General features: G+C 49.3%; 104 protein-coding genes, 6 pseudogenes and 2 riboswitches (2 of these 112 cut by a window edge). Of the genes and pseudogenes, 25 read left to right on the top strand and 85 right to left on the bottom strand.

Annotated features, from left to right (window positions below):
* The 3 genes from L0M14_RS02875 to L0M14_RS02865 form a co-directional block, all read right to left on the bottom strand.
* Positions 1 to 580, bottom strand: partial view of an Ig-like domain-containing protein gene (locus L0M14_RS02875; RefSeq protein ID WP_235120631.1) — the 5' portion only. Its footprint begins 5,495 nt before the window's first position; 580 of the gene's 6,075 nt are visible here — the first part of the coding sequence; the start codon lies at positions 578 to 580; its stop codon lies off the left edge, out of view.
* Positions 581 to 901: 321 nt separating this feature from the next.
* Positions 902 to 1,504: a class I SAM-dependent methyltransferase gene (locus L0M14_RS02870; RefSeq protein ID WP_235120623.1), complete on the bottom strand. Its 603-nt coding sequence runs from the start codon at positions 1,502 to 1,504 to the stop codon at positions 902 to 904.
* A 40-nt stretch (positions 1,505 to 1,544) separates the two neighbouring features.
* Positions 1,545 to 1,982: a GNAT family N-acetyltransferase gene (locus tag L0M14_RS02865; RefSeq protein ID WP_235120621.1), complete on the bottom strand. Its 438-nt coding sequence runs from the start codon at positions 1,980 to 1,982 to the stop codon at positions 1,545 to 1,547.
* A 268-nt stretch (positions 1,983 to 2,250) separates the two neighbouring features.
* On the opposite strand from L0M14_RS02865, the gene L0M14_RS02860 reads away from it, so the two are divergent.
* The gene (locus L0M14_RS02860; protein WP_235120620.1) at positions 2,251 to 3,078 is read left to right on the top strand and encodes a DUF2935 domain-containing protein; all 828 of its coding nucleotides are present in this window, start codon (positions 2,251 to 2,253) and stop codon (positions 3,076 to 3,078) included.
* A gap of 472 nt (positions 3,079 to 3,550) precedes the next feature.
* Here the strand turns inward: L0M14_RS02860 and L0M14_RS02855 are convergent, their stop codons facing one another.
* Together L0M14_RS02855 and L0M14_RS02850 are read right to left on the bottom strand one after the other, a co-directional pair.
* Positions 3,551 to 4,198: an HD domain-containing protein gene (locus L0M14_RS02855; RefSeq protein WP_235120619.1), complete on the bottom strand. Its 648-nt coding sequence runs from the start codon at positions 4,196 to 4,198 to the stop codon at positions 3,551 to 3,553.
* A 222-nt stretch (positions 4,199 to 4,420) separates the two neighbouring features.
* On the bottom strand, positions 4,421 to 5,059 hold the full coding sequence (locus tag L0M14_RS02850) for a TetR/AcrR family transcriptional regulator (protein ID WP_235120617.1): 639 nt from the start codon (positions 5,057 to 5,059) through the stop codon (positions 4,421 to 4,423).
* 199 nt (positions 5,060 to 5,258) lie between these two features.
* Between L0M14_RS02850 and L0M14_RS02845 the strand changes: the two genes are divergently transcribed.
* Positions 5,259 to 6,935: a DHA2 family efflux MFS transporter permease subunit gene (locus L0M14_RS02845; RefSeq protein ID WP_235120616.1), complete on the top strand. Its 1,677-nt coding sequence runs from the start codon at positions 5,259 to 5,261 to the stop codon at positions 6,933 to 6,935.
* Between the two features lie 120 nt (positions 6,936 to 7,055).
* Here the strand turns inward: L0M14_RS02845 and L0M14_RS02840 are convergent, their stop codons facing one another.
* Together L0M14_RS02840 and L0M14_RS02835 are read right to left on the bottom strand one after the other, a co-directional pair.
* Positions 7,056 to 7,919 (bottom strand): TrmB family transcriptional regulator, encoded by an 864-nt coding sequence (locus L0M14_RS02840; RefSeq protein ID WP_235120615.1) that lies wholly within the window; start codon positions 7,917 to 7,919, stop codon positions 7,056 to 7,058.
* Between the two features lie 23 nt (positions 7,920 to 7,942).
* Entirely contained in the window at positions 7,943 to 8,287 is a 345-nt protein-coding gene (locus L0M14_RS02835) for a darcynin family protein (RefSeq protein ID WP_235120613.1), read from the bottom strand.
* Between the two features lie 316 nt (positions 8,288 to 8,603).
* On the opposite strand from L0M14_RS02835, the gene L0M14_RS02830 reads away from it, so the two are divergent.
* Positions 8,604 to 9,047 carry a flavodoxin gene (locus L0M14_RS02830; RefSeq protein ID WP_235120611.1) on the top strand — a complete coding sequence of 148 codons (444 nt, stop codon included), beginning with the start codon at positions 8,604 to 8,606 and terminating at the stop codon, positions 9,045 to 9,047.
* A 323-nt stretch (positions 9,048 to 9,370) separates the two neighbouring features.
* Here L0M14_RS02830 and L0M14_RS02825 read toward each other — a convergent pair whose 3' ends face one another.
* The 7 genes from L0M14_RS02825 to L0M14_RS02795 all read right to left on the bottom strand — a co-directional run bounded on the left by L0M14_RS02825 (position 9,371) and on the right by L0M14_RS02795 (position 15,490).
* Entirely contained in the window at positions 9,371 to 10,057 is a 687-nt protein-coding gene (locus L0M14_RS02825; RefSeq protein WP_235120609.1) for an MgtC/SapB family protein, read from the bottom strand.
* Between the two features lie 112 nt (positions 10,058 to 10,169).
* Complete coding sequence (locus tag L0M14_RS02820; protein WP_235120606.1) at positions 10,170 to 10,859, bottom strand: response regulator transcription factor; 690 nt, start codon at positions 10,857 to 10,859, stop codon at positions 10,170 to 10,172.
* A complete protein-coding gene (locus L0M14_RS02815; protein WP_235120604.1) occupies positions 10,856 to 12,334 on the bottom strand; it encodes a sensor histidine kinase in 1,479 nt (492 codons plus the stop codon). The genes L0M14_RS02820 and L0M14_RS02815 overlap by 4 nt, the downstream gene beginning before the upstream one ends.
* Positions 12,335 to 12,339: 5 nt before the next feature.
* Positions 12,340 to 13,089 (bottom strand): ABC transporter permease, encoded by a 750-nt coding sequence (locus L0M14_RS02810; RefSeq protein WP_235120602.1) that lies wholly within the window; start codon positions 13,087 to 13,089, stop codon positions 12,340 to 12,342.
* On the bottom strand, positions 13,082 to 13,819 hold the full coding sequence (locus L0M14_RS02805) for an ABC transporter ATP-binding protein (RefSeq protein WP_235120600.1): 738 nt from the start codon (positions 13,817 to 13,819) through the stop codon (positions 13,082 to 13,084). The genes L0M14_RS02810 and L0M14_RS02805 overlap by 8 nt, the downstream gene beginning before the upstream one ends.
* 73 nt (positions 13,820 to 13,892) lie before the next feature.
* Positions 13,893 to 14,834, bottom strand: a complete 942-nt coding sequence (locus L0M14_RS02800; RefSeq protein WP_235120599.1) for a hypothetical protein — start codon at positions 14,832 to 14,834, stop codon at positions 13,893 to 13,895.
* Between the two features lie 197 nt (positions 14,835 to 15,031).
* Positions 15,032 to 15,490, bottom strand: a complete 459-nt coding sequence (locus tag L0M14_RS02795) for a DUF2663 family protein (protein WP_235120597.1) — start codon at positions 15,488 to 15,490, stop codon at positions 15,032 to 15,034.
* 166 nt (positions 15,491 to 15,656) lie between these two features.
* On the opposite strand from L0M14_RS02795, the gene map reads away from it, so the two are divergent.
* A complete protein-coding gene (gene map, locus L0M14_RS02790) occupies positions 15,657 to 16,403 on the top strand; it encodes a type I methionyl aminopeptidase (RefSeq protein ID WP_235120590.1) in 747 nt (248 codons plus the stop codon).
* Positions 16,404 to 16,474: 71 nt separating this feature from the next.
* Here the strand turns inward: map and L0M14_RS02785 are convergent, their stop codons facing one another.
* Positions 16,475 to 16,780, bottom strand: coding sequence for a DUF1330 domain-containing protein (locus tag L0M14_RS02785; RefSeq protein ID WP_235120589.1), 306 nt, complete (start codon positions 16,778 to 16,780; stop codon positions 16,475 to 16,477).
* Positions 16,781 to 16,852: 72 nt separating this feature from the next.
* The gene (locus tag L0M14_RS02780) at positions 16,853 to 17,602 is read right to left on the bottom strand and encodes an SDR family oxidoreductase (RefSeq protein ID WP_235120587.1); all 750 of its coding nucleotides are present in this window, start codon (positions 17,600 to 17,602) and stop codon (positions 16,853 to 16,855) included.
* Between the two features lie 191 nt (positions 17,603 to 17,793).
* On the opposite strand from L0M14_RS02780, the gene L0M14_RS02775 reads away from it, so the two are divergent.
* The gene (locus L0M14_RS02775) at positions 17,794 to 18,642 is read left to right on the top strand and encodes a helix-turn-helix transcriptional regulator (RefSeq protein WP_235120586.1); all 849 of its coding nucleotides are present in this window, start codon (positions 17,794 to 17,796) and stop codon (positions 18,640 to 18,642) included.
* A 157-nt stretch (positions 18,643 to 18,799) separates the two neighbouring features.
* Here the strand turns inward: L0M14_RS02775 and L0M14_RS02770 are convergent.
* From L0M14_RS02770 to L0M14_RS31790, 5 genes and pseudogenes are all read right to left on the bottom strand, one after another.
* Positions 18,800 to 19,775, bottom strand: a pseudogene (locus tag L0M14_RS02770) (ABC transporter ATP-binding protein).
* A gap of 30 nt (positions 19,776 to 19,805) precedes the next feature.
* On the bottom strand, positions 19,806 to 20,597 hold the full coding sequence (locus L0M14_RS02765) for an ABC transporter permease (protein WP_235120585.1): 792 nt from the start codon (positions 20,595 to 20,597) through the stop codon (positions 19,806 to 19,808).
* Positions 20,594 to 21,370 carry an ABC transporter permease gene (locus L0M14_RS02760; RefSeq protein WP_235120583.1) on the bottom strand — a complete coding sequence of 259 codons (777 nt, stop codon included), beginning with the start codon at positions 21,368 to 21,370 and terminating at the stop codon, positions 20,594 to 20,596. Before L0M14_RS02760 ends, L0M14_RS02765 begins: the two co-directional genes overlap by 4 nt.
* Before the next feature lie 323 nt (positions 21,371 to 21,693).
* Positions 21,694 to 21,816, bottom strand: a complete 123-nt coding sequence (locus tag L0M14_RS02755; protein ID WP_235120581.1) for a c-type cytochrome — start codon at positions 21,814 to 21,816, stop codon at positions 21,694 to 21,696.
* Positions 21,817 to 21,832: 16 nt separating this feature from the next.
* Positions 21,833 to 21,883, bottom strand: a pseudogene (locus L0M14_RS31790) (hypothetical protein); the annotation flags it as partial.
* A 263-nt stretch (positions 21,884 to 22,146) separates the two neighbouring features.
* On the opposite strand from L0M14_RS31790, the gene L0M14_RS02750 reads away from it, so the two are divergent.
* Both L0M14_RS02750 and L0M14_RS02745 read left to right on the top strand, forming a co-directional pair.
* The gene (locus L0M14_RS02750; RefSeq protein ID WP_235120579.1) at positions 22,147 to 22,410 is read left to right on the top strand and encodes a hypothetical protein; all 264 of its coding nucleotides are present in this window, start codon (positions 22,147 to 22,149) and stop codon (positions 22,408 to 22,410) included.
* Positions 22,377 to 23,264 (top strand): GGDEF domain-containing protein, encoded by an 888-nt coding sequence (locus L0M14_RS02745; RefSeq protein ID WP_235120578.1) that lies wholly within the window; start codon positions 22,377 to 22,379, stop codon positions 23,262 to 23,264. Before L0M14_RS02750 ends, L0M14_RS02745 begins: the two co-directional genes overlap by 34 nt.
* Positions 23,265 to 23,301: 37 nt before the next feature.
* On the opposite strand, the gene arfA is transcribed toward L0M14_RS02745, so the two are convergent.
* Both arfA and L0M14_RS02735 read right to left on the bottom strand, forming a co-directional pair.
* Positions 23,302 to 24,813, bottom strand: coding sequence for an arabinosylfuranosidase ArfA (arfA, locus tag L0M14_RS02740; RefSeq protein ID WP_235120577.1), 1,512 nt, complete (start codon positions 24,811 to 24,813; stop codon positions 23,302 to 23,304).
* A 231-nt stretch (positions 24,814 to 25,044) separates the two neighbouring features.
* Positions 25,045 to 26,430, bottom strand: a complete 1,386-nt coding sequence (locus L0M14_RS02735; RefSeq protein ID WP_235120576.1) for an MATE family efflux transporter — start codon at positions 26,428 to 26,430, stop codon at positions 25,045 to 25,047.
* 289 nt (positions 26,431 to 26,719) lie between these two features.
* Between L0M14_RS02735 and L0M14_RS02730 the strand changes: the two genes are divergently transcribed.
* Complete coding sequence (locus L0M14_RS02730) at positions 26,720 to 26,974, top strand: hypothetical protein (RefSeq protein ID WP_405030816.1); 255 nt, start codon at positions 26,720 to 26,722, stop codon at positions 26,972 to 26,974.
* Between the two features lie 192 nt (positions 26,975 to 27,166).
* Here the strand turns inward: L0M14_RS02730 and L0M14_RS02725 are convergent, their stop codons facing one another.
* The 4 genes from L0M14_RS02725 to L0M14_RS02710 all read right to left on the bottom strand — a co-directional run bounded on the left by L0M14_RS02725 (position 27,167) and on the right by L0M14_RS02710 (position 31,388).
* Positions 27,167 to 28,198, bottom strand: coding sequence for an alpha/beta hydrolase family protein (locus L0M14_RS02725; protein WP_235120574.1), 1,032 nt, complete (start codon positions 28,196 to 28,198; stop codon positions 27,167 to 27,169).
* Between the two features lie 249 nt (positions 28,199 to 28,447).
* Complete coding sequence (locus L0M14_RS02720) at positions 28,448 to 28,879, bottom strand: disulfide oxidoreductase (RefSeq protein ID WP_311198821.1); 432 nt, start codon at positions 28,877 to 28,879, stop codon at positions 28,448 to 28,450.
* Positions 28,876 to 29,622 (bottom strand): DsbA family protein, encoded by a 747-nt coding sequence (locus L0M14_RS02715; protein WP_235120573.1) that lies wholly within the window; start codon positions 29,620 to 29,622, stop codon positions 28,876 to 28,878. The genes L0M14_RS02720 and L0M14_RS02715 overlap by 4 nt, the downstream gene beginning before the upstream one ends.
* Positions 29,623 to 29,882: 260 nt before the next feature.
* Positions 29,883 to 31,388 (bottom strand): transposase, encoded by a 1,506-nt coding sequence (locus L0M14_RS02710; protein ID WP_235118066.1) that lies wholly within the window; start codon positions 31,386 to 31,388, stop codon positions 29,883 to 29,885.
* 507 nt (positions 31,389 to 31,895) lie between these two features.
* Between L0M14_RS02710 and L0M14_RS02705 the strand changes: the two genes are divergently transcribed.
* Positions 31,896 to 32,573: a WD40/YVTN/BNR-like repeat-containing protein gene (locus L0M14_RS02705; RefSeq protein ID WP_235120571.1), complete on the top strand. Its 678-nt coding sequence runs from the start codon at positions 31,896 to 31,898 to the stop codon at positions 32,571 to 32,573.
* 227 nt (positions 32,574 to 32,800) lie between these two features.
* Here L0M14_RS02705 and L0M14_RS02700 read toward each other — a convergent pair whose 3' ends face one another.
* From L0M14_RS02700 to coxB, 14 genes and pseudogenes are all read right to left on the bottom strand, one after another.
* Entirely contained in the window at positions 32,801 to 32,980 is a 180-nt protein-coding gene (locus tag L0M14_RS02700; RefSeq protein WP_235120569.1) for a hypothetical protein, read from the bottom strand.
* A 77-nt stretch (positions 32,981 to 33,057) separates the two neighbouring features.
* Positions 33,058 to 34,344 carry an ABC transporter permease gene (locus tag L0M14_RS02695; RefSeq protein ID WP_235120568.1) on the bottom strand — a complete coding sequence of 429 codons (1,287 nt, stop codon included), beginning with the start codon at positions 34,342 to 34,344 and terminating at the stop codon, positions 33,058 to 33,060.
* On the bottom strand, positions 34,337 to 35,242 hold the full coding sequence (locus L0M14_RS02690) for an ABC transporter ATP-binding protein (protein ID WP_235120566.1): 906 nt from the start codon (positions 35,240 to 35,242) through the stop codon (positions 34,337 to 34,339). Before L0M14_RS02690 ends, L0M14_RS02695 begins: the two co-directional genes overlap by 8 nt.
* On the bottom strand, positions 35,239 to 36,162 hold the full coding sequence (locus tag L0M14_RS02685) for an ABC transporter ATP-binding protein (RefSeq protein ID WP_235120564.1): 924 nt from the start codon (positions 36,160 to 36,162) through the stop codon (positions 35,239 to 35,241). The genes L0M14_RS02690 and L0M14_RS02685 overlap by 4 nt, the downstream gene beginning before the upstream one ends.
* On the bottom strand, positions 36,162 to 36,581 hold the full coding sequence (locus L0M14_RS02680) for a GntR family transcriptional regulator (protein ID WP_235120562.1): 420 nt from the start codon (positions 36,579 to 36,581) through the stop codon (positions 36,162 to 36,164). The genes L0M14_RS02685 and L0M14_RS02680 overlap by 1 nt, the downstream gene beginning before the upstream one ends.
* Before the next feature lie 34 nt (positions 36,582 to 36,615).
* Complete coding sequence (locus tag L0M14_RS02675) at positions 36,616 to 37,347, bottom strand: ABC-2 transporter permease (RefSeq protein ID WP_235120547.1); 732 nt, start codon at positions 37,345 to 37,347, stop codon at positions 36,616 to 36,618.
* Between the two features lie 166 nt (positions 37,348 to 37,513).
* On the bottom strand, positions 37,514 to 37,876 hold the full coding sequence (locus L0M14_RS02670; RefSeq protein ID WP_235120545.1) for a group I truncated hemoglobin: 363 nt from the start codon (positions 37,874 to 37,876) through the stop codon (positions 37,514 to 37,516).
* Between the two features lie 121 nt (positions 37,877 to 37,997).
* Positions 37,998 to 38,453: a DUF420 domain-containing protein gene (locus L0M14_RS02665; RefSeq protein ID WP_235120544.1), complete on the bottom strand. Its 456-nt coding sequence runs from the start codon at positions 38,451 to 38,453 to the stop codon at positions 37,998 to 38,000.
* A gap of 21 nt (positions 38,454 to 38,474) precedes the next feature.
* Positions 38,475 to 38,735 carry a cytochrome c oxidase assembly protein gene (locus tag L0M14_RS30870; RefSeq protein ID WP_260115434.1) on the bottom strand — a complete coding sequence of 87 codons (261 nt, stop codon included), beginning with the start codon at positions 38,733 to 38,735 and terminating at the stop codon, positions 38,475 to 38,477.
* On the bottom strand, positions 38,677 to 39,309 hold the full coding sequence (locus L0M14_RS02660) for a cytochrome c oxidase assembly protein (RefSeq protein ID WP_260115433.1): 633 nt from the start codon (positions 39,307 to 39,309) through the stop codon (positions 38,677 to 38,679). Before L0M14_RS02660 ends, L0M14_RS30870 begins: the two co-directional genes overlap by 59 nt.
* 81 nt (positions 39,310 to 39,390) lie before the next feature.
* Positions 39,391 to 39,708, bottom strand: coding sequence for a cytochrome C oxidase subunit IV family protein (locus tag L0M14_RS02655; protein ID WP_235120543.1), 318 nt, complete (start codon positions 39,706 to 39,708; stop codon positions 39,391 to 39,393).
* A 1-nt stretch (position 39,709) separates the two neighbouring features.
* Positions 39,710 to 40,324, bottom strand: a complete 615-nt coding sequence (locus L0M14_RS02650) for a cytochrome (ubi)quinol oxidase subunit III (RefSeq protein ID WP_235120542.1) — start codon at positions 40,322 to 40,324, stop codon at positions 39,710 to 39,712.
* On the bottom strand, positions 40,321 to 42,189 hold the full coding sequence (gene ctaD / locus L0M14_RS02645) for a cytochrome c oxidase subunit I (RefSeq protein ID WP_235120541.1): 1,869 nt from the start codon (positions 42,187 to 42,189) through the stop codon (positions 40,321 to 40,323). The genes L0M14_RS02650 and ctaD overlap by 4 nt, the downstream gene beginning before the upstream one ends.
* 24 nt (positions 42,190 to 42,213) lie before the next feature.
* Positions 42,214 to 43,231: pseudogene (gene coxB, locus L0M14_RS02640) on the bottom strand (cytochrome c oxidase subunit II).
* Positions 43,232 to 43,518: 287 nt separating this feature from the next.
* Between coxB and L0M14_RS02635 the strand changes: the two are divergent.
* From L0M14_RS02635 to L0M14_RS02615, 5 genes and pseudogenes are all read left to right on the top strand, one after another.
* A complete protein-coding gene (locus L0M14_RS02635) occupies positions 43,519 to 44,205 on the top strand; it encodes a YhcN/YlaJ family sporulation lipoprotein (protein ID WP_235120540.1) in 687 nt (228 codons plus the stop codon).
* A 141-nt stretch (positions 44,206 to 44,346) separates the two neighbouring features.
* Entirely contained in the window at positions 44,347 to 46,050 is a 1,704-nt protein-coding gene (locus L0M14_RS02630) for a DEAD/DEAH box helicase (RefSeq protein ID WP_235120539.1), read from the top strand.
* A 143-nt stretch (positions 46,051 to 46,193) separates the two neighbouring features.
* A complete protein-coding gene (locus tag L0M14_RS02625; protein ID WP_235120538.1) occupies positions 46,194 to 46,412 on the top strand; it encodes a hypothetical protein in 219 nt (72 codons plus the stop codon).
* Positions 46,413 to 46,630: 218 nt separating this feature from the next.
* Positions 46,631 to 47,218: a guanylate kinase gene (locus L0M14_RS02620; RefSeq protein ID WP_235120537.1), complete on the top strand. Its 588-nt coding sequence runs from the start codon at positions 46,631 to 46,633 to the stop codon at positions 47,216 to 47,218.
* Between the two features lie 132 nt (positions 47,219 to 47,350).
* A pseudogene (locus L0M14_RS02615) lies at positions 47,351 to 48,507 on the top strand (conserved virulence factor C family protein).
* A gap of 57 nt (positions 48,508 to 48,564) precedes the next feature.
* On the opposite strand, the gene L0M14_RS02610 reads toward L0M14_RS02615, so the two are convergent.
* Entirely contained in the window at positions 48,565 to 49,812 is a 1,248-nt protein-coding gene (locus L0M14_RS02610; protein WP_235120536.1) for a M48 family metallopeptidase, read from the bottom strand.
* Between the two features lie 192 nt (positions 49,813 to 50,004).
* On the opposite strand from L0M14_RS02610, the gene L0M14_RS02605 reads away from it, so the two are divergent.
* Positions 50,005 to 50,607, top strand: a complete 603-nt coding sequence (locus L0M14_RS02605) for a DUF421 domain-containing protein (RefSeq protein WP_235120535.1) — start codon at positions 50,005 to 50,007, stop codon at positions 50,605 to 50,607.
* A gap of 183 nt (positions 50,608 to 50,790) precedes the next feature.
* Here L0M14_RS02605 and L0M14_RS02600 read toward each other — a convergent pair whose 3' ends face one another.
* Genes L0M14_RS02600 through L0M14_RS02590 form a run of 3 tightly spaced genes read right to left on the bottom strand, consistent with a single transcriptional unit; the run spans position 50,791 to position 53,760 of the window.
* The gene (locus L0M14_RS02600; RefSeq protein WP_235120534.1) at positions 50,791 to 51,723 is read right to left on the bottom strand and encodes a glycine betaine ABC transporter substrate-binding protein; all 933 of its coding nucleotides are present in this window, start codon (positions 51,721 to 51,723) and stop codon (positions 50,791 to 50,793) included.
* A gap of 5 nt (positions 51,724 to 51,728) precedes the next feature.
* Positions 51,729 to 52,562: an ABC transporter permease gene (locus tag L0M14_RS02595; RefSeq protein WP_311198820.1), complete on the bottom strand. Its 834-nt coding sequence runs from the start codon at positions 52,560 to 52,562 to the stop codon at positions 51,729 to 51,731.
* Entirely contained in the window at positions 52,537 to 53,760 is a 1,224-nt protein-coding gene (locus tag L0M14_RS02590) for a quaternary amine ABC transporter ATP-binding protein (RefSeq protein ID WP_235120532.1), read from the bottom strand. Before L0M14_RS02590 ends, L0M14_RS02595 begins: the two co-directional genes overlap by 26 nt.
* Positions 53,761 to 53,990: 230 nt before the next feature.
* On the opposite strand from L0M14_RS02590, the gene L0M14_RS02585 reads away from it, so the two are divergent.
* Positions 53,991 to 54,557: a GbsR/MarR family transcriptional regulator gene (locus L0M14_RS02585; protein WP_235120531.1), complete on the top strand. Its 567-nt coding sequence runs from the start codon at positions 53,991 to 53,993 to the stop codon at positions 54,555 to 54,557.
* A gap of 4 nt (positions 54,558 to 54,561) precedes the next feature.
* Here the strand turns inward: L0M14_RS02585 and L0M14_RS02580 are convergent, their stop codons facing one another.
* The 7 genes from L0M14_RS02580 to infC all read right to left on the bottom strand — a co-directional run bounded on the left by L0M14_RS02580 (position 54,562) and on the right by infC (position 64,915).
* Entirely contained in the window at positions 54,562 to 56,094 is a 1,533-nt protein-coding gene (locus L0M14_RS02580) for a glycine betaine uptake BCCT transporter (RefSeq protein WP_235122787.1), read from the bottom strand.
* Positions 56,095 to 56,174: 80 nt separating this feature from the next.
* On the bottom strand, positions 56,175 to 58,736 hold the full coding sequence (locus L0M14_RS02575; RefSeq protein ID WP_235120530.1) for a TPM domain-containing protein: 2,562 nt from the start codon (positions 58,734 to 58,736) through the stop codon (positions 56,175 to 56,177).
* A gap of 95 nt (positions 58,737 to 58,831) precedes the next feature.
* Positions 58,832 to 59,326, bottom strand: coding sequence for a hypothetical protein (locus tag L0M14_RS02570; protein WP_235120529.1), 495 nt, complete (start codon positions 59,324 to 59,326; stop codon positions 58,832 to 58,834).
* A gap of 164 nt (positions 59,327 to 59,490) precedes the next feature.
* Positions 59,491 to 61,866 (bottom strand): putative bifunctional diguanylate cyclase/phosphodiesterase, encoded by a 2,376-nt coding sequence (locus tag L0M14_RS02565; RefSeq protein ID WP_235120528.1) that lies wholly within the window; start codon positions 61,864 to 61,866, stop codon positions 59,491 to 59,493.
* A gap of 80 nt (positions 61,867 to 61,946) precedes the next feature.
* A riboswitch (cyclic di-GMP riboswitch) is annotated at positions 61,947 to 62,035 on the bottom strand.
* Positions 62,036 to 62,128: 93 nt separating this feature from the next.
* Positions 62,129 to 63,664: an MFS transporter gene (locus tag L0M14_RS02560; RefSeq protein WP_235120527.1), complete on the bottom strand. Its 1,536-nt coding sequence runs from the start codon at positions 63,662 to 63,664 to the stop codon at positions 62,129 to 62,131.
* A gap of 22 nt (positions 63,665 to 63,686) precedes the next feature.
* Positions 63,687 to 64,220, bottom strand: a complete 534-nt coding sequence (locus L0M14_RS02555) for a PadR family transcriptional regulator (protein ID WP_235120526.1) — start codon at positions 64,218 to 64,220, stop codon at positions 63,687 to 63,689.
* Between the two features lie 209 nt (positions 64,221 to 64,429).
* A complete protein-coding gene (infC, locus tag L0M14_RS02550) occupies positions 64,430 to 64,915 on the bottom strand; it encodes a translation initiation factor IF-3 (RefSeq protein WP_235120525.1) in 486 nt (161 codons plus the stop codon).
* Between the two features lie 83 nt (positions 64,916 to 64,998).
* On the opposite strand from infC, the gene L0M14_RS02545 reads away from it, so the two are divergent.
* Positions 64,999 to 65,310 carry a hypothetical protein gene (locus L0M14_RS02545; protein WP_235120524.1) on the top strand — a complete coding sequence of 104 codons (312 nt, stop codon included), beginning with the start codon at positions 64,999 to 65,001 and terminating at the stop codon, positions 65,308 to 65,310.
* A gap of 368 nt (positions 65,311 to 65,678) precedes the next feature.
* On the opposite strand, the gene L0M14_RS02540 is transcribed toward L0M14_RS02545, so the two are convergent.
* The 6 genes and pseudogenes from L0M14_RS02540 to L0M14_RS02515 all read right to left on the bottom strand — a co-directional run bounded on the left by L0M14_RS02540 (position 65,679) and on the right by L0M14_RS02515 (position 72,681).
* Entirely contained in the window at positions 65,679 to 66,689 is a 1,011-nt protein-coding gene (locus L0M14_RS02540; RefSeq protein ID WP_235120523.1) for an LLM class flavin-dependent oxidoreductase, read from the bottom strand.
* A 185-nt stretch (positions 66,690 to 66,874) separates the two neighbouring features.
* The gene (locus L0M14_RS02535) at positions 66,875 to 68,614 is read right to left on the bottom strand and encodes a hypothetical protein (protein ID WP_235120522.1); all 1,740 of its coding nucleotides are present in this window, start codon (positions 68,612 to 68,614) and stop codon (positions 66,875 to 66,877) included.
* 30 nt (positions 68,615 to 68,644) lie between these two features.
* A complete protein-coding gene (locus L0M14_RS02530) occupies positions 68,645 to 70,165 on the bottom strand; it encodes a DHA2 family efflux MFS transporter permease subunit (RefSeq protein ID WP_235120521.1) in 1,521 nt (506 codons plus the stop codon).
* 101 nt (positions 70,166 to 70,266) lie between these two features.
* Positions 70,267 to 71,580: an efflux RND transporter periplasmic adaptor subunit gene (locus L0M14_RS02525; protein WP_235120520.1), complete on the bottom strand. Its 1,314-nt coding sequence runs from the start codon at positions 71,578 to 71,580 to the stop codon at positions 70,267 to 70,269.
* 11 nt (positions 71,581 to 71,591) lie between these two features.
* Positions 71,592 to 72,250: pseudogene (locus L0M14_RS02520) on the bottom strand (HlyD family secretion protein).
* Entirely contained in the window at positions 72,247 to 72,681 is a 435-nt protein-coding gene (locus L0M14_RS02515; protein WP_235122786.1) for a MarR family winged helix-turn-helix transcriptional regulator, read from the bottom strand. Before L0M14_RS02515 ends, L0M14_RS02520 begins: the two are co-directional and overlap by 4 nt.
* Positions 72,682 to 73,091: 410 nt before the next feature.
* Between L0M14_RS02515 and L0M14_RS02510 the strand changes: the two genes are divergently transcribed.
* Positions 73,092 to 74,030: a copper amine oxidase N-terminal domain-containing protein gene (locus tag L0M14_RS02510; protein WP_235120519.1), complete on the top strand. Its 939-nt coding sequence runs from the start codon at positions 73,092 to 73,094 to the stop codon at positions 74,028 to 74,030.
* A 114-nt stretch (positions 74,031 to 74,144) separates the two neighbouring features.
* On the opposite strand, the gene L0M14_RS02505 is transcribed toward L0M14_RS02510, so the two are convergent.
* From L0M14_RS02505 to L0M14_RS02490, 4 genes are all read right to left on the bottom strand, one after another.
* On the bottom strand, positions 74,145 to 75,527 hold the full coding sequence (locus L0M14_RS02505; RefSeq protein ID WP_235120518.1) for an MFS transporter: 1,383 nt from the start codon (positions 75,525 to 75,527) through the stop codon (positions 74,145 to 74,147).
* 97 nt (positions 75,528 to 75,624) lie between these two features.
* A complete protein-coding gene (locus L0M14_RS02500; protein ID WP_235120517.1) occupies positions 75,625 to 76,296 on the bottom strand; it encodes a phosphatase PAP2 family protein in 672 nt (223 codons plus the stop codon).
* A 25-nt stretch (positions 76,297 to 76,321) separates the two neighbouring features.
* Positions 76,322 to 76,981, bottom strand: coding sequence for a TVP38/TMEM64 family protein (locus L0M14_RS02495; RefSeq protein ID WP_235120516.1), 660 nt, complete (start codon positions 76,979 to 76,981; stop codon positions 76,322 to 76,324).
* 142 nt (positions 76,982 to 77,123) lie between these two features.
* Positions 77,124 to 77,975: a sugar phosphate isomerase/epimerase family protein gene (locus tag L0M14_RS02490; protein WP_235122785.1), complete on the bottom strand. Its 852-nt coding sequence runs from the start codon at positions 77,973 to 77,975 to the stop codon at positions 77,124 to 77,126.
* Positions 77,976 to 78,099: 124 nt separating this feature from the next.
* Between L0M14_RS02490 and L0M14_RS02485 the strand changes: the two genes are divergently transcribed.
* Together L0M14_RS02485 and L0M14_RS02480 are read left to right on the top strand one after the other, a co-directional pair.
* A complete protein-coding gene (locus tag L0M14_RS02485) occupies positions 78,100 to 78,951 on the top strand; it encodes a helix-turn-helix domain-containing protein (protein ID WP_235120515.1) in 852 nt (283 codons plus the stop codon).
* A 206-nt stretch (positions 78,952 to 79,157) separates the two neighbouring features.
* Positions 79,158 to 80,069, top strand: a complete 912-nt coding sequence (locus L0M14_RS02480; RefSeq protein ID WP_235120514.1) for an NAD(P)-dependent alcohol dehydrogenase — start codon at positions 79,158 to 79,160, stop codon at positions 80,067 to 80,069.
* Positions 80,070 to 80,117: 48 nt separating this feature from the next.
* Here the strand turns inward: L0M14_RS02480 and L0M14_RS02475 are convergent, their stop codons facing one another.
* From L0M14_RS02475 to L0M14_RS02430, 10 genes and pseudogenes are all read right to left on the bottom strand, one after another.
* Complete coding sequence (locus tag L0M14_RS02475) at positions 80,118 to 81,236, bottom strand: aminopeptidase (RefSeq protein WP_235120513.1); 1,119 nt, start codon at positions 81,234 to 81,236, stop codon at positions 80,118 to 80,120.
* A complete protein-coding gene (locus L0M14_RS02470; RefSeq protein ID WP_235120512.1) occupies positions 81,223 to 81,843 on the bottom strand; it encodes an ArsR/SmtB family transcription factor in 621 nt (206 codons plus the stop codon). Before L0M14_RS02470 ends, L0M14_RS02475 begins: the two co-directional genes overlap by 14 nt.
* A 238-nt stretch (positions 81,844 to 82,081) precedes the next feature.
* Positions 82,082 to 83,872, bottom strand: a complete 1,791-nt coding sequence (gene thiC / locus L0M14_RS02465; RefSeq protein WP_235120511.1) for a phosphomethylpyrimidine synthase ThiC — start codon at positions 83,870 to 83,872, stop codon at positions 82,082 to 82,084.
* Between the two features lie 389 nt (positions 83,873 to 84,261).
* Positions 84,262 to 84,921: a thiamine phosphate synthase gene (gene thiE / locus L0M14_RS02460; RefSeq protein ID WP_235120510.1), complete on the bottom strand. Its 660-nt coding sequence runs from the start codon at positions 84,919 to 84,921 to the stop codon at positions 84,262 to 84,264.
* Positions 84,922 to 84,999: 78 nt separating this feature from the next.
* Positions 85,000 to 85,853: pseudogene (gene thiD / locus L0M14_RS02455) on the bottom strand (bifunctional hydroxymethylpyrimidine kinase/phosphomethylpyrimidine kinase).
* 211 nt (positions 85,854 to 86,064) lie between these two features.
* Positions 86,065 to 86,832, bottom strand: a complete 768-nt coding sequence (locus tag L0M14_RS02450; protein WP_235120509.1) for a thiazole synthase — start codon at positions 86,830 to 86,832, stop codon at positions 86,065 to 86,067.
* Between the two features lie 65 nt (positions 86,833 to 86,897).
* Positions 86,898 to 87,041 (bottom strand): sulfur carrier protein ThiS, encoded by a 144-nt coding sequence (gene thiS / locus L0M14_RS02445; RefSeq protein WP_405030815.1) that lies wholly within the window; start codon positions 87,039 to 87,041, stop codon positions 86,898 to 86,900.
* A complete protein-coding gene (gene thiO, locus L0M14_RS02440; protein ID WP_235120508.1) occupies positions 87,025 to 88,455 on the bottom strand; it encodes a glycine oxidase ThiO in 1,431 nt (476 codons plus the stop codon). Before thiO ends, thiS begins: the two co-directional genes overlap by 17 nt.
* Positions 88,456 to 88,569: 114 nt before the next feature.
* Complete coding sequence (locus L0M14_RS02435) at positions 88,570 to 89,193, bottom strand: thiamine phosphate synthase (protein WP_235120507.1); 624 nt, start codon at positions 89,191 to 89,193, stop codon at positions 88,570 to 88,572.
* A 214-nt stretch (positions 89,194 to 89,407) separates the two neighbouring features.
* Positions 89,408 to 89,506: riboswitch (TPP riboswitch) on the bottom strand.
* 58 nt (positions 89,507 to 89,564) lie between these two features.
* Entirely contained in the window at positions 89,565 to 93,173 is a 3,609-nt protein-coding gene (locus L0M14_RS02430) for a CheR family methyltransferase (RefSeq protein ID WP_235120506.1), read from the bottom strand.
* A gap of 68 nt (positions 93,174 to 93,241) precedes the next feature.
* On the opposite strand from L0M14_RS02430, the gene L0M14_RS02425 reads away from it, so the two are divergent.
* Positions 93,242 to 93,904, top strand: a complete 663-nt coding sequence (locus L0M14_RS02425; protein WP_235120505.1) for a cobalamin B12-binding domain-containing protein — start codon at positions 93,242 to 93,244, stop codon at positions 93,902 to 93,904.
* Between the two features lie 7 nt (positions 93,905 to 93,911).
* On the top strand, positions 93,912 to 94,493 hold the full coding sequence (locus L0M14_RS02420; RefSeq protein WP_235120504.1) for a hypothetical protein: 582 nt from the start codon (positions 93,912 to 93,914) through the stop codon (positions 94,491 to 94,493).
* 5 nt (positions 94,494 to 94,498) lie between these two features.
* On the opposite strand, the gene L0M14_RS02415 is transcribed toward L0M14_RS02420, so the two are convergent.
* Complete coding sequence (locus L0M14_RS02415; protein WP_235120503.1) at positions 94,499 to 94,750, bottom strand: hypothetical protein; 252 nt, start codon at positions 94,748 to 94,750, stop codon at positions 94,499 to 94,501.
* Positions 94,751 to 94,974: 224 nt separating this feature from the next.
* Here L0M14_RS02415 and L0M14_RS02410 point away from each other — a divergent pair, with 224 nt between their 5' ends.
* Positions 94,975 to 95,934 carry a bile acid:sodium symporter family protein gene (locus L0M14_RS02410; RefSeq protein WP_235120502.1) on the top strand — a complete coding sequence of 320 codons (960 nt, stop codon included), beginning with the start codon at positions 94,975 to 94,977 and terminating at the stop codon, positions 95,932 to 95,934.
* A gap of 144 nt (positions 95,935 to 96,078) precedes the next feature.
* On the opposite strand, the gene L0M14_RS02405 is transcribed toward L0M14_RS02410, so the two are convergent.
* The 10 genes from L0M14_RS02405 to L0M14_RS02360 all read right to left on the bottom strand — a co-directional run bounded on the left by L0M14_RS02405 (position 96,079) and on the right by L0M14_RS02360 (position 112,183).
* Complete coding sequence (locus L0M14_RS02405; protein WP_235120501.1) at positions 96,079 to 96,597, bottom strand: YbjN domain-containing protein; 519 nt, start codon at positions 96,595 to 96,597, stop codon at positions 96,079 to 96,081.
* A complete protein-coding gene (locus tag L0M14_RS02400) occupies positions 96,587 to 98,254 on the bottom strand; it encodes a hypothetical protein (RefSeq protein ID WP_235120500.1) in 1,668 nt (555 codons plus the stop codon). The genes L0M14_RS02405 and L0M14_RS02400 overlap by 11 nt, the downstream gene beginning before the upstream one ends.
* Before the next feature lie 211 nt (positions 98,255 to 98,465).
* Positions 98,466 to 99,554 (bottom strand): eCIS core domain-containing protein, encoded by a 1,089-nt coding sequence (locus L0M14_RS02395; protein ID WP_235120499.1) that lies wholly within the window; start codon positions 99,552 to 99,554, stop codon positions 98,466 to 98,468.
* 204 nt (positions 99,555 to 99,758) lie between these two features.
* Complete coding sequence (locus L0M14_RS02390) at positions 99,759 to 101,312, bottom strand: PP2C family protein-serine/threonine phosphatase (protein WP_235120498.1); 1,554 nt, start codon at positions 101,310 to 101,312, stop codon at positions 99,759 to 99,761.
* A 36-nt stretch (positions 101,313 to 101,348) separates the two neighbouring features.
* A complete protein-coding gene (locus L0M14_RS02385) occupies positions 101,349 to 101,684 on the bottom strand; it encodes an STAS domain-containing protein (protein ID WP_235120497.1) in 336 nt (111 codons plus the stop codon).
* A gap of 12 nt (positions 101,685 to 101,696) precedes the next feature.
* On the bottom strand, positions 101,697 to 102,125 hold the full coding sequence (locus L0M14_RS02380; RefSeq protein ID WP_235120496.1) for an ATP-binding protein: 429 nt from the start codon (positions 102,123 to 102,125) through the stop codon (positions 101,697 to 101,699).
* Positions 102,126 to 102,146: 21 nt separating this feature from the next.
* Complete coding sequence (locus L0M14_RS02375) at positions 102,147 to 105,194, bottom strand: MFS transporter (protein WP_235120495.1); 3,048 nt, start codon at positions 105,192 to 105,194, stop codon at positions 102,147 to 102,149.
* Positions 105,195 to 105,209: 15 nt separating this feature from the next.
* Positions 105,210 to 105,713 carry a GNAT family N-acetyltransferase gene (locus tag L0M14_RS02370; RefSeq protein WP_235120494.1) on the bottom strand — a complete coding sequence of 168 codons (504 nt, stop codon included), beginning with the start codon at positions 105,711 to 105,713 and terminating at the stop codon, positions 105,210 to 105,212.
* A 24-nt stretch (positions 105,714 to 105,737) separates the two neighbouring features.
* Positions 105,738 to 108,500: an adenylate/guanylate cyclase domain-containing protein gene (locus tag L0M14_RS02365; protein WP_235120493.1), complete on the bottom strand. Its 2,763-nt coding sequence runs from the start codon at positions 108,498 to 108,500 to the stop codon at positions 105,738 to 105,740.
* Positions 108,501 to 108,577: 77 nt separating this feature from the next.
* Positions 108,578 to 112,183 (bottom strand): stalk domain-containing protein, encoded by a 3,606-nt coding sequence (locus L0M14_RS02360; RefSeq protein WP_235120492.1) that lies wholly within the window; start codon positions 112,181 to 112,183, stop codon positions 108,578 to 108,580.
* 330 nt (positions 112,184 to 112,513) lie between these two features.
* On the opposite strand from L0M14_RS02360, the gene L0M14_RS02355 reads away from it, so the two are divergent.
* Positions 112,514 to 112,900 carry a DUF4280 domain-containing protein gene (locus L0M14_RS02355; RefSeq protein WP_235120491.1) on the top strand — a complete coding sequence of 129 codons (387 nt, stop codon included), beginning with the start codon at positions 112,514 to 112,516 and terminating at the stop codon, positions 112,898 to 112,900.
* Positions 112,901 to 112,920: 20 nt separating this feature from the next.
* Complete coding sequence (locus L0M14_RS02350) at positions 112,921 to 114,693, top strand: MORN repeat-containing protein (protein ID WP_235120490.1); 1,773 nt, start codon at positions 112,921 to 112,923, stop codon at positions 114,691 to 114,693.
* Between the two features lie 168 nt (positions 114,694 to 114,861).
* Here L0M14_RS02350 and L0M14_RS02345 read toward each other — a convergent pair whose 3' ends face one another.
* Together L0M14_RS02345 and L0M14_RS02340 are read right to left on the bottom strand one after the other, a co-directional pair.
* Positions 114,862 to 115,290, bottom strand: a complete 429-nt coding sequence (locus L0M14_RS02345) for a hypothetical protein (protein WP_235120489.1) — start codon at positions 115,288 to 115,290, stop codon at positions 114,862 to 114,864.
* 19 nt (positions 115,291 to 115,309) lie between these two features.
* Positions 115,310 to 115,343, bottom strand: the 3' portion of a protein-coding gene (locus L0M14_RS02340) for an ATP-binding cassette domain-containing protein (protein ID WP_311198819.1). Its footprint extends 665 nt past the window's final position; the window shows 34 of its 699 coding nt (coding positions 666-699); its start codon lies beyond the right edge, outside the window; its stop codon occupies positions 115,310 to 115,312.

The raw sequence follows: 115,343 nt of genomic DNA, 5'->3' as shown, positions 1-115,343 counted from the left end.
TAGAAATATATTCGTTATACACCCGGCCGTCTTTAATCTCAGATCCGTTTTTAACGGTAATATCCCATGCAGCGACAGCATGTCCCTGTTCTACCGATGCGTCTAATACAGTTGCAGAAGAAGCTTTCGGATTGGTAGCTCCACTGGCATTACTATGAAACTCGACTTCCCAAATACCGCTTTGGTCATCGGCAACTGTAATCTTATAAGGCGTATACCCGCCTGCTGCCGGAGCTGGGCCTGCTTTTTCCTTATCGATTGTGTTGATAAAACCTTCCCCTGATGTTTTCACATCGAACGAATACTCCTGGCCGTTAGGATCTCTTACCACAATGTCGTTATTATCTTTAGCCCCTGTTACACTGGAGCCCAAATTAATCGTTTCACCCGCCTTGGCGTATACCTTCCAAATATTTTTGCGGGGAATTCCTGCAATGGTATTGTTCGGATCCCACTCCACATAGGGGCGATCTCCGCCATTGGCTATTAAATTTCTGCTTCCTTCCGCATGTGCAGTAACCGCAGGCAGAGCAAAAACCATCGCTCCGATGATCCCGGCCGATAGGGCAACACGTTCCATAGATTTGTTTCTCGAACCAATCATGGTCAATGTGCGCCGCATGCGCTTATTAGTAGCAGCATTCCTACTTGTTCGAATGGTAATCCGCTCCTTTATATGAATATCTCATCGAGTTAACGAGTGCTAGATATATAAATAGTAACATATCGCGCTAAATTACGACAAATTTCTTAGGTATTTATTACCACGATTACATAGGATTATATACCTATAAAATAAAAATACCCGCAGCAAGCTGCGGGTAAGGCTGTTAATAAAGGTACATGGAAAGCTCAGAGCTCCCTAGAGGTTTTGATTCCAATTGAAAGGAGCATGGGGATATTACTTCTTCGAGTCAAGAACAAACATGGATGCATCTTGTCCCATGAAGATGTTGCGTCCCGTGTAAAAGGTTTTGGACACAATATCCCTATACCCGATCTTGGTCATCATGTCAGCCAGCTTCTCTTGATCAAAACCGTTATGAACCAGGTCTGAGGTGATATTTTCATTTTTATCAAAGTCTACAATCAGTAGATGTCCTCCTTCATTCAACACATGAAACAACCTTGATAAAATGTGTTCCACATCTTGAATGTGTAGGAGAACCTGAGCCATAAAAATGTAGTCAGCATGTAAATCAGATAAACTTTCCTTTTCTAAATCAAAGCATAACGTATGTGCATTCTGAATATGGAGGTCCGCAATTTTTTGGTTGATTTGATCAATCATGTTCGGTGAGGTATCCAGAAACAGCACAGACAGAAAATCATGGATCAAATCCAATCCGACAAGACCCGTTCCACACCCGAAATCAATGGCATTCTTATTGCCAGAATCCAATAAATAACCACGAATGGCCTCGGAGGATACCTTTGCGATCTGAATTCTTTCCGGAGTGTCATACACGTTAGCTATCATTTCAAACTTATCCGTATTTCCCAATCGTATCTCTCCTGTCTGACTGCATTAGAGGGCTCTTGTATTAAATATTTATTGACATATAGTTTTTTCCTTCAACAAAGCCAAATTTCTCGTACATCGGTTTAGCCATATCAGACGAATGTAAAAGGATTTTTCTAACTCCTAGTGTTGCCAGTTCTTCCTTCGCTTCACTAACAAGTTTGGATACGATACCTTGACGGCGGTAGTTGGGGATTGTATACACATTAGTCATGTATGCTACCAATCCAGTAGGATTGTCAAATCGAGGTGCAAATCGACATATGCAAAAACATACTGTTGATACAACTACTCCGTCATCGTCAGCAACCCATACAACGAGTGATTTGTCCGATAATGAGGTTTCAAAGTAGTTGCTAAATGTTTCATCCATACTACTGTTGTCCTCACTAGACAGCAATATCTTACGAAATGTTATTAACTGTGGTATATCGGTTACAATAGCTTTTCGAAATAGCACGATGAACCTCCTTCCTGTTCTTTCATGTGTGTTCCCTCAGTCTAGGGTATCAAGTCCCCATAATACTATCTGAAGTGATATTCCAACATGTTCAACAATCATCTCGATTTCCCTCTAAGTTACCGCTACTCCCCTCTCAGCAGATCGATCCGAAAGCCCTACAGGCCGCAAGAATCCCCTAAAAAACGTAATGACTGGAGCCTGCTGGGGCATAGACTTCAGTATAAGAGCGAGACGAAGTCGACACAGTCGGCAAGGAGGGGATTACATGCAGTCAAACGGTGCATTGTCACCTTGGGAAGAGCATTTATTCTGGGTGGAGATTTTGCAGGATCATGCCATTTTCGTTGACGAAGCGCTGGCACCGGAAGAAGAACGGTGGATTGGTGCGGCTAGGCGTTACGCAGAGGCGTTCACCGAGCTGCGGAACCGGATACTACAGACGAATCCTGCGCTTCCTGTCTCGGATGAAACGATGATTCAACTATCCAAAGATATCTATCCGGTGGCCTACGGCTATTATCAGTTTGAAGCACATTTGCAGCATCTTCGCATTCAGAATCAAGTCGTCATGAGCCTGACACCTGCCTATTTTAATGGGACCCTGCTGGAAAACGGGGAATATTTGCGGATTCTTGCCTTCTGGATGAACGGTCATCCTTATGAGCCGCTGCCGCTTGTAGATTTGATGGATATGTGGCTGGAGGATCAGCTCGGTCATGCTGTCCTGCTTGGCGATCATCTGGATCCGTCGGAAATTGAGCTATTCACTGCGACTAGACGATTTACGGAACAATTCGGAACCCATATCGTGAAAAATACATCCATCCGAGGATTTCTGCGGTCAACTCCACCTAACTTCCCCGTCCAGCAAAAATTTGCCCGTCAAGTCGCTGAGTCTGTCATCGCCTTTTATCATTTCGTGGAGACGGTCATCCAGCAATATAAAAACACCGAGCTGCTCAGCCGCCTGACGCTCAGATTTCTCGAGCATCACCTGCCCGAGACCTGTTATTTTCTCAGCAAGTTGGCAGGATATAACGTGGAGATCGCAGCTTTGCCGAATTGCCCGCTGACGAAGCCGTCCTTTCCGTAATTAGCCTGCAAACAGGGGAGGATCAAGACTGAAAGTCTTAGATCATCAATTGCATCATCGATTCTCCCTCAATGTTGAGATTAATATGAAAAAACCACCCTAAAAGTGGTTTTGTTGCATTAATGATGTTGGTTGTCCTTATTATATTTTAGATCTTTAAGTAATGCTTCAATGTTTTGAAGACTTCGAGTGCTCTTTCGGGAGTTAACCACAAGATAAATAATTGAAACGACTAGTAACAACAATACTACAACATATAATACCGGCATAACTAGAGCCCATATTGGAATTTGCATACCTTTTATTTCACCACCCTTCTTTTTATAAAAATATTTCACTTTCCAATTATATACATTTCCGTTTGAATATTCGATTATAAAAAACCATTTCGCCTACATATCCATCTCCTGACCTTCTCATTTCCCTTGATCAACGTACAGGGGAGGACCTATTCGGTCCTCCCCTGTTTATGCTACCTCTTGCCTTCCCATTCATCGTAGAACTGCTCCAGGAACTGCTCCATGAAGCGGTGCCGCTCCTCCGCCAGCTTGCGCGCGTAGGGCGTGTTCATCCGCTCCTTCAGCTTGAGCAGCTTCTCATAGAAGTGATTAATCGCCGTGTCGTTGCCGCTGCGATACTCCTCTTCCGTCATCTGCTCCCGCACGATGACGGAGGGATCGTGAATCGGGCGGCCCTTCCAGCCCGAATAAGCGAATACGCGCGAGATACCCGTCGCGCCAATCGCATCCAGCCGGTCGGCATCCTGCACGACCCGGCCTTCCAGCGTGCGCATCGGCGGACGCGCGCCGCCCTTGAACGACATCGTGCTGATAATCTCCAGCACGTGCTCAGTAGCGGACGCAGGCGCTCCGCTAGCGTCCAGCCACTGGCGCAGCTCCCGCTCCGCGGCGGCGGGATCTGCGCTCAGCTTGTCGTCGGCGACATCGTGCAGCAGCGCCGCCAGCTCACAAACAAAGCCGTCGGCTCCCTCCTCGGCGGCAATCCGCCGCGTCGTCTGCACGACGCGGTAGATATGCCACCAGTCATGTCCACTGCTGTCTTTTTCCAGCTTGGCTTTTACATAAGCTTCAGCTGCTTGGAGTACTTCATGATTTTCCATACGGCCCCTCCTTCTTCTAAATTACCGTTTAATTCTCGTAACCATGACTTATTTAATTCTCACTTCGCAATCGCTCGGTTCCTTCATGCTGCTATCCTACATTTCTGAAGCAATCTATTCCAACGTTCTTCGGCTGGCTCCCATAATGCTTTAGCACCTCAGCAGCTCTACCCGTCCAGCCTCCTTCCAAGTTCCTATCACTCGGAAACACCAGCTTTACCTTTACGAAGGCTTCCTCGGCAAAATCCCATGATACAGCGTATTCACACACAGATGAATCATTTTTTCAGCCTCATTCGGCCCCTTGATGGATCTTTGCAGCATGTTCTCGATCAGCAGGGTAGACACGCCGTGCATCATCGACCATATGACCAGCGCCAGAGGAAGCGTTTCGGTTTGTACAACCTCTTCGGTTTCTTGTCCCTGCTCGATCATATCCACGAGAGGCCCAAAAAGCTCAAGAATGGATTCATACAGGGTGGGGTATTCGCGAATTTCAATGGTGAGTCCACTGAACATTTCACGCATTAGCTGCGGATGGTTCATGGCAAAATCCACATATTCAGTAGCAAAAGCGTGCAGCTTGTCCATAAAATGATCCGGCATCGGCTCCAATCTCTCCCGAATCCGCCTGCTCATGCCCCGGTACCCCTCTTCGGCAATCGCGGCTAGCAGTGCTTTCTTATCGGCAAAATGTCGGTAGGGCGCCGTATGGCTAACCCCGGCCTTCCTCGCCACCTTCCGCAAATCGAGAGACGATGCCCCTCCTTCGACGATGAGCTCGTAACCTGCGCGGATTAAGGTACGTCGTAAATCTCCGTGATGATACTGCTTTTTTTGCTCGGTGTCCTCGCTTGACATCCTGCAATTCCTCCTTTCTCAGAGCATAGAAAATAATCCTATGTTGACACAGTAAACATGGCAGTCATATAATATGTTTACCTTGTCAACATATCCTCTGTTGCTTGTACATTCAGGTTAGCATAAAAGCATCATTAGCGTAAAACTATCCGGATAGCGTCGCAGCAGGGGCACAGGCATCTTTTGATACTTATGGAGGGTGATTGTCACGTCAGAATCAAGTTCAGCTTCCCTCAAGCCTCCTGCAGCTGATGAATCCATCAACTGGGTCGCCTTGACGGCCATTATTCTCGGCACATTCGTTTCCGTGCTTAACAACAGTTTGCTCAATGTCGCGCTTCCTAAACTGGTTAACGTATTCGGCTCCACTACGCAAGATATTCAGTGGGTGCTCACAGGCTACATGCTTGCTTCTGCCGTAGTCGTTCCTATGAGCGGTTATATGGCGGACCGGTTCGGCGCCAAGCGTATTTTCGTCCTTGCCCTAACTGGATTTACACTCGGGTCGCTGCTGTGCGGATTTGCGTGGAGCGCATCATCGCTTATTGCATTCCGTATCATTCAGGGAATCTTCGGCGGGTTTATCGGTCCGATCTGTATGACGATTGTATACTCCATCGTTCCCCGCAGCAAAATCGGGATGGCGCTCGGTCTATGGGGAGTAGCGGCAATGGCTGCACCTGCAATCGGTCCAACACTTAGCGGATACCTGATTCAGTACTTCACCTGGCGTCTACTGTTCTTCATTAGCGTACCGGTCGGAATTTTTGCCATCGTGGTATCTTTCTTGGTGCTTAAAGAGATGCCGATCAAAAGCAACTTAAAATTCGATTTGCCGGGCTGTATTCTCTCTGTCTTGTGCTTCGGTTCCTTGCTCTTGGCTCTGAGTAAAGGACAATCCGAAGGCTGGACTTCACTGTATATTATCAGCTTGCTGTACATCGCTTTCTTCAGCATGTGCCTGCTGATCTGGGTAGAGCTGGGAAAAGAACAGCCTTTGCTGGATTTTAGCTTTTTCAAAAATCCCACCTTCACACTTAGCTTGATCGCCGGCTCCTTGGTTATGGTGGGCCTGTATGGAGGGACGTTCCTGACTCCTCTATATTTGCAAAATGTTCAGGGGCAATCCCCGCTCCAAACCGGCATCATCATGCTGCCGCAGTCGCTGGCTATGGCACTTATGATGCCGATCAGCGGTCGGCTTTTTGATAAAATCGGCGTTGTTCCTCTGGCATTGACAGGCCTTGCTCTAATGAGCGTGACTACGTTCGAGCTTCATCTGCTCTCACAGTACACATCCAATCATTGGCTCGATGCTATCATGACGGTTCGCGGATTGGGTATCGGCATGTGTATGATGCCGCTCACTACGGTGGGAATGAATGCTGTCGCGAGGGAGCGCGTTGGTCGGGCCTCATCTCTCTCCAACGTAATCCGCCAGGTCGCAGGCTCTCTCTCCATCGCCGTATTGACGGCAATTATGACGAACCAGCAGACCTTGATCAATGCGGATATCTCCAGTAAGGTAACCGTTACTTCGGATGCGGTAAGCAGGTTCATGAGCACGATGACCGGTTATTTCATGGCGTCTGGTATGGATTCTACGTATTCGCAAGCCTCCGCTGTCACCGTGCTGGCAGGCATGATTGCCAAGGAGTCCCTGGTGCGTGCGATCGGCGAAACGTTCATGATTTCATCCATGCCGCTGTTCCTGTGTATTCCGATTGTGTTCTTCTTTATCAAAAGGAAGAAAAAGAGCGAGGCACCTGCTCCGGCGCCAGAAGCCCCGGCAGCTTCATCTGCCCCTGAACAGAATGTGGCACCAGAAAAAGCCAAGGTTCAAGTTCAAACCCAACCTAGCTTGCAGAACGCATAGAAAGTAGAAGAAGGCTGTCCTCTCCCTTGTTCATTGGGAAGGACAGCTTTCTTTGCGTTTGCCTTGAATCGGGCTTTGGCTTGCTTTGGCTTGCTTTGGCTTGCTGTGGCTTGCTTTGGCTTAACTTCGCTTCTCTTTACCCCGCCCGTCACTTCTTCTTGCGTTTCTTCCCTTCTGCGGGCTTCGTTTCCCGCCCCCAGGGTCTGTGTATTTCTGGACAATTTTCTTGAAATTCTTGCCGTATTTGTCTTCCAGCTTGGGGCCCATGTCTGCCATCAGCTCGTGGATGACGACATCGTGAAAGAAGTTGTTCAGCAGCAGCTCAACCATAGGCGGGTGCTCGGTCAGCATGGCCTTCGTCGGTTCGCTTCCGCCCCACGTGCCGATGATTGCCAGCTTGCGATCGATCAGCAGCGTGAATTTGCGACCGCTGCGCTCCTGCCATTCCTCATCTCTACCGTGTGGGAACTGCGTAACACCTTCGGCCAGCTCAACCTCGCCGATTGTGGAAACCAAGACACGTACGCCACGTGCTTGCGCCTCGCTGATTTCTTCCTTCAGCAGCTCCGCTTCCTCCGACCACAGGTCGAGCAGTGCCTCCTCCTTCGCTTGCTTCAGCTCCGTGCGGATGCGGCTTGCGACCTTCGCGTCGCCATCCAAGCTGAAGTACTCGGAGCGCTGCGCATCCTGCTTCGGCATATGCGCCTGCACATAGCGGATCGACGCCTGCAGCTCCGCATGAATCTTGTCGCCGATCTCCTCGATCGGCAGGCTTTGGTAATGCGTAGGCTCACCGTGGCTAGTGAGCACCACGCCCTTCTCCGCGAGCTTTTGCAGCGCGGAGTACACATTAGAGCGCGAAACGCCAAGCCGTTTGGCGATTTCGTAGCCGGTCTGCGTGCCGCCTTCGGCAAGCACGTACAGGCATTTGGCTTCAAGCTCCGTGAAGCCGATATTCTTCAGATGCTGCAGTGTTTCTTCCATCCCAGTTTCCCCCTTCAGCTTGGTTAGATTTCCGGCGCCATGCCCAGAACGCCCGTTTCATAAGCCTGATAGGCGTTTTGAATACCATAAATGACATCTTTAATCCGATAGTAGCCTTCACTGTAAGCTTTAGAGTCCTTCAATTCCTCCCACATGCAGTGATACGCCATTGGATCGGACGTTTCGCACACAACAAAATCCGTACATTTGCCGCTGAACGCATCCGCATCAAAGTAGCGAACATGCACAGTAGAGTCATACTTACCGATAATCGCATACAGCTCAGCCGCATAGTCTCGCCTGCTCTCCCTCGGCATGGCCAGCCAACTATGATGTACCTCTAATAAAACAACGAAGCAATGGTTCATTACATCCACCCCCGCGTGTAGTAGTTCTTATAAAGACTACTTTAATGCATACTTCCAAATTTTTCAACCAAAAATTAGTGAGAACAATTTTCAATCATATATTGACATTGATAATCATTATCAATTATGATGAGTTTGAAATGAACGCAAGGTGTGAAACCTAGACATTTGCATGTGAATTAAATTACGCACGCTTATTGATTCTCTCATCTTGTTTCTGCAGCATGTTGCTGCGCCACAGCCACATAAACCATATAAGTATCATCTGCCTCTTCTTTCAAGCTGTCCTTTAAATTAGCCAAACGGAGGGAATCTTATGTCGAGTATCCTTATTGTATTTGCAAGCATGACAGGAAATACCGAAGAAATCGCTGACGCCATTGCCGAAGGAATCCAAGAGGCCGGGATACAACCGGTGATTAAGAATGTGATGGACGCCAGCGGCAGCGATTTAACGCAGTATGACGGCATCCTGCTTGGAGCTTATACGTGGGGTGACGGTGATCTACCAGATGAATTTCTAGATTTCTATGACGAGTTGGATGAACTGGACTTAAGCGGCCGCAAATGCGCAGTATTCGGGTCAGCCGATTCCTCCTACACTCACTTCGGTAAAGCTGTCGATACGTTGGAGGATAAGCTTGTCGAGCTAGGCGCCCAAAAGGTACTGAGCGGGATGAAGATTGAACTAAACCCATCCACCGATGACATAGCTATGTGCAAGGAATTCGGTAAAAAATTCGTTGCTGCGCTTGGCTAGTAGAATGATGCAAATGGTAACGAATGCTAAACGTAGGTTGCCGGGCGGGCTTTTGAACATGCTACTGTCTGAAGATCTCCTTACAGAGGACAGCACCACATATAGTTTGTGATAAGAGTTTGCTATGATCAAAAAGGGACCGGTTCCGCCTCAACAGGCTTCGCCGCTCCCTTTAGTTCCCCAAGTCTACACCTGATTTCCTGCATTTCCTGCATTTCCTGCATTTCCTGCTTGTCCTTCCCCCCTTCCATCTCCTTTCTTCACATCCGCTTTTCCCCGATCATCTTCATCCCGTCAAAGCGATATCACTTCCGTATTCATCCCTACAGCGTCTCCACTTCCACAATCTCAACGTGCTCCATCAATTTCAGCTCATCATATACTTCAGAAGCATATTTTCTGTCAATAAAAACGATGCAGTTCAGCTCCTGCTGTTCCCTGCTTAACTCCTTGATATGTACACTCTTCATCTTGTAGCCGCTAGCAATAATTTGCTTGATAATCTGTGTCAAGTTCCCCTGGCTGGACACCACAAGCCTGACTCTCAAATCCTTCAGGATCAGCGGCTTCGGGCCTATCCGTTTAATAAAGAACGGCAGAACCACAACGCTGAGCATGATAAGCACCAGCCCGAAAAAGGCTTCGCCGATAAACCCGGCCCCTACAGCAATACCCAGACCGCTTGTGCCCCAGATCATCGCCGCCGTCGTGAGGCCGACAATGACATCGTTGTGCTTACGTAGAATGGCGCCCGCTCCCAGGAAGCCGATTCCGCTCACAATTTGGGCGGCAAGTCGCATCGGGTCCATGACATGCAAGCCTGCGACAGCGTACTTGTTGGCAGATTCAATAGATACAATCGTAAGCAGACAGCTGCTCATGCAGATAACGAGAGTCGTTTTGAGTCCCAAAGGCTTGTTACGAACTTCTCTCTCCAAACCGATAATAAGTCCAAAAATCGCCGAAATCCCTAGCTTTATCAAGATATGATAATCCACACTGATCATCATACGAACATTCCCCCTTCTGGCTGCCAGTAAGTACATTTACAATATCTTAACAAACAAGTTTTGTAAAATGAAAAAAAAGTGCTTGAGATTCGCTCCCAAACACTTCAAATTCCTATATACGAAAGCGGTATCCCGCTCCCCAAATCGTCTCAATATATTGCGGATTGGAGGGATCCAGCTCCATCTTCTCCCTAATTTTGCGAATATGAACCGTCACGGTTGCTATCTCGCCCATGGAGTCCATGCCCCATAGTTGGTCAAATAGATGATCCTTGCTGAATACCCGGTTCGGATTCATCGCCAGAAAAGCCAGCAAGTCGAATTCTTTGGTCGTAAATATGACTTCCTTCTCGTTCACGAACACTCTTCTCGCTGTTTTGTCGATCAGGAGCCCTCTAATGCGGATCTCATCGTTCTTCGATTCCTTCCGCCCCATCAGCCTTTCGTATCTGGCCATATGGGCTTTGACTCTCGCTACCAGCTCGCCGGGACTGAATGGCTTGATGATATAGTCATCGGCGCCGAGACCCAGACCGCGGATTTTATCAATATCTTCCTTCTTGGCAGAGACCATCAAGATCGGAATATCTTTCTCGGAGCGGATCCTTCGGCAGATTTCGAAGCCGTCCACCTTAGGGAGCATGACATCCAGGATGATCAGGTCGTAGTCGGTGTCCAAAGCACGCTGCAGCCCCTTGTCCCCGCTGATCTCGATATCCGCTTCGAAGCCGCTAATCTCCAAATAGTCCCGCTCCAGCTCCGCAATGCTCAGTTCGTCTTCAATAATCAGAATACGGCTCATGCCTGACTCCTCTCTTCACGCCTGCTGATCGGCAGGGCGATGTATACGGTCGTGCCAATGCCGACATGGCTCGATGCCCAGATCATGCCTCCGTGCTCTTCGATAATTTGCTTGGCAATCGCGAGCCCGAGCCCGCTGCCGCCGGTAGAAGAATTACGGGACGGATCGGCCCGATAGAACCGTTCAAAAATATGCGGCAGCGCCTCCTCCGGAATGCCCTGTCCGTTGTCTTCTATTTGAATGACGGCTTTCCCGTCGATATCTTTCATTCCCATACGGATAACGCTGTCCGCTTCGCCGCTGTATTTGACGGCATTTTCTATAACATTCAGCAGCACCCGCTTCAGCTTTTCCCGATCCGCCGTGATATAGCAGCTTGATGCAGGCAGCTCCTGCAGAACGAACCGAATGCCCTTTTTCTCCATATCGACTTGCAGCTCCTGAGCGCAATCCTGCACGTAGCGGCCAGCATCCACTTCCTCAAATTGAAAAGGAACCTTGCCCAAATCGAGCTTGGAGAACAAAAATAATTCATCGATCAATCGGTCCATGTCACTTGCTTTATTATAGATTGTCTTCAGATATCGGTCGAGCTTGTCGGGCGAATTCGTCACGCCGTCCATGATGCCTTCCACATACCCTTTGATGGCTGTTACCGGTGTCTTGAGGTCATGGGAAATATTCGAGATTAGTTCCTTCCGGTTCTCCTCATACTGCAGCTGCATCTCTACCGATTGCTTGAGGCGCCTTCTCATTTCTTCAAAGGCGATGCTCAGCTGACCTAGTTCATCATCCGAATGCGCCGTAACCTCGAAATCGAGATTGCCTTCCTTGATGTGAACCGCCGCCTGCTTAAGCGCCTTCAAAGGCCGAATAATGCTTCGCGATACCAAATACGTCAACACCCCGTTAGTCACAACGAGAATGCCGATAAAGACAAAAATCAGCGCACTGGAGGAGCGATGCAAATATTTTTGCAGCAAGCTGCCATCCAGAAAGATAAATACAGAGCCTTTGCTCTTATCTGAAAAGAGAAAATCCTGCTGCCTTGTAATCCACAGCGAGTTTTGATTATGCTGAAAACCTCCCGACGAGGAGCCAAATCCTGGAAGTCTGGCAGCATCCGTCTTCTCCCCCTCTTTTAAATTAGGAGACAGGTAGGTGAGCTCTTTTTCCCTGCGAATGATGAGCCCCATGTTAATTTTGTGCAATCTCGTGTCCAAGCCTTGAATGTAGGCTGCATCCAGAAGCTGATCCGGCTGGTTCTCTGTCTTGGCCTTGATATCCGCAAAGATATCGGCTTCTTCAGTAACCACGCGTTTAATCGGATTGCCCTGGCTGAAATCCACGTCAAAGAGGTTCTTAATACTGCCGAGAGTGGAAATGACGATCAAGATCACGGCCAGTCCTGAGAGCACAAGCGGTACAAGCAGCATGGCTACATAGGATAGCACCAGCCGTAAGCGAATCGACATCTGAATCAGAGCTCCTTTTTATCAAAGAAATAGTATCCCGCTGTAAAAAACAATATACTACATGCTGCCAAAAACATAAATACACCGCCGATATGACTACCCGAGAGCGTTGAGCCGATCCAGAGCATGTGCCAGTCCGTGTATGCCGTAGGCGAGTACTTGCCAATTTGCGGAACAAAGAACGCGGCGACCTTCAGTACCAGATACACAAGCAGACTTGCGGTCAACGCACCGCTGCTGCTGGAGAATAATTGAGCCAGACATACGGCAGCAATGCTCAGAGTCACTAATGGCAGGAAGGCAGCTGCATAAGCCATACATACGTCAAGCAGTGATCCGAAGCCGCCCATCCCATCGAGCCATAAGGCCGAAAGCAGAGAAGCTGCAAACCCTGCAGCAAGGAAAGCGGCAAGCGACAGCGCGAGTGCAGCCTGCTTCGATGCGAATACTTTGAATCTTGTGATCGGTCGGGTTAGCGTCAATTTCATCGTTCTATCGCCTATTTCGCCGGAGAATAAATCGGCTGCCCCCATAAAGGCGAAGAGCGGGAAGAAGATACTCGTAAACAAGCCCAGCATAATAATTGGAAAATCCTGCGAAGCAATAGCTCCAATGCCGATGCCGCTCTGGAATCTGGCAAGCAGAATCGCTGCGACTGCAGGCAAAAGCAGGGTAGCCACAAGGAAGAAGAGTGTCTTCTTTTTCAACACAATCTTCATCGTCTCCTGATAAACCCCAGCTGTAAGACTATGCATGAAGAGTCACCTTCCTGTCTTCCTGAATGTGATGCATATAGACGGCCTCCAGCGACTCCCACTGTTCCAATAGGTAGGGTACGGAAGCTTCGCACAAGAGCCGGCCCTGATGGATAATGCCGATGCGGTTGCACATCAGCTCCATCTCATGAATCAGATGACTGGAGATCAGGAACGTGATCCGCTGCTCCCTTGCTAGCCGCATCATGATGTCGCGCATCTGAACCATGCCTTCGATATCGAGTCCATTCGTCGGCTCATCGAGTATCATCAGCTCGGGACCCGACAACAAGGCTGCCGCCAAGCCCAGACGCTGCTTCATGCCGAGTGAGTATCCAGCTGCTTTCTCATGCTGAAACGGCGTCAACCCTACAATTTCCAGCACTTCATCGATGCGCCCCGAGGTGACATGCGGATAAAATTTGGCCGCCAGCTCCAGGTTCTTTCGTCCGCTCATGTACGAATAGACCTCGGCCGTCTCGATCAGCACGCCAACCTTCGACATCGCCTGCTCGTACTGCTCCGCCACATCATAGCCTAGCAGCTTGACCGTTCCCCGCTGGGCGCGGCTCAGTCCTGCCATGATTTTCATGACCGTCGTCTTGCCTGCTCCATTCGGGCCGAAGAAGCCGTATATGTCACCCTGACGGACTGTCATTGTGACATCCTGAATACCGCGGTTGTTCTTATACATTTTAGTTAATCCTTCTATTTCTACGACCGGTTTCATCATAGACCTCCTGACTTTTTGAGAATGAACCGGAGATCAACACAGCCTCTTGATCCCCGATTCCATGCCTTAGCTATTCTTTATTCCCAAATCTTCTTTCCCCGACCTTGACATGCTCGACTTGTTTGCCGTCAAGATCCACTTGATCTGGCTGTGTGCTGCTAATGCCTGACAAAGTCATATCCATGCTCACAACAACGTTGTGGTTCACACCTGCTTCATCCACGCCGGATATATGAATCTGCGCCGATTGATTGGTAATGTGATTATCCGCATCTACCGTAGCATTCATCTCTACCGTGTCCATCTTCACATCTTCGCTTAGCTTAGGAAGACGATCCTTCAGCATCGCTGGATTCATTCCCCACGGGTTCGACGACTCAGAAGGAGGAAGCGCTCGCCCGCCTGCAAGCGCATCGTTATGATGCTTGATCATCAGAGAGCCTATTGCATTCACAACAGGTGGAATTTGACTGCCAGTAAGTTCAAAGTGAATATCCTTGCCTCCTCCAGCCGCATCATTCATCGTGACGTAATTCTTCAGATTTCCGACTAACGCATCGACAACATTCTCTACCTCTTTCACAACCTCCGGATTAGGCTCATGCTTTCCGATGGCTCCATCATCGCTGCTGTGCTTGAATGGACCCCTTCCTTGCTCATGATCCAGGATTTTGTATACGTCGGAGTCTCCCGTTTTAACGATTTGCTGCCCGTCTTGGTTATAAAATTCCAACTCCTGCTGCTCCGTTCCATCGCTCACGTTAATCTTTGCGCTGGCTGCACTTTGCTCCCGGTCATATTTGATTGTCGTATTCACATCCAGCAGTTCTACGCCGTTATCCTGCATGGTCACATGGATCTGACGGGTTGCATTATCAATAGAAGCGGAATTTTTGAAAGCCGATTTGAACGCCTCATATCCCGGTGCATCGCCAACCCCTGCATAGACACTTGTAACTAGCATCATGCTGCCTACCGCCACACCTAGCCCCATCATTGCTAATTTCTTCATTCTTCGATTTCCTCCTTATTTCTGCGCCGAGCTCTGCCGACTTATGATTCGGAGCATCCCTGCTCTCTGTATATATCTTATCCCGCACTGCTTAACTCCCTCTAAAACAGTTCTAAAGCGGTCCTAAAACAATTCTTAATTTTTTCTTAAGTCTAAACAGCAAAAAAAGAGCGGGATCGCTCCCGCTCGTTTAGCTTCTACTTCACATATCGCAGATTAATATCCTTCTCTTTCTTCAGCAGATCGGACACTTCATCCCGCAGCTTGGATTCTTCCCGCACCTTCCACGTCGAATACAGCCTCGTTACCGTTTCTTCCCGAAGATCGTCGTACTTGTCCTTATGCTTCTTATGTGTTTTGGATACGGATCCTGAGATGAAGAAGGTAGACACAGCCAGCATAATAAAGAGGAGTGAGGCACGGCTCGAGCCAAAATAGCTGATCATATCAAAGATTTGGGCCTTGGAGTCCGGCTTGATCTTCAGCATCCAAAGAAAAAGAATCAGCACAATGCCTGCATTGACCAAGGATAAGGCCTGCAGCGTTTTTTTCCAGTTGTCCGCCTTTTCTTTGCGCTCTACCAGCTCTTTTAGCACTTTTTTTGTATCTTCTGAAACCGCTAGGTTGTCAATGCGATCGTAGATTGTTTCTTCCATATGGTTCACCTCTACTTGATGTGTATGCTTGTTCGCCTGGCAAATAGACCCTGCATAAGGCGCATATCCATATAGACGGAGAGCCATCAAGCTTGTTATATTTGACTGTGAAATTTCCATCTTAATCTGGGTTACAATAGGGGAATACGAAAAGGGAGGAATATGGATGACAATAGGATCCCAAAACGATATCGAGGGTCTGAAGGCGATTGGCAAAATCGTTGCCATGACGATTAATGAAATGAAACGTCACGCGCGTGTCGGAATGACAACTAAGGAACTGGATGATATCGGAGGAAGGTTTTTGAAGAGTCATGGTGCTGTTTCAGCACCTAAAACAACCTACAATTTCCCTGGCAACACCTGCATCAGCATTAACCATGAAGTTGCCCACGGAATACCGGGAAATCGAATGATCCAACCTGGCGATCTAGTCAACATTGATGTTTCGGCAGAGCTGGGAGGCTATTATGCCGATGCGGGGCATTCTTTTCTGATACCTCCGTACAATCCTACATTATTGCGTCTATGTGAATACACACACCATACGATGATGAAAGTCATCTCTTCCCTTAAACATGGGGTTAAATTGAACGAAATCGGAAGAATGATCGAAGTCGAGGCGACAAAAGGCGGCTACCATGTCATTAGTAATTTATGTAGTCACGGTATTGGGAAAGCCCTGCACGAAGAGCCCGAAGAGATCCTTCCTGTTTATAACAAGCACGATAAACGTGTATTAAAAGAGGGGATGGTCATTACCATTGAGCCTTTCTTATCTACCGGTGCAGAGTATGCCGCTGAGCAAGCGGATGGGTGGACTTTATGTGCGCCTGACAACAGTTATGCCGCGCAGCATGAGCATACGATCATCATTACAAAGAATCAGCCCATCATCGTGACTGTAGCATAGCTGTTCAGTACGAATAAAGCAGTAGACACCCATGCCGCTCGACGCAGCGCCATCAGACGATGCTTGGCGGACTATGAAGGTTGTGGTCCCTCATACCCCTCTATAATAATAAGATCAAACGTTGACGCAGGCAGTCTTAGTGTAATGGCTTGCTGATACTCCGTTGAGTTCCAACAGTCAAGTGCAGTTTGATAGGAAGGGAATTCAACTATCGTATTCAGAGATCGGGCACTCCCTTCTGGTACCAACGGATTTCCCCCACGCACTAGAAAGCGTGCACCATACTTTTTCAGAATCTCAGGGGTAGCTGCCAGGTATGCTTGGAATTGTTCCTGATCGTGGACATCAATGTCTATGACCCAATATCCTTTTACCATTACTCTTCCTCCTAATCTACCATTTAAAGGTATATGATAAACTCCCGTTATGATGCCTTTCTTGTCAATTCGTTATACTAGTGAAGAACCGCCGTCCACGACAATAGTCTGTCCGGTGGAGTATTGCTCACGCATTAAATAAAGAAAGGCTTCGGCCGCATCTTCTGGCTCTCCTACTCGGCCTATCGGGAGGGTTTTCCCTAAAGTCTCATACATAGCGATTCGGTTTTCCTCAGGCATGTCGTTCCACATCTCGGTACGCATTAACCCGAAACTTATTGCGTTGACACGAAGCGGGCTAAGTTCGACAGCCAATGCCCTGGTCAGTGCCTCAATAGCGCTGCATATGCTGGCTGTGACCGCCCAGCCCTTCTGCGGCCGAGCTCCGGCAACACCAGAAGTTAGAATGATTGACCCGCCCTCTCTGAGGATCTCACTACCGTATTTAGCGGCCATAAACGCCCCCCAGTAACGCAGGTTAAAGAATCGACGCGCTGTCTCCATGTCAATTGTGCTGAGATTTTCGATATGTAAGGACTCGCCAGCCGTGAAAACCAAATGATCAAATTCACCAACTTGGCTAAAGAATGCCCGTACCCTCTCTTCATTCGATAGATCAACCACATGCCCTTCCGCACCTTGGGGCAGACGCGAGACCGCATTGTCGACTCTCTCTTTTCGACTGGAGACGACGACTACGGACGCCCCTTCCCGGGCGGCGGCTTCGGCTGTTGCAAATCCAACTCCTGACGTTCCTCCTAGGAGGACAATACGTTTGCCTCTTAACGTTCTGCTTCGTTCGCTCTGTTCTGTTTTCACCATAGGATCTCCTCGATTTCATGATCGTTTTTGAAACAAATTTCACTGCCGACATCTTCTTCACTACAGGTAACAAGTCGATTATAATCAGTAAATAAACGCACAAATAGGTCTGTGTTTGTAGTACTATTCCGGATACTACTCGTACGGATACTGATATAAAATATATCAGGATATGGAGGTGAATCCTTGTTATGAGTTCTGAACGAAGAAGAAAAGAACTAGCTGATTTTCTCCGTACCCGCCGCTCGCGTCTATCTCCGCATGAAGCGGGATTACCGGTTGAGACCTCACGTCGTCGTACGCCTGGTCTTAGAAGGGAAGAAGTAGCAAGTCTATCCGGCATTTCCTTACCTTGGTACACCGCACTGGAGCAAGGACGGGATATTCAAGTATCGGAACAAGTACTGGAGAGCTTGGTACGTACCCTTCAACTTAACAACGACGAACGCCGTCATCTACTCGTGTTGGCTAACCATGCTGTACTTCCAAGCGAATCATTGGATGAATCTATTTCTCCAGCCATTCAACAAATTCTTGACAGGATGGGGACCTACCCTGCCTATGTCATCGATAAGCGCTGGAACGTTACCGCATGGAACCAAATGACGAATAAGGTATGTGGAGACTTTAAACGAGCGACGGAGATCGAAAGAAATATCTTATGGCGCGTGTTCATGATGAAGGATAAGCAAGCTCGCATTGTTAATTGGGAGAACGTTGCCACCGAGCTCTTAGCTCATTTCAGAAGCCGATATGCCTTACACATGAATGATTCATGGTATCAGGAATTAGTTACCATGTTAAATGACAGGAGTGAGGAGTTCAGAGAGTGGTGGGGGAGACATGATGTTTCCGGAAATTCGGAAGGGGAAAAAGTGATCCAACATCCTCAAGCAGGCCTGTTGAGATTTCGTTACAATAATCTCACAGTTTCTGAAAGCGGTGACTTCATGATGAGGGTATTCACACCCATCGAAAACACTGGAACTGATGCACGGTTAGAAGATTTATTGTCTGGGTTTCGTTCGGGCAGTCTATAAAAAAGTCATAATTACAATATGAGATTTATAGGGTTATAACAAAACTGTCAAAGGCGCCCGCTACGCTTCTCCGAAAACTACTGAGCCCTGCATTACCGTTAATCGTCAGTCTGAAGAGCCTATAATCAGGCTCTTTTGTCTTTGTTGCAGGGAATATTTATTTATAAACGCCATGAATGATTTCTTCAAATTCAGGCTCCTCCATATGGACATCGTCCATATCGCCCCACTGGCTGACGATGCGCAGCACGTCCATGGCCTTGAGCTCCCGGCGGTTGCAGGCGACCGTTACGCTATGCTCCTCCTGCTCCACGAGATGAAAGGGCAGGTTCCATCCTGCAGCTGGTATGCGGTAAGCGCCGCGGAACGTAATCTTCATCATCGTGGGAAGGCCGATTCGGTCTCTGAGAGAATCGATGGCTCCGTCATAGCCGATCTGACCGTGATTGATGACGATCACGCGCTCACAGAGCTGCTCGATATCGTCCATATCGTGGGTCGTGAGCAGAATCGTCTTGCCGAATTCGCGATTCAGCGTCTTGAGAAAGCCGCGAATGCTGCGCTTGGCTACTACGTCCAAGCCGATGGTCGGCTCATCCAGGAACAGGATGGACGGATCATGCAGCATCGCCGCTGCAAGATCGGCCCGCATGCGCTGACCAAGTGAGAGCTTACGGACCGGCGTGTCCAGAAACTCGTCCAGGTCCAGCAGTTCTCGAAGCTCTCCGAGCCTGCGCCGCGAGTCCTTCTCTTCGACGCGGTACATGGCCGCCAGGATCTCGTAAGAGTCTTTTACAGGCAAATCCCACCACAGCTGACTGCGTTGTCCAAATACGACACCAAGCTGGCGGACGACATCCTTTCTCTGCTTTTGAGGGCTGCGCCCATGGATGAGCACCTCTCCCGAGGTTGGGTGCAGAATGCCAGTCAGCATTTTGATCGTGGTCGATTTCCCCTGCTCCATTGGGTCCAATATAACCGACAAATTCACCCGAATCTACCGTAAAGCTGATATCCCGCACTGCCTCCTTTTCCCGATAGTCTCGTGCAAAAAAGCTGCGAAGACCAGCAAATTTCCCCTCTTTGACAACAGGAGTCTTAAAGGTTTTGCGCAAATGAGTCACTGTGATCATGGAGCTTCCTATCTCCTCTCATTTTCATACTCAGCTTCCTGTGCTCTGATAGCGGGACAAGCCGATCTTCCATACTTTCATGGCAAGCAGCATTACGGCGCAAGAGGCTATGATTGTCGCTGCGATCAGCCACATGCCCCCCTGATGCTTTACTATATAAAGGGCAGGTATGTAATTTACGAATCCGACAGGCACCAGCACGAGCAGAAGGCTCTGCAGCCACCTCGGATATAATGCCAGCGGATAACGGGATGCGGTCTGAGCTGCGTCCTCTGTCATATTTTGCAGGGATTCAATGCGTGTCAGCCAGAATCCCGCCGCAGCCGTAGCAAGGCCGATAGCAAACAAGAGGACCGCTCCGGTAGCGATAGCCAGAAGGGTTAGCGGTATAGCCGTCCATCCGATCTGACCTTCCGTCATCAGCGCCCGCATGGAGATAAACAATAGCAGCAAACCTTGTGCGGTTTCTGCAAATAGAAAGCGGATATTTTGCGTCATCAGCGCCATCAGTATGGGAATCGGCCTAATCAGTAGCGCATCCAGGTCACCGCTGACCAGGTATTTTTCCAAATGATGCACGTCCGAAGCAAAGGAGCGATAGATCGCCTTGGATATCATCATCACGCCATACAGGTAGCATACCTCATACAAGCTCCATCCGCCGACACTCCCGAATCTCATCACTACAAGCGCAACCATCAGAAATTCGGATACTTGAAGCACAGCTGCCATCATCATAGAGAAAACAAAATTGAACTTATACTGCATCTGGCTCCTCAAGCTCGAACGGATGAGCAGCGCATACAGCTTTAGGGTCGTCATCCGCCTTGCACCTCCAGCTTTTTCCGTACCCATGCGGTCACAACTAGACATAGACTGGTCATGACAACACCCCATACGAGACCGCCCATGACGGCCCAGCCCTGCTCGAGCTGCATATAGATTCGGGTAGGCACATAGATCAAATAAGGATAGGGAGAACAGCTACTTATCGTCCGCAGCCAGCCCGGAAGCCACTCCAAAGGGATAAAAAAACCGGATAACAACATGCTCAGCGCATAATTTACCCAGTACAGCCAACGAGATTCAGTTGTCCAAAGCGCGGCAACGCCGATTAAGTAGTTGGTGCAAATCGAGATGTAAGCTGCAATAACCAAGGAAAGAACGGTCCATCCGTATACGGATGCTTGCTGCGGAAGATGCAGGGAAAATACGAAGAAATAGAGGAGATAAATCGGAATCAGCTTGTAAATAAACTGGTAGGCCACTTGTCCCCACTCCCGGCTCATAGCCTGATAGAACAAATGGACGGGGCGCATCAGATCAAGCGCGATTCGACCGGTACGAACCGATTGCTCCAGCCCGAGACCATTCGTCAGAAACAGCGTCACCCACAGAATCGACTGGTTGAACGCAATATAGCTGACCATCCCATGTTCGCCGTAGCTGCCAAGCGGAGCGTCTTTACCAAATCCTGTCCAAATACAAATGTAGATAAATCCGAACGCTACGCTGACTGCGTTGTGAAGCAAATGCGAACCGCGATACTGCAGATTTCTGGCATACGCCTTGCGCGCCAAAACTGCGAAAAGCATACTACACCTCCTTAAATAGAAACTGTAATACATAGAAAAACCGGTTCTTCTCATGCAGCCGCTGCGTAGAGAGAGCATTTCCTATATTACCAAAATCTGCCTTAGGGAGGCAATCATTTTTTCAGGAAAAAGGGATATGTGAATTGCGTGTCTAATCGATGAAGCTACCGAACGCGAACATGATCATGATCGCTTGGAAAGTTTCCATGGCATCACCCTCCTTTCCGGAGGATATGCCGACACCCAAGATTGAGCTGTACAACAATGAGTATAATAGAGTCTACCATCTGGTAGACTCATTTTTAATTGGACGAAAAGCCTTTTTACTTCATCTCCGCCAGCCAAGCTGCAAGTGTTTTGACATCCTCTTCTTTCAAGCTCACCTGAAACGGAGGCATCCCGCCGCCTCCCTTTTTGAATTCTAGTGATGATATCCGCTTCATCAAGCCGCTGCCCCACCTTTTGCAAATTAGGCCCTTGAAGACCTTGCAGATTGTTCCCGTGACAGGACATGCAGTAATTCTTATACAATGTAGGCGCATCATCCGCCTTAACGGCTTCCGCCGTTGAAGCTTGATTCTTATTTTGATTTCCGCATCCGGCTAGCAAAACAGACAGAGTGATACAGCAGCAAAGCAGTGCATATTTCATGATTCATGCTCCCTTGTATTGGTTCATATGGTTTCATGATACCAAAGCTAAGAACGAAAAATAAAGGGATTCCGCACAGCAGCAACCAATACGTTCTTATGCATCAATGAATAGGAGCGAGTTTCATGAAACGTGCTGCATCTGCATCTGAATCCGATATTCAGGTATGGAACAGAAGAATACTAAATGCTTATTGGATCGTTTTGTTGGTATCCATCTTTGCCGAGCTTGCTGCTCTAGTCATCATCATTACTAAATATCCCGAATATATTCGTTACTACATCATGCACGTCATGGTTGTGCCTAATATCTTGCTTATTTGCATACTGGGTCTTAATGAGGTGTTATATAGGAAGTGGCAGCTCCAGCATCCACTTTTTTCATCTTAACGGGTACCGCCATTGGAGCCATATTTACCATTACGAACCCGCTCGTGCACGGCATTGAGTATATCCTAATGCTCCCCCTGCTCATTTCTTTGTTCTATTTTAATAAACGTTATTTATTGTTTTCGTTGATTCTTAATTGTCTGCTTTTTATAGCAGTCGTTCAGCTTTCAGAGAGACATCACCAGAACGTGTCCTTGTTTGATTTGTTAGCCTTCATCTTTATTATGATCGGTGCGTACTTCGTCGTGCTGGGTGCTCTAAGCCGGGGATTAATTCTGATCAGCGACTTGACCAAAACCATACAATCCGAGCAAGAGCTGCTCGTCCGCACGGTCGTCATGGACAAGCTGTCCAAAACGGATGCGTTGACCGACCTGTATAATCACAAGACGTTTCACGAATATTTGGATAAGCTCGTCGAACACTCAGAAGACAGTGACATGCCGCTGCATCTCGCTATTATGGATATCGATAATTTCAAATCAATTAATGACACATTCGGTCATGCCACCGGGGATGTCGTGCTTAAGCGTGTAGCAGCCGTTATCAGCGAATCCATATCGTCAAGCGAGATCGTTGCGCGTTACGGCGGTGAGGAATTTGCCATTATTTTCACGGAGAAAGCATTGCACGATTCTTACACGGAAGTAGAGACGATTCGCGAGTCCATCCACCAAATGGATTTCGATGAGATGGACGGACGAAAGGTTAGTGTGAGCATCGGGTTATCCAGCTATCAAAAAGGCAGCAGCAAATCAAAGCTATTTCAAGAATCGGATCAATTGCTGTATCAGGCTAAGCGCTCAGGCAAAAATCGGACCGTGATGGACGATTCAGCTTCCATATTGGCATGAACAACAGCCCTATCTTCAAAAGATAGGGCTGTTGTGTCTATACAAGCTTCAAACGAATCACGTTCCAGGATGCTTTGGATAAGGTTGCTTGCACTTGCCCGCTGTCCGTTACCGCTGCGCTTCCGCCATGATGCGGCTTCACGTTATCCGGCGCGTCCGCAGTGTTCGCGGCTTTCAAATCATCGCTCTCGAGTACAATATGCTCGATGATACGGCTTGCACCGAAGCTGCGCAGGTCGAGCTCCAGCGGCAGCGCTTCCTCCAGATGACGGTTGACCGCGAATATCGTAACCTCAGACTTCTCTTCGTTATGAACCGCTACGGCTTCCAGATAGGATACATCGGTATAATCCTTCGCATCATACTTCGGCGATTGAATCAGCGGAACCAGTACAGTTCCCCGTCCAAACACACTCGTGTGCATATATGGATAGTAAATCGTCTGCTTCCATGCCGCTCCGCCGTTCACGGTCATAATCGGCGCGATCACATTGACAAGCTGCGCCATGCAGGCCATCTTCACGCGATCTGCACGCTTCAGCATGCTGATTAACATGCATCCCACCAGAAGCGCATCCTCGTGATTATAAATATCCTCAAGCTGCGGCGGCGCAATGCTCCACGGTTCAATTTTGCGATCGGCATCGTTCGAATGATACCAAACGTTCCACTCGTCAAAGGAAAGATGAATCTTCTTTTTCCCGCGCTTCTTAGCCTGAATGTAATCGCATGTAGAAACTACAGTGTGAATAAATTTGTCCATGCCCATCGATTGAGCCAGGAAGTTTGCAGAATCATTGTCACGGTTCCCGTAATACTGATGCAGGGATATGTATTCCACATGATCATACGTATGTTCAAGCACGGTAGCCTCCCATTCTGGGAAAGTGGCCATACCGAGACCCGAGCTGCCGCAGGCGACAAGCTCGATGGATGGATCCACCCATTTCATGACCTTGGCTGTTTCGCATGCGATTCTTCCGTATTCTGCTGCTGTCTTGCTTCCAATCTGCCAAGGGCCGTCCATCTCGTTCCCCAAGCACCATGTCTTAATATTGTGCGGGTCCTTGTATCCGTGCTGGATACGCAGGTCACTCCAATAGCTGCCGGATTTATGATTCGAATATTCCACCAATTCACGTGCTTGATCCGGTCCGCGCGTCCCCAGGTTAACGGCCATCATAGCCTCCGTATTCGCCTTGCGGCACCAATCCATAAACTCGTTCAACCCGACTAAATTAGGCTCGACCGTCCGCCAAGCAAGCTCCAGACGCTTTTTGCGCTGCTCGATAGGACCGACGCCATCCTCCCAGTTGTAGCCGGATACAAAATTACCGCCCGGATAGCGTACGATGGGAACTTGCAGCCCCTTCACAAGCTCAAGCACGTCTGTCCGAAAGCCCTGCTCATCAGCCTGCGGATGCTCCGGTTCATAAATCCCCCCGTAAACCGCTCTGCCTAAATGCTCGATGAACGAACCATATAGCCGGGAATCCACTTCACCGATGGTAAAATCTTTATCCACGATCATTTTTGCTTTTTTCGTCATAGCTAACACCTCTTTAGTTAATATAAATATTAATTAATTAATATAAATGTATACCTTACTCTTATTAAACACCAACATGATGGCGTTTTCAAGTATGAAATGAGAAAAAGCCGACTCCTCCTATGACTGGAGTATCGGCTCCAATGTGCTGCTTCAGACGCACGCTAGGTGTTTCAAAAAACAACAGGGCTTTTGTTCCCGTTTCCCGACAGCCCGCATTGGTTCTATTACCTATGCTTGCGCGGTTGTTCCCGGGCCTTGGCTTACTGAAGATGCTTCGCTAGAAGGGAGACCTTTTCGCAGGAACTTTTGACCTCTCCACCTATAGAGCACCAGCACGCCTCGTAAATACTCATCACAAATCATCGCCACATAGATTCCCATCAGCCCCCAGCTCAAATGAATGCCCAGCAGATACGACAATCCCGCCGCAACCATCCACATGGAGCCTATCGAAATATACATATTGTAACGGGTATCTCCTACCGCATTCAGTGCGCTTCCTATTCCCATATTGAGCATTTTACCAGGCTGCAGAAGCAGGTTCATGGCAATGCAGGAGAGTCCCAGTGTTATAATTTCCGGATCGGCGGTAAATATCCCTAAGTACTGCTTGCTGACAAGCAGAAGAATAACCGAGCTTCCCGTCGCGAGCCCCAGACCGATCCACAGCCCTCTGTAAGAGCTTTTATATGCCTCACGAATTCTTCCCCCACCGTATAAATGAGCAATCTGAATCTGCATGGCAAGGGAAAGAGCAAAGCCCAGCATCGAGCAGGACGACTCTAAGGTATTCATATAGGTTCTTGTCGCAAGCTCCTTGGCGCCCAGCATAGCAAGAAAGGTATACATAGCGAGCTGGGTAAACACGTAAGAGGACATATTCACTCCGAGCGGCCAGCCGATCTTGAGCACCTCACCGAACAGCTTACGGTGAAAGATGCGCCAATCCATGAATTGAATTTTGCGGTCAAAGGCCGAGGTAAACATGAATAACAGAAATCCAGTAGCCAGAAGACGGCTCACTAGTGTAGATATTGCAACTCCTGTAAGTCCAAGCTTAGGGAAGCCGTAAGAGCCAAAAATAAATCCGTAATTAAAAAACACATGGATGACGTTCATACCCAGCGCTGTGATCATCGGACCTTTGGTATTGCCCGTGTTGCGAATAACCGTACTTAGAGATGCCATTAATGCCGTTAGGACCATCCCCCCGCCAACAATGGAAATATACGTATCCGCAAGCGGAAGCAGACGCTCCTCCAATTGAAAGACTTGCGCAAGCGGACGTGCTCCAAAATGAAGCACGATACTTAGCAGCATGCCGATCACAGCGCTGACTTTAACCGCCATGATGGCAACTGTGCGCGCATCCTCGGCTTTACGGGCGCCCAGCTTCTGCGCGATAAGAATGCCTGCACCGCTGGCAACTGTCATGAATAGTGTCGTCAATGCCTGAAAAAGCTGGTTAGACAGTCCTACAACCGCCACTGCGTCATCGGATACCCGGCTTACCATCAAGGTATCCACAGTGCCCAGGAGCAGCTGCAGCGTCAGTTCAATGAATATGGGCCAAGCCAGTACCCAAAGCGTAAATTTATTTTTCTCTGTTGTCACGGATCTCCACCACCGATTCTTAGTCTGCTCAAATTATAGTTCTTCCGTGGTCACCCATGTAACAGTTTCGAAACTCTAATTATCAATATTCCAACCTATGCAGAGCGACATATCCATTGAAACTGGCATATTCGGTTTCTGTCTTCCATAGACTGATTCAGTAGCAAGGTTTGAGCTGCTTTTTCTGCAAATTTTCGCTAAATTTTTTAAAATATGAAGGAATTTGCAGAATAGCGCCGAATTTCTGTTTGATGCATCTTACATACAGAGATTAAAGGAGCTGAGTATTTTGGAACAACAAAATCCAGTAGGTCAACCCAATTCCGTCATTAGCGTCAAAGAGTGGATGATTACCATTCTCTTGCTCGCCATCCCGCTTGTGAACATCGTCATGCTGTTTGTTTGGGCATTTGGCGGAGGAGCGAATCCATCCAAGGCTAACTATGCCAAAGCAAGCTTGATTTGGGCAGCCATCGGTATCGTACTTTATATTATTTTTGGAGTCATTATTTTTGGTGCCGCTATGTCTTCAGTCAGCCCATAATGTAGGTAGGTTTAGGCAGCTATAAGACTTCTAGTACAATCCCTAAAAGCATGAGGCACCATGCAATCCTATCAGTACGTTGCGTCATGCAAAAGCTGCTGCACGCAGCATACCAACTATAAAAAAGCAGCTCCTAACAGCCAACGCTGTCCAGAGCTGCTTTTTTATATAGAGATCAAACTGGCATATTCGCTAGCTCAGCTTCTCTTTCAGCCAATCAAACGAGCTCCTCCCGGAGATTTCATGCTTTCCTTCGAAAAGATCGGATGCCAATTGAGGACCGGCTTCCCAATCTCGATAAATGTTCTCAAGTCGGCCAATCGCTTCCTCCGTGGTCCCAACAGGGAAGACCCGATCGTCCATGCCTGACTCCACAAACAGCGGCCGGGGAGCAATTAAGCCAATCAGCTCCGGCTGCTCCGCAATCTCCAAGATGCCGGGCACGTAGTTATCCATGCAATGCGGGCGATCCAGTATACTGCCGAGATAGGTGTTGGTGTAACCGCACAACACAACGGCACGTATCCGTTCATCAAGGGCTGCAGTCAGGGAAGCGACCAACCCGCCTCCGGAAAAGCCTATTGCACCGATCCGTCCAGGATCGATCTCAGGCCGCAGCGCCATGTAATCCAATGCGCGCATGGCCTCATACATGCGGAAGCCTGCGATCGTCATCCCGCATAGCAAAAGCAGCTGTGATATCGGCAGGCAGCTCGATTGCGACCCAACCGGGTCGGCTTCAATGTCAGCCTGCAGCCTGCGGTCGCCGAATCCGAGTATCTCCGGCACGAGGACGAACATGCCCTTCTTCGCGAGCTGCACCGCGAAGCGGCCGTGAATGCCAGCGGCATCGGGCTGCGCGAAGCTGCCGTCGGCATTCAGACCGAGCGCGGCCCTATGGCCCGGGCCGTGGCCGTGACAGGCAAGCACCGCAGGCAGCTTGCCATCCCGCTGCTGCGGATACAGCGCATACGCCGGTATCCGCAGCCCTTCATACGTCGAGTACGCCAGCTTCTCGACGATCAGATCCTCGTGCTCGAAGCGTTCGAGCACCTCGGGCTGCAGCGGAGCCTTGTTCCCAGGCTCCGCGCCCAGCGCTTCGGCAAGGCGGCGCCGAAGGCCCGCTTGCCGCTCTTGTACGGGCAGCGCAGCGGAAGCGCTGTCACAACTGCCCGCAGCTGTGCGCGTGTACAGCTGCTTGAAATAAGCATCAGGATTCCACATGATGATTCCTCTCTCCCAGCGAAGACCGTTTAGGTCTTTCGCTTTTTTTATGAGTTCTTTTCCCAGTTCTGTTCTACGGAGTCACGCTTGATTCCTGCCCGGCTAGAGCTCGCACCATCAGAATGGCATGACAAACCATCCTTAAGCTCTCTCAAGAACGACCCGAAGCTTTCAGTGTAAGATACAAAAAGAGCCGCAGCATGCGGCTCAGACTGTTCAGAAAGCTGATTAAAAAGTTCCGTTTGCTCATTATTCATGGTCATTACGAACAAACAGCAGGACAGTAATCAGAATAAAAGCGATGCCAGCCAAGAAAGGTATCGTAATAAATCCGAACCAATTGATATACTCCCCGCTGCAGGGAACTCCGACGGTACATGGGAGCACTTCCTGCATAAACGGCACCTTTTGTTCCGAATAGTGAAAGATAGAAATGCACATGCCGACCATACTCAGCATTCTCGCATATGGAATAATCCCACGGTCATTCTTATACAAAGCAAGTCCTAGAAGCGGAGCTAGCGGATACATGCAAATGCGCTGAAACCAACACAGCTTACAAGGCTCGAACTCCATAATTTCACTAAAATATAAACTACCGCCCAAGGCAACGAGAGAAATGAGCCACGCCACATATAGATTATAGTTTCTTATCCATCGAAACAGCCCTGCTCGCATCATGGTTTGGCATCACCTTTAGCCTTTTCGATAGCATCTTTAATGGCACTGTATTTGAAAGTATCGCTATCCGGGACGGCATTACCATTGATATAAACCGTCGGAGTGCTGTTCACACGTAATTTGGCTGCAATCGCTTCGTCATCCCTGACTGCTTGCGCATACGTATTATCATCAATATCCTTCTTGAGCTTGTCAAAGTCCAGCTTCAGGTTCGACTCCTTGGCAATCTGTACTAACGCATCTGAAGTCGCCCATTTCGTATGCTCATCACCTTGCTTTGCATAAACAGCTTCATAGAACTTCCAAAATTCCTCTGGACTTTGACGGAACACCGCTTCTCCAGCCATCGCTGCCGTCCTAGAGTCCGCGTCCGGGCTGATAATGGGGAAATTAATAAAATAAATTTGGGCAATGCCGGTATCTACAAAATCCTTTTTAACTTGAGGAAGAATCAATTGATCAAACTGCTTACAAGCCGGACATTTGAAATCTGCGAATTCCACGATTTTGACAGGGGCATCGCTTTTACCAAGTGCAGGCTGCTGGTCATAATGAAATTCCTTATCCTCGACCGTCTTCCCCGTCCCCTTGCCATGCATGATTGAGACCACGATTAGTACAAGAAATGCAACTAACACAATAGCCAGCGACCATCCCATTAAACGCTGAGTGCTTTTCTTTTTCTCCATCTCCTTCTGCCGTTGTTGTTTATAATCTTTCTTGCCTGTTTGTGATTTTCCCATAGTGCCCTCCTACAATGATATGCTATTAATATAGCATTTCGAACTTGGCACTACAACTTGTAGTTCTTACATAGAGAACAAAATAACAAAAATACAAGCTCCTTTGCCAAATAGCAAATATGTAAAGTCACAAATCACATTTGCCGACTGGATCCAAATACACTTTTCTCAAATAAAAATTCGAAAGAATTAAATTTTATATGATAATTCTAAAATATTCTTTATAGTAAAAATAGGTATAATGAATAAGATAACATGAGTTATGCACCTCGTGGTAACACTTGGTAATTTTGTGGTTTAGGTGTAACCCAAAGAAGCATTAAATAATGCTGTGGCCAAAATAATCGAATAAGTCTTGCAAAACGTTTCACTTCTATGTCAAAATCAACGTAGATTCGCTCATGACCTTTGTAGGTTCTTTTGCGAGTTTGGCAACGAGTGTGGAAAAGGCTGCGGACCATTTCGCCGTGGGTGCAGCCTTCATCTCCACTCGTTTTTTCTTTGTTCATTTCAAATAAGGCAACGCCCAGCAAGGTCTCCGCTGTAAATAATAGCTCGAAGTGGGCATGGTGATGCGCTTCGGATTCGGAGTGGCACTTTTCAAAAGCCAGTTCCTGCTTAGCAGTTCGAAAAAACACCTCAATACGCCAGCGTTTCACATACGTCTGTGTAGCTTCCTTCGGTGCATCGTAGCGGTTACTAATGAGAAGATAAGCCCCTCTGTATGTAGCTGGGGATTCGTCATCTTCCGTAGATTCTACATGTATCGAGAGTTCGTCTTCCTTTAAACGCATGGCGGCAACAGCGGCAATCTGAACATATCTTTGTTTGGTGACTTGTTTTCCTTTACGATTGGTTACGGTATAGGGCTGTTTCATATAGATATCTGGAATTGCGATGGATACCAGACCTGATGTTCTGTGACTTGTTAGCTTCTTAAACACTTCTCGAATAAGCATATTGGGAGTCAACGGTACGTAACGCTCTCTTCGAGTAAGAGGCTCGATTTCCCTTCGAAATAAAGCCGTATTTCGCTTGGCTTTGGTTACCCAATCAAACTGATTTGACTCCAGGAACACGAAAAAATCCTTACACAAATACCAACGGTCCATGGCTACCCATAATCGGCATTTCACGGATTCACGCAGCATCAAGAGCATTTGCTTGGCGAGATCCAACTTCGTAAGACCCTCACCTTTGGTTTCAGGTTTATGCCAAATCGAATAGAACAAGGGATACTCTAGCCCACTTTGTAAGACAGCTTGAATGACAACCAAATTCATCGCCCATGAATATGTTTTCGTAGAATGATCAAAAAGCCATGATAAAAAAGGGAGTTGTTTAGCATACGGATGCGCACAATGCGTGTCATCTAGATTTATGACATCCCCTTCTTTCAGCCTTGTTTGCCCATCCTGCTGAAGGCGCTCAATTCGCTTTTTACCAAATGTTTTCCATGGAAACGAAGTCGTAAAAAAACGGCTCATGGTATACTGCGCAAGTTTCCATGGCTTAAACATAACTTTTAATAAAGAGTCCTTTTGAGCCAAATCGGCCATTTGAACAACGGAAGAGCAATTAGAAATGAGACCCACCACATAGAGAAAACATAGCAACCAGGACGGCGTTCCGCTACGCTTCATCATGCCAGACTGAGTTAAGAGGAGCGAAATATCAAACCTCTCCCAAAGGGTACGCAAGATAGGGGCGCCCGCACATTCACTCAATTGTAAATCCCGATATTTCGGTTTTTTTAACGCTTTCATTGGAAAATCACCTGTAATTTTGAAGTAACACCTTGGTTAAGGTATCCTTCGCAATTATTGTGGTGATTTTCAAAAGTCAAGTGTTTTTTTAGTTGGACGTAAGATTTTTGACATAGATTAACTACCAATAAATTACTTCAACTGCATAACTCATGAAGATAATATTATTCTTTTCAAATTATCACATCGCTTTATAGAACTATAGGTCCAAGAAAAAGGTGCCATATTGAAAACCACGTTCAATAAAAAAGCTCTCATCTATGCCTCTTTCATTCTTGTTAGCATCATTATTTTGGTTATTTTGTTAATCTCAAATTACTGAATTACTTAGAACCATCTGGGTATGTTGAAGGTGATTGGATAGAACTATCACAAAATAAAGGAAGCTTTAATAAACTTGCTTATGGTGATGGGGTATTCGTCGGGATAGGATCAGATGAGATTGCCTCATCAATAGACGGAAAAACATGGACCTATCATTCAACTAACTCAAAAGTAAACCTAGGATTGCTCAGAGATATCACTTATGGAAATGGAAGGTTTGTTGCAGTAGGGTATCGAGAAATAGTAACTTCGTTAGATGGCATTACTTGGTCAGTGGCAGAGTCAGAAATTAATAACAAGTTGAATAGTGTCACATACGGAAATGGTGTATTTATTGCTGTAGGATCTGGGGGAGCTGAAGGGGTTTTACGTTCAAGAGACGGATTAATATGGGAGAAGTATGGTAGTTATCCTCATTGGAGTGTTTGCTTTGGAAATGGTTTGTTTGTCGCGGTAGGTCCCTATGAATCATCCTATTCTTCAGACGGAATTTCTTGGACCAGGGTTACGGTCCCGGAAAAATCTGGCGGTGGATATCTTAATACAGTAGCATTTGGCAATGGCTTATTTATCGCAGCAGGAGGAAGAGATGATCTAGGAAGTGTTTTATGGACCTCAGAGGATGGCGCAAATTGGAAGGCTATACTGAGAGTAAAAGACCATATAGCTGATATGAATTATGAAAATGGACAATTTGTACTTGCTGCAACTGGTTCATATATTTACTCTGAAGATGGCTATACATGGGTTAGGAAAATGCTACCACCGGGCCTGAATCTATCATCCATTGCTTACGGGAACAACACAATGATTGCAGCAGCTTTTCACACTTCTCGCTCAAGAATTTTAATATTTAAATAATTTTGTCAAAGTTTTAATAAATGCTCACCTCCAAGGTCCTGAAACAATGCTTATTTCTTTTACATTGGGCGTATGTTATTCGAAAAGAAGATGTCAGTCCTTACTAATGTCAGAGCAAATAAAACGAAAGACCAGTCAAAGGATAAGCTCCTTGCTACGGGTCTTTCATTTTATATATGCCCTCTGGTTTTCGCGAAACAACGATGACAGGTCATTTCTCCCTCTCTCTAAACAACTTTTTCTTTATTCCTCCGTCCGCGTCCGAACAGTACTAATGTACAAATGCTTCCTCCCACGGAGATACCCGCCAATAATCCAGCTATAAAATCATTCATCGGGACATAGCGGGAGATAAGCAAGTATGTGACGAGAAGAATTGGACTAACCACTTGAAAATAACGCTTCATTTTGACTCCTCCTTAAACTAGCTTCGGAAAATCTCATTTATAAGCATTTCTCACAATTCCAGTTTATCAAAAGTTTACTACACCCTATAAGCCCTCATCGCCTTACGCAGCTCTCTCCACGACGGACGCTTCCCGTACATCAACACGCCTGTGCGGTAGATCTTCGCTGCAACCCACGCCATGCCTATAATGGATCCAGCCTGAATCAAGATGGACAGCCCTATTTCCCAGGAGGCGGGGCTGCTCATTCCGATTCTCAGGAACATAATGAGAGGTGAGAAGAACGGTACGAACGACATAACAGCAACAAAGCTGGCATTCGGGTTGTTAAGTCCATACATCGCTACCATGAAGGCAGCGATAATTAAGAAGGTCACTGGCATGATGGCCTGACCTACCTCTTCCGTACGGCTCACTAAAGAACCTACCGCAGCGAATACTGTCGCATAGATAAAGAAGCCAAGCAGATAAAAGATGAAGAAATACACGAGCAGCGAGACTTGAAGGTCCGACCAGTTCAGATGAAGCTCCTGAATGAGTTCACCATTGCTGGATAAGGCTAGGTTAACCACAGCCGTTAGAATGGTAAGCGTAATTTGCAGCAAGGCCAGCAGGCATATGCCAATGATTTTGCCAAACATCTGTTTTAGCGGTGAGACGCTGGTGATGAGCAGTTCCATAACACGCGAGCTTTTCTCCGATGTGATTTCAGTCGCCACCATGTTACCGAAGGCAATCACACCCATGTAGAGCATAAACAACAGGACATAGACCAGCGCGTAAGCCATCAGCATCTGAGACTCCGATTTCCCTGCAGCAGCTTGATCCGTCGTAGAAATTTGCATGGTTTCTAGCGTGGCAGGTGCTTGGATTGAAGCTTTCTGAGCGTCAGTTAGTCCCACACCATTGAGAATGACATCCGTTTTGATCAACTGCAAGGCCGCTTGCAATTTACTCTTTAGGTTAAACTCCATCGAGCCTTCGGATTTGTACACGGCTGTTGGAAAGCTTCCTGCTTCACCACCGGCAAATTCCAAATAGCCTTTTATTCGCTTTTCCGCGATTTGCTGCTTCCCCGTCTTATCGTTGGCTTCGGGGCTTCCCGCGTCAGGCAGGATGTCAATGGCAATGTCGGACCCTTCCTGCTTGTTATAATAGTCCGCGAGCTTTTGAGCGACAGCTTGCTGCTGACCTGCGAATACACCAATTCGACTCGCATCATGAGATGACAGCTTATCGATCAAGGCAGGCAAATGAATCATGACGGATAAGAGCAGAATGATGACAATACACATGACCTTGAAGGTTTTGGAGCGGAACCTGGACATAAAGGTAAATCGGATAACCGTTAACATACTATTCATGCGTTTTCCCTACCTTCTTGATAAAGATTTCATTCAGCGTAGGCTCCATGATTTGAAAACGAGTAATCGCGGACTGGCTCATGGCGTGCTGCAAAATCCTCTGCCCAGCATCCTGATGATGGATTCTCAGTTCATATCCGTTCATATGCTTGGTGACCGAGCTAACCCCTTCTAAGCCCTCCAATCCGTTTACAGCCTGCGTAGTCTCCAATAGAACCCGTTCTCTCGGGAAAGTAGCTTTAATCTCTCTCAAGCTTCCTTGAACAACTGTTTTCGACTTATGCAAAATGCAAATATGCTCACAAAGCTCTTCGACGTGCTCCATGCGATGACTGGAGAATAGGATACTTTTCCCCTCAGCCCTCAAAGATTTGACAGTAGCTTTAAGGAGCTCCACATTTACCGGATCCAGACCGCTGAAAGCTTCATCAAGAATGAGAATATCAGGGTTATGGATGACCGCGGCGATAAACTGAATCTTTTGCTGATTGCCTTTCGACAGCTCTTCAACACGCTTGTTGTAGTATTCAGGCACTTCAAACCGTTCCAACCAATCCCGCAGATTGGCATCTGCTTGTTTCCGAGACAGTCCCCTCAGTTCTGCCAAATAGGTGATTTGCTCGCTAACCTTGATCTTCGGGTACAAGCCGCGCTCCTCCGGTAGGTAGCCAAGCAGCCTCTTGAGCTCTTCCCGGTAGCCCTGTCCTTTCCACTTGATCTGCCCTTGATCGGGATAGATAAGGCCCAGCACCATACGCATCGTTGTCGTTTTCCCCGCACCGTTGGCACCGAGCAATCCATATATCTCTCCTTCTCTAACTTGAAGATTGATTTGATCAACGGCCGTCTTGTCTCCATACTGCTTGGTTACGTGTTCGACCTGCAACGGATAGCTCATGATTGGCCCTGCCCCTCCTTGGATTCTTGCTCCAACACTAACATGCGAAGTACTTCATCTAATTCAACGGCTTTCGTTTGGATTACTTTGGCACCTGCTTGCCTAAGAGCTGCATCGGTCTCTATTGCCGACCTGCTTAAGATTCTCGCCGTACTGGTACCTGCAACCTTCTCAACGGCCGCAACACCTGGCATATGCTTGAACTTTTCTTCCTGCCCCTCCAGCCAGAACGATTTCCACTCATCCACGAGGGCATCCTTTTCATACAAACCAAGCAGCTTGCCTTTGTGAATGAATGCAACCATATCGGCGATTTGCTTGACTTCCTCCAAAATGTGCGTTGCCATCAAGACAGTCCGCTGACCTCCATCCATGTACGCCGTGATTTCATTCATCATCGCCTTCCATGCAAATGGATCCAGCCCTGAGGTGAGCTCATCCAACAGCAGGATGTCCGGTTCAAATGCAACAGCATGGACAAAAGCCAGCTTTCTTTTCATTCCTTTTGACAAATGCTCCAGCTTCTGACCTCCATCCAGTTCAAAACGCGTAAACAGTCGCTTCGCAAGCTCCTGATTCCAATTGGGGTACGCACGTGCCACAAAATCCGTCAAATCCCGAATTCTCGTAAACCCTAGAGCGCTCCACATTTCCAATTCCGGCACATAGCCCATACGCTGTTTAATCGCAACCTCATCTTGGGGATACTGCATATCCAATATTCGTATGGAGCCTTCATCCGGCTTTATAAGATTGTTTAACATGCGAAATAACGTACTTTTCCCAGACCCATTTGTTCCAACGACAGCGATGACATAGCCGGGCTCTACCTGTAATTGAATGGGTCCTACATGAATTTTATCCAACTCTTTACTTGCACCTTCTATGGATATCGCATAAGTCACTTCCTTGCTTATCATCAATGTTCCCCCTTTCCTTCGGCTGTATCTCCTTCGTTGATTACGGCCTTTAGAGCTTCATCGAAAACTTCAAGCAGCTGTTCTGCTGTATAATGAACACTAAGCCCTATCCGAACTGCTGCTTTCATGGCTTCGTCTACAGCCTCTCTGCGGTACTGCTCCCTTGCCGTGGTCCCTACCTTTGCCACAAAGGTACCCGTTCCTTGCTTCGTTCGAAGCATCCCTTCATTCTCCAGATCCTGATACACTCTGCGAATGGTGATGACGCTGCATGACAAATCGTTGGCAAATTCGCGGATTGACGGAAGCAGAGTCCCCTCTTCCAGGTAGCCGTTCAATATGAGCGCTCTTAGCTGAACCTCGATCTGATAATACATGGGCTCCGCGCTATCCGCTGAAACCTGAATGGGAATATGCATGATGTTCACCTTCTTTCCAAGTACGCTTCCTATGCTATGAATAATCACGCTCTTCCAGCTTTTTCTCCAATCTGCGCCCGCTAACCCCAACCGCCGTTATGCCGGCAGCTAGTGAGATTAGAGGCATTAATACCGGATGTACGACTATACCGCTTAATACCGTCTCCCATAAAGAGTTCCCCATGAATAGCCATAGCAGAACGCCAATTGCCGCATAGACCGGGATCATCATGATGTTTCGAATAAAATATTGTTTTCCCCATAGAGCAAGCTCCCAAAACACGTACAGTGCGCTCATGAGCATCGAATATCCTATCCAGGTGATGGCAAATAGTAAATAGGTTCCGAAGTGCAAGCCAGCATCGCCAAATATCACGGAAATTAACCAATAACTCGAGAAAAAGATCGTCGACATCAGCATCATCACGATTAGCACCTGAACATACCGACTCCAAACGATCTCCCGATTTGAAATGGGCAAGCTCTTTAAGAACGCTAACCGCTTGCTGAAGATATCCGTCTTCCAATAGTTCAGATACTTTTTCTTTAAAGGAAACCCAAGATTTGGTATGATTGCGAGCACAAAAAAATTCGATATGATAGCTAAATAGATGGACAAAAATTTCGAATCCAATGCATCATGAAAACGAAATTCCATTAAATTCATGACCAAACCGCAATACACATAAAAAGCAATACTTCCAACAAGCATCAGCCATCTCTTGGAAAGATCCATTGTAGCTAAGCGCCATATCTGATTCCACATACATCGCACTCCCTCTCACACGCACAGAACTGTTTATACTGTGTATATCCATATATACACTATACACAATGAAGCTCGTCCGTACAAGTGTTTTATGCAAAAAAAGGAAAAAACTGCAAACGAATATTCGCTCACAGTTATCTCCTGATTATGTTTCTATTTGATTTTATTTATACAGGATATCATCCTTTAGCGTTGATACCTTAGCCAGTACTTGATCGATATCTGCTTCTTGCACGCCAAAATGTGCCAAAGCATCATGCAGATGCTTCGCAATCGCCCCGAAATGTTCAGGCTGCAAATTCATCCCTGCGTGCACCTTTGCCATCGATCCGCCTGTATACTGGTTGGGCCCCCCTAGAGCAAAGCTGATAAATTTGGTTTGATGCTTTCTTTGTTTCTCCATGTCTGTGTTTTTAAAGAATTGGTTCACGGTATCATCCGCCAATACTAGCTCATAGAAATAATCAACGACTTTCTCGATTGTTCCTTCTCCACCAAATTTCTCAAACAACACTTCAGTTTGCATAACTCTCTTCCTCCAAATCCAATCTGTTTTCTTTCTGCCCTTAGTATGCCACAAAAAAAGCCAACCTATGTGATGTACATCACATCGCTGACTTTTTTCTTCTATTGACGATTCGTTTTTTCTACAATCCAAATATTGCGTCCAGCACGGGCTTCGTTGTACCGCCTGGATACATTAAATAGAGCATGACGTAGACGACTACACCCGTTGGAGCTGTTAACAGCCATATAATCGCCGCTACTCTGCCGATCTTTTTGTGCTTTAAGAATCGCTGCTTATAGGCAAGCCACAAGGTAACCAATCCAAGCACCCCGCCAACCGTTGCCAGTGTAATGTGGAAAAATAAAAACAAGTGATACGGAAGCTTCAAGCTCTCCGGCCCGCCAAACGACGTGTTACCCTCAAATAATGTTCGAGACATGTAAATGATGAAAAAGGCGAGTGCGAAGATCGCACCGGTTACCATAAGTTTCTGATGCGTCTCCCGGTTTCCCTTCACAATATGATACCAACCAAATCCGACCAATATGGCGCTGATTACGATAAATAGCGTACTGATTGTTGGCAGTATATGCATCTTACTTCCCAATCCTTTCTACTAAGCCCGATTCCAGTCCTGCATATCATAACTGTTTGAATCGTCTTCCTGCTTTCTCTCTCTACGATACCATCTGAAAAAGATAAACGCCAGTACGGAACCATAGACGATTTCTTGAATAATCTTCATGATAACCCCGCCAAGCTGTTGATCATCGAAAGGCGACAGATGGGCGAAGGGAACAACGACATTATCGTACATATCATAAATAACCGATTGCGCGAAAATAATAAGGGCACAGGCCGGAGTAAAGAAGTACACCGTTTCCGAAAATGTACCCAATCTTCTTGAGATCTGTCATCCGATCGAATTCAGGAACCGGGCAGAACACGGGGTACCACATGATGAAAGCTGCGGCCAAAAGAACGAGATGATACAACAGAAGAATAAACTCATGCCGCATTAATCCATCCATGATGAATGGCATATGGTAGACAGAAAACAACATGTTAAACATAAACAGCGCGATTAATGGTCTGGTGAAAAAGTTAAACACCGTACCGATTACTTTCGACTGCAAGACGGGGCGTACCATCCAATCGGGTAAACCACACCATATAAAGATTGGAACGATCAAATACAGCATCGTCTGCTCCAGCATGTGGAAACTGAATAAGAAGTGATGCCCAATATAATCAATAGGACTACCTTGCCCGATATAGAATAAAACAAGCCCTGTATAAAATGAAAGCTTCTTCCCCCGAGTAACAGGTGGTTGTTCTGAAGAGCTGGTATTGGCTTTAGCGACGAAGTGACTATATACAGATCCGACAACAATAAGCAGGATGAGCAGTACCGGACTCCACAAATCGAAAAATCCGCCTATTTGACTCATTGGTTTTCACTTCTCCTTTCAATCCTTGGAAAAAAGAGGAGGCACTTTGTAGGATACAAAGGTGCCTCTTCCCCATTTATTTTACCACCACATCCAGTAAACGGCTGTGATGACTCCAGTTAATGCTACGAATGCTCCGCCCCCAAGAAAAATTAACGGGAACATGTGGCCTCTTTCCTTAGCATGCATCCAGAAGAACAATTGGATCAACGCTTGAACGATGGCCAAAGTAACGATAAAGATTAAGACGAAGGATCGATCCAGATCTCCGTACAACACGATCGCGAAAGCCAACATCGTAAGTACGATGGAGATAATGTACGAAAAGTAGTGATTAGCTGGTGATTCTTGCTTATGTCGCTTGTTAGGCGTGGATGCTTCATGATGGTTGCTGCTCATCTTAATGACCCACCTTCCCCATCAGATAAACTACGGTGAAGATAAATACCCAAACCAAGTCGATAAAGTGCCAGTACAGAGACGCTACATAGAACTTAGGTGCTGTAACTACTGTCAGACCTTTTTTCAAGCCTTGTAGAATCAAGAGTGTAATCCAGCATACCCCAAATGCAACGTGAGCACCGTGGAATCCAACTAGTGTATAGAACGATGTTCCGAATGCACTGGAAACGAACTTATGACCTTCGTGCACGTATTCGATGAACTCGTAAATCTCCATTCCCAAGAAGGACAAACCAAACAGTACAGTTACTAATAACCAGCCCAGCAATTGACCAAGCTTTTGCTTGTGCATGGCGATAATCGCGAACACACTTGTTAAACTACTTGTGAGCAAGATAAATGTCGACCAGCCCACTGTTTTTAATTTGAAAATTTCATCGGCAGTCGGACCGTCAGGTACTTGATTGCGCAGCGCAATGTAAGTAGCGAACAAACATCCGAACAATACAACCTCTGCTCCAAGGAACAACCAGAAGCCAAGAACCTTATTCTTACCTTCAAGGGTTGCTGTTTCTGGGTGTGCAGGCAGAACGCCAGTATGATGAGTACTCATGCCTTTACCCCCTTGTCTTCAAGCTCTTCAGGCTCAATGTGCCAGCCGTGGTCATCGAATACAGAGCGAAGGAACATCGCAATGAATGTGATGACAATACCGATACCGGCAACCACGTAATTCTTATACATAAATCCAAAGCCTGCAATAAACAGACCGACTGACATAACTAAAGGCAGAATGGATGGGGACGGCATGTGAATCGAACCAACCGGTTCAGCCGGAATCATCTCTTTGTTGCCTGCCATTTTCTCTTTCCAAAGCGGATCGATCGCACGGATCAATGGAGTTTGTTTAAAGTTATACTCAGGAGCTGGCGAAGGAATCGCCCACTCTAGTGTACGACCATCCCATGGATCTGCAACTGCGCTCTTCGCTTTAGTCGCTGTAGCAATAATGTTGATGATAAACACGATCGTACCGAGTCCCATAAAGAAGGCACCAACTGTACTTACCAAGTTACCTACTTCCAGATCATGTCCTGGCTGGTATGTAAATACCCGACGAGGCATACCCATCAGACCCAAGAAATGCTGAGGGAAGAATGTTAAATGGAAGCCGATAAAGAATAACCAGAAGTGAAGCTTACCCAACTTCTCGCTGAGCATACGGCCGAACATTTTTGGCCACCAGTAGTAAAGACCGGAGAACAAGCCAAGTACCAAACCGCCCACGATAACATAGTGGAAGTGAGCTACAACGAAATACGTATCGTGATATTGAAAGTCTGCTGCAGGAATCGCAAGCATAACCCCGGTAGTTCCACCCATAACGAATGTTGGGATGAAAGCTGTTGCAAAAACATTAGCAGTTGTGAAACGAATTTGTCCGCCCCACAGAGTGAACAACCAGTTAAAGATTTTCACCCCGGTAGGAACCGCGATCGCCATTGTAGCAATGGCGAAGATCGAGTTGGCAACCGGACCCAAGCCTGTTGTAAACATATGGTGAACCCAAACCATGAAGCCCAAGAAACCGATCAATACAGTCGCGAACACCATGGAACTATAACCGAACAGACGCTTTTTGGAGAACGTAGATACGATCTCAGAGATAATACCGAAAGCAGGAAGAATAAGAATGTAAACTTCGGGGTGACCGAAGATCCAGAACAAGTGCTCCCAAAGTACGTTGTTACCGCCACGTGCGGCATCGAAGAACGCTCCGCCGAACACACGGTCAAACATAAGCTCAACAAGTGCAACTGTAATTGCCGGGAAAGCAAGAACAATCAGACCTGATGTGATGAATGCCGTCCACGTAAACATCGGCATACGCATGTACGTCATACCTGGCGCACGCATGTTAATGATCGTTACCAGGAAGTTAATACCACCGATCAGGGTACCGATACCTGCAATTTGCAGACCGAGAACATAGAAGTCAGTACCTTGAATATTGTCTTGCAAAGTTCTAGCCATGTCGCTGCTAGTAATCGTTGACAATGGCGCATAACCCGTCCAACCGGCATCAGGCGCACCGCCCAAGAACCAGCTGGTATTCATAAGTACGCCACCCGCAAAGAACAACCAGAAGCCAAGTGCGTTGACGAATGGGAACGCTACGTCGCGAGCACCGATTTGAAGCGGTACAATCGCATTCATGAAGGCAAAGATGACCGGCATCGCTGCGAAAAAGATCATCGTTGTACCGTGCATGGTTGTTAATTGGTTAAAAGTGTCCCCGATGAAAATATGCTGATCAGGGTACGCGAGCTGGATCCGAATCAGAATCGCTTCCAGTCCTCCGACGAGGAAGAAGAAGCCGCCCGCTATCAAATACAGGATTCCGATTTTCTTATGGTCAACTGTCGTGAGCCAATCCATAAGTCCGCTGTATCTTTTAGCTGTGTGAGAGTGAGCCAACGTATTTACCTCCTTTATCCCGCGTTATTTCAATGTCTGTAAATATTGAACGATATCTTTGATTTGAGCGTCATCTAATTTACCGCCGGCTTCTTTACCGAATGCAGGCATTTTGTTACCCGGCTTTTGTGCTTGAGGATTATGTACCCATTTCTCCATGTTTTCTGGCGTATGTTCCAGAATACCAGCAAGCGTGCTGCGGTTAGCAAAGCCTTTGAGGTTAGGAGCAACTCCTGGGCCGCTAGCATTAACAGCGTGACAGCTCATGCAGTTTTCTTTGAAAAGCTCTTCGCCTTTAGCCGCCGAAGCTGGCACTGTAGCAGGCTTCTTCATCTCTTCAACCCAAGTGTTGAAGTCTGCTTCGCTTTTGGAAACGACTGTGAAGTTCATCAAGGCGTGAGAAGCTCCGCACAGCTCTGTACATCTACCTTGGAACGTGTTGATTTCATCAGCTTGCAAATAAAGTGTGTTGGAAATACCAGGGTTTGTATCAATTTTACCGCCAAGAGATGGTACCCAGAATGCATGGCTGACATCTGCCGATACCAATTCAAATGCGATTGTTTTATTCGAAGGAATAACCAATTCCTGAGCTGTCGCAATTTGATAATCAGGATATTCGAACTGCCACCAGAACTGGTGAGCGGTCACTTTTACATGAATGGCGTCCTTGTCCTTTGTGTGGTTAGCTGAATGCTTGAATGTGTACGAAACGGTTGGAACTGCAAGCACGAGAAGTAACAAAATCGGAACTACTGTCCAGATAATCTCCAGTACGTGGTTGCCTTCCACTTGCTTTGGTATGCTTTCGTCACCCTTACGCTTGCGGTAACGGACCAAAACATACAAATAAATTGCAAATACGACAATTACGACAAAAATCATGATAAAGAGACTTAATTTCATTAAGAAAAGCTGCTCTTCGGCGACAGGCCCTTTAGGCTTCAAAGCAGACAGGGTTGGGTCTCCACACCCCGTTAGCAGGAACGTCATTACCGCAAAAAAGGGGTATTAGACGCCATAACTTTTTCCATCGACTCATTGTATCAACCCCACTTTTCAAACCAATATTTTTACCACAAATGCCATGCACATGTCAATCAACCCAAATCACACTTTATTAACTATAAATTCGTGAAAAGTTTTTGTCAATCGCTGTAGAGAAGTTCACAAATTGTTCTTAAAAGGCTTTGCTGACGCATGTTTTCTCTACATGGTTATTTCCATTCCCCCTCCTCTTTATGCATGAAATGCTAGAAAGCTTAGAGAATAAATCATGCCGAATATCCCATCCTAAGAGCATCACTCATGTGACTAGGAGGTTTTTGTATGCTCAGGAAATTAGGATTTCCGATTTGTGGAATGCTATTCTCAATTCTTCTTCTTTCAGGCTGTACCGAAAATGGCAGAGAGTATGGCAAAAGCTTGGAGAACACCAATTACAGCGCTACCAGTAGTAAAGACACTCAAATGAACCGCGCCTATCAAACGCAGCAATTGTATGGTCCTGTTTCACACAACAACAAGAAGCTGGAGTACAGTCAATTTTTATCAAATCAAGTGAACTCGATCAACGGAGTGAATACGGCGATTGTTATGACGACCGATCAGTATGCCTATGTAGCTTTAATGATGGACAACACAGCTACTGGCACCAAAGGGACTGTTAAAGAAACCGGTAATCAAGGAACAACGCGCGGAATTTATAATCTGCAGGCTCCGGATACGGATGCAATCGACTCGAACAGTCTGAATACCGGTGTGAACAATTATGAAACTGCTATTCACCACGATTTGTTAGCCCATCGCTTTAAGCAGCAGATTGCCGAGAAAATCCGAACACTTCAACCCACTGTGCTTGATGTCTATATTTCGGCGAATAGAGATTTCTTGAACAAAATGAACAATTATGCGCAGGAAAGCTGGAAAGGCAACTCTCTGCAGCCTTTTGTGCCTGAATTCAACCATCTCGTTGAAAAGACTTTTGGAACAGAGCAGTCCTTGCCGGACCGCTAAAACATGCACTAAAAATAAATAGCTTCTATAATATATTGCATTTCTCCTGATTGCTGTGCCAGCTCCTGTTTTCATTTAGCAGGCATTCCTGTAGAATGGGGAATATTCATATAGAAGGAAAAGGGAGCTGGCCAATTAACCATGTCAAATGGATTTGCTTCATTAGGTATTCGCGAGGAACTTGTTAATCAATTAAAAGTGAACGGTGTTACGGAGCCGACTCCAATTCAGCATCAATCGATTCCTGTGCTGCTTAGCGGTTCGGATGTTATTGCGCAAGCTCAAACTGGTACGGGAAAGACCCTCGCCTTTGTTCTGCCCATGCTCGAAATCGTAAACGTCAATAAGCCGGATGTACAGGCTTTGATTCTTACGCCAACCCGGGAGCTGGCCATTCAGATTACGAGCGAGCTTCAGAAGCTTGCCCCTGTTACGGGCGCTAACGTATTAGCTGCTTATGGCGGACAGGATGTAGAAAGACAGCTGCGAAAGCTGCAAGGAAATATACATATAGTTGTAGGAACTCCTGGCAGACTGCTCGACCATCTTCGTCGTGGATCGCTGAATTTTTATAAGTTGAAAATGCTTGTGCTGGACGAAGCTGACCAAATGCTTCACATGGGCTTTTTGACCGAGGTACAGGATATCATCGCCCAAACCTCCACTCACCGCCAAACCATGCTTTTCTCTGCAACGATGCCACAGCAGGTAAGAAACCTGTCAAAAGCTTATATGAGAGATCCGCAGGAGATTCAGGTACAGTCCAAGCAGGTAACGTTAAAAGAAATCGAGCAAGTGTTAATTCAAACTACCGATCGCGGCAAACAGGATGCTTTAGCAGAAGCTATTCTTAAATACAAGCCTTATTTGGCTATGATTTTTTGCCGGACCAAACGCAGAGCTTCCACACTAAATGAAGCGCTGCAGGAAAAAGGCTTTGCTTCCGATGAGCTACATGGAGACTTATCTCAAGCCAAACGAGAGCAAGTCATGAAACGTTTCCGTGATGGGAAAATTGAGCTCTTGGTAGCTACAGATATCGCCGCTCGCGGCCTTGATGTGGAAGGTGTGACACATGTCTTCAATTATGATGTCCCACTGGATGCCGAAAGCTATATCCACCGAATCGGGCGGACAGGCCGCGCCGGACAAACCGGTGTAGCCGTGACATTCGCAGCCCCAAGAGATATGTATCACATCGAATTGATCGAGAAAGGCATTAAAATGTCGCTCCGACGTGAAGACGCACCTAGACGTGTCCGCATCTCGGACACGGAGGAAGTCAGTGCTGGAAGAGGTTCGGCACGCAGAGGAGCAGGTCAACCATCAAGCGGTAGAAGTGCCGACCGAAGCCGACAAGGAGGACGCGGTGAGCGCGGGCGGCGCGGCGAAGGCAGAAACGCGGAGCAAAACCGCGGTAGAGGCGGACGCAGTGTTGAGCGCGGCGGCAGAGCGACAGGCGACTCTTGGAGCGATGCACGTGGAAGCGCGGCGCGCGGCGGACGTGGTGCTGAGCGCGGAGGCAGTGCTGTTGGCGACGCTTGGAGCGACTCCCGCGGCGGCGCGGCGCGCGGTGGGCGCGGTGCGGAACGCAGCGGCAGACCGGCCGCGGACGCTTGGAGCGACTCCCGCGCCGGCGCGGCTCGCGGTGGGCGCGGTGTGGAACGCGCCGGCAAACCGGCCGCGGACGCTTGGAGCGACTCCCGCGGTGGCGCGGCTCGCGGCGGACGCGGTGCGGAACGCGCCGGCAGACCGGCCGCAGACGCTTGGAGCGACTCCCGCGGCGGCGCGGCTCGCGGCGGACGCGGTGCGGAACGCGCCGGCAGACCGACCGCGGACGCTTGAGCGACTCCGCGCCGGCGCGGCTCGCGGTGGGCGCGGTGCGGAACGCAGCGGCAGACCGGCCGCAGACGCTTGGAGCGACTCCGCGCCGGCGCGGCTCACGGTGGGCGCGGTGCGGAACGCGGCGGCAGACCGGCCGCGGACGCTTGAGCGACTCCCGCGCCGGCGCAGCTCGCGGTGGGCGCGGTGCGGAACGCAGCGGCAGACCGGCCGCGGTCGCTTGGAGCGACTCCCGCGGCGGCAGAACCGGCGGCAATGCAAGAGGCGGCTCTCGAGCTGATGGCTCCGGTTCAGCGAGAACCGCGGGACGCGGAGCTCAGCAAAGCCGCGGCAAGCAGGACCAACGCGGACGAGGACGTCGATAAGCATGGCAAGGACGACTCAAACCTTATGGTATCGAGTCGTCTTTTTTTATTTCGATGCTCGCCGACTTTACCGCCGGTCATTTAAGTTGTAAAATATGAGAAAGCGGAATCATTTATGATGCCATCTTTTACAACCGATCATAACAGTCAAACATCTCTCCATAACGAAACACGCACGTAGAATACCCCCATATTTCACCAATAAGGAGGTTTGTTCCATGTACGAATTGAAGGAAAGAGAAATGATTTTTGTGTTTACAGGTCCGCATGGAGCCGGCCGTAAAACGGTGGCAGAGATGTCAGGCTCTACGCTTGGCATCAAACAAGTGATTTCTTGCACGACCAGACCCCAAAGACCCACGGAAGTCGACGGTCAGGACTATCACTTCATCACTGCAGAACAATTTAACGAAGCACAAGCGAAAGATGAATTCATTGAGGTTACCCGTGTGAACGATTATCTGTACGGCATTAAGAACTCCGATATAGAGAAGATTTTCAAATCCAGCGGGAGCATTTATCTCATTTTGAATCGATTCGGCGCCGAGACCTTACAGGCCCTTTATGGGGACCATGTGGTGCGGATATTTATTTATGCCGACAGAGATACGTTGGAGCAAAGAATGCGAGAAAGCGGCGATTCCGAAGAACTGATTGCCACCTATTTGTCCCACTATGAAGATGAGATGGCCTATCGCGAACAATGCGAGCATGTATTTGAGAACGTGGATTTGGCGCACACCGTATTCGATTTGACCAAAACTCTAGATCAATATCTGAACCGCAACCTGCTTGAACTGGATTAATCGACACAGTCATCGCATACAGGGCCTGGACGTTAGCCGCGTCCGGGTCTTTTCATGTAAACAGACGAGCATATTATAAATGCTGTACAAATGAATGACCTGACTACACCTACTGGATAGGAGTTTTGAAGAATGAAGATTATCTCTATAGAACCCACACCAAGCCCCAATTCGATGAAGCTGAATTTTGACGAGTCTCTCTCCCCCGGAATCCGGATGACTTATACGAAAGATAACAAAGATCAAGCACCGGCGCCGATCCGCGAACTGCTTACGGTTCCCGGTGTCACCAGCGTCTTTCATACAGCTGATTTTGCAGCTGTGGACAGAACGCCGAAGGGAGACTGGCAGTTCATCCTGGCCAAAGCCCGCGAGCTGTTCGGCGAAGCTGAAGCTCCGCTAGCGGCTAATGCCGGAATGACAGCAGCTCAGCCCGCTGCTGATGCGGCCTTCGGCGAAGCGCAGGTGCTGCTGCAGACATTCCGAGGCATCCCGCTCCAGGTGAGGGTGCGCGCCGGCTCAGAGGAAGCGCGGGTGGCTATGCCCGAGCGCTTCACCGAAGCTGCGGTCCGCGCAGGTACGGCATCGCCGAACCTGATTAAGGAGCGGAAGCTCGAGGAGCTCGGCGTTCGCTACGGCGAGCTCAAAGACATCGCGGGCGAAGTCGTCCAGGAGCTGGACGCTTCCTACGACGACGCCCGCATTGAGAGCCTGGTCTCCCTGGCCATGCAGGAGACCGGCGAAGCCCAGCCCGCGGCGGAAGCCGGCCCGGGCGAGCTGGACACAGCCGCAGCGGCGGAGCAGCTGCGGCACTCGGAATGGAAGCAGCGCTACGCCGCGCTTCAACGCATTCAGCCGTCGCTGGAGACGCTGCCGCTGCTCGTCCATGCCCTGCAGGACGAGAACACGTCGATCAGACGGCTGGCTACCGTATACCTCGGCGACATTAAGGAGCCCGAGGTACTCCCCTTTTGTATCGCGCCCTAGAGGACGATACACCTGCAGTACGCCGGACAGCGGGAGATACGCTGTCCGATCTCGGCGACCCCGCGGCTATCCCGGCGATGACCAAAGCGCTCAAGGACCGCAACAAGCTGGTGCGGTGGCGTGCTGCCCGCTTCCTGTATGAGGTTGGCGACGAATCTGCCGTCACAGCTCTGCGTGAAGCGGCCGATGATCCTGAATTCGAAGTCAGAATGCAGGTTAAGATCGCATTGGAACGAATCGAGGGCGGCCACGCTGCAGAAGGCTCCGTCTGGCAGCAAATGACAAGACGCAACGATCAATAACAATAACGAAGAGCACGGTCCCCTTCCTCCATACGGATTGAAGGTGACCGTGCTTTTTTACCGCTCATATTGTTTGAAATATGCAATCCGATCCAGAATGCTCGGATGCGAGCCACGGAACCATTCAATCAACTTAGGTTGAGTGACCGGACTCAAGTTTTCCTTGGCGATCTTTTGAAACGCCTTGATGGCCGCGCTGCCGTCCCCAGTCATTTTCATGGAAAAGATGTCCGCGCGATGCTCGATGATGCGAGAGAATGCGTTTTGTGCCGGTGCCGAAGCAAAGCTCATGAACGTTGCGATTAACAGCAGCAAAGGCAGCGCCGCCATGTCCTTCTCCCCATGAAGCCCCCATACCGGCCCCCAGCGCCTGACCGCATAACGGTACGCATGGAACGCCAGCCAAAATCCGATAAAGCTCAGAAGTACTCCGTAAGCAATGCCCCAGTAGATATGCCTCTCCACATAATGCCCCATTTCATGAGCCATGACCGTCAAGATTTCATCCTCATTCAGCTTCTGCAGAGTCGTATCCCACAAAACAATACGGGCATTGCCTCCGATCCCGTTCACATAAGCATTGATGGCATTGGTGCGTTCAGACATATTGACCTCATACACCTGATCAGCAGGGATACCCGAACGAGCCGCTAGAGATAGGATGTCCTTTTTTAGAGCTTGATTTTGCAGGGGCTGGAAGTCATTATAGAGCGGATCCAGCACAACCGGTTGAATGAACGTTACAAATAAGATCAGCGGAATCGATATCAGCCAAAACCACAGCCACCACCGGTTGGGGCTTCGTCTTAGTATCCAGGCAAGCAGCCAAAGCATCACAATGGTGCCGGCTCCGTTGATCAAAAAGTCTTTTACATGATCTCCCCAAAACATGCCAATTGTTTCATTCGATATGCCGTAAGCCCTATCTACTCGCAGCAGCAAATAATCAACAGGTAAGAATAAGACATCCATCAGCAGCAGAAATAACAGCCCATAGATAGTCAATTGCAGGATTGGCTTCCGAAACCAGCGCTCCGCCATATCTCGAAATTTCACGGAAATTCCCATGAGAGCGAGCAGCAGCCCGATTTGAAGCGGAGAGCTAAGAAAATACGCCAGTGAATGAATACGCGACAGCGATTCCGCTTTGCTTATTTCTTCGTTTGTCATAAATGTATGCGGATCGGCAGCTGTACCTACCAGTTCGTTCGGAATACGAAACAGATCTCCTTGCAGTAGGTAGGCGCTCATTGCCGCTGCATACACTCCGAAAATGATGAATACGACCACATACAATCTTTTCATTGTCATCCTCCTCAGCAGCACATTCATTTCAACTTAAGGACAACCCGGCTTCCTCATATGTATTCCTGTCCATTATGCATTATGCGCCGTCTCAAGTAACGGTACACCTGTTCGGGGAGAATAAAAATTCCATTTAGCACCATCCTATTACAGATGAATACTTGAATGTTATAAAGAAAGGTTGGTTTCCACATGGAAGATTTACATTGGACAATCGTTATCAGAGCAGCTTTTCTTGTTCTTTGCGGCATCATGTTTCTTCGCATCTCAGGGCGAAAATCCATCTCTCAGATGACTGTTGCGACAACCATTATTATGATTTCTATCGGCAGCATGCTGGCTCAAGGCCTGGTCGAGAAAACAGTTTGGCGTTCGGCTGCCGGAGTTGCTTCATTCCTCCTGTTCCTTGTTGTGGTCGAATACATGGAAATGAAGTTTGCTTTTCTGGAAAAGATCATCTCCGGTACATCCATGGTTGTCGTTCAAAACGGACAAGTGGATGAAAAGAAGCTCAAAAAGCTGCGGCTTACCAAAGACCAGCTGGAAATGCGCTTGCGGCAAAAGGGGATCGAACGGCTCTCCGATGTACAAATAGCTACCATGGAAATTAACGGAGAGCTCGGATACCAGCTCAAACGTGAAGCAAAACCATTGACCGTAGGCCAGTTTGAAGCATGGATTCAAACTTTAAACCCAAACGCTGCGATACCTCAGCCATCCGCTCAAGCAAGCGGCAATCTCTTTGAGGAAGTCCGTTCAAGTGAATCCAACAGATCGTCACAGCTTCTAAACTAAAGAAGCTCATCTACCGCACAGGTCTTTTACAGAGTCCCTATTGGAGAACAAATTCGACCATGTCGGAGTTATGTATTGTAACGATCAGATCAGCCTAGGGACGTCAAAGTCCCTCCTAATGCAAAAAAACTCCGACACGGGTGGGGCGAAGCCCTTAACCGTGTTGGAGTTTCATTTTCTTCCTTATTTCGTTTTCAAATCCTCGATCGAATCAATGTTCATATATGTAGGAACAACGAGACCGAGCTTCGTACCGTTCAGGTTAGGACCCAAGTCCTCGAACTTCCCTTTGTACTTGTCAAAATAGTCCTTGTGTGTCGTAGGCAGCCAAGCCGCCACAATAGCATCGGCACTGCCATCAGCAATTCCCGCCCACATTGGACCTGCTTCTACCTGAAGCATCTCTACTTTGTAGCCCAGTCTTTCTTCTAGAACTGCCTTGACCACATTCGTGCTGGCAATCTCAGAATCCCATGCCACATAAGCCAGCTTCAGCTTCTTGCCTTTCTCTTCCTTCAGATCCTTCACCCATGCGTCAACCTTGGCTGCATTGTCCTTCACCCATGCTGCTGCTGCTTCTTCCGGCTTCTTACCATCCGTAACCGCCGACATAACAACAGCCATTTCATCCGGTGTCCATTCAAAGCGGTTCAGCATCTCGTAGGCGGAAGGCGAATCCTCTTTCAGACCATTTCGAACGATCGTATGTATTTGCTCATCCTTGCCGTATACCCCTTTAGGGTCTTGCAGATACTTCAGCTCGTATTTCGCAAACATCCAGTGAGGTGTCCATCCTGTCACGATAATCGGCTTCTTGTTTTTATACGCTTTATCCAGCGCTGCGGCCATCGCCGCACTCGAGCCTTCGACCAGCTTCCAATCCGTAAGCTCGTAATCTTTCAGAGCCTGAGTGGTCTGCTTCATCAGACCCGCACCAGGATCGATACCGATAATTTGGTAGTTCACTTGCTTACCGACAGGCTCCGCCGCAGCGGTTGGTGCTGCTGAAGCAGCCGGTGAGCTTGCAGCCTCCGGAGAGGATTGGGAACATCCCGCTAACAGGAATAACCCCGTCAAACTTGCTAGGACTACAGACTTTGTTTTATATTTCCACATAAAATTTATGCGCTCCTTTTCTTCTTCATAATATGTTGTGTCGTTCGATCGAGCAGAATGGCAAGTACAACGATACTTAGCCCCGCTTCAAAGCCCTGACCTGTTTTAATCTGCGTAACCGACCTGTACACGTCCGCGCCGATGCCCTGCGCGCCGATCATTGAGGCAATGACCACCATGGACAAAGCAAGCATAATGGTTTGGTTAATGCCGGCCATCATCGATGGCAGTGCAAGTGGAAGCTGCAGCTTGAAGAGCTTCTGCGATTGCGTCGAGCCGAATGCATTCGCTGCTTCGACCAAATCCTCCGGAACCTGGCGGATTCCCAAGTTCGTGAGGCGAATCGTTGGCGGAACGGCAAAGATTACGGAAGCGATGACCCCCGGTACGACGCCGAGTCCGAAGAACGTTACCGCCGGGATCAGGTAGACGAATGCAGGCATGGTCTGCATGAAATCCAGTAAAGGCGTAATGATATTCCGCGCCTTGTCGCTTTGTGCGCACCAAACACCAATCGGAATACCGATTAGGATCGACACCAGCGCAGAGGTCATCACAAGCGCCAATGTATCCATCGTATTATCCCAGTACCCCAGGTTGTCGATGAGCAGCAATCCTACGAACGTAAAGATCGCGAAGGACCACTTTCCCAAGTAATAGGCTAACGCCGTAAATAAGATAATGAGTACGAGTGCGGGCAGTAAGTGAAAGAGAAACGAGAACCCTCCCACGATACCTTCAATACAAGCGGATATAATGGAAAACAACACGGTGAAATGACTTTCAAGTCCATCAACAAAGCTTTCAACCCATTCATCCAGTGGCAGCTTCGGTATCATGTTCACTCACCTCCTCTTTATGCACAGGCTGTCCGGCAAGCGCCCCGAGCACAGCTCCGCGTACAATTACGCCGAGAATGCGCCCATTCTCATCCACCACACCTACCGGATATTTGGACGTGCCGCAAATTTCAAACAGTTCATGCAGAAGTCTCTCCGGCGCGACCGTCGGAACGTCCCGAATCACAATATCCTCGAGTGTTTTCCCCGATTTCATTGCTTCTGAAGCATCCTCCGCCGTGATGACACCCAGCAGCTTCTTCCCTCTGTCCACGACGAACAGATTGGAAATACCGTTCTCCCTCATGAGCTGAAGGGCTACACGTGGTCCGCGGTCAAGACCGACGGTTTCAGGTCGTCTCATCACTGACGTAGCGGTCAGCACCTTGGACAGGTTGACATCCTCCACAAATCTCTCCACGTATTCGTTAGCCGGATTCATCAGAATCTCTTCCGGTGTTCCAATCTGTACCACACTGCCGTCCTTCATCAGTGCGATCCGATCTCCGATCCGCAGCGCCTCATCCAAATCATGCGTGATGAAAATGATCGTTTTTCTCATCTTTTCCTGCAGTTCCAGCAGTTCATCCTGCATATCCTTACGGATAAGCGGATCTAGCGCACTGAACGCCTCGTCCATCAGCAGGATATCAGGATCGTTCGCAAGCGCTCTAGCCAGACCTACCCGCTGCTGCATGCCACCGCTTAGGCGAGCCGGACTGCTGTCCGCCCAATCCTTAAGTCCAACTAGCTCCAGAGCCTCCATGGCCTTAGAACGTCTTTCTTTCTTGTCTCTGCCCTGGATCTCCAAGCCATATTCAACATTCTCGATTACAGATCTATGCGGAAATAAAGCAAATTTCTGAAACACCATGCTGATATTCTCTCTGCGAACCTTGCGAAGCTCTTCTGCGTTCATGCTGACAATGTCTTGCTCATGAATCAAGATGCGTCCGCGGGTTGGTTCGATCAGTCTGTTCAGCAATCGGACTAACGTCGATTTACCGCTGCCGGATAACCCCATAATGACAAATATTTCGCCAGGCTCTACGGAAAAGCTGACCTCGTTAACGCCTACTGTATGTTTGGTCTCCCGAAAGATCTGCTCCTTCGATTTCTGCTCAGACAAGAGAGGAAATACAGACTCCGGGTCAGGGCCAAAAATCTTGGTCACCTGCTGCACATCAATAATCGCCATACGCTCACTCCTTTCTGTCTGCATTAACCTTGCTACGCTATCTAGTGTAAAGAAAGGAAACACGAAATGTCAACACAATTTTCCGTTTAAACCGTTTGTACAGAAAAAACTGTACGTAATGTCTGTGATATCTCTTTTATTCTCCTTCATGCTTTCTTATGACTTCCTTTACTTTATGAACATTGTTTCTTACAATAGCGTTGTAACTATAAGGGTAGGTGATTCTAACTATGGAACACGCAGAAGGTCTGGGCTCCGAGCAGGAGCTTGTCATACAAAAGGCGCGCAAGCGCATCATTGAATCCATCGGTAAGAACATGGATTTATATGGTATCACGCAATCAACAGGCCATTTGTACGGTCTTCTTTTCTTTCAGAACAAGCCCATGACACTGGATGAAATGGGAGAAGCGATGGAAATGAGTAAAACCAGCATGAGCACGGCTGTGCGTACGCTGGTTGATTTGAAGATGGTCCATAAAGTTTGGGAAAAAGGTTCCAGGAAGGATCTGTACGAGGTGGAGATGGACTGGTTCCAGACCTTCGCCGACTACTTCTCTCTGAAGTGGCGCAAGGCGCTGGAAATTAATTTGAGCAGTCTGCGTAAATCACGGACAGAGCTCACGAATCTGCTAAAGCAGTATGCCGATGACTCTTCCCTGCAGTCCGTTCTGAACACGGATTTGGAGAAAGTTGACGAAGCCATCCGATACTACTCTTGGCTGGACCGGCTGATCGAAACCTTCGAATCAGGCGATATTTTCAAGCTCGTGCCTAAAGAGGATTCACAGGGCTGATTACTTAGGTTTCGGGATATTCCCTCAGCAAAGCGTCGAGCTTTTTCATCCTTTTGACGTCCTTCGCTTTGAGCGCTCTCGCGTCCTCACGCAAGGATACAAGCAGTGACACACACATCCCGATGATAATCAGGGCAAAAGGAACGGCCGTCACGATCGACGCTGTCTGCAAACCGCTCAATCCGCCGCTGAGCAGCAAGACCACAGCAATTGCGGACTGCAAAATCCCCCAAATGATTTTTACTTTGTTGGATGGATTCGGATTTCCTTGTGTAGACAGCATACCAAGCACAAAGGTCGCCGAGTCTGCCGAGGTCACAAAAAAGATCGTAATCAGCAGCGTAGCGATGGCTGCAACCCATACACCGAGCGGTAACTGATCCAAGGTCAGGAACAAGGCAGAGGTTACATCCTGCTTCGCGGCCGCTGCCACCGGAACATGCTCAAACAGCTCCAGATGAAGCCCCGTTCCGCCGAATACCGAAAACCAGACAAATCCGAAAAGACTCGGCACCAGTAATACACCGAGCACGAATTCCTTAATCGTTCTTCCTTTGGATACGCGGGCAATGAAGGTCCCTACAAACGGAGCCCATGCGATCCACCATGCCCAGTAAAATAAGGTCCAGGTTCCGACCCATGTATTTTGGGTAAAAGGCGTCAGCCGTAAGCTCATGTATACGAGATTCTGCAAATAACTTCCGACTGTCACTGTCAAAGTGTCCAGAATAAACGAGGTCGGGCCTACGACCAGCACAAAGAGCATAAGCAGCACGGCAACCATCAGATTCGTGTTGCTTAGGATTCGTATGCCTTTATCCAAGCCTGTGGTTGCAGACAGCAAAAACAACACGGTCACTACGGCAATGATAATGACCTGAACCGTAGGACCAACCGATATCCCCAGCAAATGATTGAGCCCGCCATTAATCTGCATGGCTCCTAACCTAAGTGAGGTCGCCACGCCAAATGCCGTTGCGATGATTGCCAGTGTATCGATAATTTTACCGATAACCCCTTCCGTAAGGTCTCCGAGTATCGGCGAGAAGACCGCGCTGATCAAGCCCTTCTTCCCCTTGCGAAATTGGAAGTAGGCCAGAGCCAAGGATACGGTCGAATACACAGCCCATGGGTGCAGGCCCCAATGAAAGAACGAATACCGCATTGCGATCCGCGCAGAATCTATACTAGAACCGGGCACTCCCTCAGGCGGCACCAAATAATGAGACAAGGGTTCAGCCACTCCCCAAAAGACAAGCCCTATCCCCATTCCTGCACTGAATAGCATCGCAAACCAGGAAAGGGTCGAGTACTCAGGTTCGTCATCATCTTCCCCAAGCTTAATTCGCCCATACTTACTGAAGGCAAGAAAAAAGGAAAAGACTAGAAACCCAAATGTGGACAGCAAGAAGAACCAGCCAAAATTACGGATGGAAAAAGCAAAGATTAGCGAAGCCGTATCCGCCAGCTGATTGGGCGCGAAGGCTCCTAGAAGAACGAACAGCACAATAATGACTAGCGACAACCCAAGCACCATAATAAGAAATCCCCCTACAGAATGGTTATACAGATACTGTTTACCATCCGGGGAGATAAGATTCATCATAAGTTCAATTGCTACCAATTCGATCCGCCTGACGAGTTGCCCGATGAATCACTGCCTGATGAGCTTGTGCTGCCGCTATCCCATGAGGAGCCGCCCGAGGATTGGCTTTGCTGCATTCGCTGCTGCTCCTCTTGTCTTCTTCGCTCTTCTTCCCGCTCGGCATCCAGCACTCTCTGATAATCACGTTCCATTTGATCTACGATCTCGCCCACAATGGCAAGCTGTGTGACAGCTTCCGCATACAGACCTCTTGCCATCAAGGATTCCGCTTCCTGCGAAATTTGATCATAACTACCTGTGTAATGTCCTCGGTGAATTCGCGAGCCTGCTCGAGCATGCATCGAATGAAATCGGGAAGCGGCCTCGCGCATGCGCTGCTCTGCAGCATGCTTCTCCTCAATCTTCCTTTTGACAGAGCTGCTAAATGTATTAACCCGGCTTTCATGCGCTTCTAACAGGCTCTCCATTTCATCCAAATGATAGGGACTTCGGGAGAGCAGCCTGCTCAAGCTCCCTTCTGCTTCCTCAATCGCGAGCTTCGTCTGTTCCCAATCGGCATACATGATTAACGATTCCCTGCGGATCGATGACAAAGCCTGTTGGTACGTACCCTGCCCACGGCTGAACTGACCTCTTGCCCTCTCAAGACGTTCATCAAGCACACGGAACGATTCTCTCATTGCTTGAGCAATACGGTCCGCTTCATTCAGCTTGGTTGTCAAATCATCCAGTCCGCGCCTAGCCTGCTCAAATTCCTGAACCTCGTCATGTGTCAAATGAAGGATGCGCGGAAGTCCCTCGCGCGCTTCATCTATATGTCCTCGTGCCCGTTCCCATTCTACTGCCAACTCTGTCAAGTGATGCTCCCGGAATGATTCACGAATACGCTCCAATTCTTTGTCGATATGCTGAATCTCCGCTGTGAATGCATGCAGCCTTTCCTGCATACGATCTGCATCTTCTTGATTTTGCCGCTTTAACTCAGCTTGCCGCTCAGCAATCGCAACCGCTTGCTCCAAGAGATTATCGGCTTCCTGAGCAAGTCTGACGACTTGACGCATAGCCCCCTTCTGAAGCTCGGCGTACATAGCTTCCATCTGTTCGCTTGCACGTTCCAGCAGCGCATAGGGATTCAACCTCAGAATCGCCTTCTCAATCTGACGCGTGAGCGCAATGTGCCTGATTCTTTCGCGGCGCACAGCAGCTAAACCCGGAAAATCGGAGTAAGCGGCCAGGTAGCGGGGAATCGAGCTCACCCCGTCCGAAGCCTCCTCGAAGGCCTCCTTCGCTTGAAACGCAATTCGCTCCGATTCAAGCGGATCGAACAACTGAAGACGGTCGGCTTCCCCGACCAGCTCTTTGAGCTTCTCTATATCTTCGATAAGTGCGCTCAATGGAAACGCAGTCTCCTTAAGAGCTCCTTCTAGCTGCATGACCAGCCTAGGCATCCCGTCGTTCAGATCACCCATAGCTTTCTTGCTCTGCTCATCGGCTTCCTCGATACGCTGAACGCCTTCTTTGATGGATCGTGCCGCTTCCTCCATCCTTCCCAGACCAGCCGCGTAATGGTCGTAAGCTCGATTGAGCCGATCAAAGCGCAGCAAGAATATGTTCGTGCCTGTCATTTCCGTCATCGTTTCATTCAAACGAACGATCCATTCCGTGATCTCTTTGTCGAGCGATTGAACCCTTTGCTCCGTAGCACCTTGTACCAAACCTGCATATTTTTGAAGCTGATCATGGCTATGATGAATGTTGAGCATAAGTGCCGAATATTGGTTATACAGCTTCTTGAGCCGATTCTTTTTCAACCAACCGACCATAAACAGCACAGCCAAAGCCATACCTGCTAGTATGACCAACAGCACATACATGCCTCCTCCGGAAAGACCGGGTTGACCCTGCGAGCCCACATCCTGCCCCATATCGATGCGGTCTACCGCAGGAGGCACAGTGGGAGTAATACGGGTATCCGGAACAGGCTGCATAGATGGAGCGACAGGAACCGTTTCATGAGCTGGGGTCTGCGGCGCAGGCTGAACGGTCTGAACGGAAGCGGAAGCCGTTGGGGCAGTGCTTGCACTTGCAGGCACCTGGGACGACAACTGCTCCAATTGCTGCATTAACGTGAGCACACCGTCAGCAAATTTTCCTTCCTTCGCCAAGGGAATGAACGTTTGATCTATAAAGTGACTTATCGCTGTCGAGCCGGATCCCCCAGCACCCGAATTAGCATCCAACTGCTTTTGCAGCGAAGCATTGTTGAAATTCATCTCAACACGGTGCTCCTGCTTGGATATAAGCAGCAGAATGTCACTTTGCCGCAGCTTCCAGCTGTTATACACATCGGTTGCGTAAGCAGCGGAGTCAGCACCTTCCAAGCTGTCAATCGTAAGCACATAGAAGGTGTGCGGGTTTCCCTGGTCGGCTTTCTCAATGGCTGCGATTTCATCCTGGGTAAACATGCCTGCCAAATCCTGCACCAATCCCTGTTTGTCAATGCTTGGAGCCGCTTCAGCGATTTGTATGCACAACAACCAGCATACAAATAGTAAGACTATCATTCTTTTCATCTACTCAGCCCCATTCTTTTTCCAATTACGTGTTGTTACGCAGGATCCCTCGATGCGTTTCGCATCTATCATACAGCCTTCAAAAGCCTGAAGCCTTAAGATCCAATTTCATATAAATTAATAAGAAGCCAATCCGGCGTAAAATCTCGGGACAGCAGCCAAACCTCGGTAAAGTGCCCCCTTGGCAGCTGAAGCCTCTCCTTTCTTCGCAGCACATCGGACATGCCGTACACCAGGGATAAGTTGCGGATTAGTAACGCACAAGGATAGTCATGCGAATAATCGACATACTTCTTCTCCTTGCTCACGACCCGTTCATTGATCACATCAATAAACTGATTCAGTACCTCTGCTTTGGGCAGCGCTAGCTCCGAACGCGACATCAGAAGACGAGCCTCCTCCGTGTCGTAGAACAAATGCGTAACCTCAAGCCCTTTCCGGTTCTGGTTCGCATCCTCGAGAATTGCATCGGGCTTCTCCTGCTGCCGGAGCAGACGGGTAGGTATCTTGTGATTGAAATTGTAAAGCTCTACAAAAATATCAATGGCTGATTGTTCAAGCGCCTTTTTATCCGCTTCGTGTCTGTTCATAGGTCTCCCTCATCTACCGGTATAAGCCTACATACATGTATCACCCCTGAATCCGTGAAAATGAATAAATCTTTTAAGGATTCAGGGTACCCCTATGTTACCACAATTTGGTTGTCCGAAAAAACCAAAGAAGCCGTCCATTTCGACAGCTTCCTGCTCTAGTATTATGCTCCCATCCGCTTGGATCCAGATAGAAAATGGATCAAATCCTTCGCTGGAAGAGGACGGCTGATATAATAGCCTTGGATTTCGTCGCAACCAAGTCCTTGCAGCATTTCCCACTGCTCCTGCTCCTCTACGCCTTCAGCCACCACTCTTTTGCCGAGTGAATGGGACATCGCGATAATGGCATGAATGATTGCCTTATCATTCTCAGAACCTAGCATATCTTTGACAAAGGATCTATCAATCTTGATCGAATGCACCGACAATCGCTTAAGAAGTGCTAACGAGGAATATCCGGTGCCAAAATCGTCAATCGAAAGCTTCACTCCCAGATTCATAATCTCCTGACAAATGTTCATGACATGCTCGCTGTCATACATCGCCGTATTCTCTGTGATTTCCAAGCATAGCAGATGAGGCTCAATTCCTGTTCTCTCCAAGGTTTCCGCTAGCCTGCCAGAGAAGTGGACATCCAGGAACTGTTTGGCCGACAGGTTGATCGACATCGAAATCGGCGCCATGCCGGACTGAAGCCAGTGCTGAAGCTGTTGACATGCTGTATCCAGCACCCAATATCCAATCTCCACGATAATACCGGATTCTTCTGCAAGCGGAATAAATTCATTCGGCGGTACGAAGCCTACGTCGGGCCGGTTCCATCGGATCAAAGCTTCTACTCCGATCACAGTACCGGATCGAACGTCGATTTGCGGTTGATAATGAAGGACGAATTCCCCTTCCTCGAGCCCTTTGCGAACTCCCAGATTCATCAGATGACGATCCTGCTCCTCATGATGCAGAGAAGCTTCGTACAAAGCAAACTGATTTCGTCCCAACTTCTTGGCCTGATACATCGCAATATCCGCAAATTGAAGCAGCTCATCCGGACTTTCGCCATGCTCGGGAAAACAGCAGATTCCCATGCTGGAGGTCATGTAAAACGATTGCTCTTCATAGCTAAACGGAATTTTGAAGCCCATCAAAATTTGCCGGGCCAGCTCCGCAATTTGCTCCCGATCTACAAGTCCGGGCACAATCAAAGCGAATTCATCTCCGCCCAGTCGGGCTACCGTGACATCCCTCGGTGTCAGAGCAAGCAGCTGTTCCGCCACCTTCTTTAATATAAAATCACCAACAACATGCCCTTGAGTATCATTGATTTGCTTAAATTCGTCCAGATCGAGCAGCATGACAGCAAAAGGAGTGCGCTTACATCCTGTCAGATGGCGCACGAGCTGGCGATGAAAGTATTCTCGGTTCACAAGCCCCGTCAATTTATCATGATAAGAGATATACATGACCTGCTCCTCCGCCTCTTTGGCTGAGGTCACATCCAGTAACACCACATACTGCAAAACTTCATCCTGTGATTCAATAAACTGGCTCTCCGCTTTTACATATTTTTTTACGCCTGAGCGGGTCAGTATCATGAAGTCCCCACGAATGACAGCTCCTTTTTCCAGTGGATGGTCATAAGAGCGCGCCTGTTCCAAGGAATACGGAAACATAAATTCTTCAATCTGCTGAGACAGAAGCTCATTAGGAGCCATCTGCAGCAGGTTTGCACCCTGCGGGTTGATATCTTTGATGAATCCGTCCGCATCAATCGTGATCATCGACAACGGCGACAACTCATATAGCGCTTTATATTTCCGCTCGATGGAAGGCAACAAATCATATTTGACCATGGCTTTTCTTAAAAAGTAAGTGAAAATCAATATGGCATAGCTTCCAAACTCCGGAACATTGACCGAATCCGGCAAAAAGGATGGCCTTTTGTTCAGGGTGAACGGAATTGCCCATGCACTGGCATATAGCACGCCTAGAAGCAGAGTTCGCATTTGTTTTCTTTTTACATTCAAATCGAACTTCTTCACATGTCTAAAACCGCTAGCAACGAATACCGTACATACAACAATCGTGTAGAAACCGCTGCCTAAAGTCATGATGTTTAACACGAGGCTAGGGTGCTGATAGCGCCATAGGCCGCTTTCGGTAAAGGTAACGGAAATCCAATCAACCGGAATAAACAGCAGCACCGCCGGGACCATAGGAGCATAGCAAAGAGCGGTATACAGGCTCTTGGACATCGTTAGATAGCGGCCTGATATCCCCTTACAAAAGTGAAGCGCCAGACACATTAATACATATGAAGACAAATAATATACCTTCAGCACCAGATGTACGGCGTACGATATCGGGACCATGCTGAATAAAAAGTTTGAGATAAAAAATAGCAGGGTGGTAAAGAAAAATAGCGCGGCTACACGGTTTAGTTCATTACCGGGGTCCCGCCTGTAGACCTCAAGTGTCATGTAAAATAACAAGAATATCGGAATTACATAGAGTAGTATGGACACTAAGTAAGCGGTCATGCTGCTGCACCTCATTATCTTGTTATTCCATCCTAGACAAAAAAAGAAACCTTGCTTTAAGGTTCCTTTAATTGGCCTAAAGCGGGAACTGGCTGGCATACGGGAATGAGCCCGTGTAGCCCCTATAGCTTTGCGTCCTTGACTTTCATCAAGTTTGCCTTTATCTCTTTAAGAATTGTATATGTTTTCACAAAAACGTTAGGTCTTATTTCCTAGTTATTTTATATCATAATCCTCCAAAATCCGTCAATAAGATCCTGAATTAGGCAAGGTCCGATACAACCGTTTGTTTGGCCGATTGTGCTTGTGCAGCAGGATCTACATATCGTAATGGTCCGGCAATAAAAGCTGCGAGGAGACCTACTGCTCCGAACACCATCGGCAGGATAAAGCCATGATTGATAGCGGTACCGAGAGAATCGCGGATGAAATTCAGCATTTCTGCAGGAATCGCATGATTTGCCCGAATCAGCTGCTCCGGATTGGCTATCTCGGCTATTTTCTCCACGGGGATATGGTGCGACTCAGCACCCGCTTGAATCAAGCTTTGATAATCATTATTCACTATCGTAGCCATGATAGAGGCTCCCAGCACACCTCCAATATTGCGCCAGAATCCGACAATCGAGGAGCTGACTCCGATATATTTGCGTTCTACACTCATCGCCACCGCATTTTGGGCTACGCTCATCAGCGGCCCCACGGCTCCAACCCCCAGGATCACCATCAGCACAATCATGTACCACTTGGAAGCATCGTGACTGACTATGCTTAGCAAATAACTGACAACAATTCCTGCTGCCATACTAAAGGCAATAACAGCTCGGAAGCTAAAAAATCTCTGGAAAAATCCGAACAAAACCGCGCCTACCATTAAGGAAAACATCATTGGCGTCAGGAGTCCATTCGAATTAGCCTGCCCAAGCACAGCAGTAGAAAAGATCGGCAAGTAGGCAATTGCGGAGAACATGATAGCACCTTGGCAAAGACAAGCTAACACAATCGCGACTACCATACGATTTTTGAACAAAGGAAGCGGCAGCACCGGCTCTTGGGCTTTGCGTTCCACCTGCACGAACAAATAGCCTACCACCACAGCCGCTCCCATCATGGCTATGATCGGCCAGGAGCCCCAAGCAAACTTCTTGCCTCCCCACTCCAGCGCCAGCATGAAGGAAACCGTAGAGACGATGAGCAGCAGTGTCCCCAAATAGTCGATCTTCGGGCGATGCTCCGAACGAGATTCTTGCAGCGTCAGCAATAAAGTTATAAACGACAGAATACCGAGCGGCAAATTTACGTAAAAGCACCATCGCCAACCCCAATGCTCCGCCAAAAACGTTCCGATCTGCGGTCCGGCAACAGAAGATAGGCCGAAGATTGCTGCAAACACACCAGACAGCTTGGCTGCCTGTTTGGGATCGGAGAAGATCGTATAAATAATGGTGAAGCTGATCGGCAGCAGCGCGCCCGAACCTACCCCTTGAATCGCACGGAACACGATTAATTGAGTCATATCCTGAGCCATCCCGCAGAGAGCGGACCCAAGAAGAAAGACGGTAATACCAATCAAATAGAACAGCTTCCTCCCGAACATATCCGACAGCTTACCGAATACGAGCATGGTGCTCGTCGCTGCCAGCATATAAGCCGTAAAGACCCAGCTTATTCTGTCAAACCCGTTAATATCGCTAATAATGTGGCTAATTGCCGCCGATGTGATCGTATTATCTAATGAAGACATCAGCAGACCAAGCGCCATAGCCAGGACAATAAACCCTGCCCGTTTGTTATTCATAAATGTGAAACCTCCTTATTGTTTATTGGTTATCGGCTTCCTTTGCAAGAACCCGTTTGTATCCCTCCTGCAGACTGAGCAATGTAGCCTCCACCTGCGCAAGACCGATTCGAATGCAGATTTCCTGAGTAACGGACATCCCCGGTTTATAGCGCTTATAATCCTCTCTCAGCTTGTGCAGCTCCGCTTCTTGCTCCTGGATGCCGAGCTCAAGCCACTCCTTAATCTGATCAGCTTCTGTATACTCTCCGAAGAACATTCGCATCATAAAGTCCGATTTCAATTCATTCGGTGTAATCGGACTTGCGATATAAGCAGCAAATCTTCTCTTGCCTTCCTCCGTAATGGTAAACACATTCTTATTCGGCTTCCCTTCTTGGATAATGCTTTCCTTGCTGATCAGACCTTCCTTTTCCATCTTGGCTAGCGTGGGGTAGATCGTGCCAAAGCTGGCATTGTAGAAGTATGAGAAAATCGTCTCAAATAACTGCTTAATGTCATACCCGGATAGCTTGCGCTTCATCAAGACACCAAGAATTACATCCTGACTGTTCATGCTGAATCCTCCCTGTTTGTGCGATCATTTCTTGTTCTATACATAAATTACCACAATCCATATATCGATTCAACATATATCAGTTATTTATAGGTTAATAATTTGTTTATTTGTCCAATATGCAAAAAAACGTGCCCAAGACCACGAGGCTTACTCTGCCTCTTGAGCTTTAGCACGTTAGGTACGTGAATGTATGTCACCGCCACGAATTATTGCGGATCCACAAGCACAGCCGCTTGCTTACCGCTAAGCTGTATGCCTGTTCTCGGGCTGCCTGCGTGCTTCAAATCGCGTAATAGCGATTCCAAGAGCGCCTTTGCCTGAGCGCCTTCTTTGCCTTGAATGCGAACAACAAACTGAATGGCATCCCCCGCACGCAAAATGCGCTCAGCCTGCTGACGTTTGGTCTCCAGGTCATGGTCCTCGATATGAGGAGTCAAACGGAGCTCCTTGACTTTGGCGCCTTGTTCCTGCTTCCTTGCTTTTTGCTTGTCCTGCAGCGCCTCCTGCTTAGCCTTACTGGCTCCAACGAGCTTGCAGGGCGGCGGACTGCTCATCAGCGAGGTGCAGACCAGATCCACTTTTAGCTGCTTCGCTAAGGCTAGTGCCTCATCCCGGGACATCATACCCAAGTCCTCGCCATTCACCCCAGTAAGCTGCACCTCGGATGCTTTAATTTTTTCGTTCTTAATCATTGAGATTTCCCCTGTTCTTTCGATATAATCGCTTACGAAGAGCGTTTGACCTATGCGTAACTTGAAGGAGATGCCCACCTACCATGAGCCAAAAAGAGCTGGAAGAACAAATTATACGCAACTACCAACGTGACGAACAAATGATGATCCTCGTCTTCGCCCAATGGTGCATCAACCATGACCTTGACCCAGCCGCGCTGTACCGCCGCGCCCATCCTGAGCAGCAGGATAATCTTCCGCTGCAGCAAGCTCTCGACTTAACCGTACCTAAGGAGGAAGCCGGCGAGATCGCCGACGATACGCTGCTCGGAGTACTGTCCCTGTTCGGCAACGAGGAGCTAGCTTTCGTCGTAACGGAAGAAATCGGCAAGCGAAGCAAACGGGACAAGGGCTAGGGGCTGCACAGCAAATGTAATCACCAGACGCAGCTTTATGCCAGCAGCTATGGTACGGCCCAGTGGCCAGACGATCCTCATGTATCGTTTACAGCAAAGAGCCTGCCCTCTCTGGATGGAGAGGGCAGAGTTTGTTGACCAAGCAGGGTCCATTACGAGCTTCAGTAGCTTTTCTCCGATTGTGTTTGACATTTTGTTATTCGATTGAAATACAAGCTTCTACGGTGATAACCAAACTGTCAAAGGCAACCGCTACGCTTCTCCGAAAACTACTGAGCTCTTCACTTCCGCTTTATCAACAGTCTGTTGCCCTCTCTGGATGGAGAGGGCATTTTACCATTTAATCTTTTAAACAGATGCTCTCACTCTTACGTGAGCTGAAAGGCAGAAGCTAGCAACTCATAAGAACGCATGCGGGAGCCGAAATCATGCCCCGCCGCCACAACCATCAACTCACCCACCCCGTAATCCGCTGCAAGTAGCGCCATTTGCTCCTTCACCTGATCAGGAGCGCCCACAATCATCCGCTTCCGATTATCTTGGACTCGCGAGAGGTCCCATTCGGTGTAGGAGTACGCCTCCACATCCCCAGGAGACGGAACACCTGTGAACCTCCCCTTCTCAATCATCAGGAGCTGCAAATCGAGCGTGCGCGCCTGCCGATCCGCTTCTTCCCACGTCGGCGCACAGATCACATAGACGCCGACCATTGCCTGCGGCACGACGTTCAGCTGGGACGGGCGGAACGCGCTCTTGTAGCTGCGCACGACCTGCTGGCCTCCCGCCCCATTGATAAAGTGCGCGAAGCAGAACGCTGCGCCGTTCTGCGCTGCGTACACACCGCTCTGCCCGCTGGAGCCGAGCAGCCATAGCTGGGGCACCGTCCCGACCAAAGGGGTCGCTCGGATGCCCTCCAGCGGATGTCCCGGTTCCACCGAATCGGTGAGGAACCGGATCAAATCCTCGACTTGCCCCGGGAACCGGTCAAGTCCCTTGAACACATTCGCGCTCCCGCCCTGGAGCGCGCTAGCCGTGTGCGGCGTGCCGCCAGGCGCACGCCCGACGCCGAGGTCGATGCGGCCTGGGTACAGCGCATCGAGCACACGAAAGTTCTCAGCGACCTTGTAGGCGCTGTAGTGCGGCAGCAGCACACCTCCGGAGCCCAGCCGGATGCGCTGCGTCTTGGCGGCGAGCGTCGAGATCAGCACCTCCGGCGAGGAGCCTGCCAGCCCCTGCGAGTTATGGTGCTCCGACACCCAGAATCGCGTGTACCCCAGCCGGTCGGCCGCCTGTGCGAGTCTGACGGTGTTATGCAAAGCTTCTGTATGTGAAGAGCCGGCTGGCACCGGCGATTGATCAAGAACGCTAAGCTTAAGCATGGAATCCCCTCTTTCTCCCCATCCAAAGATGGTATGTCAAGTATAACCCGCCTCCCCGCAAAGAAAAAGGACCTGCCGGTAAAGGCATAGTCCTGAATGAATGTTTCCAAGTAAAAGGGACGCCAAGAGGGCGTGCTCCTCTGATCTGTGTACCTAGCTGCGAACGAACGGTATAGGTAGAGCTTTTATTTCAATGTAGTAATCAAGCGTTCAGCATCGCCTGTAGCTGTGCTGATTGTTTCGTAGACATTGACGGATACTCCAGATTGGATTTGATCCATTGTTAAGTTGCTGAAAGTCAATGTCTGTCTGCCGTTCACCAAGCGGTCCGTTCCTGTAAAGCCGAAAGATTTGGACCCCAGGATGCTTCCCGAGCTGTCCACAAGCTCAAATTTCAGTTTCGAGAAATTGTTGTCCACGATGGTTTTCAGATCGCGGGTCAAATCAAGATTCAACTGTAATTTATAAATATAATTTACGGAAACCGTTTGACCTGGAGCTGTAATCTGCGACAAGAAATAATCCTTGATGTCCATTGTATAAGGGAACAGTGAGATGCTGTGACGATCATCATCACCCTGAACAGCGACCTTATAAGAAGCTATGGTTGATTTCAAAGCCGTAGAACCTGCTTGCGCAGAAGCGCCTTGAATCACATTTTGAATGTTCATGGTAAACGTATCGCTATCCTCGGAAACCGGAAGCACGAAGGCATAGCTCACTACAGCGGAGGTTCCTGGAGCTACGCTTTGCTGAGCGTCTTTTTGTCTTTCTCCGTTGTAATCGTAGCCTGTTGGACTCGACAGCTGCGCTTGGAAGCCGGGAACCGGAATTGGGCTTACTCCATTGTTTGTGATCTTAAACTTGGCAAACGCCAGCTTACTTCCCTGGTCCGCGTTATCTGTCACATGAAGCTCTGTCATCGCGATAGCAAGGTCTTGATTGATGACATCGTTCCATTTTTCAAAGGCAATCGGCGTGCCGTATTGATAGCTGACCTCGGCTTGGGTCTTAGCACCAGAAAGCTGGATATTCAGTTTGCCGATGCTGAATGTTTGAGCGTCGTCTTCACCTTGCTCATACGTCTCTGGCGTCAATACGTTCAGACTTTCCAGCACCGTATCCATCTCTGCGTTAATCACAAAGTGAACGTACTTCTTTTCACCTGGCTCTAATGAAACGCTATCTGTTTCAACCATTTTACCAACATATACGTTGGTGCTGCTCTTACCATCGATCTCCAACGCAGGGACGGTTTCCTTCTGCTCGGACGGGTTCTCTACCAGCAATTTCACGGTATAAGCCGCTCCTTGGTTGGTATTGCTTCTGCTGATGTCTACAGGCTGATAAGTCAGCGGAGACTCCAGTGTAGGCACCGTAAATGCCTCTCCCCATGCCTTGACAGCTGCAGGGTCTGCAAACTCAGAGCGGCTTCCGCTCCATACATATGAGCCTACAGGCACGGTAAACAGTGGCGTTTCTTGCTTCGGATAAACATCGTAGTTCACGTCAACCAGTGACAGATCCGTGACCGAGACCTCTGTCGTACGTTTCACAACCTTCATATAAGTCAGCTCGACTTCCGAGTCGGGCTGCACGCCGTGAGCGTTGCTTTCGCTTGCACGGAGCGTATACACGATTCCGTCACTTGTCTTCAGACGAAGCTCGTGGTCCGGAATACGGAGCGTTTGTCCGCTTGTGTTGCTTACGCGAATAACAGCTCCCAGACGAACACCGGAGGATGTTTTTTCATTGTAGACACCCTCTACCGTAACGTGGAGGCTATCATTCAAATCGTACACAGCCGAGGCGACTGCAACAGGCGCCGAGCTTACCTCATCAGCCCAAGCGGCAGGTACTGCGGACATGAGCAGCGAGGAAGACAGGAGAGCAGTCATTGCAACTTGTTTGAGCTTAATTTTCATGATTATATATCCTTCCTTCATTCAGCTTAGTTACATTTCAACCATCACATGATGCTGGGCATCGGAGCTATCCTTCTGCGCAGCTTGGGACTTCTTCTGACGTAAGAACAGAACAAGAATAATAGAGATAAAAGCAGGTATGGCCGATATAACAAGTGTATCTGTAATCGCTCGAGTAAGAGCTTCTTTTGACATTAGACCGTACAGCACTCCAATGACGCCGCTTGCCGCAGAGCCGGAATCTGTTCCCAACTCCATATAACGATGCACAACATTCGTCTGAAAATCGGCGTATGCCGGGGAGTTACTGGATATGAGCTCGTTAAAACGGGCTCCGTATTGCGAAGATTTGTTACTCATAATACTTGTCAGCGTAGCGATACCCAGTGAAGCCATAACGTTACGTACCACGTTGGATACGGATGAGGCTCTACCGATCATATGGTTAGGCAAGGTATTCATACCTGCCGATGACAATGGCATCATGCAAAGACCGATTCCAATACCGCGAATCACGAGCAAACCGCTGATCCAATGCGTTGGCGTCTGTTGGGTCAATACGTGCAGCTCCAGCGTTGTGAGCCCGATAATCGCAAGCCCTACAACACCTAAAGGGACAACCCCATATTTAGAGACAAGCTTCCCTGTTATCGGCATCATGAAGGCCATCGCAATAGACTGCGGCATCATGACAAGTCCTGTCTGCATCGGCGTCAATCCACCAACACTCTGCATGAAGATAGGCATTAAATAGATACCGCCCTGCATGCAAATCATGACAAAGCTCGAAGCAGCTGTACTAATGGAAAACACACTATTTTTGAACAGCCTGAAATCCATGATCGGGTTTTCTTTACCAAGCTCCACCCACAGAAGAAGAATGAAACTGAAAAACGAAATAAAGAACAAACTAACAATATAAAATGAAGTCCATCCGTCCGTTTGACCGTCTGTCAAAGCAAGCAGGAGCGTGCCGAATACGATCATGGAAAGGATACTTCCCGCAAAGTCGAACTTGAGTCCTGTCCGTCTAGGCGTTTCTTTCAAAATAATAAATCCTAAAGCAACCGCCAAAATTCCAATGGGTACATTGATATAGAACAGATAACGCCAGCTAAAATTATCCACCAAGTAACCGCTGAGGGTCGGGCCCATCGCAGGAGCCGCCATAGCGGAAATTCCCCAGATCCCCATGGCTACCTGAATTTTGCTTCTCGGCATAATTTGATACAGCATCGCCATACCGACCGGCATGATGAAACCGCCGCCGACACCCTGCACAATACGAAAAATGATAAGACTCGTATCGCTCCAAGCAATACCGCACAAGATGGATCCAATAATAAAAGCAACGATGGTCGTTAGAAATGTCGTTTTATACCCGAAGCGGTCGGATAAGAATCCGCCCATGGGAACAACGACCGCCGACGCCAACATATAACCGGTAACAACCCATTCGATATCGGTTTGCGAGGAACCGAATACCGCCATCAGCTTGGGAAGCGCAACGTTCATCAAGCTGTTGTCGAGGATGGCAAGAAACGTGCCCATAATTAGGACTATGAGGGCGAGCCATTGATAGCCGGTAATCTTCTCTTCTTGACCTTCAACAGGAGGGAAGCTGCTTCCGCTGCCATGCTTAATTCCCCCTTTTACTCGGCATGAACTTTCGTGCCGTCTGCAAGCTTATCGCTTGGATTGATGACGATTTTGTCATTTGCCTGAAGATTGCCTTCACCTTTTACATACAACCAATCTTGATTCTTCTCTTCGGTTTGCAGTTCAACAGGATGAACCGTTTCTCCGCTCAATTTATAGACGATGGATTTACCGTCTTTTTGTATAACCGCCGATTTAGGAATTTCCAGTCGAGACTGGCCGTTTCCGCCAAACGCGACATTCGCTACTGCACCTGCATGTAGAAGGCCGTCTGCATTGCTAACCGTCAATTTGACCGGGAATGTATTGTTGTTCGTGTCGGATACAGGGCTCACAAAGGAAATCGTGCCTTCGAACGTTTTGTCAGGAATACTTGGAACATTCACAACAGCCTTAGCGCCTTGCTGAATGCTGTTCACCATGTCCTCTGGAACGCTGACCTCTACCTTAACTTGATCCATACTTACTACCGTCAATAGAGGAGCTCCCGCCTGAGCCATTTCGCCGGCATTAACATTCTTCTTCACGATAATACCGTCAATAGGAGAAACAACAGCAGCATTATTCACCGTGTTTTGAGCTAGGTCCACGGCTGCTTGCGTACGTTCAACATCCGCTTTTAATGCTTCCAGCGTATTGGATGTAGCTCCTGCTTTCAGCAAACTAAGCTTCGCTTGCGCTGCAGCCAGTTGAGCATTAGCTCCTTGCTGCTGGGATACGGCTGTATCATAAGCGGCCTTCGCCTTCTCATAATCCAGTGTTACTTTGTCGAGCTCATCCTCGGTCACATCGCCTTGATCATAAAAATTCCTGGCGTGATTGTAGCTTTTGGTCACCAGATCCAGCGCCGCTTGCGCCTGATTCACACCGGCAGAAGCTGTTACTGTTGCCGATTTGGCCTGCTCTACGGCAGCTTGTGCAGCTTGCAAATCCTGCGTACGTGCTCCCGCTTCCGTATCCGCCAGCTTCGCTTGGGATGCCGTTAAGCCTGCTTGCGCCTGCTCCAGCTGCTTGGAGTAATCATCTGTCTCAAGCTGCACCAGCACGTCACCTTTCTTGACCTTGGCACCTTCCTCTACGTTAACAGAGGCGATTTTGCCGCTGATCTTGGATACAACTTGAACCGTTTGGTCAGCCGCTAGCTTCCCGCTTGCGCCGGCCGCCGATGTGCTTCCCAGCGTAATGACTTTTACATTTTGAGAATCAGATGAAGCAGCATTCGTAGGGGCGCTTCCGCAGCCGCTGACCATCATCATCGATCCTGCAAGTACTGCTACAGATAAAACTACGTTCAGATGTTTTTTCATAGGTGCTCACCTTACTCCCCTTTGATATGGATTTTAATTTCAGCATTCATACCGGGAGCCAGATCGAATCCCTGATGATCGTCGATGGAAACTTTCACATTCATGCGTTGAGTGACCTTCGTAAAGTTGCCGCTAGAGCTTGTTGTTGGCAGCAAGGAGAAGGTAGAAGCTGTTGCCTCACCGATTTCATATACTTTACCGTGGAATTCCTGCCCGCCATATGTATCCAGCGTAAACGTGACCGGCTGACCGACCCTGATTTTCTTAATCTTCGTTTCTTCAATGTCTGCGGACACATAGACCGCGTTCTTATCTACGATCATGGCAACGGATTGACCCGGAGATACCACTTCGCCTACCTTAGCTGCAGTCTGGATGACTGTACCGCCGATTGAGCGCGCAGAGCCGCTTGATCCAGCAGGCTGTTAGACAGGTTCGTAATATCCTGTTGACCGACAATTTGGTCTGCTACGACGGTGTCGCCGACCTTCACGCCAAGTGAGTTGATTTTGCCCGAAATACGAGGCATAACTCGGTAAATATCCCCAGAAATACGGGCGTCATCCGTGCTTACATAGTTTGCGCCTTGATACCAGTAGTAGCCGCCGATTCCGGCTCCGGACGCCACCATGACGGCCAGAATAACAATCAAAATCAGTTTACGCTTCATTCCATTCCCTCCAGCTTTTTCTCTAAATGATCTTTAAAAGTAACTAAAATATCTTTACAAAGAGCGAATTGCTCTGGTGTAAATTTGTTGTCCAAACCCTCATAGAGTTCCTGATTAATCGACTCTAATCTGTCTTTCTTCATCCTTTGACACAGGTTGGTTGTGCTGATCCATACAATGCGTCTGTCTTCTTCATCCCTTTTCCGCTCTATAAGCCCATCCCGCTCGAGCCGGTCCACGATGCCTGACACCGTACTGTTACTCAATTGAACCGCCTTGGACAGTTCGCTGAGCTTCCTTGGTTCCTGCATAAATAATTCTCTCAAAATAAAGAGCTGCGGTCCCGTAAGCTCAACTTGCTGAAGTTCGCGATACAAGAAAGACATTCGAAGCTTGTGCAGCGACATGATAATTGCTGCAAGCTCTTTCACAGCCTCCAATCTAATCTCCCCTTCTTTCCCCTGACATCGGACTTGTTTCGCACGCTAACATTTCGCATACGAAACAATTTAACGTTCCTTATCATAGCACCATTCTGTATGGTTGGGAATACACCTTTGTGAAAAATCTGCAAACATTTTTGCAAAGAAGATCGTGAGGTAAATAAACAGAGGAAAGTAAAGTGCGGAGGATTCTTTTATTGTGAAACGGAGGAATTTGAGGTTTGTACAAGCAATAAGCGCTAATTTTCGTCATTTTAATCGAGATTGTTACCTATTTTTGATTATCTTTCGATAGGAAAGCAATAGTTCGCAACTTTTAAGTCATTGTTTCGTTTATACTTTTAGATCCAATAAAAGGCAATATAACCACTATTTTGTTTAAAGGAGTGCATGTAATTATGAAATTCAGAAAATCTTTGGTAATAAGCTTTGTCCTACTTTCCAGTTTATCTGGACATATCGCTATGGCTGAACAACTCGATAAGCCTACGATCTCTTACAATCAAGAGCTGCAAGATTGGGGGGATCATTCATATTTTGCAAATGATGATGTGTACGTACCTGCCCGCGCTTTTCTTGAAACAGCAGGTTATTCGATCGAGTGGAATGAAAGAGAGCGTTGTGTTATCGCAACAAAAGGAGATTTATTTAAAATTCAAGCGTATATCGACACGAACATTTTGGAGATAAACGGATTACATGGTTTAGTTACTTTTGAAAATTCGCTTGAGATGCACGATAATTCCCTATACATCCCATTAAAAAAGATGGCCAAAGTAACTGGTGCAAAACTGAATATGGACAAAGAAAACGTGACGATCATTCCTCTCGAAACCTTACTTCAGCCTTATTCGTTCGGCACAATGAAACAAACTATTAAATCACAAACAACCAACCTTAAGCTCAAATCTGAAAATCAGGAATCTTTAACGTATGAAGGTAATGTGTTTTCAGATATTCCGGGTACTATTACATATGAATTTCTAAATGACGAATTAAGAGATATCCATTTCATCATTGAGCCCCAATCTTCATCAGATACATATTTCCAAGATGTCTTCAGTGAATTACTTGCGGTTTACGGGGATCCTTCAACCTTAGATCCGCATTTTGTCCATACCTCGGACAGCACAATGATCGAGAGCTATAAAAAATCAGTTGAAGGAAAACCGTGGAAGGAAGTTTCAAAGAAGTACGAGCAGGGCTTCTGGGCCGGAGATTTATTCATCACTGCTAACTGGGAAAAACCGAGCGGAGAGAACATCTTGCTGTCGCTGCGCAACGATGAGGAGCATAATTCAGCTTTATTGGAGATAGATATACACAAGGTTCACTAAAATACATATAAAAAGAAGCAGCTGCCGCGGCATCCTGCTTCTTCTGATTTTTATTCATCTTAAACACTTACTACTTAGCCCCCGCTTCCTGACGGAGCCTTCCCACCGAAATGACTAAAGCCAAGACACAGACGGCGAGAGCCATCCAGAACACAAAATGAAGCGCCTCGACCATGAGAGCCGGGTCATTTCCTGCACCACCCCTAGCCGATGCAGTCTAGTCGAATATAGAGACACAGAAAGCGAAATGCCGAGCACCATGCCTATGTTGCGGACAAGCGCATTGAGGCCACCGGCCGTGCCCAGCTTGTGCTTTGGCGCCGAGCCCATGACACTGGAATTGTTAGGCGACTGGAACAGTCCCGTGCCCAGACCAAACAAAGCAAGATGCAAACCTACGATCCACGGGCTCTCTTGCGTCGTCAACGTATGCAGAAGACCGAATCCGACAGCATTGATAACGAGGCCTATCGTCGTCAGCATGTTGGAGCCGAATTTGTCCGAGAGCCACCCTGAGCAGGGAGCAATAACAGCCATCGTGAGCGGGTACATCATCATGATATAACCGGTATGCTCCGGTGAAAGACCCAGTACATTTTCCATATAGAAAGGCATCATGACATTGACGAAAAACATGGCGACAAAGCTAAGAAGCGCCGTCATATTCCCGACCCGGAATGCCCGAATCCGATACAGACTGAAATCCAGCATCGGATGCTCCACCTTATGCTCCCACCTGTAGAACCATACTAGGATAAAAACAGAAACCAGCAATCCTCCAAGCACGTACAGGGATGTCCACCCCCACTCGTTGGCGTTGGAAATCGTATACAGCAGCAGAAGCATGCCAACGATAAACAGGAAGGAGCCTGCGAAATCGAACGGTTTTCGACCGGATTGTACGTGATCCTTAGGCAGGCAAAAACGCCCGGCGATAAAAGCGATGATTCCAATAGGAATATTAATCCAGAAAATCGTAGGCCAGCCGAAACGGTCAACTAGAATTCCCCCGACTCCGGGTCCTGTCAGCGATCCGAGGGAGACCACCATGCCAACGATGCCAAGTGCCCTGCCGCGTGCCCCTTGTGAGAACACATCCGCCACAATTGCCTGGCTGTTGGACATCAGACAAGATGCCCCTATAGCCTGAATCACTCTGGAAATAATCAGAAAGCCAAGCGAATGTGACATTCCGCAAAGAGCCGAGCCTGCTGCAAACACGATGAATCCGTAATTGTACACCCTGCTTCTGCCTATTAAATCCGAGATTTTCCCCATAATGGGCAAGGTGGCGCATATGGCTAGTAAATAAGCCGTCAACACCCACTGTACCAAATGAATCGGAGCTTGAAGCTCGCCGGCCATGGTGGGCAGCGCCACGTTGGCGATGCTTCCGTCCAACGTGGCCATAAAGGTACCCAGAGAGACGTTAGCCAGCACAATCCAACGATTCGTCTCGACGGGCATTCCTGTGATTTTTGCATAGTCATTACTCATGTGTAGGCTCCTTAAGCTGCTTATATGAACATCTGTGTTACCACTTTCCGTGAAAAGATCATGGACTATAGAGACAGCCCGAACAGAATCGTTCCCTTCAACTCTTGCTTGCTTCTCGCCACTCTCTTCTGTGCCGAACCTCGCGGACGGCTAGAATGCAGCCTGTTAAACAGGCACCCCCTGCAATAAAGCCTGCCAGTACATCACTGGGATAATGCACACCCAGGTACACGCGGCTGCAGCCAATGCCTAGAATAAGAAGCATGGATACGATCGGGAGGATCCAGGCCCCACTCCAACGCTCTCTTAGGTTGACCCACAGTAGATATCCAACCAGACCGTAAAACAAGCTCGATACCATGGAGTGTCCGCTAGGAAAGCTAAATCCTTCCTCCTCGATCAGCCAGGTGCCGGCGGGCCGATCCCTCTCGATCCAGCCTTTAACCAGCGAATTGAGTCCCCACGTTCCCAGCACCCCAATAAAGAGAATCAGCGTCTCCCATCTGTGCCTAAACTTGAAATAAAGAACGGGTCCGATGATGAAAAACAAGATAAACTCGGTTACCCCTTCTCCCATGAGCGTAAATAGCTTAGCTATCCCCGTCATATGATCTCCTCTTGCAGACTGAATCAAAGCAGCTACTGACTGGTCTAGATTTTCCAGCCAGCTGGAAGACAAGCTCTGGGACAGCCACCCGAATATAAGAAGCATCAGCAGCGCCGCCGAGAGCCCCACCAACAAATCTCGATATATCCTTCTCTCCTGCACTAGCGATCCTCTCCCATGAACATAATTAATGGTGCGCATGCTGCCGCTGCTTTCGCTTGAAAGCGAAGGGAAGCACGGCAAATACCACATACAGCGCAATCGCTCCGTAAAATTTGCCTGAGCCGATATCCTGGAGCGACGCCCCGAACACGTTATACACGATCGCACCAGGGATGATACCAATGAGCGTAGCCCATGTATAGTCGGAGGCTCGGATCTTGGACAGCCCTGCGCCATAGCTGACCCCGTCAAAGGGAAAAAAAGGCATGAGCCGCATATACAGGACGACCATGAACCCGTTGTTCTCTGCCTTTTCATCAAAGGATTGCAGCTTTTTGCCGCGGATGATCCGCTGGAAGCCGCCTCTTCCCCACCTGCGTGTAAGATAAAAGGAGAGAATGGCTCCCGCACCCGCCCCGATAATGTCATATACCGTACCCCACAGTGCGCCGAAAGTGTAGCCTCCGAACAGCGTCAACGGTGTTGCGGGGAACAGCACCAACGGCCGTAAGGTATACGCCACAATATACAGCAAGCCTCCAATCCAGCCAAGCCCGCGCAGCCACTCAGAGAGCCCATTCATATTAATGTGACCTAAAACACCCGTATATTTAAGTACCAGCAAACAGCAAGCGGCCGCGACGAACCACGTAAGCAGCAGCCAGAATGGTTTGGAACTTGCCATCTTAAACCTCTCTCCAATCACACTTTGTCTGCCTTTCATCTTACACAAACTGGAAGGGCAATCGCAACAAGGCTCATGGCGCAGAAAAAAGAGAAGCCGACCCGCATACCCGGTCGCACTTCCCAGTTTTGTTCAACTTGTCTTATGACAGCCACTCTCTCACTTTAGCTGCAAAATTATGCAGCATTTCCCTAGAGTCAAATTGACCGCTGAAATCTTCAATACCCAGGTATCCGTCGTAACCAATCGCTTTCAAATCAACCAACAGCTCATGCCAGTTGACAATCCCTTCATCGATCGGTGCCCAATCGCTCGCCCACAATGTGATACCGCGGTCACTTTGGCCCGCAGGTGCCCAGCGCGCATTTTTCACATGCACATGAGCCAGATAGGGACCTAGCAATTCCAAGCCCATCCGGTGATTCTCGAAGCCTTCATGCACCATGTTACCGGCATCATGCAGCACGCCAATCCGTTCTGGGCTGAAGCCCGAAACCAGCCGATGAGCAAGACCGGCGCTCGGCGCTATCGTTTTATGATGGATTTCCACAAGGCCTTTGATTCCGTATTGCTGGGAAAGCTCTTCCACATGGTGTAAGTACTGCACAGCTCCCGCAAACAATTCATTATAGTTACTGCTGCCGTCGTAGGCCGGAACACCGACACGGATAAACCCGGCTCCCAGCTGCTTCGCCACTTGCATGACTCGTTCGGTGCCTGCTACATCACCGCAAGCTAAATAAGGGGTTACACTCAGCGTGCTCAGCTGATGGGCAGCGGCAGCCTGCTTGAACGGCTCCAATTCCTCATCGGAAAGCTTCGGATCGATCGAGCAGAGGTTGTTTCTCCAGAAGGAAGGCTTCTCATTGACCGCGTCCTCCGGAATATCCTTATATCGCCATTCGATGGCATCGATGCCCGCTGCTTTAGCAGCTTGAGCCATTTGATCCGGCGTCAAATCCGGAGTAGATACTGTAAATACTGACAATTTCATCGTCATGAAGCCCTCCTTATTTCGTATACCCTTATTTTGCAGTATAATAAAAACGTATTCATTGCAATTCATGGGCAATAACTTGCTTTTATTGACTTCACGGAAGGTATGGAGGCACATACAGATGCAGGAGCTTTATTCTAATTTACAAGAAGTCATCAGCTTCAGTCACTCGGTTAGATACAATCCGGCTCCATTTGATTTTCACCTGCACCGTGACCAGTTTGAGATCTACTTCTTTCTTACCGGACACGTTCATTATTTCATAGAAAAACAGGTTTATCCATTGCAATATGGAGACCTGCTCGTAATGAACAGCAATGAGCTCCATAGAGCAAACTTCCAATCGAAGCAACAGCGGTATGAGGTCATCGTCATTCACTTCAATCCTTCTATGGTGGATGTATTCAGCTCACCAGCATTTCCTTTACTGGACTGCTTCATCAATCGGCCTCCCGGAGAGCAGAACCGAATGAGACTATCCCCTCAGCAAATTGATTCGATCATGAAGCTGTATGAACGGATGGAAGCCTTACAGCAGCCGCAAGCACCCGCAGGCTCGGACATTTTGTATGTATCAGCATTTATCGAGCTATTGGTATTCATAAACCGCGTCTTCCAAGGACAGGACAAACAAGTGGAGAAAGCTATTATGCCGGACAAGCTCATCTCGCTCCTAGCATATATTGATGAGAATCTTGACCAAGATCTGTCACTAGACCGTCTGGAGCATGTCGTCTATATGAACCGCTCCTACTTGTGCCGCCTGTTCAAGAAACATACGGGAAGCACCATCCATGAGCACATTTTATTTAAACGTATTGCCAGAGCCAAGCAGCTGCTGCGCGAAGGAAGCACCGTAACCGACACCTGCCAGCAATCGGGCTTCAATGACTATTCCAACTTCATCCGTACCTTCAAGAAGGTTGTTGGGCTCCCGCCAAGGCAGTATCAGGCGATGCAGCGCAAGGGGTGAATGGGCAGTGATGCATGTGGCTGACGACCATCGTGCGGCGCCACACCGCGAACTGGGAGCTTCGCGCGGTACGCCGTTATAGACAAAGACGTATCTCAAGCGAAAGCGCGGGAGCGTCTTTTTTTATTGAGTTCATGGATCGTAATGCGAAACGAAACCTATTCCTTTTCGTACTATGGGTGATTGTAAATAACTGGAGGTGTCCCATGAAGGCGATTGTATGCACGAAGTACGGATCACCGGATGTTCTGAAGCTGGCAGAAGTAAAAAAGCCAATCCCCAAGGATCATGAAGTGCTTGTAAAGATTTATGCAACCACTGTATCCGCCGGCGACATTAGAGTGCGAAGCTTTGATAGTCCCTTCATGCTTTGGTTACCGATGCGGATCGTCCTAGGATTCAGGAAGCCCAGAAAACCAATACTCGGGGTAGAGCTGAGCGGACAAATTGAAGCGGTTGGCAGCAACGTGAAACGGTTTAAAAAGGGAGATCAAGTCTATGCGTTAACCGGAATGAAATTTGGCGGTTATGCCGAATACGTAAGCATGTCCGAAGGAGCTTTGATGTCCCTAAAACCTATGAATGTAACTTATGAAGAGGCAGCAGCCATTCCTTTCGGCGGAACTTCGGCGTTATATTTTTTAAGAAAGGGGAATATACAAGCCGGACAAAAGGTTGTAGTATATGGGGCTTCCGGCAGCGTGGGTTCGTCTGCGGTTCAGCTTGCCAAGCATTTTGGAGCTGAGGTTACAGGAGTGTGCAGCACGGCAAATCGGGACCTGGTGAAGTCGCTGGGAGCCGACTACGTTATTGACTATACGACAGAGAATTTTTTTAATAAAAGCGAGCGTTACGATATTTTTTTTGATGCCGTTGGGAAATTAGCAAAAACGAAATGCGAGAAAGCTTTAACTCAGAACGGAAGATACGTAACGGTAGATGGTCAAGGAATCGCGAAGGTACGTATAGAAGACTTACTTTATCTTACAGACCTTATCGAATCCAATACATTCAAGCCCGTCATTGATAAAAGGTATTCTTTAGAAGAAGTCCCCGAAGCTCATAGATATGTGGAAAAAGGGCGTAAGAGAGGCAATGTAGTCATCAACATTTATTGAAAACAAATACCGCTAACCCGATCAGCTCGATCGAATTAGCGGTATTATTTATTTCAAATGCTGAGGATTCAAATGCTCAAGCTCCGGAAGTACGAAGACCCCGTCCTTGCGGATTAGTACGTCGTCGAACCAGATTTCACCGCCACCATAGTCGGGACGTTGAATGTTGACGATATCCCAGTGCAGGGAGGACTTGTTGCCGTTATAAGCATCGTCGTAACAGTTACCCGGTGTGAAGTGGAAGCTGCCGTCAATCTTCTCATCGAACAGCGTATCCTTCATTGGGTGCTGAATGTACGGGTTCACGCCGATCGCAAATTCGCCGACATATCTAGCACCCTCATCGATATCCAAAATCTCATTAATGCGGTCTGTATCATTGGAAGTAGCTTTTACGATTTTACCGTTTTCGAATTCAAAACGGATGTTCTCAAACGTAAAGCCGTCGTGCGGTGTCGGGGTATTGAACGTAATAACACCGTTCACCGAATCACGGACAGGTGCAGAGTAGACTTCTCCGTCAGGGATGTTGAGCTCGCCGTCACATTTCACTGCGCCGATTCCTTTAATCGAGAACGTCAGATCCGTCCCAGGTCCGACCAAACGAACCTGATCCGTACGGTCCATCAGTTCCTTCAAGGAATCCATAGCCTTGGACATCTTGCCGTAGTCCATCGTGCATACATCGAAGTAGAAGTCCTCGAACGCTTCCGTACTCATTCCGGCAAGCTGTGCCATAGACGGAGTCGGATATCGAAGAACAACCCAACGTGTATCCTTGATGCGCACATCAAAGTGTACTTGCTGATAGTAAATGGAGTTATACAGCTTCATCCGGTCGGATGGAATGCCCGAGGACATTTCGTACATGTTGGCTCCGCCGCGCACGCCTATGTATCCTTGCATTTGCTTCATTTGATACGCATCCATATCAGCCCACTGCTTCATTTGATCTTCGGTGCAGTTCATGATCATTTGACGCATCACCGTATGGTCTCTCAGGTTCACATAAGGGTTAGCGCCTGCTTCATGGACCTTCTTCACCAGTTCCTTCACAAAGATCGCATCAATACCGTAGGCTTCGATTAAAATATTTTCTCCAGGTTTTGCCTTAACGGAGTAGTTTACCAGCACATCAGCCAGTTTCGTCTGTCTAGGATCGAGCATCGTTCTTCTCCTCCTCATCCTCATACACGTCAAATGACGGTTCGTTAATCTGGAAGCCGACCGTGGTTAAGTAGAACCAATCGCCGGTTTCCTCCTGCTGTTGATCCAGCTCGTAAATCAGTGAACGAAATTTGCTCAGCCACGCAGCAAACTTCTCCTTACTCATTTTAACCTCAAGCTGCGTTGCCATTCTAGGCCACTGCGCACGATCCGACGAAGGAATTTGAAAAGCCTCCTCCGGCGCTTCAATCGCTCTCAGCCTGGCTCGGGCCAACACGCTAAGCGTAGTCTCCCGGTAATAGTTTTCCACTTCCGATACGAAAGGAAGCAGCTCCTCACCCGGAACAAAGCCACGGGCAACAGCCCGGTAAAATTTTTGTAAAATGCCGTTCTTCAGTTCGGTTCGAACCACGGAAATCAAGCCATGCTTCTCCAATTCATTCAAATGATAGTGTACCTTGGCCCTCGCCATGCCAAGTAATTTGGCCAGCTGCTGTCCGGTATAGGCCTTCTCAATTAAGAACAGCAGTACCTTCGCTCGCAGCGGGTCGCTCACTGTTTTTAGCTGCTCCAGATCTTGAATAATATAAATCGGCTGTTGCTTCATGTTCGGATTCGACCTCCTTCTAATCGTGTACAAGCTTTATTAGACAACGGTCAAATCTTTTTAACCGTATCATAATGCCAAGAGAAAGCAAAGTCAATCAGGCCAAATCCCCACCATGATCATAGAAATAATCGCTTTAGTGAATTAATGCAATCAAGAGCTATCTTCATGGTAACAAAAAGGGACGTTCCTGTCATCCCTGACAAAGAACGTCCCTGCACAAACGACAAGCTGCAACCTATCGATAGATCCGGCTTCCGGCCTCACGAAACTCTTTGGCCTTCTCCGTAAGTCCGCTGCTTAGCGCAGCTTCTTCCTCCAGACCACGAGCATGGGCGTACTGGCGGATATCCTGCGTAATCTTCATGCTGCAAAACTTGGGCCCGCACATCGAGCAAAAATGCGCCGTCTTTGCTCCCTCCGCAGGCAATGTTTCGTCATGATATTCGATCGCCCGCTCCGGGTCGAGCGACAGGTTGAACTGATCGCGCCAGCGGAACTCAAAGCGCGCTTTCGACAAAGCATCATCGCGCACCTGCGCTCCCGGGTGGCCCTTGGCCAAATCCGCTGCGTGGGCGGCAATTTTATAAGTGATGACACCTTCGCGCACGTCTTCCTTATTCGGCAGGCCGAGATGCTCCTTCGGTGTCACATAGCAGAGCATAGCCGTGCCGAACCAACCGATCATGGCTGCGCCGATGGCGGAAGTAATATGATCGTAGCCCGGCGCGATATCCGTTGTCAGCGGTCCGAGCGTGTAGAACGGAGCCTCCTGACACACCTCGAGCTGACGATCCATGTTCTCCTTAATCATGTGCATCGGCACATGACCCGGACCTTCGATCATCACCTGGACGTCGTGCTTCCAGGCGATTTGCGTCAGCTCACCCAGCGTCTCCAGCTCGGCAAACTGCGCCTCATCATTTGCATCGGCAATGGAACCTGGACGAAGTCCGTCTCCCAGGGAGAAGGCGACATCATACATTTTCATAATTTCACAAATTTCTTCGAAATGCGTATACAAGAAATTCTCTTGATGATGCGCGAGACACCACGCCGCCATAATGGAACCACCACGAGACACAATCCCTGTAACCCGTCCGGCGGTCATGGGGATGTAACGCAGCAGCACACCCGCATGAATGGTAAAATAGCTCACGCCCTGCTCCGCCTGCTCAATGAGCGTATCCCTGTATACTTCCCATGAAAGGTCCTCTGCTTTGCCGTTCACTTTCTCAAGAGCCTGGTAGAGCGGAACTGTCCCTACAGGTACGGGAGAGTTGCGAACAATCCATTCGCGTGTTGTATGTATGTTTTTGCCGGTCGATAAATCCATAATCGTATCTGCGCCCCAGCGGGTCGCCCAAGTCATCTTCTCCACTTCTTCCTCAATGGAAGAAGCGACGGCGGAATTGCCGATATTGGCATTGATCTTAACCAAGAAGTTGCGCCCGATGATCATCGGCTCGCTCTCCGGATGATTAATGTTAGAAGGGATAATGGCACGCCCGCGGGCTACTTCGTCCCGAACGAATTCCGGCTTCACATTCTCTCGGATGGCGATGTATTCCATCTCCGGTGTGACAATTCCTTTTCGGGCATAATGCATTTGGGTCACGTTGCAGCCCGGTTTAGCCCGCAAAGGTCTGCGGTGTAGGCCTGGGAATACTTCTGCCGCGCCTTTGGCATTATCGGAAGCAAGCCCATTATCCTCAGGCTTCACCTCGCGGCCTTCATACGATTCCACGTCGCCGCGTTCCTCAATCCACGTCAGACGGTTAGCCGGCAGTCCTTGACGAATGTTCGTACACTGCTCATTGTCGGTATATGCACCACTTGTGTCATAGACACGGACCGGCTCATTCTCCACTTCCCGCCCTAACATATCGGTCGAAGAACCAAGCGCGATTTCTCTCATGGGAACCTGGATATCAGGCCTAGAGCCTTGCACGTAAACCTTGCGGCTTCCGGGGAACGCTGCCGTCCCCAACTGGATTTCCTTGTTCTCTGTGCCTGATATGGATGTCATTATAAATCCCTCCATTTGTTGTGAAATTAAAATTGTTGGCGGTTCTCTCTCTGAAAAATAAGCGGCCTTTCACTAGCCCGTTAGCAGCAGTCTGAGGTGAGACTGTCGATATAGGGGGAATGGTGAGCTGGTGATCGGAGAAAAGCTGTGGAAGCTTGTAATCGACCCCACTTTATCGACAAACTGACCGCAACTCGAGACTTGCCGTGCATCTGCCCTTTAGCTAGAACAAACTGTCACAGCCGACCCCGCCGCAATTCTTCAAAAACTGCTGAGCTCGTAACTTACCTATACAATAGTCTCACTATAGTTTTAATGCCTCCGCCCTGTGAAACTAACAAGCATTACGAGCATCAGCAGCCTTTTTTGAAAAAATGGTTAAGCTTACCCTATTTGATCATATTGACAATCTCTCGCAGCTCCGCCGCAGCTTCCCTCGGGGAGCGCGCCTGCGTAATCGCGCTCACTACGGCAATGCCGTCCGCTCCTCCACGCAGGACGGCTGCGGCCCCTGCGGCATCGATTCCGCCGATGCCGACAAGCGGCAGCCGGATGCCGCCTTCGCGCATCCGCACGAGCCCTTCGGGCCCTTGCACCTCCCGCGCATCCAGCTTGGTGCGCGTCGCATACATGGGCCCGACGCCCAGGTAGTCGGCGCCTGCGGCCAGCGCCGACTGCGCTTCGGCAAGATTGTGGGCGGAGATGCCCACAATCTTGCCAGGGAACCGCCGCCTCACCTCTTCGGCGGCGGTATCCTCCTGGCCGACGTGAATACCGTCGGCCTCGAGCGCTTCCGCCATCCCGACATCATCGTTCACGATGAAAGGGATGGCGTGCCTCGCGCACAGCTCGCGCAGCTGTGCGCCAAGCGCGAGACTGGCGGCGCCGGTCAGAGCTCCGGCGCCCTTCTCGCGGTATTGAAACATCGTAATGCCGCCGTCGATAGCGGCCTTCAGGACCTCCACAGGGTCAGCCCCCGCACAATTCGGGCTGCCCATGACGAGATACAGCTGCAGCGCTTCGCGCAGCTGATCAGTATGTAATTTCATAGCGTACCTCCTGTAAGCTCAAGGGCATTTCCCAATCTTGAGTTTGCCCCATCCTGCTCCTGCCGCCCATGCTCTTGCTCATTTCTCATGTTCATCCTCTTGCCCATGTTCCTGCTCTTGCGCCAGTTTCAGCTTCCTGCCATAAGCCCAGTGATTGGTCGGTCCATGGCCCGCACCAATGTTCAGCGGCTCTTCAATAGCCGCTTGTATGTAGCTCTTCGCGGTCTCAATCGCCGCATGGATGGTTTTGCCCTGCGCCAATCCTGCCGTGACCGCCGAGGCAAACGTGCAGCCCGTTCCGTGTGTATGACGGGTCGCAATGCGGCGGGACTTGAATTCGGTGAACGTCTCGCCGTCGTATAGAAGATCCGTTGCATATTCGGCATCCTCCGTATCGTGGCCGCCCTTGATCATGACATTCCGGCAGCCGTACTGCCGGATCCGGATAGCGGCCTGCTTACGTGATGCCGCATCCGTGATTGACATCCCGCTTAGCGCCTCCGCTTCCGGGATGTTCGGTGTAACAACCATGGCCAGCGGCAGCAGCACACTAAGCATTGTGTCGATCGCTTCCTGCTGCAGCAGGGAAGCGCCCCTTTGGCGATCATCACCGGGTCTACGACAAGCTGCTTCCAGCCGTAGCGCTGGATGGCAGCCGCCGCCGTGCGGATGATATCCCCGCTGAACAGCATACCAGTCTTGACGGCATCCGGCGTCAAATCCTCTCCAATGGATGCTAATTGGCGTTCTACCGCCTCAACATCCATGGGGTAGACGCCCTGAACACCCAAGGTGTTCTGTGCCGTGACAGCCGTAATGACGGACATTCCGTATGCGCCAAGCTCCTGGAACGTCTTGAGATCGGCTTGAATGCCGGCTCCCCCTCCGCTGTCTGAGCCGGCGATCGTTAAAGCTTTGGATACGACAGCCACATGAGTCACTCTCCTCTATTTCATCAAAGCCGCTGATGCGGAGCAACCGACAGCAGCGCCCCTTTTTTGCCCATAATGGGACATCTCTTATTGAAACTGCTACCTCCAACATGCAGCCTAATTCACTTGTTGCAAATCCTGGATTCTGACTCTGTTACGTACATCATAGGTCGTCAAAATAGGAACGGAGCAGATTCCTCTCTTGCCTTGTCTACACCCGGCTGAAGCCTTCCATCGGGCTGCTCGCCGATGCATAACGCTTCTTTGGAATGCGTCCAGCTTCAAAGCCCGCGCGACCCGCTTCAATCGCAAGCTTCATGGCAAGCGCCATTTTCACAGGGTCCTTCGCTCCTGAAACTGCCGTATTGAGCAGGACGCCGTCCGCTCCCATCTCCATCGCCATAGCCGCATCCGAAGGAGCTCCGATTCCGGCATCCACGATCACCGGCACGCGCGCTTGCTCAATAATAAAGCTTAAATTGAGCGGATTCACGATGCCAAGGCCTGTGCCGATCGGCGAAGCCCCCGGCATAATGGCATGAACGCCTAGGTCCTGCAAACGCTTGGCGAGCAGCACATCGTCCGACGTATAAGGCAGCACGATAAAGCCTTCTTCCAGCAGCATTTCTGATGCTTTTAAGGTCTCAACCGGATCGGGAAGCAGCGTCTTTTCGTCGCCAATTACTTCAACCTTGATCATGTCGCAAAGACCGGATGCCTTAGCCAGCTTGGCAATGCGCACCGCTTCCTCTGCTGTTTTAGCGCCCGCTGTGTTGGGCAGCAGCGTGAACTTGCTCACATCCAGCATAGACAAGAAGTTCGGCTGGCTGGCTTCAAAAATATTCATTCTTCTAACCGCAAAGGTCAGAATTTGCGACCCGCTGACATCAACAGCTTCCTTTTGAATGTGGAAATCCGGGAATTTACCAGTTCCTAGAAGTAAACGTGATTCGAATTCATAATGGCCAATTTTTAACATGAGTTTATCCCCCTCCAACAAAATGAACGATTTCAATTTTACTGCCTGCTGTAATTTGCGCTTGCTCATGTTCTTCTTTTTTGCAAAATAGCCTGGTTCAGTTCAACAACCAGCATCTTGTCAGCCAAATCAAAATGAGCCAAAAGCTCTGTGACTGTTGTGATCGAATCAGGAACCTCAACCGACTGACCGTTAATGTGCAATTTCAATAGTGATCAACTCCTTTTCAGAATGCCGCTTCTCCCCAAGCAGCTGGTCCGTTACAAGCCTTCTGCTTGGACAAAAGGCTTTCCATACCTCCATGGTGGCTTCGGTTCCGGCTTGATCGCCGGACCATTCATGCCCCGACCCGGCTCCAACTCGTTCTCCTGTACCTCCATGCCTCGACTCCATTACTGCTCGGTCTTCTGAGCCCTCATGCCTCGACTCCGCTTCTGCCCGATCGCCCGTACTTCCATGCCTCGACTCCGCTCCGTCTCGACCGCCCGAGCCTCCGAGTATCGTCTCTTTTTGCGCTGCTTGCTCATCACTGCTAAAAATCTCCGCGCCGCTGCCTCCTGAAACCAGGTCTGCCATCACCCGTCCAGTGATCGGGCTAAGCAAAATACCATTGCGGTAATGGCCTGTCGCCGCATAAAGCCCTTCGATCCCGGGTATGGCACCTATGTAGGGCAAGCCATCCGCTGTCTGCGGGCGGAGACCGGTCCATGCTTTTTCCCATTCCGCTTCAGCAATGGACGGCACCAGCCCTGCCGCTCGTTCCATCAACTGAGCTAAGCCGGCTACCGTCACTTTGCGGTCATAGCTGCCCGGTACCATCGTCGCCCCAACAACCAGACGGCCGCCCGCCTTCGGCACGATGTAGCAGCCATGCGTGAATAGTGTTTTACGCAGCCGAGGACTTCGTTCCAGCACGGAAAAACACTCTCCCTTAACGGGATACATCGGCAGTTCCACTCCGATCCCGGATAATAGCTGACTGCTCCACGTTCCGGCAGCAACAATAACCTGATTACCATAGATCGGACCGTCAGAGGTCATGACACCGAGTACTTTCTCTCCCTCTGTAAGAAGGCCCAGCACCTGCATGTATTCTCGAAGCTCCACTCCCCGAATCGACGCCGCCTTAGCCAGCGCCTGCCCTAAAAGCGGTGCATCCACTTGACCGTCATCCGGAAGATATAGGGCGCCAAGCAAGTCTTCGCCTAGCTGAGGCTCTAATTGAGCCGCTTCCTTTGCTGAGAGCCACTCAGCTCTCGCTCTAACGCTGCTATGTAATCGCTCGCGCCGGATCAGCTCATGACGCTGCTCATCGTTAAGCGCTATGTGGAGCAGCCCCTCTCGGTTCAAGCCCATATCGATGCCGGTGACCTCCTTCAGTTCCTCGGAGAGGCGCGGGAATAAACTCCGGCTGATTCTCGACCATTGAAACAATGGGCCTACATCCTCCATTTCGGATTGCGCCCCCAGCATTCCTGCGGCAGCTTGCGTTGCCTCTTGCCCAATTCGCCCTCGCTCGAGCAGGATGACACGCTGCCCTTTCTTCGCCAGCTCATAGGCGATGGAGCAGCCAATCACACCACCGCCGACGACAATGACTTCATGCATTTGTTTGTTGTACATACCTCGGTTCCCCCTTCATGAAGACCAGTCCCTGTTCTTCCATCACGTCCGTTCTTTCGTCATCGCTCGAAGCTCCTTTTCCTGCCCTCAGTGCCAGCAATCGCATGACGATGGTCAATCACATGCATCACTTCTCCCCAGCACTGCGGCAAAGCGCTGTACCGCATCCACTGGATTCTTTGCCTCCATAATTCCACTCATCACAGCGACCCCTGCAGCACCAGCGGTCAAAACCTCACCAACCCGCTCCGGCTGAATCCCTCCAATGGCAATGACTGGAGCCGTGCAACCGGCAGCCGTTTCACGCAAAGCCTCAAGCCCTCTTGGGGCTAAGCCTTGTTTGGAACTTGTGCTGTAGATGTGTCCGAACAGGACATAATCCGCCCCTTCTACAGCTCTGCTTCTTGCTTCCTCCGGACTATGTACCGAGCAGCCCACACGTTTCAGCCTCGGAGCATACGAACGTACAATTGAACTCAACTCCGAGTCTCCTGGCAGATGCACACCGCCTAATCTCATTTCCGACACCAACGATGGATGTCCGTTGAGATACAGCTTTTCGGGAGGTACGCCTGCATCTAGAAGACGCTGTATCCCCTGTGTGATATCCTCGATGTTCCGCTTCTTCTCCCGAATGTGGAGAGCTGTCACATAAGGCCAGATATGGGCGACAATGGAGGTCACCGTGTCCCAGTCCTGCCCGCCAGTTGTAATGACATGCAGCTCATAACCAGACATACCTTCTCACCTCCCAGCCAAAAATTCATAAGAATAACTTATTTCGTTATCTAAGGTCGATAGAGGGCTCACTAGCTCACTAAGAAGCCTAGCGGACGCCTTTTACAGGTTTGTATCCAATGTTAGAAGTTTTTTTCAAGCAAACAAAAAAACCACTTCTCCTAAGAAAAGTGGTTGTCGTTACGCTGCACTTACACATTCATATGCTGCTCCGATTCGAAAACGTCCACTTTCCTCCGCTGGTATGACCCAGTTCAGGTTCAAAGGGTTCAGATGACTCTGTCTCAGCCTTTCGGCGCCCCTAGGGATTGGTTCTTATATACAATTGTTACTAATCATATCACGACAATAGCAGATTGAAAATAGGTTTATTAGGCCTGGGCGTGCAGCGGCAATACAATCGTCACGGTAGTACCGACGCCTTGCTTACTGGCATATGCGATTGTGCCCATATGGTTTTCGATGATTTTATAGCTGACCATAAGTCCTAGTCCGGTTCCTTTTTCCTTCGTTGAGTAGAATGGCTCACCCAGCTTAGGAAGCTTGTCCTCCGGAATACCTGTGCCACTATCCACCACCGTAACTGTCACTCGCTCATCCTGTTCCTTACGAATGTTCACGTTGATGATGCCGCCGGATGGCATGGCCTCAATAGCATTTTTCAAAATATTAATAAAAACCTGCTTGATCTGGTTCTCCACACAATTGACTAAACAGCCGGAGCCTTCAAACTGAATCTCAACACTGTTCATAATCGCCTGCGTGTCAAGCAGCATAATGACGTCTTTCATAATGTCTTCAATAAATTTCGGTGAATATTCCAGCAACTGAGGCTTGGCCAGTACCAGCAGCTCGCTGACAATCTCTTCGATTCGGTTGAGCTCATCCGACATGACCCGGATATAGCTGTCGTTATGCTTGCCTGATGTCAGCAGCTTCGTAAAGCCCTTCAGAGCCGTTAACGGATTGCGAATCTCGTGAGCAATACCAGCTGCCAGCTGCCCTACAGCAGATAGCATCTCGGACTTCCGAAGCAGCTCCTCTGTCGTTCGTTTATCCGTAATATCCTCGGCAACCTTCAGATAATGAACCGTCTTTCCTTTCTTGTTCTTGATCGGTACAATCCGTACCGCTTCCCAGAACACTTCCCCGTTCTTCTTCCTGCTTTCCAGTTCTCCCGTCCATGTATGTCCGGAAGTAACCGTATCCCATATTTCCCTGTACTGGGGATGACCCTCACTTTCCCATGTATTGAGAAACCGCAGGTTCCGGCCCATGACATCTTCCAGCACAAACCCGGTTAATGAAGTAAAGTACGGGTTGACGTACTCGATGCGGCCTTCCAGATCGGCGATAATAGAGATGCTCGGGCTTTGCTCCACCGCATAGGAGAGCTTAACCAATTCAGTATTCGCTAATTTCAGTTCTGTGATTTCAACAAATGTCAGTACAATCCCGCTGATGAAGTTATCCGCTGTCCGGTAGGGCAGGATCCGCATGCTGTACCATTTGCCGGAATTGCTCTGAACCTCTTTTTCAACAGGCGTCAATGTCTTGAGCACCTTCTTGGATTCCTTGACCAAATTCTCGTATTTAAAATTATGCGAAATATGACTGATCGGACGGCCGTAGTCCACATCCAGCAGGTTAATTTCCTTGGTAATAGCAGGTGTAAATCTACGAATACACATGTTCTTATCCAAAAAAATCGTACCGATTTTCGTGCTGACCAGAAAGTTGTTCATGTCATTATTGAGCTCAGTCAATTCCTGAATCTTGTATTGGTATTCCGTATTTACCGTTACCAGCTCTTCATTGACCGATTGAAGCTCTTCGTTCGTGCTTTGCAGCTCCTCGTTCGCCGCGACAAGCTCTTCATTCGTTGCTTGAAGCTCCTCATTCGAGGTTTCCAGTTCCTCTACCGTTGCCTGCAGCGTTTCTTCGGCTCTTTGGAGCTCCATCTCCAGCTCAATCACACGCTGGTTCACATTGCTGGATACGTCAAAATGCTCCTCCGCCACAATCACGGTATCTTCCCGCTTCTGGGCCCTCTCAAACGTGACTAAAGCCAGCTTCTCAAACTCCTTGTTCTTCATAGAGAACGGCTTCACCGTCAAATTGATGAATTCACCATCCTCTTTCTCACGAAGCCTTAGCGATTTATAAATGATGGGCCTTTTTTCTCTCCGCACTTTTTGGAAGGCAGTTGCAATCGCAACCGATAGATGAGGCTCGACCATTTTGTACAGATTCCAGCTAGGTCTGCCCTTCGACAGTGACAGGAACGGGTTGATATCTCCGCTTAAATGGATGATGTCATTATTCTCATCAATGACGATACTGGGCGGCATATGCTCGTCGACAAACGTCGAGTACACATCGTCCGGCCGCTTTATGCTAGGCTCATCAAGTAGATGCGGGTATGGTTTGGGATTTTGCCGGTAATTGGATCTAACCGTTCGCGGCTCTGAAGAGGCAACTTCCATATTGCCTGTATACACCACATCTTTCATTCGTTTGTGCTGAAAAATATTCCACCTACGGTCAATCGAATCGAACTGATTGGTGAGTCTTCCGATGCTTTCGCTTGGTCCCAGAAAGAGTACGCCTTTGGAGTTCAGCACGAAATGGAACATTGACAGCACTTTCCGCTGCATTTCCGGCGTGAGATAGATCAGCATATTTCGGCACGTAATGAGATCCAAATTGCTGAATGGAGGATCCTTCGTAATATTATGCGGTGCGAATACGATCATTTTACGGAGCTCTTTATTGATTCTGTAAGTATCATCGTCCTTCGTAAAGTAACGGCTGCGTAAATCGGCAGGCATGTTCTTCACAGCACTTTCCGGATAGATCCCCGTGCTAGCATATTCGATAGAATCTTTATCCAGATCGGTTGCAAAAATTTTAATCGAATACAGCTCGTCCATCTGCATCATATATTCTTTCAACAGAATAGCCAGTGAATATGCTTCTTCTCCTGTCGAACAACCCGCAATCCAAACCCGAATCTCCAGATCCTGTTTTTTCTCTTCAAAAATTGCCGGCAGCACCTTGTCCCGAATAATAGCGAACGCTTCTTCATCACGAAAGAACTGGGTGACCCCAATCAGTAAATCTTTGCGCAAGGCCGTCTGCTCCGAATGATTTTGCCTCAAGAACTCCGTATATTCCGGCAAATTATGCATGTTGCTAAGCACCATACGTCTCTCGATACGGCGAAAGACGCTGTTTCTCTTATAGTAATTAAAATCGATCCCACTGGACTGCTTGATCATGTCGAAAATTTGCTTAATATATAAATCCGTTTGATTGGTGGAAGTAAAATCGACGGGAATGTGCTGCGACATCGACGAGCTTTGGCTGATTTCTAGCAGCTTCTGCGCCATTTCTTCCGGCGGCATCACAGCATCCACAAAACCGGTCAACCTAGCGCTGACAGGCATGCCGTCGAACTTAGCCGTCGTATCGTCCTGGACCAAGACAAGGCCCCCTGCATCCTTAATTGCAGCAATACCTTTAGAACCGTCACTGCCGGTTCCCGATAAAATGACGCCTATGGCTTGGCTCCCACAATCTTTAGCCAATGAATGAAAAAACATATCGATCGGCATGTTCAGCCCTGAGTTTGGCACCAGATCCGCAAGTTGCAGCTTACCATCATTCAATGTCATCGTCTTATTCGGCGGAATCAAGTAGATGCAATTCTCATGAATCTTCATCTGATCTTCTGCTACAAGAATCTCCATGGATGTATGTCCCGCTAGCAACTCTGCCATAAAGCTTTTATAATGGGGAGACAAATGCTGTATGACAACGAAGGACATGCCGCTAGAAGGATGCATATGATCAAAGAACTGCTCGAGGGCTTCCAAACCGCCCGCCGAAGCGCCGATACCAACGACGTAATGTCGATGACTGCTTGTAGTTACGCCTGGAACCCTATGATCCTGCAGGCTATCATTATTAGTTGTCACAGCAATTATCTCCTTTTATAGCTCGGCTTGAGCTTTTACACAAATCATAAATTGAAGGTGGAGCACACATGTTTTACTCAGCCTCTGAACAACTGTCTGAGCTTCTGCTTACGGGAAATCATCAAGAAATGTGGCGACTGCTGCGGCAGCATGTCGATGCCGGAAAGAACAGCTTATATATTTATGATTCCTTACTTACTTCCTCGATGAGGCATGTCGGCTACTTATGGGAGCAAAATCTCATTTCAGTAGCGGACGAGCATTTAGCATCCATTCTTTGCAATCTTGCAATCGCTAACTACAAGGTGCTAATCGGAGGGACTTCCAAAATCCGACAAAAACGAGCTATGTTCCTATGTGTGGAAGGTGAACAGCACGAGCTCGGCGTTAAAATGATTTCTTCCTATTTCGAAGAATTCGATTGGGACGCCCGGTGCTTTGGACCTAATCTACCACTTGAATACGCTATGTCTGCTGCCATGAATTGGAAGCCCCAAGTCATCGGTATTTCTGTTGCCTTAGCCTATCACGTTCCGCAATTGCGAGAATACATTCATGCTTTAGAGAATCTCTCGCATAAACCTATGATCATGGTTGGGGGACGCGCGGCAAGTGTGCTTGACTTAAAACCTTATGTATCAGAGAAGACCGTTATCTTTAAAGACCTATACGAGCTGCACAGCTGGCTCGAAGCTAACTCCACGCAACAATTACGGCAAACATGGGGGTGACCTGTATATGAATGATGCTTACTATCTTCCGGTCCCATATATGAAAATTGAACGTTCATTCCGAATTATCGAGCAGTCGCATGCCGCAACGGAGCGATTCGCGCAGACGAGCAGCTTGCTAGAATTAGTAGACATAGGAAGCAAGGAGAAGGCTGCACAATTCCTGCAGCCTTCTTACTCTAATATGCAGATTGAGCTTAACTTCATGACATTGCAGGAGCGTTGCTCCTTGTTTGAGGTCTACCAACGGTGGGAGGACGAGAAAACTGCCCATCTCTTACTCGTTGAGAAACAACCGCATTTGCAAAATATCGAGTATGCGGTTCATGAGCTGAGAGAACAAATCTCACGTATCGAAAAGCCCGCCGTTCACAGACCTGAGCTCGGCCTCGTAAACACGCTTTCGCAGCGTCAAGCATCGGCACAAATGGACAATAGAATGGCCATCAAAGAAGCGCTTCATGCTCTGGACACTGTTAAAGAGCTTGTGATGATTCTGCGTCCCAGCCTATTGGAAGCCGGCAAGGATCTATATGTCAATCTTATCATAGATCATTTACATCAAGCTATGGAATCGCTGGGAAAATAAAATTTTCACGAATTTGTCATCCAGTTGTATTGATAGATTTCATCCAGATTCAAATTAGAGATGAAAGACTGCATGTCTCGGATATGCTGCATCTTCTCTCTTAGCAAATTCATCTTTTCTCTATTCAAGCATAGCTGCTGTTTGGAAATCTCAATCCTTTCCATGTTCAAGTTCAGTTGATTCATTAATCGCTCATGTTTTTGAGAAATAATTTGAATTCTTGAATGAACATATTGAGACTGATTTCTATCCATCATCTTGCTCTTCCACCTTTAATCATAATATTGATGAAGCTACTTGGTGTTGATCATACTAAATGTTGAACAAAAAGAGTGTCGAAACAGCATTGTCGAAAAAAATTATGACGACTTATGCTTTGATTTCATCTATCTGGTAATCTATATGCCAAAACTGCTACTGTTAAAGATAGCAAAGCAGTCACAAGGAAGCAAATGTTACTTTAGGAAGGAAGTCCTGTTTTATGCTAGCGCAGCTCAACAAAAAGCTCGAAAAAATACTGCCCTTAATCACACCTGTCAGTGTCTTTATCGGCGTCCTGCTAGGCAGCCATTTATCAGCTTATACGTTTCTGTCTCCATGGTTATTTGCTTTCATGACATTCTCGGGCAGCATCGGCTCCAGTTTCAAGGAGTTTGTAAAGGTGATCACTCAGCCGCTGCCGCTGGTGATGACACTCATCATCCTGCACGTGCTGATGCCTCTGCTGGCGCTTGGCGTCGGACATGTCGTATATGTGGGTGACTCCTTCACGATTACGGGACTTCTGCTTGCTGCGGCAATCCCGACCGGCATTACCAGCTTCGTCTGGGTAGCCATCTACCGCGGAAACACGGTCCTTACTCTTTCCATTATCCTTGTTGATACGGTGTTGTCTCCGTTTGTCGTACCCTTCACGCTATCAGCGTTCATCGGGGCAAAGGTCGAAATGGATACATGGGGCATGATGCAAGGCTTATTCCTCATGATTGTGCTGCCTTCACTTGCAGGTATGCTGCTTAATCAATGGACGAAGGGTACGATTAAAGAGCAGTGGGGACCTCGACTCGGGCCCTTCTCCAAAATAACAATGGGCGTTGTGGTGGCCATCAATGGAGCCGTCGTTTCGCCTTACTTGCGAAATCTAAACAGCAAAGTAATCGGCATGGCCGCCATTGTACTTCTGCTTGCGTTCTTCGGTTATATGCTCGGATGGCTGCTTGCCGTACTCTTGCGTTGGGACCGTGATACCACAGTGGCCTTAACCTTCAACGGCGGTATGCGGAATATTAGCGCAGGAGCCGTTCTTGCCGTTACTTATTTTCCAGCGCCTGTAGCTATCCCCGTCGTGCTCGGCATGCTGTTCCAGCAGTCTCTCGCCTCCTTGTTCGGTTATTTGCTCGGGAAGCGGTACGGCTCCCGGGAATCGGAAGCTCTCGCGTAACGTCGCAAACAGAACTAGCAGCTTCACTCTTAAGGACAACTTCCTCAGCGTGGAACTTAGCCTGAAGCTGTACAAAAGGACCATTCTCTCCCACTTCTTCCTGGGTAGAATGGTCCTTTGTATTCAATCTAGATGCTTGCAGGACTACCGAAGCGATTGGATCACCTGATCCGCGCTTGCTTCTCCCGACGCAGCAAGCTCTACAGGATCTGCAAACATGTCGCACATATAAATGAACATACTCAAAATTTCCAGAATCTCGTCGGCTACCAGCCCATTGGCTGCGGAGATACTGTAGACGTACCTATAATGCAGCTCGTTTTGCTCATTGACGCCAAAATGTCCGATGGGCAGTCTCGTATTTACTTCCAGCATAACCGAGCTTACGGCTTCCCTGTGCCCCTCTTTCAAATGAAACGGCAGTGTGCTGTAAACTTGCAGCAGCTGAATCGCCTGGATGTCCTCTTCATCCAAGGGCAAGAAGCTTAGATGCAGGAAACGGTCTCTGCCTTTCTTATCCTCCTGGAATCCGGCCATCAGCACATGGATGGGGATGGCTTCCGATTTTTCAAGCAGATTGGTGGCTAGTCCCGCCTCCTCCAGTATATCTTTCAAAACGCCGAGCTGCGCCAAATGTCGCGCATGAGCTGTTTCAGGCAGCATATGCCCGCCTCCTATTCCCTTTTCGCCATAGCCTCAACCAGGCTTTTTTCAGTTTATCAGGATCATTCTTCACTTTCTCAAGCTCGAATAAACTTACTCCCGCAGCATTTACAAATTGATGCGCTTGCTGATACTGCTTCACGACCTCCGGTTTGGAAGCATCCAATTGAGGTAAAGCTCTGATCATATCCATCAGCTGCTGCGCATCCGCCCCACGCTTCTCATTCTTCTTCTCGGTTGACTTCTCCGCATTAAATACAGCTTTCGTAAGCCCCCAGGCACCCGGCTTAGCCGCCCGGTCTCTTCCCATCTGCTTCAGTGTCCGAACCGCCGGCATCGCCGCTCCTACACCCGCAGCAACAATCTTCAGCGGTGTTCCCACTTGAGCGCCTACGCCCGTAAGCGTAGCAACATCTCCAGCGATCTTGGTCAGCTCAATTCCAATCTGCAGACTGGCCCGATCCGTGCGTTTGACATTGATGGCTTTCATTTCTCGAGCCAGCTCGTACTGGGTGATCTCTTGAAGCTCGGTTTCCGCTGCCGAATCTCCTTGACTCTTACGCAGCTCCAAATCCCGTTTGTGGGCCGCCAGCTTGGTCTGGTCTACGCCTGCATTTCCTCCGAACCACCGCTTCGCTTTGATAAAGCCTTTGCTTGCGTGCTTTTCCTTGAAGCTGCGCTTGAGAACTGTCATCGCCGAGCGGTTCAGCCCGGCCTTTATGGCATCTACGGTCTTGAGCGCAATCTTCACTCCGCTGACCGCTATGCTCACGCCCGGGATCACCGTAGTCAGCGCTGCCGTGGACGTTTCCATAATTTCCATGATACTCTTCGCCGCTTTCAGCGCAGACTGCGCCGACTCGATCGCATTGCCGATAATTTCAATAATGCCTTTAGCCGTGTCCGCCTTGCTAAGGCCTCCGTCTTCCGAAAATTTGCTGTACATATCATAAATGCCTTTTACAGCCAATACCGCGCTCTTCACGCCCGAAATCGCATCGCCGACGGAGCCTGTGTAGTCGCTCGCCACGGATGATTTCCCAACTCCGTCCAGACTGCCGCTCGATTTGGCGGCTTTATCAACCAGACCCGTTCCGCCGCTAACAGTCTTCCCTGCGCCATCGACGATACTCGCTCCTTGTGCCGCATAATTCCAATTCTTATTATGTACCGTTCGGTCCGTGTCTTCCGACACCGATAACGTTTCTTTGATCGAGCTGATGATTTGGAGAATTCCGCCTGCCATGTCTGCTGTATTGCCAACAGCGCCTATCGAGGCCGCCTTGTGTCCCACGCTCTCTTCGCCGCTTTTATCATAAGCATCCTTCAAGTCGTCTGCAGGCTTGCCAAAGCTCTCGCTAACGGTATCTGAAGCGATCGATAGTCCCTCAACGGTATCGGAATCCTCCTCCTGTGCCGGCGGCGGGGTGGGATTCCTCTGCACTTGGGCTTGAGCGGAGCGAGGAAGCGCCATAAATTGCGCAGCATAGGCCTGTACAGCCCGGTTCCCCAAGGTTCGCTGCATTTGAATCAACATCTGTGCGTGCGAGTGGCTCGAGCCGGCTGAATGTGTGCTGGTTGATGCAAGCTGTGAGGGGCCTGCGAGCCCCTTGCCTGCTGCTGATTCTTTCCGATGAATCCGTTGAAATTGTGCCATTGGGTCGCGCTCCATTCTAGATGTTCATACAACGACTTCGCCATCCAACTAGTTTCTCATCCCACTCCCTCAAAAGTGTAAAGTCCTTAGTGAAGGGGCTCGGTTATCGAGCAGCTGATGCCGAGCTAAAGGAACTAAAGAAAGGCAGCGGGCGTATCTCCAGATCTCCCACTGCCTTTGTATATCACCCGCGCTGAGATGCGCTGCGTTTCTAGCTGCCGCCCCGCTGCTGAATCACGTGTGTCAGTTCATGCCCGAGCAGCTCTTGCCCCTCGCGGCTGTCCGGATTGTAATTGCCTGCTCGAAAGAATATATCGCTGCCCGTGGCAAAAGCTTCGGCTCCAAGTGATTCCGTCAATTGGCTAGCCTTGCCACCCGTGTGAATGTTCACGCCGCTAAAGTCAGCCCCGAACGCCGACTCCATCTTCGCCTGGATCTGACCGTCCATCTTGCTGCCGCTTCCTTGCATCGACTTAATATCCGATTCAATATCCGGCGCGGCATCAAAGCCTTCGCCCGATGACTTCATCTGCAGCGGCTCCTCTTCCTCACCGCCCATCCGCTGAATTCCTCCAGCCTCCGGCTTCATCTGCAGCGCTTCTTCTTCGGACTCCGCTCCTTCTGCTTCCATCCGCTGAATCGCTCCAGCCTCCGGCTTCATCTGCAGCGCTTCTTCTTCGGACTCCGCTCCCTCTGCTTCCATCCGCTGAATCGCTCCAACCTCCGGCTTCATCTGCAGCGCTTCTTCTTCGGACTCCGCTCCTTCTGCTTCCATCCGCTGAATCGCTCCAGCCTCCGGCTTCATCTGCAGCTCTTCTTCCTCGGACTCCGCTCCTTCTGCTCCCATCCGCTGAATCGCTCCAACCTCCGGCTTCATCTGCAGCTCTTCTTCCTCGGACTCCGCTCCTTCTGCTCCCATCCGCTGAATCGCTCCAACCTCCGGCTTCATCTGCAGCGCTTCTTCTTCGGACTCCGCTCCTTCTGCTTCCATCCGCTGGACGGAAGACGGAGCACCTACGGCAGCTTCACCCGCTGAAATCTGATCCGCAACTTGCTTACCGACGCGGTCAGCCTCCTGCTCATAGGCATCGCCAACAGGACCTACCGTGAGCTTCGTCTGGATCGCCGACTGCGAGTTCATAAGCTGACCTACCGCACGGTTGCCCATAGTCCTTTGCATACTCGATACTTCTGTTTCATTGCTCGAGCTTTTGGCTAAGCTCGAATTCACCGGCGCGGCATTCGCGGATCGCATAATTGACTCCTGCTGCCTGCTTGTTTTCGCATGATGAATCGGCATCATAACCCTCCCTGAGGCTCTCCATCAAGACCTCCGTGTTGTGCTACTGAAGGATTCCAGATGGCGCTCTTCCTAACTGTACCGCTCTCAACTCAGAACATTCACACTCCATTTCCCAACTGTGCGAATCTTCCGTCTATAAGTAAATATATCATAATTGCGTTGGTTTGAACCGCTTATTTGTGCTCAAAATCTTTGAAACTATTAGATCGGCAATTTCCTATGAACATGCAGGACGGCGATATCATCCGATTGCTGTGCTCCGCTTGTAAAGAGGTCCACATCATCCAAAATACGTTTTAGCAAATCCGGCTCAGTAGGCGTCTCTGAGTCCACGGAACGAACCGTATCCACCAGTACGTTCCGTAAGCGCTCCATGCCATATTGATGTTGGTCTGGGTCCTCCGCTTCCGAGATACCGTCGGTATACAGCACAAGTCGATCACCGGGCTCTAACCAAGCCTCATTGTCACTGTAGATCATCTCTTCAAGCACGGCGAGCGGAAGTCCTTTCTTGCCCCTGAGAGATTCTACCTCGCCGCTGCCTCGAACCATATACGGTGTACAATGGCCGCCATCGCTATAAACGAACTTTCCTGTTCCGGTATGAAGCACCCCGCAGCAGATCGTCGCGAACATACTGGAGTCATCTTTGTACAATTCCCTATTTACTTCCGTAAGCAGCTGCGCCGGCGTCATACTTAACGTCATTTTCCCCTTTATCAGCGTCATAATCACGCTCATGAACAGGGCGGCCGGAATTCCTTTATCGGACACATCACCTAATGCAAAAAACAGCCGATCCTGACCCAATTCAAAATAATCGAAGAAATCTCCGCCAACTTCTTTGGCCGGACGAATAACTGCGCCTATTTCAACGGAGCTCCCTAAATGAGCGGCGCTGCCTGAAGCACCTCTAGAAGCTTCATTTGATGCTTCTTTCGATGCTTCTTTCGTACCTTCCCCAAAAGCTTCTTCAAATTCACTGCCCGGTACTTCTACCGAGGCAATCCCTAAGGAATCTCCGGCCGCAGCCGCAGCACTAACTACAAGACTTCCCCGGGGGAGAAAGCTCATCTGGATATCTCTGGCGATGCGGAGCTCGCTCTCCATCTTCTCTTTGGCTGCCGTCGTTGTCTTGAGAGCAATCATCGACTTTTCGAGCGCATCATACAGCATGGCGTTCTCCAGCGAGATGGCGATCGGCGCAGCAATCGACTCCAAGAGCAGCAAATCCCGGTCGGTAAAATGCAGCCCGCTTCGTTTATTGAGCACCTGAAGCACACCGATAATGTCTCCTTTGCTGACCAGCGGGACGCATAGCATATTGCGCGTAGGATAGTCCACCCGCTTAGCTACCTTCGAAGACCAACGCTCATCGGAAGCCGCATCGTCAATCTTGACCGATTGGCCGGTCTGGGCAACCCAGCCTGCGATGCCTTCCCCGATTTTCAAACGAATCTCCCGCACTTCCTCGCCCTTCTCACCCAAAGCCAGATCGAAGTATAATTCGCCGCGCTCCCGGTCAACGAGAATAACAGAGGAGGCTTCCGCCTCCATAAGCCGCGAGGTCGTCTCCATGATCTTGCCCAGCAAGTCCTGTTTACGCAGGGTGGAGTTCATTTCCAAGCTGACCTCAAAGAGCTGCAGCGTTCTGTTAAGCTCTTTGTCAGCGCTTCTCCGAAGCCGCTCACTTCTCAGCCACAAACCACTCACACAAGCCGCTATCAACAGCAGCGCTACAGGTAACCAATCCATCCTGTATGCCACCTCCCAACCCTTGCTAGGAAGCGCCTACTGTACGGCATACAGCGCATCCGCTTCACTCTCATATACCGAGAAAATCGCACTAAAGCCCGACATATCGAATACATCCTTGACGCCTTCCGTCATCCTGGCCAAGGCCAGTTTACCTTGTATGACCTTGATCATCTTTGCGGCAACCAACAGGCTCCGCAGTCCTGCACTGCTTACGTAATGAAGTCCGTGGAGATCAAACACAAAGCGCCGATGTCCCTTTTCCACCAATTGCATAAAATAAGATTCCAGATCAGATGCATAATTCGCATCCAAACGTCCGTTAATCATTAATAGCACAGCATCCCCATGAAGCTGCTCAGATATTTCCATTTGTATTCCACCTTAATTCGGCAGCTGCCGCAGTTTCTTCATCGTCAGTACATTTCTAGATTCAACACGTTCGTATACAATCTGATCCATCACTTGCCGGACAAAATGAATACCCAACCCGCCAATGCCTCGCTGCTCGATACCAAGCTCCAGATCAGGGGCATCGCGTAGCAGTGGGTTAAACGGAATGCCGGAATCGGTGATTCGAAGCTCCCAGCCTTCATCCATACGGACAACGTCAATCTGTATCAAGCTATCCGCTGATCCCAGCTCAGCAAATCCGTACAAAATCGTGTTCGTCACTAATTCGTCAAGAGCCAGCTGCATTTGATAGGAGGCGCGGTCATCGATCTCCCAATCTGAAGATAGCTTCCCCATGAAAGCTTCTAGACGCTTAAGCTCCTCTATTTGATTGCTCAGGATGATCGATACATGGTTCATAATGGTCCTCCTTGGAACAAGTTATGCCATTCGAAGCAGCATGTTCTCCAAAAGCCTGACCCTTGCACTGGAAGCGTGCAGCAGCCCAATTCCGATCTCTGGGTACAGACGTACCAGCCGCGAAAGACTTTCCCCCTGCAGTGAAAGGACTCTCACCTCGTCAAATATAGCTTGCGCGGTAATGGAGGATGGCGCGCCGTCGAGCACGGTATTCTCCCCGAACGACTGCTTGGGTCCAAGAACGCCGATCGTCCCGGCTTCTCCCTCGCCAGTCTCGCTGCTGAGCTCTACATGACCTTCAACGATCAGGTACATCTTGGAATTCGTTTGACCCCGCCGCAGCAAGTACGTCAAATCAGGGTGAACTTCCTCCGTCGCGATGCCGGCAATGATACCAAGCTCATCTACCGATAAATCGGCAAACAGCGCGACTTGCTTCAAAAAGATGACTTTATCGAGCATCGATAAAAACTTACGCTCTTCTTTCATCTGTCCACTCTCCCATTGATCTAGTGCATACCTGGCAATTTCCCTCAGCCAATCATCGGACCATAGCTTCGCAGTCTCCAAAACATCCTTAGGATCTAATAAAGCAGCTCGCTCATTGCCGGGCTGCTGCTTTAGCAGCTCCAGAAGCGCTGCGGCTAACCGGCGGTCTCCTAAGCCTTCTGCGAGAACTTCAAGGCCGTTCTCACGAACCTCCTCGTTCTCATCCTGCACAGCCTCCCGCAGAGAAGCTGCCACATGCTCATCAGCCAGACGCGCCATTACCGACCAAGCGCCGTCTACTAAAGCATGGTGAAGCTCCTGGCAGCGCTGCTCGGCAAGCTCAGCCAAGCCTTCCATGCCTAGCTCCTGCAGTGCTGCAGGGAGCGCCTTCTCCGCACTCGATGCAAGCATTCGGGCTACACATAGCTCGACCAGCTCGCTTCGCACCTTCACTTCGTCCAAAAGCTTGGAAAGAGCCGTAACTGCCGCGTTCCATATATATGGATTCGAATGTGCCGCATGCTCAAGCAGAAGCGGCAGGCCTTGCTGACCCATCTCGATCAAGGCCTCCAGAATCGACTTGCGCAGCTCCTGATCCGCAAGAGGATACATGGCCAGAAGCTGCGGCACAGCATCCGCAAGCTGCAACCTTCCAATGCAGTGCGCTGCGGCTACTTTCACAGCCGGGCGGTGATCATCCAGCAGGGAGAGCACCCATGCCGCATACGACTCGAGCTTCAATTCAGCGACCGTTCGGCAGCCGTACACCGCCCATTCACCGCCATTATCCAGCATTTTAATAATCGCTTCATCACATGCCTGGTAGCTCTCTTCGCTTTGCAGCGCATAAAGAGCCTTAACCCCTTCATGAACAACCTTCGGATGGGTATCCAGCAGCTTTACACGGATAAAGAAGTGCGACTGGCTTTTCAAATGTGTCACTTTAGAAATCAGTCTGACGCACTCCGCCCGCACTTCCGGGTCTTCGTCCTCTAGAAATGCAGCGACCTGAACCAAATCCTGCACAGTCGCGCCCTGCAGATTCATCGCTCTTAGTACAGCGATGCGAATACGCGAGCTCGCTTCGTCGATCATCCCAATCAAATGCGGCAGAAAGACCGAATCCTTCGCCTTGCCGATCACCTCCAGCGCCAGCTCACGCACATAATCATTAGGATGCTGCAGGTAATCAAGCATCGCAGTAAGCGCTTTGGAGCTTCGAATGCCACCGAGGAAGGAAGAGGCAACCTCGGACAGATCGGCGTGCAGGGACTGCACGCTTTTGACAAGCTCCCGAATATAAAGATTTCTGCCCAACCAGGCGACAATGAGCAGCATAACCGTTAAGCCGACACCGACCCAGGCAAGCGGTGAAAGTCCAGCCAGACCGAAGGAATGCAGCATCGACAGCAAAGAACCGATCAGGATCCCTCCGGAAGCGGCGACCCCTTGAGCAAAATACCGGTACCCATCCCTTTGGGAAATGGGCATCATTTTAAAGAACAGTTGATAACAAGGCTCAGCAATGTAATAAAGCAGAATATAAAAGACCGCATAGGAGCCTGATACGATCATAAGCGCCCAAGTACGATCCAGAAATAGCGCCGTCAAGGTAAAGCCGCCTACGAAAATGATTGCAATCGCCAGCAGCATATTGCTCGCTCCCAGCCAGTTCATGAGCCTGGTGGCGACGGTTTGCAGCAGCAAACAAAATGCAAATTGGATGGCGGTGATCATCCCGTAGAAGGAGGTCAAATTTCGCTCGTCAGGAAAATGAAGCTCTGCAGATGTGAAATACTGATATTCCATCATAAAGTAAATCGCCGGCATGAACGTCATTAACGCTATGGCGCATAGCAGAAACGGATTGCGAAACATATGCCTGACGTAGTAACCGGAGGTATGCGCTTCTTCCTGCACAGCTTCACTCGGCTGTGCCCCCTTATCTTCCTTGATCGTGAGAGGCACCAAGTAACGCGCGAGCGCTTTTCGGAAAAATATAAAGCCTGCCACCATCATCAGCGGAGCAAGAGAATATACCGTTTCAGTACCAAATAGGGAACCTATCAGGTTAGCGATGAGACCGGCTGTAATCCCGCCTGTCGTCGTCGAAGCGACAAAGATCGGCATTAAGCGTTTCGCTTGCTGAGTCGGGCATAAATCGAACGCCGTGCTCCACAGCAGCAGTGTAAGCTGCCTAACCACAAAATTCGAAGACAAAAACAAAATCGGATAATAATAACGAAAATCCACGCCGCCCAGCTTAAAGGCCATCAACACGACGCCGTTTAGCAATAGCACAGCGATCATGATTAGATACAGGGTACGCATCATTTTCGCTTTGGGCAGCAAATCGGTCAGCTTGGCAAGCAGCCAGCCTTCCAGCGGCATGATCGCCGCTTCCACGATATAGACATAAGGCAAATATTGCACGCCGAAGCGTTGGTTAAACAGCGCCATAAACCCGGTATAATTGAGCGATTCGGCAATGCCGCTGAAGTAAAAGATCGGCAGCATGAGCCACAGCTTCCGCATGTCTTCCGCTCTAAGCCCCAGCCAGCCTTGTATGCTTCCTTGCATGTCATCAAGTCCAATCTATGCGTTCTGTGACGGGGCGGCCAGTCTTTTATGAAAAGCTAACCGCGCTTCGCCGTCATAATAATAATCGGGATACGTTCCGATCAGCACAAAGCCGTTTGCCTGAAACATCCGTTGAATCGGCTGATACTCAGGCAGATCGCAGGTATACGTCAGCAGATAACGCCCGTCCACGGACCTGACGAAATCCTCCAGCCTTTGAAATAAAATCTTCGCCAGTCCATGCCTGCGGTATTCCCTATGAACAGCGAGATAATCCCATAAGAAGCCGCCCGATTGGTGCTCATTCTCCTTACAGCTGGTTACGGCGATAATCTCGCCAGCTTCATTTTCAACAAACCAGTGCTTGTGATTCGGCTGCTTCAGGCTTTCACGCGGGGCATTGCGAAAATGACGCAGCTCCCCCGGCGTATGATTTTGGTCATCAAAAGACATGGTTGATAAATAAAATTCGGTGATTCGCTGCGCATCCTGTTCCGTCTGTAATTCCTTGACGTCCATTCCCTACACGCACCTCTCCTTCTATTAGGAGACGGATAAGGTTCCGTCCCAACCGTCTGTTGCACCATTCTGGAAATACTCGTCACATACATAAAAATACAGCTGAGCCGCCTTGTCGTGACGATTCTGCTTAATCACCATCAGGAATGCTTCTCTGGCGTCATAAAAACGCCCAACCTGATAATAAGTGACCGCTTGCTCGAACAAAGCCTTCGTTTTGTCTTTCAAAACCCGAACGGTATCAGGATCGCCCTGATACACGTCATACAAGTGGAGCGGATCCTTAATTCCGCCGATCTGTACCTGACCAAGGCTGCGATAACGGAAAGAGGATGCGTCGGACAAGGACTGGACAACCTGCTCGGTAATCAGGATCGAAGCGCCCAGCGATTCCGTCATTTTCTCGAGAAGCGTCGCGATATTCACGCCGTCTGAAATCACATTGCCCTCCAGTCGTTGCTCTTCACCGATAATTCCGAGCCTTAGAGGCCCTGTGTGAAGTCCAATGCCCAAATCAATGGGCTTGTAGCCGACATTTGCCCTGTGTGAATTATAGACCTCAAGCTCCTTGCGCATCTCGATCGATGCTCGAAGCGCCTCATCCGCTTGGTTCGGGAACAGCGCCATGAAGCCAGCACCCAAATATTTATTGATCATGCCCTCGTGGTTACGCACGTAAGGTCCGAACCTCTTCAGGAAGGAATTCACAAAGTTGAAGTTCTCCTCCGGAGAGAGCTGCTTGGACATCAGGTAAAACTTGCGGATGTTGAAGATCATGATGGACATGCGCTCCTCCACCTGATCGCCTAACTGCACGTCCAGAATGCTCTCCTTATGCAAAAAGCGCAAAAACTGCTGCGGTACAAAGCGGTAGTACGCCTGGCTGAAATTCTCTACCTTCGTAATATAATCGCGAATACGCGCCGCCATCGTATTCACACTATCTCCAAGGTCGGAGACCTCGTCTCTCGTATTAATCGTTACAACCGTATCCCAGTTGCCCTTGGCGATCTCGCCGACACTGTTGCGGAGCTTGCGAATGGAGGATAGCAGCACATACGTCATCAGCATGAGCACCAGCAAGAGGCCTACCGATATCAAGGCAATATTGCGGATAATGGACTGCAGAACAGCTTGACGGTGTTTGAGAATGCCATCCATATTTTTGCTTGTCTCAAATACGCCGACGATCTTGCCCGATGAGTTATAAATCGGCGCAATGGCGTACATCCAGTATCCCGAGAAGTCCTGCCATTGGTCGGTTGCTACTTCACCGTTGTGCACAACCCGCTGGTTTTGCTCTGTTTCCGGGAAAGGATTGAACATGTGCATGCCATCGTCGTCTTCCATGATGCGGTAGATCACACCGTCTTCATATTTATATACCGCTTTGTAAAAGCCTTGATTGTCATCCCTGACATTATTATCGAAGACCGCTTTAATTTTTGTTCGAAACGACTGATACACAGGCCCTTTGTAATCAAGTGGAGATGTGATGCTCTCCAGCTTATCGCCATCGATCAGGTTCTGCCCGTTCTTTGCCAGCAGTGCCAATTCTGCAAAGGTTTCTTCTTCCATTTTCTTCGAGAAACTTGTGTAGATAACCGTGGAAAGCAGAATCATGGAAGCAGCAATGATCGGCACAAACACCATAATCTGCTTCATCATAAGCGGGATCCGGCGGTCCAATATATTGAAGTAGAGAAGTTTAAGTGCGTAGAGCACAAGCAGTACGGCGGCGGCGGCAACCGACCAGACGATCATACGGTGCCTAACCACCTGCTTGCTGAGGATAGCTCCTGTCATAGCAGATGTGAGCGTGCCGTCAGCCAGTCTGCGGTTGATCTGCGTCTCTTCCACAATGTCCATGCTTCCGTCCGGCGAGAGACTGTTCGTTGTCGCTTCAAATGAAAGGCCTGAACCGCTGCTATCAGCGGTGCTCTGTGTAACGAGAGCTTCCAGGATATAGGGATGCTTCGGATCCAATCGGCTGATCATCTTATTGTTAAAATCAATGAACACAAGCCTTCCCTGGCTGTCCACATGTAGACTCTCGGGGAAATTGCGGCGTGTCCGGTCTAAGCCAGGCAGCGGATAAACCAGCTCCGAGCCTCCATCCGCCAAAGCCCTGTAAATCTCACCGCTGCGGGTGGAGTAATACAATTGGCCCGGTGTAAAGCCGTCTGCTTCCGCTACATACTTCCCTTCCGGAACGCTTGCCTTGTAGATTTCCTTAGGCTCACTGCTTCCCGCATCAACCTTATATAAGGCCAAGCTTCGTCCCTCGTCGTTAAAAAAGTACAGGGTGTCGCCTTCGATCTGCACATTCCGCAGACTACCGATCCGGTACCGCTTACTGCTCTTTGCATCGTTGTAATCCTGGGTAAATAGAATCGCGTCAAAGCTTCCGTCCTGCTTGTACCTGACAATTTGCTCGGACTTGACCGTTAATCCATAAGGATCAAGCAGTGTTCGGATGGCGTACAAATTGCCCTGACTATCTGCTGCCATATCGTTAAATCTATAAATCTCGCCGTTTTTGCCAATATCGCTGGAAATGGAATATTGAAGAACCCCTTCGCTGTCCAGCTTATGTATCGTTTTCTTGGCATTATCAATGACATACATTTGGTTATGGATGTCAGATACGGCTTTGGATAGCCCATCAAACGGCTCTTCTTTCGTAAATGGGCTTTCCTTAAGCATGTCACGCTGTCCGAACAAATACGTTCCTGCCGCTCCAAGGAGCAGCAGGACGAGCAGCAGTGCCGCAATCGACTTTTTCATCGCTTGTTATCCCCTCATTATTCCTGGCTTTAACGTGCACGTTCCTTGATGAAAGCTGTGAAAGCTATCTATCCTCATTAAGGCTTAGAAATCTGTATCGTCTGCGCCTGTGCATTCCAATCTACGATAAGGCCTAACGATTCGGAAACGAATCTCAGCGGCACATAGGTGCGTCCGTCCAGCAGAACCGGCGGAGCGTCAAGCTCCACAGGTTGGCCGTCTACGTAAGCTATGTTCATCTTGACCGTACAGACGACCGTCGAATAGTCGGTGCTTACTGTAACCGTACGACTGTCATGATCCCAGTCGACTGCAGCTCCGAACGATTCGGAAATGGGTCTGATGTGAATGTACGCATTGCCGTCAATCATGACAGGTGGAGCTTCCAAATGGATGTTAAGATCAGGCGAAATGACATTCTCCGGCGGGATGATCTGTACCTCTGCTCCGGGTTTGAGCCCCGATTCAGCTGCTCCTTCCATACCGGAGCCGACGCCATCTGCGCTTCCATTCGCAGCTCCGCCCCCTTCGGAGACAGCAGCCGAACCGCTTCCGGCTTGAGCCACCTCTTCTTTGATCGCGTCGGCAGCCTCGGCCAGCGCCTGAAGCTCTTCGGGCGTATACGAACCGGCTTCCTGCTGCTTAAGCTTGTCGAGCAAGGCCGATTGCTGCTGCATCACGGCCTCTACCGCCTGCTGCTGCGCGAGCTCCGCAGCGCTGCCGGCGTCAGGCTGCGCTTCCTCGAGCGCAGCGAGCAGCTCTTGCGCTGCGTCCGCCTCGGCGAACAGCGCATCCTTCTCCGTCTGGCGCATCGCATCGCCGATGGCATCCAGCGAGCGGGCCAGCGACTCGGCCTGCTCCTGATCCTGCTGCGCCTGCGCCGTCTTCAGCGCAGCCTCGAGCTTCTGCTTCGCTTCTTTGAGCGAAGCCAGCCCTTCGGATGTGCCATTTTGCACATCCGCGAGCCGCGCCTGCGTCGCCATCAGCTGCTGCAGCTGCGCTGCCGCCGCTTTGGCGTCGCCTGCGGCGACCGCTTGCTCCAGCTGCTTCTGCTGGAGCTCCGCTTCTGCGGCCAGCGCATCCTCGCTGGCCGCACCCGAGGCGGCGTCCCTGCCGCCGCCAGAGTTACCCGCCCCGCCGCCACCGGCCGGGGCTTCGCTTTCTTCGGCCAGCGCCTGAATCAGCGCGTCCGGGTTGTTCACCAGCTCCATCTGCTGAAGCGCAGCGGAGCTGTCGCCCTTCTGCAGCGCCTCCAGCATCGCGATCTTAGCTTCCGCATCCTTGATCTCTACCGCAAGGTCGGCGATGTCGGCTAACTTCTGCGCCGCTACAGCAGCGTCTTTATCAGCCTCCAGCTGCTCCTTGTTCTTCTTCAGCGTATCAATCTCTTGCTGCAGCTCCTCCGGCGTTTCCTTGGAGGCGATCTCCCCAGGCTTATCCATCGCTACGGTCACCTTCCACTTCGCAGCGTCTTGACTAGAGACAGCTGCACTGCTGGAAGGATCCGTGATTGCGCTAGGATCAACCGCGTTATCGAGCCCAAACCACCCCGCGCCCGGTTCGGCAGATTTATAAAACATGCCCTGCCCAGAGTCCGAAACCGTGGCCGATGCCGCATTATAAGCGGCCGGAGTTAATGCTTCCAATGCAATTTGATAGGTACCGATCATGACAGTCCCGAGCGAATCCGGGGACGCTCCAGAAGCTTCCTTGTCTTCATTTGCTCCGTTCGAGCCATCCTTACCGTCAACATTCCCGTCTACGGTACCCGTGCCGTTCTTGCCGTCGGACCCGCTTCCCGCACCTTGTGCGCCCGAGGCACCGCCATCATTCGAGCCCGCTCCGGCTGCATCACCGTGGGCCTTGCCACTGCCGTTACTGCTGTCTCCAGTACCCGAGCTTGAGCCCGAGCCTGCCTGCTCCTCCCCCGAACCGCTTCCTGCTCCATTAGCATCGGTAGTGGAGCCAGTACCGCCCATACCGGCTGCATTCGCGGATAAGGCTTCCAGCGTTCCCGCGTTTCCTTTGCCCGCGAAGGGGTATTCACCGATCTTCTCGCCCTTCTTGTAAAGAACTACTTTCAAGCCGTCCGGTTGGCTTACTGCTAGTGTCAATGTCCTGACTGCTTTGCCCGGCTTAGCCCTTTTGCCCAGGGGTTTATTGTCTTGGGTAACTACCGCATATTCCGTGGCGCCCAGCTTCTTATTGACGGTTACCGTCACGTCACTGAGCAATGGACCCACGGCCGGCTTGATCCGCCAAGTGCCGACTGGCGGCTTAGGTTTATCCGGTTTCACGGCTGCCAAGCCGTCATCAATATTTTTATAGGGAAGAATCCCCTGCTTTAACGTGCCGTCTACAGCGCCGCCTGTGTCCGTATCAAGCTTTCCCAGCGCTGTCTTGTAACCGATCTGTGCGAGCAATATCTGCTGGTCCGCCTTCGTTACAGCATCCTTATAGGCTTGAAGCTCCTCTGTTTTCATCAGACCAAGCTTTAGCTTCTTAGCAGCTTGCTCCAATGCGGCTGCCGCCTTGTCTTTGTCCCTAAGCGCTTGAGCATAGCTCTCCTCGGCACCCTTTGCCTCAAGGTAGGACTGCCTGACTTCCGCAATCACAGCTGTTCGGCTTTCTTTCTCCTTCAAGAGGGCTTTGTTTTGTTCCATCGTGGCAACGGGCAGGCCATTATGCAAATCATCCAAATAACGGAGCCCGTCATATTCACCCTGAAGCAGCCATTTCGGAATCGGAATAAAGCCTAGAAGAAGGAAAAAACCCTCCCAATCCTTCTTCACCTTTTCCAGTGTCGTATCATAGCCGGCCATAAACAGGTCCATATCGATATCCTGCGATTTATACATCCCATCCATCACTCTCATCCGGGCAGCCCCAAATTTGGAGCTGTATAGATCTCGGGTCGTATTCAGCTTCTGATCGGCAAGACGTCGGTCTTCCGTATCCTGGAGCAGGCTCAGCGTCGTTTTTTGTGCGCTTGCTAGGTAAGCAGGCAGCTTCTGCTGGCTCAAATCAGCATAATCCGGTTGAAACGACAGCTGTACCTCATTTTCCATGTCCAATCCAAGCTTTTGTCCTAGCGCTAGGCGGCTTGCCTTTGCCGTCAGTTGGGCCTGCTTGTACTCGGACGCCGCTTTTTCCAGAGCTTGGTCCGCCGCCTCCTGGTCCTCAGGCTTCGCCAGTCCATATTTGCGCTTTTGCCGAACCGTGTCGACGGCCTTCCGGGCTTCCTCCCATTTGCTGCGGCTCCTCTGTTCGCCGGCCGCATCCTGGAAAGCCTGAAGGTAGGCCTTCTCCACATCCACCTTAACCGTCTCCGCCGCCTGCCTCCACGTCTCCTGTGCCAGATACAGCTGCTTGCTCGCTTCAGGAACCTTCATACGCATGTTCAAATCCTGACTCAAATTATGAGGCTTGGCAAAAAGCCCCGACGCCTTGGCTTCTTCCGCCTTGACGGCCTGCTTGGCTTGCTCCAGCTCAATCTTTTTCTTCCGGATGTCCGTCTTGGCATCACGAAGCTGCGAACTTACCTGCAGTCCCCGGTCCACAGCCTCTTTCATCGTCAAAGATTTGACAAAAGCTGCGCTTGCCTTCGAACTATAGCTGACCGCAGGACCTGCAGCGAGCAGCGCAGCAAGCCCTATTTTTACCCAATTGGCACGTGACACCATAAATCCCTCCGCTCACTATCCCTACTACTATAGTACAATAGATGCCCCCTTTCCCGCATGCACTTTTTCCTAAATTACCCCCACAAAGTGATTCTTCACTTCGAAGCTGATTCAGGTAGTTAACGAAGATCCCCCTATTTATAGATATAGATAGATTTTGTATGAAAAAGTCGGACGCTGCCGAAATAAGTAATCCATTGCCGCCTTATGTATTTTCTAGTACTATGAAACTAGCTGAGAGGCTTTGTTTCATCACATCTTTTTCTATGAAAAATTTGCTAAGAGTCAAGGGTCATAGATGAATTCCACTTCGGAATGGGGGAAATATGTATGGGGAACCTTGTATGCGGCGGAGCCATGCTTCAATGCTCGTTCGGCGCGGCGCCAAGCTCACTCATGGTGCTGCCAGTGAATCGCGTGATGACCTCCATGCCGATTGCCAATATTATGGACAACAAACCAATGGTCAACATCCTTCCGTTCGGTACTTGCAGCTCCATGGCGAACCCTACTGTTGCCGCTGCAACGGCTGCCAAGCTCGGGGTCATGACACCGATGCCCTGTATCCCCGTCACAGCAGCCCCTTGGGTTCCCGGCTCGCCTACAGTGCTCGTAGCGAATATGCCTGCGCTGAATAATACGTCCAAATGCATGTGTAATTGGGGCGGCGTCATTCAGATTCAGCAGCCCGGTCAAATGACCATTCAAGTTCCTTAGAAAAAAAGGAGGACCACCGCTTGGACATTCAGCCGGTCAAAACGCTGGAAAAAGTGCTTAAACCCGTTGTCGCCCCTTTCATCGGCCATATACTGAAGGGCCTGGCCATTGTCGGCAAGCTGCCGGCCATTGCCATCGCCAAGACGCAGAACTACCTGAAAGGCATCTTAAAGACCAAGGAACATTCGCTAAAAAACTATGTGTTGATCGGCTCCTACTATATCTCCAAAAGGCTGATCCTCTTCGTCGTCTTAGCCATTCTCGTCCTCATTTATTTTGTTTTCATCAATCCGCCCGCTATCGTCAACAAGTGGCTTCACCGTGTGCCTGTGCTGCAGGAAAACACATCCAAGCTGTCCGCCTTCTCCGGCTCGGCCAAGGTCGTCAGCGCCGATGCCAATACGAAGGCTCGATATGTCGGAGATGTTGTTGACGGACTCTATGCAGGCAAAGGCAAATTATACAATGCAGCAGGCAATCTGGTGTACGAAGGAGATTTTGATAAAGGGCAAAAATCCGGAAACGGCACCTTGTATGACGATCAAGGTTCGATGCTGTATAAGGGAGCTTTCGCAGGCGATACGTTCAACGGTGCAGGGACGCTCTACACGGATAAACAGAAGGTTCTGTATATCGGGGAATTTCAGAACGGCAAGTACGGCGGAGCCGGGAAGCTATTTGCTGATAATGGAGATATTGTGTATGACGGCGCTTTTAACGCCGGATTGTATAACGGCGCAGGGAAGCTCTTCTCCCCGGGCGGCGCAGTTCTCTACGAAGGCGAATTCGCCGCAGGAGAGTACAGTGGGGCTGGGAAGCTGTTCGACGCTGCAGGCAAGCTGATCTACGAAGGAGGGTTCAAGAACGGCCTGTACTCGGGGGAAGGCACGGAGTATTATGCAACTGGCCTCATGAAATATAAAGGCCAGTTCCTAAATGGTGCGTATGCCGGTGAAGGCGCTGCTTTCGATGAGAAGGGTGTGCAGCGCTTCAAGGGCACGTTCCAGAGCGGCGCTCTCAGCGGCCTGGGAGAAGCTTACGACGAGGCCGGCAAGCTCGTCTATCAAGGGCAATTCAAGGCCGGCGCCTATGACGGCATTGGCACTTTGTTCGACGCAGACGGCGCGCCGCTGCTGAAGAGCTTTTTTGCAGGCGGACAGATCAGCCTGCAGAGCTTTCTGGGCTTGCCCAGCAAGAAGGTCGAGGACCTGCTGGGCAAGCCGGCTGAGGTGACGCTGCAGGATGCGAGCGTCACCCTGGCGGGCGAGGAGGCGGCTGTCGCAGACGCCTCCCTGAGCTCCGGCGGCGCTGGCGAAGCCGCCGCTGGCGATGTCTCCGGCAGCAGCGCAGCTGCCGGAGAGGCTGGAGCATCCGCTGCTGTGCAGGCGGATGCGGGTCAGGCTGCCGGCGCAGCGGCAGCCTCAACGGACCCGGCGGCGGACAGCGCCGGCGCTGGCGCAGCCTCATCAGCAGGCTTGAAGCTGCTGATGAGCTATCCCGACTACCAGCTGTCGCTGCTGGTAGAGCCCTCCAAGGACAACCCGAAGGAGGCCGTTGTCACCTCCCTCGCGATCTGGGGCAGCAAACCGCTTGCGGTACTGCAGCCGGTCATCGAGACGGTTGTGAAACGGGATGAGCCGAATGACGCAGGCTACCGAGTGGTGGATCTTGAAGCATCGGCAGGGATCGGGACTTATATGAACAGCTACGCTAAAGACGATTTCTTGTTTACATTAACTCACTTTAAGGATTCGAAAGCAGCTCATCTGCTGCAAGTAAGTTCACTAAAATAGCGGCATCGTCTGCTTCTTCTAATCACCATAGATAATGAGCACCGGCACCTGAATTTGAAGAAAGCGACAACGAAGGACGAGTAAATTAAGTCCTTCGTTGTCGCTTTATTTATTGAAGTATCGTTCCTTCGTTAGCGCAGCCTTCTTTAATCGGTTTGATTTGGCTCATCAAGCCCACCGGTCTCCGCGCTTCTTCACGTAGTTTACAAACACGAAACGCCAAGGAATGACGAAAGGAAATATCACGACCAGCGAGCATTCAATGACCATCATCATGGTGGAATCGTCCATCTGACCGGATGCCCAAATCGGGAGCGCAACGCCGATCAGCCAGACCAACTTCCACACGATTTCCCATAGAAGCACAGGCAGCATCTGCAGAGGATACCGCAGCCCGACGACGCATAGCGCCCAGAAGGCGATCAGCATGCATTGCACCACTCCCTCCATCAGCTCCCAAGAGCCCGACCGGCTAATGAATTCAGGCCATACATTGAGACCGAGCCCTACGACGACAACAAGATACCCAGCCCGGAGCAAATAAAGACGCAATAACGAAACCTCATTTTCTGACCCCATTTTGGAACGTTCTGTCACGTCCGACACCCTCTCTCCCTTAAGCATAGGCCTTCTTCATCCAATCCGCGATA

It is taken from the genome of Paenibacillus hexagrammi (assembly GCF_021513275.1).
Classification (GTDB): domain Bacteria; phylum Bacillota; class Bacilli; order Paenibacillales; family NBRC-103111; genus Paenibacillus_E; species Paenibacillus_E hexagrammi.
This window is presented reverse-complemented; position numbering and strand designations above follow the sequence as displayed.

Bases quoted from the DNA above. Each gene is read 5' to 3' on its own strand.
- L0M14_RS02860 (WP_235120620.1), top strand. From the start codon at position 2,251: ATGCAGTCAAACGGTGCATTGTCACCTTGGGAAGAGCATTTATTCTGG.
- L0M14_RS02855 (WP_235120619.1), bottom strand. From the start codon at position 4,198: ATGGAAAATCATGAAGTACTCCAAGCAGCTGAAGCTTATGTAAAAGCC.
- L0M14_RS02850 (WP_235120617.1), bottom strand. From the start codon at position 5,059: ATGTCAAGCGAGGACACCGAGCAAAAAAAGCAGTATCATCACGGAGAT.
- L0M14_RS02840 (WP_235120615.1), bottom strand. From the start codon at position 7,919: ATGGAAGAAACACTGCAGCATCTGAAGAATATCGGCTTCACGGAGCTT.
- L0M14_RS02835 (WP_235120613.1), bottom strand. From the start codon at position 8,287: ATGAACCATTGCTTCGTTGTTTTATTAGAGGTACATCATAGTTGGCTG.
- L0M14_RS02830 (WP_235120611.1), top strand. From the start codon at position 8,604: ATGTCGAGTATCCTTATTGTATTTGCAAGCATGACAGGAAATACCGAA.
- L0M14_RS02825 (WP_235120609.1), bottom strand. From the start codon at position 10,057: ATGATGATCAGTGTGGATTATCATATCTTGATAAAGCTAGGGATTTCG.
- L0M14_RS02820 (WP_235120606.1), bottom strand. From the start codon at position 10,859: ATGAGCCGTATTCTGATTATTGAAGACGAACTGAGCATTGCGGAGCTG.
- L0M14_RS02815 (WP_235120604.1), bottom strand. From the start codon at position 12,334: ATGTCGATTCGCTTACGGCTGGTGCTATCCTATGTAGCCATGCTGCTT.
- L0M14_RS02810 (WP_235120602.1), bottom strand. From the start codon at position 13,089: ATGCATAGTCTTACAGCTGGGGTTTATCAGGAGACGATGAAGATTGTG.
- L0M14_RS02805 (WP_235120600.1), bottom strand. From the start codon at position 13,819: ATGAAACCGGTCGTAGAAATAGAAGGATTAACTAAAATGTATAAGAAC.
- L0M14_RS02800 (WP_235120599.1), bottom strand. From the start codon at position 14,834: ATGAAGAAATTAGCAATGATGGGGCTAGGTGTGGCGGTAGGCAGCATG.
- L0M14_RS02795 (WP_235120597.1), bottom strand. From the start codon at position 15,490: ATGGAAGAAACAATCTACGATCGCATTGACAACCTAGCGGTTTCAGAA.
- map (WP_235120590.1), top strand. From the start codon at position 15,657: ATGACAATAGGATCCCAAAACGATATCGAGGGTCTGAAGGCGATTGGC.
- L0M14_RS02785 (WP_235120589.1), bottom strand. From the start codon at position 16,780: ATGGTAAAAGGATATTGGGTCATAGACATTGATGTCCACGATCAGGAA.
- L0M14_RS02780 (WP_235120587.1), bottom strand. From the start codon at position 17,602: ATGGTGAAAACAGAACAGAGCGAACGAAGCAGAACGTTAAGAGGCAAA.
- L0M14_RS02775 (WP_235120586.1), top strand. From the start codon at position 17,794: ATGAGTTCTGAACGAAGAAGAAAAGAACTAGCTGATTTTCTCCGTACC.
- L0M14_RS02765 (WP_235120585.1), bottom strand. From the start codon at position 20,597: ATGACGACCCTAAAGCTGTATGCGCTGCTCATCCGTTCGAGCTTGAGG.
- L0M14_RS02760 (WP_235120583.1), bottom strand. From the start codon at position 21,370: ATGCTTTTCGCAGTTTTGGCGCGCAAGGCGTATGCCAGAAATCTGCAG.
- L0M14_RS02750 (WP_235120579.1), top strand. From the start codon at position 22,147: ATGAAACGTGCTGCATCTGCATCTGAATCCGATATTCAGGTATGGAAC.
- arfA (WP_235120577.1), bottom strand. From the start codon at position 24,813: ATGACGAAAAAAGCAAAAATGATCGTGGATAAAGATTTTACCATCGGT.
- L0M14_RS02725 (WP_235120574.1), bottom strand. From the start codon at position 28,198: ATGTGGAATCCTGATGCTTATTTCAAGCAGCTGTACACGCGCACAGCT.
- L0M14_RS02720 (WP_311198821.1), bottom strand. From the start codon at position 28,879: ATGATGCGAGCAGGGCTGTTTCGATGGATAAGAAACTATAATCTATAT.
- L0M14_RS02715 (WP_235120573.1), bottom strand. From the start codon at position 29,622: ATGGGAAAATCACAAACAGGCAAGAAAGATTATAAACAACAACGGCAG.
- L0M14_RS02710 (WP_235118066.1), bottom strand. From the start codon at position 31,388: ATGAAAGCGTTAAAAAAACCGAAATATCGGGATTTACAATTGAGTGAA.
- L0M14_RS02700 (WP_235120569.1), bottom strand. From the start codon at position 32,980: ATGAAGCGTTATTTTCAAGTGGTTAGTCCAATTCTTCTCGTCACATAC.
- L0M14_RS02695 (WP_235120568.1), bottom strand. From the start codon at position 34,344: ATGAATAGTATGTTAACGGTTATCCGATTTACCTTTATGTCCAGGTTC.
- L0M14_RS02690 (WP_235120566.1), bottom strand. From the start codon at position 35,242: ATGAGCTATCCGTTGCAGGTCGAACACGTAACCAAGCAGTATGGAGAC.
- L0M14_RS02685 (WP_235120564.1), bottom strand. From the start codon at position 36,162: ATGATAAGCAAGGAAGTGACTTATGCGATATCCATAGAAGGTGCAAGT.
- L0M14_RS02680 (WP_235120562.1), bottom strand. From the start codon at position 36,581: ATGCATATTCCCATTCAGGTTTCAGCGGATAGCGCGGAGCCCATGTAT.
- L0M14_RS02675 (WP_235120547.1), bottom strand. From the start codon at position 37,347: ATGTGGAATCAGATATGGCGCTTAGCTACAATGGATCTTTCCAAGAGA.
- L0M14_RS02670 (WP_235120545.1), bottom strand. From the start codon at position 37,876: ATGCAAACTGAAGTGTTGTTTGAGAAATTTGGTGGAGAAGGAACAATC.
- L0M14_RS02665 (WP_235120544.1), bottom strand. From the start codon at position 38,453: ATGCATATACTGCCAACAATCAGTACGCTATTTATCGTAATCAGCGCC.
- L0M14_RS02660 (WP_260115433.1), bottom strand. From the start codon at position 39,309: ATGAGTCAAATAGGCGGATTTTTCGATTTGTGGAGTCCGGTACTGCTC.
- L0M14_RS02655 (WP_235120543.1), bottom strand. From the start codon at position 39,708: ATGAGCAGCAACCATCATGAAGCATCCACGCCTAACAAGCGACATAAG.
- L0M14_RS02650 (WP_235120542.1), bottom strand. From the start codon at position 40,324: ATGAGTACTCATCATACTGGCGTTCTGCCTGCACACCCAGAAACAGCA.
- L0M14_RS02635 (WP_235120540.1), top strand. From the start codon at position 43,519: ATGCTCAGGAAATTAGGATTTCCGATTTGTGGAATGCTATTCTCAATT.
- L0M14_RS02630 (WP_235120539.1), top strand. From the start codon at position 44,347: ATGTCAAATGGATTTGCTTCATTAGGTATTCGCGAGGAACTTGTTAAT.
- L0M14_RS02620 (WP_235120537.1), top strand. From the start codon at position 46,631: ATGTACGAATTGAAGGAAAGAGAAATGATTTTTGTGTTTACAGGTCCG.
- L0M14_RS02610 (WP_235120536.1), bottom strand. From the start codon at position 49,812: ATGAAAAGATTGTATGTGGTCGTATTCATCATTTTCGGAGTGTATGCA.
- L0M14_RS02605 (WP_235120535.1), top strand. From the start codon at position 50,005: ATGGAAGATTTACATTGGACAATCGTTATCAGAGCAGCTTTTCTTGTT.
- L0M14_RS02600 (WP_235120534.1), bottom strand. From the start codon at position 51,723: ATGTGGAAATATAAAACAAAGTCTGTAGTCCTAGCAAGTTTGACGGGG.
- L0M14_RS02595 (WP_311198820.1), bottom strand. From the start codon at position 52,562: ATGATACCGAAGCTGCCACTGGATGAATGGGTTGAAAGCTTTGTTGAT.
- L0M14_RS02590 (WP_235120532.1), bottom strand. From the start codon at position 53,760: ATGGCGATTATTGATGTGCAGCAGGTGACCAAGATTTTTGGCCCTGAC.
- L0M14_RS02585 (WP_235120531.1), top strand. From the start codon at position 53,991: ATGGAACACGCAGAAGGTCTGGGCTCCGAGCAGGAGCTTGTCATACAA.
- L0M14_RS02580 (WP_235122787.1), bottom strand. From the start codon at position 56,094: ATGGTGCTTGGGTTGTCGCTAGTCATTATTGTGCTGTTCGTTCTTCTA.
- L0M14_RS02575 (WP_235120530.1), bottom strand. From the start codon at position 58,736: ATGAAAAGAATGATAGTCTTACTATTTGTATGCTGGTTGTTGTGCATA.
- L0M14_RS02570 (WP_235120529.1), bottom strand. From the start codon at position 59,326: ATGAACAGACACGAAGCGGATAAAAAGGCGCTTGAACAATCAGCCATT.
- L0M14_RS02565 (WP_235120528.1), bottom strand. From the start codon at position 61,866: ATGACCGCTTACTTAGTGTCCATACTACTCTATGTAATTCCGATATTC.
- L0M14_RS02560 (WP_235120527.1), bottom strand. From the start codon at position 63,664: ATGAATAACAAACGGGCAGGGTTTATTGTCCTGGCTATGGCGCTTGGT.
- L0M14_RS02555 (WP_235120526.1), bottom strand. From the start codon at position 64,220: ATGAACAGTCAGGATGTAATTCTTGGTGTCTTGATGAAGCGCAAGCTA.
- infC (WP_235120525.1), bottom strand. From the start codon at position 64,915: ATGATTAAGAACGAAAAAATTAAAGCATCCGAGGTGCAGCTTACTGGG.
- L0M14_RS02545 (WP_235120524.1), top strand. From the start codon at position 64,999: ATGAGCCAAAAAGAGCTGGAAGAACAAATTATACGCAACTACCAACGT.
- L0M14_RS02540 (WP_235120523.1), bottom strand. From the start codon at position 66,689: ATGCTTAAGCTTAGCGTTCTTGATCAATCGCCGGTGCCAGCCGGCTCT.
- L0M14_RS02535 (WP_235120522.1), bottom strand. From the start codon at position 68,614: ATGAAAATTAAGCTCAAACAAGTTGCAATGACTGCTCTCCTGTCTTCC.
- L0M14_RS02530 (WP_235120521.1), bottom strand. From the start codon at position 70,165: ATGGGCACGTTTCTTGCCATCCTCGACAACAGCTTGATGAACGTTGCG.
- L0M14_RS02525 (WP_235120520.1), bottom strand. From the start codon at position 71,580: ATGAAAAAACATCTGAACGTAGTTTTATCTGTAGCAGTACTTGCAGGA.
- L0M14_RS02510 (WP_235120519.1), top strand. From the start codon at position 73,092: ATGAAATTCAGAAAATCTTTGGTAATAAGCTTTGTCCTACTTTCCAGT.
- L0M14_RS02505 (WP_235120518.1), bottom strand. From the start codon at position 75,527: ATGAGTAATGACTATGCAAAAATCACAGGAATGCCCGTCGAGACGAAT.
- L0M14_RS02495 (WP_235120516.1), bottom strand. From the start codon at position 76,981: ATGGCAAGTTCCAAACCATTCTGGCTGCTGCTTACGTGGTTCGTCGCG.
- L0M14_RS02490 (WP_235122785.1), bottom strand. From the start codon at position 77,975: ATGAAATTGTCAGTATTTACAGTATCTACTCCGGATTTGACGCCGGAT.
- L0M14_RS02485 (WP_235120515.1), top strand. From the start codon at position 78,100: ATGCAGGAGCTTTATTCTAATTTACAAGAAGTCATCAGCTTCAGTCAC.
- L0M14_RS02480 (WP_235120514.1), top strand. From the start codon at position 79,158: ATGAAGGCGATTGTATGCACGAAGTACGGATCACCGGATGTTCTGAAG.
- L0M14_RS02475 (WP_235120513.1), bottom strand. From the start codon at position 81,236: ATGCTCGATCCTAGACAGACGAAACTGGCTGATGTGCTGGTAAACTAC.
- L0M14_RS02470 (WP_235120512.1), bottom strand. From the start codon at position 81,843: ATGAAGCAACAGCCGATTTATATTATTCAAGATCTGGAGCAGCTAAAA.
- thiC (WP_235120511.1), bottom strand. From the start codon at position 83,872: ATGACATCCATATCAGGCACAGAGAACAAGGAAATCCAGTTGGGGACG.
- thiE (WP_235120510.1), bottom strand. From the start codon at position 84,921: ATGAAATTACATACTGATCAGCTGCGCGAAGCGCTGCAGCTGTATCTC.
- L0M14_RS02450 (WP_235120509.1), bottom strand. From the start codon at position 86,832: ATGTTAAAAATTGGCCATTATGAATTCGAATCACGTTTACTTCTAGGA.
- thiO (WP_235120508.1), bottom strand. From the start codon at position 88,455: ATGTACAACAAACAAATGCATGAAGTCATTGTCGTCGGCGGTGGTGTG.
- L0M14_RS02435 (WP_235120507.1), bottom strand. From the start codon at position 89,193: ATGTCTGGTTATGAGCTGCATGTCATTACAACTGGCGGGCAGGACTGG.
- L0M14_RS02425 (WP_235120505.1), top strand. From the start codon at position 93,242: ATGTTTTACTCAGCCTCTGAACAACTGTCTGAGCTTCTGCTTACGGGA.
- L0M14_RS02420 (WP_235120504.1), top strand. From the start codon at position 93,912: ATGAATGATGCTTACTATCTTCCGGTCCCATATATGAAAATTGAACGT.
- L0M14_RS02415 (WP_235120503.1), bottom strand. From the start codon at position 94,750: ATGATGGATAGAAATCAGTCTCAATATGTTCATTCAAGAATTCAAATT.
- L0M14_RS02410 (WP_235120502.1), top strand. From the start codon at position 94,975: ATGCTAGCGCAGCTCAACAAAAAGCTCGAAAAAATACTGCCCTTAATC.
- L0M14_RS02405 (WP_235120501.1), bottom strand. From the start codon at position 96,597: ATGCTGCCTGAAACAGCTCATGCGCGACATTTGGCGCAGCTCGGCGTT.
- L0M14_RS02400 (WP_235120500.1), bottom strand. From the start codon at position 98,254: ATGGCACAATTTCAACGGATTCATCGGAAAGAATCAGCAGCAGGCAAG.
- L0M14_RS02395 (WP_235120499.1), bottom strand. From the start codon at position 99,554: ATGCCGATTCATCATGCGAAAACAAGCAGGCAGCAGGAGTCAATTATG.
- L0M14_RS02390 (WP_235120498.1), bottom strand. From the start codon at position 101,312: ATGGATTGGTTACCTGTAGCGCTGCTGTTGATAGCGGCTTGTGTGAGT.
- L0M14_RS02385 (WP_235120497.1), bottom strand. From the start codon at position 101,684: ATGGAAATATCTGAGCAGCTTCATGGGGATGCTGTGCTATTAATGATT.
- L0M14_RS02380 (WP_235120496.1), bottom strand. From the start codon at position 102,125: ATGAACCATGTATCGATCATCCTGAGCAATCAAATAGAGGAGCTTAAG.
- L0M14_RS02375 (WP_235120495.1), bottom strand. From the start codon at position 105,194: ATGCAAGGAAGCATACAAGGCTGGCTGGGGCTTAGAGCGGAAGACATG.
- L0M14_RS02370 (WP_235120494.1), bottom strand. From the start codon at position 105,713: ATGGACGTCAAGGAATTACAGACGGAACAGGATGCGCAGCGAATCACC.
- L0M14_RS02365 (WP_235120493.1), bottom strand. From the start codon at position 108,500: ATGAAAAAGTCGATTGCGGCACTGCTGCTCGTCCTGCTGCTCCTTGGA.
- L0M14_RS02360 (WP_235120492.1), bottom strand. From the start codon at position 112,183: ATGGTGTCACGTGCCAATTGGGTAAAAATAGGGCTTGCTGCGCTGCTC.
- L0M14_RS02355 (WP_235120491.1), top strand. From the start codon at position 112,514: ATGGGGAACCTTGTATGCGGCGGAGCCATGCTTCAATGCTCGTTCGGC.